Source organism: Nocardia sp. NPDC004654 (genome assembly GCF_040609595.1).
Lineage (GTDB): Bacteria > Actinomycetota > Actinomycetes > Mycobacteriales > Mycobacteriaceae > Nocardia.
The window spans coordinates 359,216-474,558 of record NZ_JBEXKI010000003.1 but is presented as its reverse complement, the minus strand read 5'-3'; the positions used below and the strand labels follow the sequence as shown (position 1 = coordinate 474,558).

Here is a 115,343-nt window from a genome sequence, read left to right as displayed (position 1 = left end):
TGGGAGCGCCGGGTGCAGCAGGCGACCATCGAGTTCGTCGACGGCATCCAGGTGGTGCGGGCATTCGGTCAGGCGGGCAAGGCGCACCGCGAGTTCCAGGACGCGGTGGACGGCCAAGCCGACAGTTTCGGCCGCTGGAAGACACCGATGATCCGGCTCCAGGCGGTCGCCGACATCGTGATCTCGCCGGTCTGCGTCATGCTGGTGATCGTGGCCGCCGGTTTGGCCGGCGTCGGCTGGGGCTGGCTGGCTCCGCTCGACATGCTGCCCTTCCTGCTGGTCGGCCTCGGTCTGGGCAGCGCGCTGATGGGTCTGGGCTACGGGGGACAGGCCCTGCGCGCGGCAGGAGCGGCTGCCGAGCGCTTGTACGAGTTGCAGCAGAGCCCCGAACTCGCGTCCGGCGCACCGGAACCCGGCGAGCCGAGTGCGGGTGCCGAACCGGGTCTGGTCCGCTTCGAGTCCGTCGGGTTCGGCTACCGCGAGGGCCACGACGTGCTGCGCGACATCGACCTGGAGCTGCGGCCCGGCACCATCACGGCGCTGGTCGGACCGAGCGGCTCGGGCAAGTCGACGCTGGCCAAGCTGCTGCCACGCTTCTACGACGTCGGCTCGGGTCGAATCACCATCGGTGGCCGTGATATTCGCGACTACCCGAGCGACGAGCTCTACCGCACCGTCGGTTTCGTCTTCCAGGACGTCCGGCTGATCCGCGGCAGCATCCGCGAGAATCTGCGGCTGGCCGCCCCGGACGCGGACGACGCCGCGCTGGAGCGGGCCGCCCGCGCCGCGCAGATCCACGACCGCATTCTCACGCTGCCGCGCGGCTACGACTCCGAGATCGGCGTCGACGCGACACTGTCCGGTGGTGAGGCGCAACGCCTTTCGGTGGCGCGTGCGTTGCTCGCCGACACACCTGTTCTGGTGCTCGACGAGGCGACGGCCTTCGCCGACCCGGAGTCCGAGGCGGCGGTGCAGGACGCCCTGGCCGCGCTGGTGGCCGGACGCACCGTGCTGGTCATCGCGCACCGGTTGCACACCATCACCGGCGTGGACCGGATTCTGGTGCTGGAGAACGGAACCCTGGTCGAGCAGGGCGACCACCGCAGCCTGCACACGGCGGGCGGCACCTACCAGCGACTCTGGGAGATCAACGAGGCGGCCCTCGGCGCGGTCTCGCTCGTGGAAAGTGAGGCGGCCCGATGATTCGCAAACTGCTGGGCTTGGTGCCCACCGAATTCGCCCCGCTGACACCGCGGTTGCTCGCCGCCATCCTCGGCCAGGCGATCAGCCAGGCGGTCGCTTATCTGCTGTTGGTTCCGGTGCTCGAGGCGCTGTTCGACGACGACCTCGGACGAGCCTGGTTCTGGGCGCTGCTGATGCTCGTGGCCGTCGGTGGTGTCGCGGTGTTCGGTTACCTCCAGGTCGCGCTCGGGCTGCGTATCGCGATCGGCATGCAGCGCGGTCTGCAAACCCGGCTCGGCGACCATCTGAACGCGTTGCCGCTGGGCTGGTTCGAAACCCGGAGCGCCGGGCCGCTCTCGCGGATCACGGTGGAGAACGTGCGCGAGATCCAGGGCGCCGTCGCCTATCTGGTCGCCAAGGTGGTCACCGGCATCGTGGTCCCGCTCGGTGTGGCGGTCGGCATGCTGTTCATCGACTGGCGGATCGCGCTGGCCATGCTGCTCGCGGCTCCGGTGCTCTTCCTCGTCAACGGTCTGGCCCACCGCGCGTACCAGCGGGCCGACCATGGCCTGCACGCCGCCGCGGCCGAAGCCGATTCGCGCGTGGTGGAATTCGCGCAGGCGCAGCCGGTGCTGCGCGCGTTCGGCGCCGTCGGCGCGGGCAACAAGGCGCTGGACGGCGCCCTGCGGCAGCAGCGTTCGGCGAACACCAGGATGGTCTTCACGTCGGTGCCGAGCCTGATCGTCTTCGCGCTGTTCGTGCAGGCGGTGTTCCTGGTCCTGGTCTACGTGGTGATCGCGAGGGTGACCGACGGCGCCGTCTCGACGGCCGTCGCGATCGCGCTGATCGCCGTGAGCTCGCGGTTCATCGAGCCGCTGAACCAGGCCGCGCAACTGGGCAACGGTCTGCGTTCGGCGGCCGCCGCCGTCGACCGCGTCACGGGTCTGCTCGCGGAAAAGTCACTGCCCGAGGCCGATTCGCCGGTGACGCCGGGTGTGCCGACCGTGGTCTTCGACAACGTGAGCTTCGGCTACCGGCCCGGCGAGCCGGTGCTCTCCGACATCACCTTCAGCGTCCCGGCCGGGACGACCACCGCGATCGTCGGACCGAGCGGCGCGGGCAAGACGACGCTGCTGCGATTGGCCGCGCGGTTCTACGACGTGGACGCCGGGCGGGTGGCCGTCGGCGAACACGATGTGCGGGAACAGCCGTCGGAAACGCTGCTGAACCAGCTGTCGCTGGTCTTCCAGAACGTCTACCTGTTCGACCGGTCGGTGTCGGACAACATCCGGATCGGCCGCCTCGACGCCACCGACGCCGAGGTGCTGCGCGCCGCCGAGGCCGCGCGGGTGGACGAGATCGCCCAGCGCCTGCCCGACGGTTACGACACCGCGGTCGGCGAGGGCGGCGCCGCGCTGTCCGGCGGTGAGCGGCAACGGGTCTCGATCGCCCGCGCCCTGCTCAAAGACGCGCCGATCGTGCTGCTCGACGAGGCGACGAGCGCGCTCGACCCGCACAGCGAGGCCGTGGTGGTGCGCGGCGTGCACGAGCTCACCAGGGGCAAGACGGTGATCGTGGTGGCGCACCGCCTGGCCACCATCGCCCACGCGGACCAGATCCTGTTCGTCGACGGCGGTCGCATCGTCGAACGCGGCACGCACGCCGAGCTGCTCGCGCGGGGCGGTCGCTACGCCGACTTCTGGAACGAGCGCAGTCGCGCGTCGGGATGGCGGTTGGAACCGGCCGCCGTCTGATCCGGCGACAACGAGAACGGGCCGCCGCGGAGGATGTTCCGCGGCGGCCCGTTCGGATACGCCTTACTTCCAGTAGGCCTGGTACTTCAGCTGGGTTTTCGGCAGGTTGTGGGTCTGCTTGAGGGTTTTGACGATCGATCGGGTGGTGTGGCCGTCGCAGGCGACCCAGGCGAAAGCGTCTGCCGCGCAGGAGATTTCCTGTGACTGTTCGCGCAGCAGGCGGCCGTCGTCCACACGCTGCAACCAGGTGACCTGGTGGTGTGGCTTGTTGCGCACGGGCAGGGTCTGGTCGGATTCGTATTGCCATTCCAGCCAGACGCGGGCGGGTGCGTCGCCGATCGCGTCGAGCAGGGAGTTGATGGCGGGCAGCGAGGCGGTGTCGCCGAAGAGGAGGTATTCGCTCGGCGCCGTCTGCGGCAGCTCGAACTTCGACCCGAGCACCGACGCCTCGATCTCGTCGCCCACCTTCGCCCGCTGCGCCCACGCACTGGCCGGGCCGCTGTGCACGGCGAACTCGATGTAGAAGTGGTCGCCCTCGGGATCCTGGTCGACGATCGTGTAGCCGCGGTGGTGCAGCTTGTCGGTCTCCGCGTCCGGGATCCACAGCCGGATGAACTGCGTCGGGTGCACCGGGTGGTCGGCGAGCAACCCGCCCGCGGTGAATCCGATCCGCTGGTATTTGTCGGTGATCGCCTCGGTCGACGTCACGCGCAGTCGGTAGTCATCGGCACGCCACACCTTCAGGATGACGCCGTTCGCCCCTCTTCCCATGAGATATGAGGTTAGCCTAACGAAACTCGGTTGTCGCCCGCTGGGTGCCGAATGGGCGCATCCCGGCCGAACTCCCGCTCAGCGCCCGACAGGCCCGCCGCGAACATCGCGGTGTTTCCCGGCCGCCGCCACGACGTCCGCGTCTGATCCACCGAGCGGCCCGCTCAGAAACGCGACCAAGATGTCCACGGTCACCCGCTGTGTCGCCACGGGGCCGCGCGATCCGCCGATCATCTGCGCCAGCGCGAACCGCCCAGGTGCGGCGAGGAACAGCGGAACATCCGTGAAGCTGTAGTGATTGGCGTCGCCGATTTCGAAACGGAAGCCGCCCGAACGCAGCCCGCCGAGCAGCGCGGCATTGCGATCGAAGAACTGCGGGGAGTGTCCCGTCTCGGCGTACTCGCTCTGCACCAGCAGGAACGGTTGGCGCAGTGGGCGTCCGGGCAGGTCGCCGTACAGGGTGCCGTCGATGTTCGCGGCGGCGCGGACGCGCTCGTCGTCGGCGGCCGCGGCGGCAGCGGCGGCGCCACCGAACGAATGCCCGATGGCCGCGAGGTGTTCGGTGTCGAGACGACCGGAGAGCCGTGGGCCGAGCGCGCCGGGCCGGTCGAGTTGGTCGATGACGAACCGCAGGTCGGCCGCCCGCACCGCCTGCTGCTCGATCATGTACCGCTCACCCTCGGCCTCGTCGGCCGGAAAGTCCTGTACCGGCGTCGCGATCCGTCCGTCGGCGAGCTCGGTCACGTCCGCCTCGTAGGGATGATCGACAGCGAGCACCACGAACCCGCGGCTGGCCAGGTCGGTGACCAGTCCGGTGTAGAACGCCCGCGGCGCACCGTAGCCCGGCGAGAACAGCACCACCGGCCAGCGTTCGCGGTCCCGCCCGAGCGACGCGCGGTGATCGCCGTGCGTGTCGATGCGGTCGTAGCCGCGCATGAGGAAGCTGGGAATTTGGGCGACTCGACTCGGCAGCCTGCCGTGCCCGTCGAGATAACGCGAGCCGTTCCCGGTCGGCTCGGCCGCCGGATACCAGGCCTGCGCGATGACGTTGCGGCGATCGGCCGGGTCGTCCGTCGCGGTTTCCTGCCGGTCCGGATCGATCCAGCGAAACGTCTCGGTGCCAACGGGATACGGCCCGCTCGGCGCGGGCAGCGTCGGTACCGGCACCGGAACCCACGCGAATGCCGCCGCGGCGACGAGCAAACCGATCCCAGTGCGCGCCGCGATCCGGCCGACCCGCCCGCTCGGCCGCGCCGCCACGAAGTACGCGGTCGCGCCCACCAGCAGGTAGGTCGGAACGAACTGCCAGTAGAACCCTTCGAGCAGCAACTGAATCGCCGCCCCGAGCGCAAGCGCGCCCAGCACGGCGAACGCGGGCGCGCGCCCGATCCGGCCGGTGCACAGTACGAGCACCGCGCACCCGATCGTGGCCATCGGGATCAACGCGTCGATGAGCGACATACCTGCCTCGCTTCCGCTCGGACAACGGATTCGAGGTCGAGCCTGACGCGTGATCGAGTCATCGCGCGTCGGCAGCAGGTCGCGACGTGATCATCCGAACGAATGACCGCGAGTACGCAATCTCACGCGCCGGGCGGAGTCGCGCATGGCAGGAGCGGAGGCGGAGGCGGAGGTACGCCCTTACTTCCAGTAGGCCTGGTACTTCAGCTGGGTTTTCGGCAGGTTGTGGGTCTGCTCGAGGGTTTTGACGATCGAGCGGGTGGTGTGGCCGTCGCAGGCGACCCAGGCGAAAGCGTCTGCCGCGCAGGAGATTTCCTGTGACTGTTCGCGCAGTAGGCGGCCGTCGTCGATGCGCTGGAGCCAGGTGACCTGGTGGTGTGGCTTGTTGCGCACGGGCAGGGTCTGGTCGGATTCGTATTGCCATTCCAGCCAGACGCGGGCGGGTGCGTCGCCGATCGCGTCGAGCAGGGAGTTGATGGCGGGCAGCGAGGCGGTGTCACCGAACATCAGGTATTCGCTCGGCGCGGTTTCGGGGAGTTCGAAACTGGACCCGAGCACCGTCGCGTCCAGTACATCGCCGACCGTCGCGTCGACGGCCCACCGCGCGGCGGGGCCGTCGTGTACGGCGAACTCGATGGCGAACTTGTCACCCTCGGGGTCGGGGTCCACCAGCGTGTAGCCACGGTGGTGCAGCTTCTCGGTCTCGAGGTCGGGAATCCAGAGGCGGATCCACTGGGTGGGGTGCACCGGATGGTCGGCGAGCAGCCCGCCCGCGTCGAAGCCGAGCCGAATGTATTTGTCGGTGACGTATTCGGTCGCGGTGACGGTGAGCCGGTAGTCCTGACCGCCCCACGCCTTGACGATGACGCCGTTGAAACCTCTGCCCATAAAAGTGAGGTTAGCCTAAGCTGAGTCGAATGTCACGACCGCGGCGAAACGACAGCGGCCCCCGCCGAAGCGGGGGCCGAATCGCGCGGGACCGCTCAGCAGCCCTGGCCGACGAAGTTGCCGATGGTGCAGACGGATTCGCGGCTCAGCTTCCAGGTGCCGTCGATCTGCTTCCAGGTCAGGTCGAAGGTCCACGGCTCGTAACCGTCGGTGGCGGTGTACAGCACGGCCGAAAGGGTGTCGCCGTTGACGGTCACCGGGCCGGTGACGTCCCAGCGCCAGCTCGGCGGGGCGATGGCGATCAGCGTGGCCGCGGTGTCGAAGACGCCGAGGCCCGCCGCGCCGGTCTCCAGCTCGGCGGCGCGCGCGGTGCGCGGTGCGCCCGCGTTGAACAGCAGCGCCATCTTGGCACGCAGCTCACCGGTGCTCGGCGCGTTGGCGCGCAGCGGGGCGGTGATCGGCGCGGCCTCGGCGATCGCGGCGGTGGTGACGGTGCCGAACGCGCCGACCAGGGTGGCGGCGGCAAAGGCGACCGCGCCCAGCTTCTTTCGGGTGCTGATCATGAAAGTACTTCCCATCGTTCTCGTGCCGGAGTGCTTCCCCGCTGTGGGGATCGACACTGCGGTTCACTGTAAGGTAAGCCTATGCAAACATGAAGGCGGGGGCTCGTCGATGTGGGCGCGAACACGGATACGCGCGATGTGAGAGTGGGAGAACCGGTGGAAACACTTGTGGTGATCGGCGCGGGTCCGAAGGCGATGGCCGTCGCCGCCAAGGCGCACGTACTGCGCGAACTGGGGCTGCCCGCGCCGCGGGTCGTCGTGGTGGAAGCGCAGACGGTGGGCGGCAATTGGCTGCCCAGCGGCGGCTGGACCGACGGCCAGCACCGGCTCGGCACCAGCCCGGAGAAGGACGTGGGCTTCCCGTACCACTCCACCTGGGCGCGTGGCCACAACCGCGCGATCAACGAGGCCATGACGGCGTTCAGCTGGACCTCCTTCCTGGTGGACCAGGGCACCTACGCCGAGTGGATCGACCGTGGGCGTCCGAGTCCGCAGCATCACGTCTGGGCCAAGTACCTCCAGTGGGTCGCCGCGCGAACCGATTTCGAGCTCGTCCTCGGCACCGTGCGCACCATCGCCGCAGCGGCCGACGGCTGGCTGATCACCGCGGTCGACGCCGACGGCATTCCGACCGAAATCGACGCCGACGCACTGATGATCACCGGTCCCGGCCGCAGCGAGAAGGCGCTCGCCAAGCACCCCAAGGTGCTCAGCGTCGCGGAATTCTGGGACCTCGCGGGCAAGCGCAAGCTGCCCGTCTCCTCGCGCGCTGCCGTCATCGGCGGCGGCGAGACGGCCGGTTCGGCGCTGGACGAACTGGTCCGCCACGGCATGCTGTCCATCTCGGTGATCTCCCCGATGGCCACCATCTACACCCGCGGCGAAAGCTATTTCGAGAACTCGCTGTTCAGCGATCCGATCAAGTGGGGATCGCTGAGCACCGACGAGCGCAGGGACGTCATCAGGCGCACCGACCGCGGTGTGTTCTCGGTGCGCGTGCAGGAGAGCCTGCTCGCCGACAACCGGGTGCACCACATGCAGGGCCGGGTCGTGCGGGTCGCCGACCTCGGCGACGGCGTCGCGCTGACGCTGCGCAACGAGATGCGCCCCGATCAGATTCACAACTTCGACCTGGTGATCGACGCGACCGGCGGACAGCCGCTGTGGTTCCTGGAGATGTTCGACGCCAACGCCGCCGATCTGCTGGAACTAGCGGTCGGGGGACAGCTGACCCAAGCCAGGATCGAGGCGTCGATCGGCTACGACCTCGCGGTCTCGGGCTTGGACGCGAAGCTGTACCTGCCGAACCTGGCCGCGCTGGCGCAGGGACCGGGTTTCCCGAATCTCAGCTGCCTCGGCGAACTCTCGGACCGCGTGCTGCGCACCGAATCGGCGAAGGCCCGGTCCGCGGCGACGAGAAACCGGGACCGGGCCTTCGGCTGAGATTCAGAGCCGGATCGCGGGCATGTCCGCCGCCGTGCGCGGCAGGATGTGCAGCGCGATCCGGCGGTCCGGCCGCACGTCGAACTCGCCGAGTTCGACCCAGCCGTTCTTCGACAGCGCCTTGCGCATCGGGGCGTTGCGGTAGTCGGGATCGCAGATCAAGCGCCTGCACTCCGGCTCGGCGGCGAACAGCGCGGCGGCCAGCTGGTCCATCCAGCCCGACATGATGCCGCGTCCGATCAGATTCAGATCCGCGGTGGCGACGTGGAATCCCATGTCCAGCGGGTCCGCGTCGTACAGGCGGCCGTTCTCGTCCTTGGCCGCGCGGTAGATCTCCACGTACGCGATGTCACGACGGCCGAGGTCGGGGCGATCGATCGCGGCGAAGTCGTAGCTGAGAATGCAGGGCCGCGAATAGGTTCCGGCCAGTTGGGCGAGGAAGTCGAGCTTGCGGCGGCCCGCGGGCCAGTCCTGTTCCCAGGTCTCCAGCAGGTGCGGCAGCGCCATCCACTCGGCGAGCATCTGCGGATCGTCGCCCTCGGGATCGGCGAGCCGTAGCTCGAAGGGCTCGTCGAAGCCGGGAACAACCGGGGCCGGTGCGCTGCGGACCTCCTCTGCGACATCGGTCAATTCGCGCTTGAGGACGTACGGCGTCCCGGTCTGGTTCATCGTGCTAGGGCTCCCGTTCGCTCGGCTTTTCGGCTCAGTGCGTCGTAAGGTTACCCTAGGCTTACATCGGTAAGGTTACCCTATGCTAACGTCGCTGGGTTAGCGTAGCCCGGCCCGTCGCCAGTTGGCGGACGGAGTCGAGCGGCTAGCGCAGCGATACCGTGATGCAGGAGCCGTAATGCCGAAAACCCTTGGTTGGATTCGCAAATTCCACAAGCCGAGCTCGGACTCGAGCCCGACGTTGCTGATGTTCCCGCACGCGGGCAGCGGCGCCTCCGCCTACCGCACCTTTTCCAAGGCGCTCAGCGAGAGTTTCGACGTCATCGTCTTCCAGTACCCGGGCCGTCAGGACCGGGCCGCCGAGCCGATGCCGACGACCCTGCCCGAGGTGGCGGCGGGCGCGCTGAGCGCGTTCCTGGAGTCGGAATACCACCGCGGCGAACCGGTCACGGTCTTCGGACACAGCATGGGCTCGATGGTCGGTTTCGAATTCGTCCGCCAGGCCGAGGCCGCGGGTGTCGAGGTGAACCTGTTCGGCGCATCGGGCGCGGTCGCGCCGTACCGCGTCGTCGACATGCCGCAGCATCCCACCGAGGACGAGGCGCTGCTCGATCATCTCGCCGGGCTCAACGGCACCGGCGCGGACGTGCTCGGCAGCCGCGAGATCATGCGCATGACGCTGCCCGCCCTCAAGGCCGACTATGCCGCGTTCGACCGCTACGTGTGCGGGCCCGAGGTCAAGTTGCGCGCCAGGCTGCACGTCATGGGCGGCTCCGACGACGAGCACGTCACCGCGCGCCACCTGCAGGAGTGGGCAACGCACAGCGAGCAGGACATCACCGTCACCCTTTTCGACGGCGGACATTTCTACCTGAACGACCACGTGGACGGCATCGCTGAATTGCTGACGTCCGAAGTTCTTTCCGCGAGATAGTTCGCGAATTCGCACGTTAGGTTTGGCATGGCACGCGCTGTTTCGGGGGAAGAAGATCACATTGTCATCGCCGGTATGGCGGTGGAGGCGCCGGGGGGCGTCGACAATCTGGACGATTTCTGGTCGGCACTCGCCGAATCGCGAGAATTGATCGGTCCTTTTCCCCGTGACCGGGAATGGCCGCTGCGGGAAGTCTTCTCCCTGCACCGCGACGAAGGGTGGGGTTCGGTGCCCGACGCCGGTGGATTCCTCACCGGGGCAACGGAATTCGATCCGCAATTCTTCGGGATCACGCCGCGCGAGGCGGTCGCCATGGATCCGCAGCAGCGGGTCGCGCTGCGGGTGGCCTGGCGCGCGCTCGAGCACGCGGGGATCAACCCCGGCGCACTCGCCGGTGACGAGGTGGGCTGTTTCATGGGCGCCTCGTTCATCGAATACGGCCCGCGCGCCGGCGAAGTCAACGAGTACAACGGCTATCGCGCCGTCGGCACCGCGCTGGGCGCGGTGGCCGGGCGCATCTCGCACGGTCTCGGTCTGGTCGGTCCGTCGATCACCGTGGACACCGCGTGCGCGTCGTCGCTGACCGCTGTGCACCAGGCCGCCGCCGCGATCCGCAACGGCGAGTGCGACTGGGCGCTCGCGGGCGGCGTGAGCGTGATGGGTTCGCCCGCCGCGTTCTACGAGTTCGCCAAGAACAACGCGCTGGCCGTGGACGGTCACCTGCGCGCCTACTCCGCGAGCGCGACCGGAACCCTGTGGGGCGAGGGCGCGGGAGTCGTCGTGCTGGAACGCGAGTCGCGGGCCCGCGAACTCGGCCACCGCGTGTACGCAAGGGTTCTGGCCACCAGGGTCAACCACAACGGCAAGGGCGCGCCGATCGCGGTGCCCAGCGCGCAGGCGCAGGAAGCGCTGGTGCGCAAGACGATCGACGCGGCGGGCATCGACCCGAGCCTGGTCGGCCTGGTCGAGGGGCACGGCACCGGAACTCCGGTGGGCGACCCGCTGGAGCTCACCGCGCTGTGCAAGACCTACGGCGCCGACCCGGAGCGCGGTCCCCGGCTGGGCTCGGTGAAGACCAATGTCGGCCACGCGCAGGCCGCCGCGGGCATGCTCGGGCTGATCAAGGTGCTGCTGTGCGGCGCCAACGGCCACATCGCGCCGACACTGCACGCGGACGACCCCGCCGCCGCGGTGGACTGGAACGCGACCGGGCTGCGTCTGGCCACGGAGTTCGAGCCGTGGGAAGCGCACGAGGGTGTCCGCTACGCCGCGGTCTCGTCGTTCGGCGTCGCGGGCACGAACGCGCACGCCATCCTGGCCATGCCGGTTCTGGAGGATATCGATGCCTGATTACCGTCTCCCGGACGGCGCCGTTCCGGTGCTGCTGTCCTCCGACACCGCCGACGGGCTGCGCGCCGAAGCCGCCGCCGTGCTCTCCTACCTGGAGCGCCACGAGCGCGTGACGCCGGATGCCGTGGCGGACATGCTCTTCCGCACCAGGATCGCGCGCCGCCGCCGCGCGCTCGCGATGGCGCGCACCCGCGACGACCTGCTCGACGCGCTGCGTGCCGTCGTCGCGGACGCCCCGCACCCCGCGGTGGTGAGCAGCGTCGGACTCGCTTCGCCGCGCCGCGTCGGCTTCGTCTTCCCCGGTCAGGGCAGTCAGCGGCCGGGCATGGGCCGCTCCTACTACGAGAACTCACCGGAGTACCGCGCCGAGGTCGACGCCTGCGTCGAGATCCACGAGCAGCGCTACGGCCACATCGCGCCGTTCCACTACTTGCTCGGTAACGAGGGCGAATACCAGGACACCGTCTGGGAAGTGCAGCCCGCCTTGATGTTCCACATGTCCGGCTTGGCCGCCATGTGGCAGGCGTACGGGGTGCGCCCGGTCGCGACCGTCGGTCACAGCCAGGGCGAACTGGCCGCGGGCTGGGTGTCGGGCGTCATGACCCGGCGCGACGCGGTGCTGGCCGTGACCCACCGTGCGCGGTTCGTGGACGAGATCGTCTACCCCGAGCAGTACTCGATGGCCGTGCTCGGCATGGACCGTGAGGCGTGCGAGGCGATGCTGGCCAGGCATTCCGGCTGGGCCGAGCTCGCCGTCGTGAACGCGCCGCACATTCTCGCGATCTCCGGCGACCAGGACACCGTCGCCGACATGGTGGCGATGGCCAACGCCGAGGGGAAGTTCGCCAAGGAGATCAAGGTCGCCTACCCGGCGCACACCACGTTCCTGATCAAAATCCGCAAGGAGATGGAGGGGGTGCTCGGCGACGAGATGAGCGCGCCGACCTTCTCGCCCACCGAGATCACCTGCTACGGCGGCACTCTCGGCGGGCCGATCACACCGGACATCACGCACCGGCAGTACTGGTACTGGAACCTGCGCAACCGGGTCCGCTTCGACCGCGCCGTCGTGGCCGCCACCGCCGAGGTCGACACCTTCATCGAGGTGGCCGAACACCCCACGCTGCAACTGGCGCTACAGGAGAACCTGGCCACCGTGCCGGACGACCCGGCAACCGGACCGCGCGACTTCCAGGTGCTCGGCACCTCGCGGCGCACCGCGGTGGGGCTGGAGGATTTCACGCGCAACCTCGCGACCCTCGCCGTGCACGACCTGAACTACGACTGGCAGAGCCTGCGCGTGGCGGGCTCCGCCGTCCGGCTCCCGCTGTCGAACTTCCCGCACACCCAGATGTCGCCGAAGCGGCTGTGGGCGCCGTACCGGTCCGTTGAGACGACGGGTCCGGCCGAGGTCGCGCCGGTTCGCTTGGTGGAGAACTGGACTCGGCTCTCCCGGCGCACGCTGACGCCGCCGCGCACAGTCGCCCTCGTCGACCGCGACGGTCGCTGCGCCGAGCTGGCCGCCGCGCTGCGCGAGCGCGCCGAACGGCACGGTGCGACGGTGACGATGTTCGACGGTTCGCCCGTCGAGCAGGCCGACACGGTCGTAGTGCTGCTGCCCCCGAGCAGCGCGCAGGACGAGGCGGCCGCGGTCGCCGAGTTCGCCGACTTCGCCACCGATCAGGGCTGGCTCGCGGCGCTCGGCCCGCGCGTCACCGAGTGCTGGCTGGTGACGGCGGGCGCGGAAGCGGTGGGCGAGAACGAGATTCCCGCGCTCGCCGCCGCGGCGGCCGGTGCGGCCTTCCGCTGCGTCGCGCTGGAGCGAATCGGCGTCACCTTCCGCCGTATCGACCTGCCCGCGGACTACCCGGCGCTGGAGCAGAAGCTGCCCGCCGACAAGATTCTGGAAGCCGTGCAACTGGCGGGTGAGCCCGACCTCGCGATGCGCGACGGCAAGCTGCACGCCAAGCGACTCGCCGTGGCCGAGCAGGCTACGGCCGCCGCACCCGACTTGAACGAGGTGCTGATCCTCGGCGGCACCGGGCACGTCGGCTTGGAGTTCTGCGCGCAGTTCGTCCGCGACGGCGCGCGCCGGATCACCCTGGTGAACCGCGGCGGCGAGACGGCCGCGCTGACCGAACGGCTGCGCCCCGTCCGCGCGCTGGCCGACACCGAGATCGACGTGTTCGCTTGCGATATCAGCGATCCCGCGGCGGTCGTCGAGCTGGCCGCCCGGTACGCGGACCGCCCGGTGAGCCTGCTGGCGCACGCGGTCGTGGACTACGTGTACTCCGCCGCGTCCGACGCCGACGCCGCGGCCGTCGCCCAGGCGGGCGCGGCCAAGGTGGTCGGCTTCGGCGAGGTGCTGCGCACCCTGCCGACGACGCCCACGGCCACCGTGCTGCTGTGCTCGTCCTTCGCCGCCACCCTCGGCGGCTGGGGCCAGGCGCTCTACGCGGGCAGCAACCGCATGCTCGACGCCATGGCCTGGCGGCTGCGCGCCGAAGGCCGCGCGTGCACGTCGGTGCAGTGGGGGCTGTGGGTGCTGCCCGCCGAGGCCGACGCGGCGGTCGAGGCCAGGATCGAGGGCTCGGGTCTGCTGCCGATGGCGGCGGCCGACGCGGTCGCGGCCGGGCTGGCCGACACCTCCGCCAACAGCCTGGTCCTCGCGGCGGACTGGTCGAAGCTGCGCGGCGTCACCGAAACCGTCGGGCTCGAACCGGTTTTCGCACCCGCGCTCGACGCGCTCGCGAAACTGGCTCCGGCTCCCGAGCCGACGACCGCACCGGCCGCCGAGCCGATGCGCGCCGAGACGGTATCGGCCCCAGTGATTTCCGCGCCGTCTGTTCCGGAAGCGGGTTTCGCCGAACGCATCCGCAAGGAGCTGGACCGCGTCATGCTCTCCGACGGCGGCGAGGCCATCGACGGCTCGGTCCCGCTCGTCTCGCTGGGCATGGACTCGTTGCAGGCGCTCGATCTGCGCAAACGGCTCAAGGCCGAACTGAACCGCGACCTTCCGGTCGCCGCCATTCTCGGCGGCGCGTCCCTGGATGACGTCGTGTCGCTGATGTCCGAGAACAAAGGCTGAGGAGTCCGCTGGAATGTCGGAGACCACGCAGGCGACCGAGCGCAAGGCGGCGCCGCCGCAGATCGAGGACGTGCTCGCCCTCAGCCCGTTGCAGGAGGGCCTGTTCTCGCTCGCCAAGCTGGCCGGTGACGACGACCTGTACAACATGCAGTTCGTGATCGAGGTCGCGGGCCCGGTCGACGTGGCGCTGCTGCGCCGCAGCGTCGAGGCGATCCTGCGCAGGCACGCCAACCTGCGCGCCGCGTTCTGGGACCGCGACGTGCCCAAGCCGGTGCAGATCGTGCCCACCTCGGTCGAGCTGCCGTGGTTCGAAAGGACCGCCGACGAACGCGAACTCGAAGCGATCGTGGCCTCCGAGGCGCGTCACGGCTTCGACCTGTCCCGCGGTCCGGCGCTGCGCGTCGCGATCGTCGCCCTGCCCGACGGGTCGCACCGAATGATCGTGACCGCCCACCACATCCTGATGGACGGCTGGTCGCTCGGTGTGTTCTTCCGCGAACTCTTCGCGGTCTACGAGGCGGGCGGCTCGGCGGCCGCACTGCCCGCGCCGCGCCCCTACCGCGATTACATCGGCTGGCTGGGCGCCCGCGACAGCGAGGCCACCCTGCGCGGCTGGGCCGACTACCTGGCCGAGGTGGACCCGCTGATTCTCGCCGACCGCGCCGACGCGGCGGTGAACACGATCGTGCCGACCATCCACAAGGTGGTCCTCGACGGCGCCGACACCGACCGGGTGCAGCGCTGGGCCCGCGCGAACGGGCTGACCATGAACACGGTCGTCCAGTTCGCGTGGGCGATCGTGCTCGGCAGGCTGACCGACCGCACCGACGTCGTCTTCGGCACCACCGTCTCCGGCAGGCCGGACGAGCTGGCCGGTGTCGAGACCATGATCGGCCTGTTCATCAACACCATTCCGGTGCGCATCCGGCTCGACGAACTGGAAGCGGCGGGCGGGGTGGCGCAAGGCTGCGCCCAGTTGCAGCGCGCGTCGGCGACCATGCGCGACAACGGATATCTGAGCCTGTCCGCCATTCAGCGGGCCACCGGGCGCGGCGCCCTGTTCGACACGCTCTTCGTCTATGAGAACGCGCCGGTCGCCGACGTGCTCCAGGCGATCACCACCGCGGACGGCACCACCTTCCGGCCGACCGCGTCGGAGAGCCTGACCCACTACCCGCTCGCGGTCGTCTCCTACCTGCTCAACGGCGAGCTGGCCGTGGTGGTGGAGGCCGTCGAGGCGGTGCTCGGCGAGATCTCGCCCGCCGACCTGGGCGCTCGCCTGGTGGAGGTACTGCGCCAGCTGCCCGATATCGGTGACGCGGGCCAGGATTCGCTCGACGTGCTGCTGCCGGGAGAGCGGCCGCGACCGCCCGTGTCGCCCGCCGCCGACGTCCTGGGCGTGACGGTGCCGGAGCTGTTCGCCCGCCAGGTGGCCGCGACGCCGGACGCCTTGGCGCTGAGCACCGAAGACGAGCGCTACACCTATCGGGAGCTCTCCGAAGCCGCACTGCGCCTGGCCGGTGGTCTGGCCGCGCGCGGCATCGGCTCGGAAGACGTTGTCGCCCTGGTCATGCCGCGTTCGACCGAATCCATCGTGGCCATCCTCGGTGTGCTCGCCGCTGGCGCGGCCTACGTGCCGGTCGACATCACGCTGCCCGCCGCGCGGATCGAATCGATAGTGCGTCAGTCGAACCCACGACTGATCGTGGTGGACGGCGCGGGTGTGCCCGCGCTCGACGAGATCGAGTCACTGCCGCCCGTCGAGTCGTTCGGCGCGGTCGTGACCGACTCCGCGGCGCTCACGGCCCCGGTGTCCGGGCACCCGGAACAGTGCGCGTATCTCATCTTCACCTCCGGCTCGACCGGAGAACCCAAGGGCGTCATGGGCACCCACGCCGCGTTGGCCTCCTACTTCGCCGACCACCGCGACCGGGTGTACCGGCCCGCGACGGCTCGGCTCGGCAGGCCGCTGCGGATCGCGCACGCCTGGTCGCTGAGCTTCGACGCGTCCTGGCAGCCGATGATCGGCTTGCTGGACGGTCAGTCGATCCACCTGTTCGACGCGGAGGAGATGCGCGACGCGCAGCGCCTGGTGGACGGTATCGGCAGGCACGGCATCGACATGATCGACACCACGCCGTCGATGTTCGCCCAGCTGGCCGCCGCGGGCCTGGTGCACGACGGCGGCTCCGACCTCGCGGTGCTCGCCCTCGGCGGCGAGGCCATCGGCGTGCCGCTGTGGAAACAGCTGTGCGCCTTGCCGAACACCGCCGTGCACAACTGCTACGGCCCCACCGAGACCACGGTCGAAGCGGTGGTCGCCTCCGTCGCCGACCCGAAGGCGACGCCGACCATCGGCTCGCCCACCACCGGAATGACGGGCTACGTCTTCGATTCGCGGTTGCGTCCGACGCCGCACGGGGTCATCGGCGAGCTCTACCTCTCCGGCGCGCAGCTGGCGCGCGGCTACGCGGGCAAGCCGGCCATCACTGCCGAGCGTTTCGTCGCGGACCCGTTCCGGCCGGGCCAGCGCATGTACCGCACCGGAGACCTGGTGCGCCGCTTGCCCTCCGGCGATTTCGCCTACCTCGGCCGCGCCGACGACCAGGTGAAGATCCGCGGCTACCGCATCGAGATCGGCGACATCGAGGCCGCGCTGCACGCGTTGCCCGGCGTCCGTGAGGCCGCGGTACTGGTGCTGCGCCGCCCGAGCGGGCCGGTGCTCGTCGGCTTCGCGGTGGGCACGGAACTCGAATCCGCCCGGCTGCGCGCCGAACTCGCCGAACGGCTGCCCGGCTACATGGTTCCGCACCGCATCCTCGCGGTCGGCGGACTGCCGGTCACCGGCAACGGCAAGCTCGACGCGCGGCAGCTCGAGGCGCTGGCGACCACGGCGCTGGACAGCGCGGCGGCGAGCACCGCGCCGACCTCCGACACCGAACGCACGCTGTGCGCGACCGTCGCCGAACTCACCGGCGGCGCCGAACCCGGTATCGACGAGCACCTGGTCGAATTGGGACTGGACAGCATCGTCGCCATCTCGCTGGTGAACGCCTTGCGCCGCAAGGGAATCGCGACGAGCCCCCGCGCGGTGCTGACCGCGGGGTCGATCCGGGAACTCGCGGCGGCCATCGACGCGGGCGCGGGTACCGAAAAGAGCGGCGCCGTCGCCGAATACGGCGCGGTCGGCCAGGTGCCGATCCTGTCCTGGATGCACGAGCACGGCAACTACCGCAGGCTCGCGCTGAACACTCTGCTGGAACTGCCCGCCGAGGTGGACGGCCCGCGCCTGGAAGCGGTGCTGCAAGCTCTGCTCGACGGTCACGACATGCTGCGCGCCCGTTTCGTCGAGACGGCGGCCGGATACGACGTCGTCACCCGCGAGCCGGGTGTGGTGCGCGCCGCGGACATCCTGACCAGAATCGAAGCGGGACCGAACTTCCCGACGGAACTCGGTGCGCACGCGCTGGCCGTGGCCGACGAGATCGACCCGCTCACCGGCGATCTGGTGCGCGCGGTCTGGTTCACCCGCGCCGACGGCCCCGGCCTGCTGCTGCTCAACATCCACCACCTCGCGGTGGACCCGGTCTCCTGGCACATCATCTGCGCGGACCTGGCCGCGGCGTGGGAGGAGCTGTCGGCGGGTGCGTCGGAACTCGCTCCGCCGGTCGAGTACACGTCCTACCGCACCTGGGCCGAGCTGACTCGTGCCCGCGCGGGCAGCGCGGAGGTCGCCGCGCAGCGCGACTACTGGATCGCGCAGACGACCGCGCCGGACCCGGTGCTGGCCGCCCGGCGGCCGGATCCGAGCACCGACACCTGGTCCTCCTACCGGGTGCAGCCGCTGTTCACCGCGCCGGAGACGACCGCGGCGGTGCTCGACGGACTCACCGGCGAGCTCGGCGCGCGCGAGTTCCTGCTCGCCGCGCTGACCGCGACGCTGGCCACCTGGCGCCGGGAACGCGGCCAGGACGCCAGCGGCGGAGCGTATCTCGCGATGGAGGGCCATGGTCGCGAGGATCAGGTGCTCGGGGCCGACGTCGACATCGCCCAGACGGTCGGCTGGTTCACCAGTGTCTTCCCCGCGCGCTTCGGCGCGGGCGCGGACGCGGTGGATGTGGCCGCCGCGGAACAGGACCCGGCCGCGGCGCGGGCACTGCTCGCCTCGGTCGCCGCGTCGCTGGCCGCGGTGCCGAACAACGGCGTCGACTACGGCGTGCTGCGCTATCTCCAGGCCGACGCCGAACTCGCCGCGGCTCCCGAGCCGCAGGTGCTGTTCGACTACCTGGGCCGGATGGACCTGGCCGTCACCCGTAAGCCATGGTCGCCGGTCCACGAGGTCGAGCTGTTCACCCAGTTGCCGACCGCGCCCGAACCCGATTTCCCCCTCCGGTACGCCATGGACGTCATCGCGGGCGTGCAGCCCACCGACGCCGGACCGCAGCTGGTCACCCTCCTGCGGTGGAGCGACGTCCTGTTCACCGCCGCCGAAGTGGCGCGGCTCGCCGAGATCTGGCACGCCGCCATCGCGGCGCTGGCGCGCGCGATCGCGCCCGTCGCCGTCGGTGGACCGCCCGCGACGCCCGCGTGAACCCGGAACCCCAAGACCGTCAGCCGAATCGAAGGACCACCATGTCAGAGGACATTCTCGAGCGTCGTAAGCAGTTGCTGCAGCGCCGATTGCGCGAAAACGCCGTCAAGGCCGACGCGCCCGCCCCGGTGCGTACCCGCGTCAGCGGCGAGCCGAGTCCGCTGTCGGACGCCCAGCGCCGCATGTGGTTCGTGCAGCGCCTCGAACCGGCCGACACCACGCTGAACGTCTGCGTCGCCTACCGGCTGACCGGAGCGCTGGACGCCGAGCGGTTGCGCGCGGCCTGCGCCACCGTCCTGGCCCGCCACGAGGTGCTGCGCACCACCTACGGCGTCGACGCGGACGGTGAGCCGTTCCAGGTGTCCCGCGATGACGTCGAATTGCCCTGGCAGGAACACGATCTGAGCGCGCTGCCGGAGGCGAGCCGGAACCTGCGGGTCGAGGTGCTGGCGCGCCGCGAGTTCGCGCGCCCCTTCGACCTGACCACCGACCTGCCGCTGCGCGCGACCCTGGCGCGCACCGCGGCCGACGAGCACGTGCTGATCCTCGTCGTGCACCACGTCGGCTGGGACGACGACTCGTGGCCGGTGTTCTTCGCCGAGGTCAACGCCGCCTACCGCGGCGCGGACCTGCCCGAACCGCGCGCCCAGTACATCGATGTCGAGGTCGGCGCGGACGGTGGCTCGGATGCCGATCTGGCCTGGTGGCGCGAGACGTTGACGCCGTTGCCCGAGCGCCTCGAACTGCCGAGCAAAGCGGCGGTGGCCACCCCGTCCAAGAACGCCGACAAGCGCACGAGGCCCCTCGCGCCGGAACTGATGGCGCGAGTCGTCGAGCTCGCGCGCGAGCACTCGGCCACGCCGTTCACGGTGCTGCTCGCCGCGTTCGAGGCGCTGGTCAACCGGTACACCGCCGCGACCGATTTCCTCGTCTCGGTGCCCGTCGTCAACCGGCGCGCGGGCGCGGAAAGCCTCATCGGCTACTTCGGCAACGCCGTGCTGGTCCGCGCGGACCTGGACAGCTCCGCCGATTTCGCCACGCTGCTGGAGCAGACCCGCGCCGCGTGCGTCGGCGCGTTCGGCCACCAGGGCGTGGGCATCGACCGCGTGGTCCGCGAGGTCGGCCCGGAGCGCGTCGCGGGTCGCGACGCCATGGCGCAGCTGGTGCAGCTCAGCTTCAGCGTGCGCGGCGAGGCCAACGGCTTCGACCTGGCTGGTGTCGAATCCGCCGAACTGCCGCTGGGCAGCGGGGTGGCCCAGGAGGAACTGGGCCTGATGGTGGTGCTCGACAGCGCGGGCGCGCGGGTCGAGGCGACCTATCTGGTCGACGTGCTGGACGAGCACCTGGTCGCCCAATTCCTCGACCACTACGTGCAATTGCTCGACAGCGCGCTGCGGGATCCCCGGCTTCGCCTGCGCGACATCGACATTCTCGGCGACGCCGACCGCGCCGAGCTGCTGGCCGCCTCGCACGGCCCGCTCGTCGAGACGCCCGTGACCACCCTGGTCGCCGTGCTCGAAGAGCGCGTCGCCGCGGCGCCACACCATGTCGCGGTGGTCTCCGACGACGTCGAGCTGACCTTCGACGCGCTGAACCGGCGCGCGAACCGGTTGGCGCACTGGATGATCGGCTTCGGTGTCGGCGCGGAGGACATCGTCGCGCTGCGCATGGCGACCTCCGTCGAGTTCATCGTCGCGTCCATCGCGGTGCTCAAGGCGGGTGCGGCCTACCTGCCGATCGACCCTGCCTACCCGGCCGACCGCATCGAGTACCTGCTCTCGGACGCCGAGCCCGAGCTCGTGCTCGACGCCGACGCACTCGCCGACGCCGAAGGCAAGGCCGCCGACCGTTCCGAGGCCGACCCGTCCGACAGCGATCGCCGATCGCCGCTGCGCCCGTCGAACACCGCCTACGTCATCTACACCTCGGGCTCCACCGGCAAGCCCAAGGGCGTTCCGGTGCCGCACGACGCCATCGCCGAGCACCTGGCCTGCTTCAACGCCGAATGGGACCTGACGCCGCAGGACCGGGTGTTGCAGTCCACCTCGGTGAGCTTCGACGCCTCGCTGATGGACATCTTCGTCACGCTCGCGGCGGGCGCGCGGGTCGTGGTGCCCAAGCCGAACGCCTACCGCGACATTCCGTACGTCGCGGATCTGGTTACCCGCCATGGCATCTCGGTGCTGCACATGGTGCCCTCGATGCTGGCCACCTTCCTGGTGCTGCCGGAGGTCAACGACTGGCGCACGCTGCGCCACGTGCCCGTCGGCGGCGAGGCGCTGCCGGGCGAGGTCGCCGACCGGTTCGCCACCCAGTTCGACGCGGAACTGCGCAACCACTACGGCCCCACCGAGGCCGTGGTCTGCTCGACCCACATGCCGGTCGACGGACCGCAGGGCACCGGCATCGTGCCGATCGGCGTACCGAACCAGAACGTCTACCTCTACCTGCTGGACGAGGCGCTGCAACTGGTGCCCGACGGCGTCGTCGGCGAGATCTACCTCGGCGGCCGCCAGCTGGCCCGCGGCTACCTGCATCGGCCCGGCCTGAGCGCCGAGCGTTTCGTCGCCGACCCGTTCCTGCCCGGCGAAAGGCTCTACCGCACCGGTGATCTCGCGCGACGCAACGCGCACGGCGAGATCGAGTTCGTCGGCCGCGCGGACGAGCAGGTCAAGGTGCGCGGGCATCGCATCGAGCTCGGCGAGGTCGAAGCCACCGTCACCGATCACCCCGGTGTCGCGCACTGCGTCGTGATCGTCACCGAGCACGAGTCGCTCGGCCCGATCCTGGCCGGATACGTGGTGCCCCAGCCGGGCGTCGAACTCGACCTGGACGTCGTGCGGGCGTTCGTCGGCGCGCGCCTGCCGGAGTACATGGTGCCCGCGGCGCTCACCGTCATCGACGAGGTGCCGCTGACCGCGCACGGCAAGCTGGACAAGCGCGCCCTGCCGACCCCCGAGCTCGCGGGGGCGCGTAGCTACCGGGAACCGAAGACGCCCACCGAGATTCGCGTCGCCGCGTTGTACGCCACCCTGTTCGACCAGGACCGCATCGGCGCCGACGACTCGTTCTTCGAACTCGGCGGCCATTCGCTGCTGGCCGCCCGCCTGATCACCATGATCCGCGCCGAGTTCGGCATCGAGATCGACATGCGCGTGCCGTTCGACAAGCCGACCGTCGCGGGGCTCGCGGCTCACCTGGTCGCCTCGTTCCTCGACGAATTCGGTATCGACCTGGACGAACTCGGCGAGACCGAGGCATCGGACGCCGATCAGGCCGTCGCCGAGGCGCGCGGTTCGCGGCCCGAACTGGTGCGCAGGGAGCGGCCCGAGCACATCCCGCTGTCGTACTCGCAGCGCGCGTACTGGTTGCAGCGGCGCATGGAGGGCTCGATCGACGGCGAGAACGTCACCTACCCGATTCGGTTCGACGGACCGATCGATCGCGCCGCGCTGTTCGCCGCGATCGATGACGTGGTGGCCAGGCACGAATCGCTGCGCACCACGTTCCCCGAGCACGAGGGCACGCCGTACCAGCTCGTGCATCCCATCGCGCACGTCGAGGTCCCGGTCCTCGACCTGAACGGTGACGAGGCGAAGCTCGACGAGGAACTCACGACCGACGCCGATTACGTGTTCGACCTGCAGGCCGAGCCGCTGCTGCGCCTGCGGCTGCTCGTGCTGGACGAGCGGACCACCGTGCTGTCGATCCTGATGCACCACATCATCGCCGACCGCAGGTCCTGCCAGATCTTCGTCGACGATCTCACCGCCGCCTACCGGGCTCGCGTGCGCGGAGCCGCCCCTGAGTGGTCCGAATTGCCCATCCAGTTCGCCGATTTCGCCATGTGGCAGCGCGAGATGTTCGATCGCGGTGCGGATCGCGAGGTCAGCGCCGCGGGTCAGGCACAGCTGGACTACTGGCGCGAGGCGTTGGCCGGGCTGCCGGACGAGATCGCCGTCGGACACGACCGCCCGCGTCCGCAAGTGCTGGGCCGCAATGGCATCGGCACCGCGCGCACGGTGCCCGCCGCGATCTGGGAGAAGGCCAGGGCCAGGGCCGAGGAGGCCGGGGCCACCGAGTTCATGCTGTGCCAGGCCGTCAGCGCGGTGGTGTTGAACGCGCTCGGCGCGGGCGACGATCTGGCCATCGGCGCCGCGGTCGCCAACCGCATCGGCGAGGCGACCGACGACCTGATCGGCCTGTTCGCCAATGTCGTCGTGCTGCGCAACGACGTCTCGGGCGATCCGACCCCGCGGGTCGTGCTGGACCGGGTACGCGATTCGGCGCTGGACGCGATCAGCAAGCAGGGTGTGCCCTTCGAGCGGCTGGTGGAGACCATCAACCCGGCGCGCTCGCTGGCCCGCAACCCGCTGTTCCAGGTGATGATGCACTTCCGGCACCGGCAGGCGCCCGTCGCGTTCAGCGAGGACGGGGCGACGACGCTGAAGGGCATCGCCAAGTTCTACGACGTGTCGTTCATGGACTTCCATTTCGACTACACCGTGGACATCACCGGCGACCTGATCGCGCGCGTCGTGGTCAACCCCGACCTGTACGAGGCCGCGACCGGCGAGGTCTTCGCCGACGTGCTTGCCAAGGTGTTCGAGGCCTTCGCCGAGCAGCCGGACCGGGCGCTCACCGAACTGGACGTGCTGCCCGCCGAATGGGACACGGCCCGTTCGGTGGTGCACATGACGCCCGCGTCCGCGCGGTCCACCGGCGGCGAAAGCGAAGCGCCGCAGACCGATACCGAGCGCACCCTGATCGCCATCCTGGAGGAACTGCTGGAGATCACCGACGTCGGACGCGACGACGGCTTCTTCGGGCTCGGTGGTGACAGCGTCATCGCCATCCAGTGGGCGGCCCGGGCGGGCGAGGCGGGTCTGCCGCTGACTCCGCAGCTGGTGTTCGAGTACTTCACCATCGCCGAACTGGCCGCCGCCGTGGACGAGGCCGCCGCCAACCCGCCCGCCGAGAGCGAGGACGAGCACCGGCACGAGGCGATGTCGGTGTCGGGCCTCGATCAGAACGCCCTCGCGGCGCTCCAGAGCTCCTGGGCGGCGCAGAACTGACGCGCACCGGTCGGCCGGTCTCCGATCGGCCGACCGGATGCCCGCTGTGGCCGGTTGGCGCGCCTCCGACCAGGCGGTACGGTCGGTGGCGATGACCTCGACCTCCACCTCGATCCTCGTTCCGATTCTCGTGGTCACGACCGCGATCATCGGCGCACGGTGGATTCTGCTCCGCGACAACATGATCGACCGGTTGCTCAACCGTGCGCTGGCCTGGAGCGTCAGCGGGGTGTTCGCGTACGGCGGTGCGGTATGGCTGGGATTCGCCGAACTCGCGCCACTGGCGTTCATCACCAGCGGATTGCTCGCCATGGCCAACGTCTACGCGCTGGCTCGGCTGCTCGACAGCGGCGACACCGAGAACGCACCGCGCAGACTGCGGACCTACCATGCGGTCGCCGTAGCGGCATCGGGCGTCGCGATCGTCGCGGAGTCGCCGATCGGCAGCGCGCTCTCCATCGATCGGATAGTCGATTGGTCCGCGGTGCTCTGGGTGGGCTCCGACGTCATGATCGCGGTGTCGGTGGTGTTGATCGCCAGGGCGTGTGTGCGCGAGCTGCGGGGCTTCGTCGGCACCGTGCGGGAAAGACTGACCTACACAAGTCTGCTGCTGCTCGCTTGCACCTCCGGGGTGCTGACCGTCGTCGCGGTGGTCGACATCGTGGCGGGCAGACCGCCCGCCGAACCGCGCGCGGCGGGTGGCGTCGCCGCGTTCGTCAGTCTGCTGCTCTATGCCGTGCTCCTGGCCGTCCCGCTGGTCAACGTGGTCCTCGAGCGACTGGGATTGGACAGGGCCGGTCGCGACTGCCGTCGGTTGCGTCCGATGTGGCTCGACGTCACGACCGCGGTACCGGGAGTGGTTCTGGATCAGGCACTGCCGCAGGCGGACTCGCTCGCGCGGCGTTACCGCATGATGGTCGAGATCTCGGACGCGCTGCTGCACCTCAGAAAACTGGATACGGAATCGTCCCGCGTCCTGGACGGGGCGCTCGCCCGAAACACGCCCGCGATGGCGCGGACAACCTTGCCCGACATCGGCGACGGACCCGGCGAAGGGCAGCGTGCCGTGGAACTCCAGATGCTGCTCGAGCTGGCCTGCGAATGGCCCGCCCTTCGCGCGGACGTCGTCCGGCCGTCAGCGTGATGAGCGGGCATCGGATCGACAGAGGCGCGTTCACGGTGCCGGGTAGGTGTTCGGCGTGAGCGGCGCGGCGCCGATGTGGTTGATGGTGCCGGTGTTCCTGATGCAGGCATCCGTCACCCTCGGCCGCTGGCTGCTGGTGAATGACACGCGCGCCGACCGGCTCATCAACCGGGCGTTGACTTTCAGCGCGGTGTGCGTGCTCTCGGCGCTCGTGGACACCGATCTCGGTGCCGACGGTTGGTCGAGCAAGGTCTTCCTCGTCTGCGGTGCGCTGGCGTTGGCCAGCGTGTACGGGCTGGCCGAGCTGTTCGACGGCGCCGACCCGGCGCTGGTCCGTCGCAGGCAGTGGGCCTACGACGTGCTCGCGGTGAGCGGTGCGGTGTCGCTGCTGCTCGGTGACGGTCTGGCCGCGCCGGCGACGTGGTGGCGCACCGCCCTTTGGGTCGCGATCTTCCAACTGCCGATGGCCGCGGCCGGGGTGCGCACCGTGCGGGCGTGTCTGCGCGAAATGCCGCGCACCCGTTCGCGGCTGGAGCGGATCGCGTACTCGGCGCTGCTGGCTACCGCCGCCTATTGGTGCGCCGCAGCGCTTTTCGCCTCCGCGACGTCGGTACTCGACGGCGTCGCCTATCCGACGCAGTGGACCGTGGCCTCGTGCCTGGTCTACCTATTCGTCGCCATCCTCTCGGCCATTCCGCTGGCCCGAGCATTCGGTGCGCGCAGCGGACTCGATCGCACCGGGCGGGAGCTACGCACCTTGCAGCCGCTCTGGCGGGATCTCACGGCCGCTGTTCCGGAAGTCGTGCTGCGTCCCGCGGCGGGACGGATTACCGAACCGGACTCGCGGCTCTACCGCATGGTGGTCGAGACCAGGGATGCGCTACAGCACCTGCGGATGTACATGCCGCGGGACGGCTCTGGTGAGCCTGGTATCGCGGCCTACGCGCGCCGGATCTCGCAAGCCGTCGACGCCAAGGCGGCCGGAGCCGCGCCGTCCGTGGAAGGGGCGGCGCGGGAGATTCCTTACGCGGGACAGGATTTGGACGCCGAACTCGGCTACCTGCTCGAGCTGGCCAGGGCCTGGCCGGGCGTGCTCAGCGAGCCTTCGCGGGCGAACCGACGATGACGCTGCCGACGTTGCACTCCTCCAGCTCGTTCACGCCCGCGGCGGAGACGAACGCGGCCGTGTCGCTGAAGCCCTGCGCGCACGCGCCGAGACCCATCGCGGTGGCCGCGAGGTACACCGTCTGCATGAGCACGCCGACGTGCTTGAGGATGCTCGCGTAGGCGACCTGCTCGTAGGTCCACATGACCCGCCCGGAGCGCGCGGCCATCGCCAGCACCAGCTGCGGTTCGCCGCCGTCGACCAGGGTGGCCGAGGTGGAGCGGATCAGCTTCTGCACGGCGGGCGAGTCGACGGGAGCGACGGGACGCAGCACGTGGTCGAACGAATCGTAGTGGTACATCCCGGGTTCCAGGCCCGCGACGTTGCGCACGATCGGGTACAGCTCCAGCTCGTAGACACTGCCGCCCGACGGATACGGGCGCGAGGTGAGCTCCTCGCCCTCGGCGACCTGCCGGACCGAACGGGTGCGCGCGGTGCGGTAGAGCAGCTCGGCGAGCTGGTCGATCGTCATCGGCGCGGCGTCGTCGAAATCGCGGCAGGAGACCCGGTCTTCGAGCACGTCGGTGAGACTGGGGTCGGCGATGCGCAGCTTGTCCAGGTCCGGCTTCGCCAGCGGGACCGGGGTGCCCGGGTAGTTCGGCTTGCGCGCGGGCGGCTGCGGGAAGGACGGCTTGCCCCACTTGGTCGGGCCGAAGTGCTCCCAGGTGATGGTGCGCGGGCCGAGCGTGCTGCGGCGGTGGAACCACAGGTCCGGCGCGCTCCAGCTGCGGGTGGTGAACTCGCGCTCCTCGGCCGCCGGATCGGCCACCAGGAAACCGCACCAGTGCAGGTCGTCGGCGAGCTGAGACTTGATCGCGATGGGCAGCGTGGAATCGGCCGCGCCGGGCCCGTCCAGCAGGGCGAGCAGGCGCGGGTCGTGGATGCGCAGATCACACCAGGCCAGCGGATGCTCCAGCACGAAGCCCTGCGAGTCGCGGTGCAGCACAGCGAATTTCGACAGCGTCGCCGACCAGGGCAGCGCCGCCTTCGGCCGAGCGGGCGGGTTGGCGAACGGCCGGATCGTGTAGAGATCCCGGCCGCCGTCGCGCACGGTGACCGACAGCCAGCCGCCGTCGGTCAGCCGCTCGACAAGCTCGCCGACGTCGGCCCCGCCGCCGGTGCCCGCCATCTCACCGAGTGTCGACGGGCCCTGGTTCAGCGTCTTCAGTGCCTGCACCTGGGCCGCGCCGAGGTTGGTGAGCTTCTGGTTGTTGGGCGGGTTCAGCAGCACCGCACCCGTCGGCACGGTCACGCAGGTGACGCCGTCGCGCAGGGCGAACCGGGTCTGGTCGGGATAGATGACGGCGGACACCGGAAAACTCCTCTTACTTCTCGCGTTTTCGCTTACTTCGCGGCGTTGGCCAGCGCGGGCGACAGCTTGTCCAGGATGAACGGGATGGACAGCACGGTCGGTTGGTTCACCGCGGTGATCTCCTGCGTGGTGAGGAAGACGACGGAGTCCTTCTTCACCGCGGGCAGCTCCGCGTAACCGGGCAGCTGGCGCCACTTCTCGTCCATACCGGCCGAGTAGCCCGCGAGCAGCAGGTCGGCGGTGAGCTCGTTGATGCGCTCCGGAGACAGCGCGACGCGGCCCTGGTTGGCGGGCAGGTCGGCGAGGTTCTTCGGGACGCCGAGGCCGAGCTGGGCGAACACCTTGGCCGAACCGTCGTTCGGGTCGTTGAGCACCATCAGCTGGGTCATGCTGGCCAGCCAGGTGCTCGCGAAGGTCTTGCCCTTCAGGCCCGGGTTGGCGGTGGTGATGCCCGCGATCTTGTCGTCGACGCCCGCGATGAGCTTGGTGGCTTCGTCCTGCTTGTGCAGCACCTTGCCGAGCGTGGTCACCAGATCCTGCCAGGGCGTGATGATTTCCTTGCTCAGGCCGGGCAGGGTCGGGGCGACCTTGGAGAACTCGTCGTAGTTCTTCTGATCGGCGATGAAGGAGTCGGCCAGGATCAGGTCCGGTTCCAGCGCGGCGACCTGTTCGGCCAGGTTGCCGGTGGTGCTCAGCGGCTTCGCGGACTCGCCCATCTTCGGCTGCCACGGCGGCGCGCCCTTGCCGAGCACGGCGACGTTGTCGATGTAGGCGGCGGGCGTCACGCCGAGCGCGATACTGGTGTCGAGCCACTGGTTGCCGAGCACGACGATCTTCTCCGGAACCCCGGTGATGGTGGTCTCGCCCCTGACGTGGCTGACGGTGATCGACTCGCCGTCACCACCCGCCGCGTCGCCCGACGATCCACACGCGGTGACGCCGAGGGCCATGGCGCCGGCCAACACGGCCACCGCCGCCCGCGCCCACCCACGGGACGCCCGAACAGACCTCATCGTTGAACCCTCCTTCACCGAGGAACTCCTCGACCGGCCCTCCCGAGCCACCAGAACAAGTCAGCCAAGCCTAACCTATCCATATCTCGCCTACGCCCCAGGTTGGATAGCGATATGCCGACGCTTCGGCTCAGTACGCTGCTGCCATGACCATGGAGCCGCCGGAGCGGCTGCCACACGAGATGACCGAAGAGCAGTACCGTCGGCTGCCGGAGAACATCGCCCGCGCTGGATCTGGTGGTTTCACTCGACACCAAGTACGAGATCGAAGAGGTACGCGAATTCCGTCTCGACGCGCACGCCGGGGAGTACCGGTTGCACCGGCTGCACCGGGAAGGATTCCTCGAGCTGGAGCACGTCGTCGTCGGTGAAATCGGCTTCGCCGACCTGGTTCGCTAGGAGACAGACCGGCCGGGTCGCTCCATGCTGCTGGCGGCGTAGGGTGCTGGCGTGAGTACTGTGCCGCTCGCGGTCGTGGTGGCGGTGTCCGTGTTCCTCGCCGCGATCGTCGGGGGGCGTTGGTTCCTGGTGAACGAGTTGCTGATCGATCGGCTGATCAACGCGACGTTGAGCTGGGATCTGGCGGCGATCGTGCTGTACGAGATCGCGAGCGTGCTCGGCATGCGCGATCTGGGGGAGCGGTTGTTCCTCGGAATCGGCGCCATGACGCTGGCCTACGCGTACGGGTTCGCCAGGCTGCTCGACGGTATGGACTCCGCGACGCTGCGATACCGGCAGCGGCAGTACAACAGGGTCGGTGTCTCGACGGGAGCGGTCATCCTGTTGGGTCCGGCACTGGTCGATCTGCTCGGCTGGCCGCTGGGCAGCCCTGCCGCCCAGAACCGGGTGATCTGGACGGCGGGCAGTTTCGTCGCCATCAGTTGCGGAGCGCTGATCGCCAGGGCGTGCGTACGGGAACTGCGCACACCCGATCCGACCGCGCGGGAGCGTTGGGCGTACTTCGCTCTGCTCGCCTTCGGGCTGTACTGCTGCTTCGCCTCGGGCGTCGGGGCGCTCCGCATCATCGCGGGCATGCGGACCATCGAACCCGGCTTGCCGTGGGCGGTAGCAACTTTCGTGATGCTTGCGGTGGTGACGGCGTTGATCGCGATCCCACTGCTCAGCGCCGTGCTGGTGCGCAGCGGGCTCGATCGCGACGGCCGCGCGTGCAGGCGGTTGCGTCCGCTGTGGTGCGATCTCACCGCGGCCGTCCCGGAAATCGTGTTGCTGCCGGACGATTCGCATCGCGGCGAGCCGATGTCGCGGCTGTATCGGATGACGGTCGAGATCCAGGACGCGCTGATGCACCTGCGCCCGTACGAGCCCGCGCCGTCGGACGAGCCGGGCACGGACGCCTACGCCAGGCGAATCGCGCACGCCGTTCGGGCGAGGACTTCCGGCGTGCCGCCGCGCGCACGCGACGGCACGCACACCGGCACCGCCCAAGCACTCGGGACCGACTACCGCGCAACGGGCCTGCCCGAACTGCTCCGGCTCGCGAAGGCGTGGCCGAAAGAGGGAGTTCGGGTCACGGGGTGACCTGTTCCTGGCGAGTTTCGGCGCGCAGGCCGATGGACACGATGTCCGACGGTTGGTCGAGTTCGATGCGGTGCCAACGGTTTCGCGGAACGACGAAGGCGGTGCCCGCGGAGAGCGGGATCATGGTTTCGGGATCGCCAGGCCGCTCGGGGCGCAGGTAGAGGCGGAATCCGCCGGAGAGGCAGCAGACGGCCTCCGCGCTGGACGGGTGGATTTCCCAGTGGTCGGCGTGGACGTCGGCGTCGGTCTCCACGTGGAAGGCCGCCAGCTGCCAGCCGCCGGAGTCGTCGGCCATGCGGCGAGGGCCCGTGCCGACGCTGCCATCGGGGCGGAATTGGAGGGCGCGGGTGAACAGGTCGATCGTTGTCACAGAGATTCCTTTCATCGGTTCACCTCGGAAAGCTCTTCCGAGAGTGCGGTTTCCAGTGGATTCGCAGATCGGTGGGCCGCGGGTAGCGCAAAGGCCGCGACGACCGCCGCCGCGACGAAGAGCAGGGCGGCCACGGCCAGCCCGAGCGCGTACCCGTCGTTGAGGCCGACCGGGTCCATCCGTTCGCCGGTCCGGGTGGCGGCGAGGGTGGCCAGCGCGGCGACACCGATGCTGCCGCCGAGCTGCCGCGCGCTGTTGAACACGCCGGACGCCATCCCCGCCTCGGCCCGCGCGACGCCCATCGTCGCGGCCGCGGCCACTGGCGCCAGGCACAACCCGAGCCCGAACCCGCCGATCAGCGACGGACCGAGCACATCGGCGAGGAAGCCGCCGTCCGGACTGATCAGCGCGAACCACCCGATGCCGACCGCCGCGATCGCGCCGCCCGCGATCAGCGCGCCGCGCGGCGACCGACGCGCACCGAGCTTGGTGGCCACCACGGTGCCCGCGACGACCGCGAGCGAGAACGGCACGAATGCCGCGCCCGCCGCACCCGCGCTCATCCCGAGCACCTGCTGGAGATACAGCGACGTGAGGTAGAAGGCCGCGAATTGCCCTGCGCTGGCCAGGAATACGAACAGATTGGCACCGCTGACCCAGCGGTTGGCGAACAACCCGATGCGCAGCAGCGGGTCCGCCGCTCGCGTTTCCCGGCCGACGAACGCGGCTAGCGCCACCGCCGCGGCCGCCAGTGTCACGCCGGTGGTCGCCGAGAGCCAGCCGTGGCGTTCGGTACCGATCACGCCGAGCACCAGCAGACCGACACCGCCGGTGGCCAGCACCGCACCGACCATGTCCAGCCGCTTCGCCGCACCGCTGGCCGCGTCGGCCGCGACGCCCGCCAGCACCGCGCCCACGGCGATGACCACGATCGGCACGTTGATCAACATCACCCAGCGCCAGCTCAGGTATTCGGTGAGCAGCCCGCCGACCAGCACGCCCATCGCGCCGCCCGCCGCGTTCACCGCGCCCCACACGCCGAGCGCCCGAACCCTGGCGGGCCCTTCGGCGAAGGTGGTGGTGAGAGTCGCGAGTGCGGCGGGTGCGACGGCGGCGGCCGCGACGCCCTGAATCGCGCGGGCCGCGACCAATTCCCACGGAGCCTGCGCGAAACCACCTGCCAGCGAGGCGATCCCGAAGACGACGAGCCCGCCGAGAAAGAGCCTGCGCCGCCCGAACACATCGGCGGCCTTGCCGCCCAGTAGCAGGAAACCGCCGAAGGTCAGCGCGTAGACGTGCACCACCCACGCCAGATCGAGCGGCGCGAACCCGAGATCGGCCCGGATCGCGGGCAGCGCCACATTCACCACCGCCATGTCCAACGCGACCATGAACTGCGCGACGGCGACCGCCGTCAACGCCACGTTCGGTCGCTGATTCGAGTTTTTATACACGTATAAAAACTAACCGCGCAGCGCATCGCTGTCCATACCTTCGTCACGTCCTGAGCGAACGGCGCACCGCGCCGACGCCTTCGGCGCACGGCTTATCCCGGGCCCGCGTTCTGCCGCCGTGGGCGAAGATGGACGCATGCCCCCTTCGTCTTCGCAGCGCGAACCGTCCGGAGCGCGCGCCGCAGCACGACGCGAGCCGTCCGGTGCGCGTGCGCAGGCGGCCGGAGTCGAGCGGTTGGGCGAACCTGCCCAGGCGGCCGCCATCGAGCCCTCCGGTGAGCGCGCGCAGGCGACCGGCGGCGAGCAGTCGGGCAAGCGGGTGGAAGCAACCGCCATCGAGCCGTCGGGTGAGCGTGCGCAGACGGCCGCCGCCGAGGACTTGGGTGAGCGTGCGCGGTCGACCGGCAACGAGCGGTCGGGCACGCGGACGCGGTCTGGTGAGCGGACATCCTCGGATCGCCGCACCGGCCGACCCGCGCGCATCTCCCGCGCGGAGATCGTCGCCGCCGCGCACAAGGTGCTCGACGCGGAGGGCGTCGAGAAGCTGACGATGCGCAGGCTCGCCACCGAACTCGGCTGCACGCCGATGGCGCTCTACCACCACGTGCGCGACAAGGACGACCTGCTGCGCATGCTGCTGAACGACTACGCCGACCAGGTCACCTGGCCGGACCTCCCCGACGATCCGAAACAGCGAATCCTGCTCGCCGCCACCGCGATGCACGACGTGCTCGCCGCGCGGCCGTGGATCGTCGAGGTGCTCACCGGCGGCGATCTGTTCGGTCTGTCGGCGCTGTGGGTCAGCGAGAACATCATCGACGCCGCCGTCGACGCGGGCCTGTCCCTCGACCGCGCGGCGCACGCCTACCGCGCCATCTGGCACTACACCGCGGGCGAAATCCTCATCCGTGGCAACGCCGTTCGGCGCGCGGCCGACGAGCGGCCCACCTTCCGCGACCAGGTCTTCGCCGACCTCGACCCCGAAACACTGCCGCGCTTGGCCGAACTCGGCCCACGGTGGGCCGCCCTCAGCGCCACCGACACCTACGCCGACGGCCTGCGCGCCCTCGTCGACGGCTTACTCGCGCCACGATCGGACCCGCGCTGAAGCCGTCGACGGCAAACCTCCGGCCGAATGCCGTTGCGTCCTAGAGGCTGACCCGCTGGTCCGGCGGCAGGAACAGCTCGTCGCCTTCCTTCACCTCGAAGGTGGTGTAGAACTCCGCGATGTTGCGCACCACCTGGTTGCAGCGGAATTCGTTGGGGGCGTGCGTGTCCTGAAGACGGGAGATGGCGGCCTCCTCGGTCTGCTTCTCCCGCCAGGTGCGCGCGTGCGAGAAGAACATCTCGCGGTAGTCGGGCGCGACGCCCTCACGTTCCGCGGCGATCCGGTAGGCGGCCAGTGCGATCTGCAGGCCGCGCAGGTCGGCCAGGTTCTCGCCGACCGTCAGCTTGCCGTCCACCTTGTATTTGGGGTCCATACCCTCGGGCACCAGACCGTCGTACTGCGCGATGGCCTGATCGGTCTTGGTCTTGAACGCGGCCAGATCCTCCGGGGTCCACCAGTCGCGGCGGTTGCCGTCGCCGTCGTACTTGGCGCCCTGATCGTCGAAGCCGTGCCCGATCTCGTGGCCGATGGTGGCGCCGACCGCGCCGTAGTTCACCGCGGTGGTCGCATCCTTGTCGAAGTTCGGCGGCTGCAAATACGCGGCGGGAAAGGCGATCTCGTTGTTGGTGGGGGAGTAGTAGGCGTTCACCGTCTGCGGCGACATCGCCCACTCGGCCTTGTCGACCGGGGTGCCGAGGCGCTCGAAGGCACGCTTCGACTCGAAGACGTTGACCGCGCGCAGCGATTCGATCAGCTTGCCCCTGGTGATCTTCAGCTCCGAATAGTCGACCCACTTGTCCGGATAGCCGATCTTGACCGTGATCTTGGCGAGCTTGGCCAGCGCGGCCTCCCGGGTGGGCTGCGACATCCAGGCCGAATTGGTGAAGTCGTTCCGGTAGGCGGCCATCAGGTCGTCGACCATCTCCTGCGCGCGCCGCTTCGCCTCCGGCGGGAAGTGCTCGTCCACGTACAGCTTGCCGAGCTGCTCGCCGAGATAGTCGTCGACCACGCCCACCGCCGACTTCCACAACTCCGGCCGCTCCTCCAGCCCGCCGAGCACCTTCCCGACGAAGTCGAACCGCGCGTCGGCGATGGCCTTGGGCAGGAAGCGCGCGTAGGCGTGGGTGACGTGCACGCGCAGGTACTCCCGCCACTGCGCGATATCCACCTCGGCCCACAGCTGCCCGGCCGCGGTGACGAACGACGGCTGGCCGACAACGATCTTCTCGAACAGCGATCGAGGCCGGTCGGTGTTGCCCGTCATCCACTGGTCCCAGTCGAATTGCGGTGCTAGAGCGGTCATTTCGTTCCAGCTCAGCAGGTTGTAGGTGGCGTCGGTGTCGCGCGCGCGCACGCGGTCCCAGTGGGCCGCCGCGATCCTGGTCTCCAGGTCGAGCATTCGCTGGGCCAGCCCCGCCGGATCAGGGAACCCAGCGCCCTCGGCCATCTTCTCCAGGTAGAGCTTGTAGCCCGCGATCCTGGCGGCGAACTCGGGCTTGCGGTATTCCTGTTCGCCGAGCGTCAGGCCGGACTGCCATATGGTGGCGATGTAGGCGTTGGAATTCTTGCGATCGGTGCCGATGTTGATACCGATCAGGCCGCCGATCGGCAGCTCGGCCATCACCTTGGCCAGCTCGGACTTGGTCGCCGCGCCGTCGATCTTCGCGAAGAGGTCCGCCAGCGGGCTCATGCCGAGCCGCTCGATCTGCTCCAGGTCGAGCCGGGCGTCGTACAGATCCCGGATCTGCTGCGCCTCGGAACCGGGCTCCGGGTTCTCGATGCGCTCGATGATGGCGCGCAGCTGTTCGGTGGTGCGGTCGACCGCCTCGCTGATCGCACCGACCTCGGACTTGTCCGGCGGTAGCTGGTAGTCGCGCAGCCACGCGCCGTTGACGTGCCGGTACAGGTCGTCCTGCGGCCGGATCAGCGGGTCGGCGCCGCCCATATCGACACCGGTCAGCTGTACGGTGTTCGCGTTGCCGTCGTTCGAACAGGACGCCAGCAGCGCCGCGGCGGGAGCGGCGACGCCGAGCGCGACCAGGAAGGCGCGACGGTCCAGCTGGACCCGACGACCGGTTGATGTCACGTGAATCCTCTCCCCGATGCGGTCCACGCCCGCACGTTGTGATCGATGGCGACGTTCGTTCGGCCGAGGCTACCGGCGCGGCGGGTCGCGGGCACGGATTCCTCGCCGAGCGGCCCCGATTTGGGAACGACCTGGGGATTCCCCTACACTAGACCGGTTGCCTGCGGGAGCTGTGCCCGCATCCTGGCCGCGAACCCCCAGTGGTCGGCTCTCGAGTTCTTGCTCGGACCGTACGAATCCGCTGGTAGGCGCGCGTTCGGGTGGTGACACGACCATGCCCGTCGGGTCGGCAATCCGGCGTGCGTATACGTCCAGGTCAAGGAGGCTGAAGTGATTCAGCAGGAGTCGCGACTGCGCGTCGCCGACAACACGGGTGCGAAGGAAATCCTCTGCATCCGCGTTCTCGGTGGTTCGTCGCGTCGCTATGCCGGTATCGGCGACATCATCGTCGCCACCGTGAAGGACGCCATCCCCGGCGGCAACGTCAAGCGTGGTGACGTGGTGAAGGCCGTCGTCGTGCGCACCGTCAAGGAGCGTCGTCGTCCGGACGGTTCCTACATCAAGTTCGACGAGAACGCCGCCGTGCTCATCAAGGCGGACAACGATCCGCGCGGCACCCGCATCTTCGGCCCGGTCGGCCGCGAGCTGCGCGACAAGAAGTTCATGAAGATCGTCTCGCTGGCTCCGGAGGTGCTCTGACATGAAGGTGCACAAGGGCGACACCGTGCTCGTCGTCTCGGGTAAGGACAAGGGCGCCAAGGGCAAGGTCATCCAGGCCTACCCGGCGACCAACAAGGTCCTCGTCGAGGGCGTGAACCGGATCAAGAAGCACGTCGCGAACTCCGCCACCCAGCGCGGCGCCTCCTCGGGCGGCATCGTGACCCAGGAAGCTCCCATCCACGTGTCGAACGTGATGGTCGTCGACTCCGACGGCAAGCCGACCCGCATCGGCTACCGGACCGACGAGAACGGCAAGCGGGTCCGGATCTCCCGTAAGAACGGGAAGGACATCTGACATGACCACCTCTGAGAAGACCCAGCCGCGCCTGAAGCAGCGCTACCGCGCCGAGATCAAGGACGCGCTGAACAGCGAGTTCAACTACGCCAACGTGATGCAGATCCCGGGCGTGGTCAAGGTCGTCGTGAACATGGGCGTCGGCGACGCCGCCCGCGACGCCAAGCTGATCAACGGCGCCGTCGAGGACCTGGCCCTGATCACCGGTCAGAAGCCGCAGATCCGCAAGGCGACCAAGTCCATCGCGCAGTTCAAGCTGCGTGAGGGCATGCCGATCGGCGCGAAGGTCACCCTGCGCGGCGACCGCATGTGGGAGTTCCTGGACCGCCTGGTCTCCATCGCGCTGCCCCGTATCCGCGACTTCCGCGGCCTGTCGCCGAAGCAGTTCGACGGCAACGGCAACTACACGTTCGGTCTGAGCGAGCAGTCGATGTTCCACGAGATCGACGTGGACAAGATCGACCGCCCGCGCGGTATGGACATCACCGTGGTCACCACGGCGACCAACAACGAAGAAGGCCGTGCCCTGCTGAAGCACCTCGGCTTCCCGTTCAAGGAGAACTGAGCCATGGCTAAGAAAGCACTGGTCAACAAGGCCAACGCCAAGCCGAAGTTCGCGGTGCGCGCCTACACCCGCTGCCAGCGTTGCGGCCGCCCGCACGCCGTCTACCGCAAGTTCGGCCTGTGCCGCGTGTGCCTGCGCGAAATGGCGCACCGCGGCGAGCTGCCGGGCGTGCACAAGAGCTCCTGGTGAGCCCGCGCTCCTCGTGAGCGCGCACGCATAACGCAACAAGGGCACGGACTCCCAGCGAGTCCGTGCCCTTGTGCGTTCGGAGACGCGGCGAAGCGATAGCTACCGCGCTCCTTACTGATGCCGTCGGTCGCCGCCTCCTGGTAGTGAGCTCGCGGTCTGGGGCTTCGTTACCCGGGCAGTGCGTTCGTGGCGATCCTGGGCGCGGGTGCCGCGCCCGCGATGGCGGCCCCGGCTCCGGTGGCGCCGCAGGCCGCACCCGTCGCCGATTCCGGTTCCTCGGGCACCGGCTCCGCGGCCCTCGACCTTCCGCTGGGTCTGCTCGAGCTGTTGATGTGTGGTCCGTGGGGCAGTACGCAGCAGCACCCGAACCCGGCTTGCCGCTGAGCGTCGGCCACGTGAGGCGAAAGCGCCAGCCGGACAACGGCACGCGAACCTCGGATTTCAGCCGCCCGATGCCCCGCCGCCCGACTCGCTAGGAGGCGGTCGCTGCGGCGAGCCCGGGGGACGGACTCTGAACTTTCGCCCACGGCGAGGGCGCGGGCTTGGAGGCTTTGAGCTGGCGCGAGGCGATAGGCGCAGCTTGAAGCGGGCTCTGATGCTGAAACTCGGTCTGCTCTAGCGGTAGCCGCAGGTGATCGCGAGCGGGGCGGTCCGATTGCGCCCTGGCCGGTGCTGTGACGGGTCTCCGACCCCGATTTTGTCCTGGTCAGCCCATTGCCTACACTAGAGCGGTTGCCTGGGCACCCCCATGTCCGCATGTGTACCGATCCGGGCGATACGTACCCCGCCGGTCGGCAGTTGCCGACCGGACCAGCCGAATTGTTGTAGGCCCACCATCGGCGCGCTCTCGAGTGCGCGGGTGCTGTATGGGAACCGCAGCGAGAAAGGTGTCGAGGTCGAACTATGACCATGACTGATCCGATCGCAGACTTCCTGACCCGTCTGCGCAACGCCAACTCGGCGTACCACGATCAGGTGAAGGCTCCGCACTCGAAGCTCAAGGCGAACATCGCCGAGATCCTCAAGCGCGAGGGTTACATCGCCGACTACCGGACCGAGGACGCGCAGGTGGGCAAGACGCTCATCGTCGTGCTCAAGTACGGCCCGAGCCGTGAGCGCAGCCTCGCCGGCGTGCGCCGCGTCTCCAAGCCCGGTCTGCGTGTGTACGCGAAATCCACCAACCTGCCCAAGGTCCTGGGCGGCCTCGGCGTGGCGATCATCTCCACGTCGCAGGGTCTGCTGACCGACAAGCAGGCGGCACAGAGCGGCGTGGGCGGCGAAGTCCTCGCTTACGTCTGGTAAGGGAGGTCAGGACAATGTCGCGCATTGGTAAGAAGCCCATCGCAATCCCGTCCGGTGTCGAGGTGAACATCGACGGCCAGAACGTGTCGGTGAAGGGTCCCAAGGGCACCCTGTCGCACGTGGTCGCCGAGCCGATCACCGTCGCCCGCGGCGAAGACGGCCAGCTCGAGGTCGTCCGCCCGAACGACGAGCGCCGCAACCGCTCGCTGCACGGCCTGACCCGTACGCTGATCTCGAACATGATCGAGGGCGTGACCAAGGGCTACGAGAAGAAGATGGAAATCTTCGGCGTCGGTTACCGCGTGCAGGCCAAGGGCTCGAACCTCGAGTTCGCGCTCGGCTACAGCCACCCGGTGCCCGTCGAGGCTCCCGAGGGCATCACCTTCGCGGTGGAATCGCCCACCAAGTTCTCCGTGTCCGGAATCGACAAGCAGAAGGTCGGCCAGATTTCGGCGGTCATCCACGGCCTGCGCAAGCCCGACCCGTACAAGGGCAAGGGCATCCGCTACGCAGGCGAGGTCGTTCGCCGCAAGGTCGGAAAGACGGGTAAGTGATCATGGCGCAAACCGAAAACCAGAAGGCCAAGCGCATCCCGCTGGGCAAGGACTCCTCGACCCAGCGTCGTCTGTCGAAGACGCGTCGTCACTTCCGCCTGCGCAAGAAGGTCGCCGGTACCACCGAGCGTCCGCGCCTGGTGGTCAACCGCTCCTCGCGCCACCTGCACGCGCAGCTCATCGACGACTCGCTCGGCAAGACCATCGCCGCCGCGTCCTCGATCGAGGCCGACGTACGCGCGGTGGAGGGCGACAAGACCGCCAAGGGCAAGAAGGTCGGCGAGCTGATCGCCGCCCGTGCCAAGGCTGCCGGTGTCGAGGCCGTCGTGTTCGACCGTGGCGGCCACGACTACCACGGCCGCATCGCCGCTCTGGCCGATGCCGCTCGCGAAGGCGGGTTGAAGTTCTGATGATGAAGATTGCGAACGGAAGGAACGTCTGATGCCGGGACGTCAGCGGCGTGACGGCGGAAACGGACCCGCCGGACAGAATGGCAGCAACCCCGAGGGCGGCCGCGGCGATCGTCGCGGTGGCGATCGTCGCGGTGGCGGCGACCGTCGGGACAACGCGGCCGAGAAGAACCAGCTCGAGCGCGTCGTCGCGATCAACCGCGTCTCCAAGGTCGTGAAGGGTGGTCGTCGCTTCAGCTTCACCGCCCTCGTGATCGTCGGTGACGGCAACGGTCTGGTCGGCGTCGGCTACGGCAAGGCCAAGGAAGTTCCCGCGGCCATCCAGAAGGGTGTCGAGGAGGCTCGCAAGGGCTTCTTCCGCGTCCCGATGATCGGCTCGACCATCACCCACCCGGTTCAGGGTGAGGCGGCGGCCGGCGTGGTCATGCTGCGCCCGGCTTCCCCCGGTACCGGTGTGATCGCCGGCGGCGCGGCTCGTGCCGTGCTGGAATGCGCTGGCATTCACGACATTCTGGCCAAGTCGCTCGGTAGCGACAACGCGATCAACGTCGTGCACGCGACGGTTGCCGCGCTCAAGCAGCTGCAGCGTCCGGAAGAGGTCGCGGCCCGTCGTGGCCTGCCCCTCGAGGACGTCGCTCCGGCGGGCATGCTGCGTGCGCGTGCGGGACAGGGAGCCTGACAATGGCAGATCTCAAGGTGACCCAGATCAAGAGTTCGATCGGCGCCAAGCAGAATCAGCGCGACAGCCTGCGGACCCTCGGTCTGCGTGGCATTCGCAAGTCCGTCGTGCGTGAGGACAACGCCCAGAACCGCGGGCTGATCAACGTCGTGCGCCACCTCGTGACAGTTGAGGAGGTCTGACATGACCATCAAGTTGCACCACCTGCGTCCGGCTCCCGGCGCCAAGACCGAGAAGACCCGTGTGGGTCGCGGTGAGGGCTCCAAGGGCAAGACCGCGGGCCGTGGTACCAAGGGCACCAAGGCTCGCAAGAACGTCCCCGCCGCCTTCGAGGGTGGGCAGATGCCGCTGCACATGCGGCTGCCCAAGCTCAAGGGCTTCACGAACCGGTTCCGTACCGAGTACCAGGTCGTGAACGTCGGCAAGATCGCCGAGCTGTTCCCGCAGGGCGGGGAGATCGGCAAGGCCGAGCTGGTCGCCGCGGGCGCTGTCCGCAAGAACCAGCTGGTCAAGGTTCTCGGCGATGGCGAGATCGGCGTCGCGGTCCAGGTGACCGTCGACAAGGTGACCGGCGCCGCCAAGGAGAAGATCACCGCCGCCGGTGGCACTGTCACCGAGCTGGGCTGACGGTACTCTGACAAGCAGTGGCACCGGACGAGTGACGAGCTCGTCCGGTGCCACTGTTAGAGTTCAATTGTTGTCTGCCAAGCCACGTCATGGTTTTCGGCGTCCCCCTGTCCGCCAGGGAATCGGGCAAAGCTGAAACAGCCATGTCATGACCATGTCGTTCGCGCCAGGAGGATCTGTGCTTTCCGCCTTCGTATCGGCCTTCCGGACTCCGGACTTACGGCGGAAGATTCTCTTCACGCTGGGGTTGGTCGCGCTGTACCGTGCCGGTGCCGCGTTGCCGTCGCCCGGCGTGGACTACAAGGCCGTCCAGGAATGTGTCGACCTGGTCTCCGGCGGTGAGAACGCAGGCATCTACCAGCTCATCAATCTCTTCTCCGGTGGTGCGCTGCTGCAGTTGTCGGTCTTCGCGATCGGCATCATGCCGTACATCACCGCCAGCATCATCATCCAGCTGCTCACCGTCGTCATCCCGCGGTTCGAAGAACTGCGCAAGGAAGGCCAAGCCGGCCAGACGAAGATGACGCAGTACACGCGGTACCTGTCGATCGCGTTGGCCATCCTGCAGGCGACCGGTCTGGTCGCGCTCGCGGCGCGTGGTCAGCTGCTCCAGGGCTGCCAGCAGGACATCCTCGCCGACACCAGCATCTTCGGCATGATCATCATCGTGCTCGTGATGACCGCCGGTGCGGCGCTCGTCATGTGGTTCGGTGAGCAGATCACCGAGCGCGGCGTCGGCAACGGTATGTCCCTGCTGATCTTCGCGGGCATCGCCGCGCGCATCCCCACCGAGGGCAAGGCCATCCTGGACAGCCGTGGCGGTCTGGTCTTCGGCCTGGTGTGCGCCGCCGCCTTCGCCATCATCGTCGCGGTGATCTTCGTCGAGCAGGGCCAGCGCCGCATTCCGGTGCAGTACGCCAAGCGCGTGGTCGGCCGCAAGATGTACGGCGGCTCCTCGACCTACCTGCCGCTGAAGGTCAACCAGGCCGGTGTCATCCCGGTGATCTTCGCGTCGTCGCTGCTGTATCTGCCCAACCTGATCGCGCAGCTGACCTCGTCGCAGAACAACCCTGACCCCAGTTGGTGGCAGGAGATCATTCAGAAGTACCTGGTGAACCCGAGCAATCCGGTGTACATCGCCATCTACTTCGGCCTGATCGTGTTCTTCACCTACTTCTATGTCGCGATCACCTTCAACCCGGAGGAACGCGCCGACGAGATGAAGAAGTTCGGTGGCTTCATCCCGGGGTATCGTCCCGGTAAGCCGACGGCCGACTATCTGAACTTCGTCCTGAGCCGCATCACCCTGCCCGGCTCCATCTACCTCGGTCTGGTGGCAGTCCTGCCGAACCTCTTCCTCGATATCGGCAACACCGGTGGCGTCCAGAACCTCCCGTTCGGCGGTACCGCGGTGCTGATCATGGTGAGCGTCGGCCTGGACACCGTGAAGCAGATCGAAAGCCAGCTGATGAATCGAAATTACGAAGGGTTCCTCAAGTGAGAGTTGTACTGCTCGGTCCGCCGGGTGCCGGCAAAGGCACTCAGGCCGTCCTGCTGTCGGAGAAGCTGGGCGTCCCGCACATCTCCACCGGGGATCTCTTCCGCGCGAACATCGGCCAGCAGACCCCGCTGGGTCGCGAGGCACAGAAGTACATGGACGCGGGCGATCTGGTGCCCAGCGACGTGACCAACCGCATGGTCGAGCAGCGGGTCAACGAACCCGACGCCGCGAACGGCTTCGTGCTCGACGGCTACCCGCGGACCATCGATCAGGCCGAGGCCTTGGAGAAGATCCTCGGCGACATGGACAAGAAGCTGGACGCCGTCCTGTGCTTCGTCGTGGCCGAGGACACCGTGGTCGAGCGGATGCTCGCGCGTGGTCGTGCCGACGACAACGAGGACGTGATCCGCAACCGGCTCCGGGTGTACCGCGAGGAGACCGAGCCGCTGCTGCAGCACTACGACGGTCTGGTCGTCACGGTCGACGGCGTCGGCGAGGTGGACGAGGTCAACGCCCGCGCGCTGCGCGCACTGGGACACTGATGTCCCTGTCTCGGGAGCGCTGAGCCGTCATGGTCTTCGGCCGCAAGAAGAGCAAGAAGGTGGTGCCGTTCCGCACCGCCGGTGAGCTGGACGCCATGGCGGCGGCGGGCGCGGTGGTCGGCCGCACCCTCGTCGCCGTGCGTGCGGCCGCCAAGCCCGGGGTCTCCACCCTGGAACTGGACGAGGTCGCCGAGCAGACCATCCGCGACGCGGGCGCCGTGCCGTCCTTCAAGGGCTACCACGGCTTTCCCGCCTCGATCTGCGCGTCGGTGAACGATCGCGTGGTGCACGGGATTCCCACCGCGGAGGAGATCCTGGTCGAGGGCGATCTGATCTCGATCGACTGCGGCGCCATCCTGGACGGCTGGCACGGCGACTCCGCGTGGACCTTCGGCGTCGGCGAGATCATCGAGGCCGACCGACTGTTGAGCGAGGCGACCCGCCTGTCCATGGAGGCTGGCATCGCGGCCATGGTGCCGGACAACCGGCTGACCGACGTGTCGCACGCCATCGAGATGGGTACCCGCGCCGTCGAGGAACTGCACGGCCGCGCCTACGGCATCGTCGACGGTTACGGCGGACACGCGATCGGCCGCGAGATGCACATGGACCCGTTCCTCGCCAACGAGGGCGCGCCGGGCAAGGGCCCGAAACTCGTGGTCGGCTCGGTACTGGCCATCGAACCCATGCTCACCCTCGGCACCACCCAGACCAAGGTGCTCGACGACGACTGGACGGTGGTCACCCTCGACGGCAGTCGCGCCGCCCACTGGGAACACACCGTCGCGGTCACCGAGGACGGACCGCGCATCCTCACCCTGCGCCCGGAGTAGCGGCGGCCACCGTCGACGCCGGACGTTCCCGGCGGACATCACCCGCATGGCACAACTGGTCGGAACATGTACCGACACTCCAGGTTCGGCCGTACGCTCGCGCGGCGAGGACTCGATTCGCACCGACGCCGCGGGCCGGGCCCGTCTCGGTCGATCTCGCCGTGGTGACCGGCTTCGACACATTCGTGTACCGGCCTTGGTCGCCCGACGGTACCCAGCTCGCCGCTGGATCGGTGACGTCGTTCCTTGCACCCGCGCCCTGCGCGCCTGACCGAAACCTTCGGCGGTGCTGTGGGTTCGGTGGTTCTGCGTTTCGCACCTCCCTCTCTGACGATGCAGTCAGATTAGGTTCCGTGCGGGGGTCGGCTCCCGAGTAGCGAACTACTCGAATCTCGCTGAAGCGGACCGCAGTTGGTGTCCGCGGCACGCGCGAGGTGCCGCAGGCTACCCGGGATGGGCTGCCGCCGAGGGTGTTTCAGTTCTGGCCGGTTTTGCGGAAGAACAGCACGTGATCATGGTCGATCAGCGTCATCGACTTGCGCAGCTGCCGCAGACCCGCGCCGGGCAGGTAGGTCAGGTTCGCGAAGGATTGTGTGTTGCCGAACGCCGACCGCAGTTTGTTCTCGGTGGCGTGGCTGGCGCCGTAGGCGGCGAGCACGCCGAAGTCCAAAGGCGCGAGCGGCTCGTCGAGCGTGGCGGGTCCGGCCGGGCGGCCGAGCGCCGCGTACTGGGTCGCCTTGCCGTGCTCGTAGCGGCACAGCTCGTAGGACGTGTTCGCGGTGGCTGTCACGCTGACCACCGGCCAGCGCTGGGAAAGCCGCAGGGCCAGCGGGTGTTTGCCGACGGGAGCCAGCTCCCAGTTCAGGCTCATCACGGTCACCCAGCCGCCGTAGGACATCTCGATCAACACCACGTCGTCGCCGAGCGTGCTAGCCGTGTTGAGCTCGGCCTCGCCGATCACCCAGTCCTCGTCGTCGGAACTGTGATAGGTGGCGCTGTCGACGGGCTGGATGTCGTCCTGGGCGTAGGCCTCGATGATGGCGGCGCGCAGTTGCGTCATGGCGTCGCGATCCGGACAGCGCACGCCGAGTGCGCCGAAGGTCGGGCCGATCTCGACCGGCGTCGACGGCGGCTCCGGATCCTCGCCCGGCGCGAGCGGCCGCAGCCCGACCAGCGCCAGTCGCCAGTTGATCTCCTCCACCGTGGATAGGTCACCGGAGGACTTGCGCACGATCTGCTGCTGGGTCAGCCGCCCGGCTTGCTCCAGGGTGCGGCACTCCAGTTCGACGAGCGCGTTGTAGGACTTCGGCGTGAGATCCAGATCGCGAATCCCGCACGCGCGCAGCCGGATCGACATGGTGGTCGAAGTGAAGGCGGCGTACCGTTCGCGGTACATCGCCAGTGCCTGCTTGCGCGAGCGGCCGACCATGAGGGTGCGCAGCAGCGTGCTCAGGCTGGCCAGGTACTTGCCCGCCAGGTCGGGATTGGCGGCGGCCAGCTCGGCGCGGATGCGGGCGGCGTCCTCGACGGCGGCGACGGCCGCGTCCTGGTCCAGCCTGCCGAGCCACACGCCGCATTTGCCGAGCCCGTCGGCGCACATACCCGCCACGTGCGGGTGGGTCTGCGCCACTTGGCGATACGCCGCGCAGGCGCCGCGGATGGTCGTCGTGGCGAGGTCGCGACGTCCGGCCGCCCTGGTTACCTGTTCGAAGACCCGTAGCGACTCTTGCAATTCACCGGCGAACCGCGCCTCGACCATTCCCGCGGCCAGCCACCGCAGCCGGATGTCGACCGCTTCCTGCGCAGGGGCGGGCGCCTCCAGGGTTCGGTCTCGGCGCGCGGCGGGATCGTTCTTCGTGGCGACCAGCGCCTTGGCCAGTTCGACGAGCGAAGTGGCCAGGCGGAGTTCGGAATCGACCGTTCGGTCTCGGGCCGCACTGCGATCTACCGCAACCTGTCGTTCGACAGCACTCAGATCCATCGCGAACCCAACTCCCGCATCACCTTCCACAGACGGTCGTTCCTTCGGCCGCATCTGTTCTCGCGGAAAGTCTGCCACAAATCGGGTGCCGTCGCCCGGGAACGATCGGGCTCGCTGCTAGCTGTCAGCTAACTCGGCGCGAACCGCGTGCTCAGGCCTCCAGTAGGAGCGTGACGGGGCCGTCGTTGGTGAGATCGATGTGCATGTGCGCGCCGAAACGGCCCGTCGCGACGGTCGCGCCGAGCGTGCGCAGCGCCTCGGCGAAGGTGTCGACGAGCGGTTCGGCGACCGGGCCCGGCGCGGCCGCCGACCAGGAGGGGCGGCGGCCCTTCGCAGTGTCGGCGTAGAGAGTGAACTGGCTGACGACGAGCACGGGCGCGTTCAGATCCGCGGCCGAACGTTCACCATCCAGGATGCGTAGCCGCCACAGCTTGTCCGCCAGAGCTTTCGCGGTCGCCTCGGTGTCGTCGTGGGTGACGCCGACCAGCGCGACCAAGCCCTGCGGGTCGGGATCGATCCGCCCGACGAGTTCGCCGTCGACGGTCACCTGCGCCGCGGTCACTCGTTGCACAAGAACTCGCATGCGGTGATCATCGCACCCGTTGTCCCCCGGACGGACAAGCACATCGTGGGGTGTCCGACCGCTATGTCAATGCCACTGTGCGGCAGGTCATCAGGAGTGGACCGGGCTATCGGACGATGGCGTGCCGACACATCTGCGCGTAACTCTCAGGGTGTCTTAGGTTCACGTTAAGGCTACTGGCGAGTCGCTCGGGGATGTCATGGTCGGGACGCAGGTCCGAGGTGAAGGGGCGCGGTGGTCCGCGGGTGCACGAGGAGCGATGGCGATGACGAATGTCGAGAACGATCCCGACATGCTGCGCAAGGCCGCGCAGGTGGAGACCGGTCAGGTGCGCGACGCCATCGAATCCGTGCTGACGAATCTGGACTCCGCGTTGGCGGCGCGTGGAACACCCTGGGGCAACGACAAGTTCGGCAGCCGCTTCCATGACGGCGCGGACGGCTACGCCGTGTCGAAGTCGAACGCGCGGACGAATCTGTCCAACGCGTCGCAGAGCTACGACAACTTCGTGACCGGTCAGGTCAGAACCGCCGACACGATGAAGAAGCAGGACATCCAGAACCGCGACGACCTGAGCTGAGCCGGTACGAGGCCATGACAAACGAATACGCCAAGGCCGAATTGGCCAACGTGCTGGAGGAGGTCCAGCAGCAGTTCCGGTCCATCGCCGCGATCCAGCAGGCGCGGGCCGAGCTGACCGCCAGCGCCACCGTGCGCAAGCGGGTGACCGTCACGGTGAACGCCGACGGCACGATCATCGATACCAAATTTCATTCCGGCATTGAGGAATTGACCTACGGGGACATCGCCAAGGCGGTGACGGCCGCCGCCCAGCAGGCCGCGCAGGAGGTCGGCCGCAAGGCTCAGGAGTTGATGGCTCCGGTGCTGGAGCGGCAGGCACGACTGCCCAAGCTGACCGACATGATCGAAGGACTCGCGGATCTGAATGCCGCGAAGCCGGTCGCGCCGCCCGCGACGATGGTGGTCCCCGACACCGGACACGACGCCGACGGTTCCGTACAGGTCTTCCACGACGTGGAGGCGTACACGCCGAACCGCGATCGCGGAGTCACCGACACCAGCTGGTGAGCTGGGGTAATTCTCGATGGTCGATGTTCCTGGCGCCCTGATGTGGCTGCTCGAAGCCGTGGCAGGCTCCGAGTATCCCGAGGGCGACGAGGACGGGATGTGGGGCCTCGCCGACGACTGGCGCACGGCCGCCGCGGATCTGCGCAAGGTTCTCGCCGACATCGATGACGCCATCGCGGCCACCCGCGCCGCGTACCCGCAGGGCGAAGCGCTCGAGAACATGATCAAGGATCTCGAGACCTATCGCAGCGGCGATCAGTCGCTGGAGTTGCTGGCCAAGGATTTGGAGGCCATCGCGGAGAGCGCCGACAGTGTCGGCACCGAGCTCGAATACGCGAAGCTGATGGTGATTTCGTCGCTGGCGCTGCTGGCCGCCGAGATCGCGATCTTCTGGCTGTTCCCGCCGACCGCGCCCGCGGAGACGGCGATCGCCATGGGATTCACCAGGGTCGGGATCCGGATGCTCGCGCAGCGTCTGATGAACAAGATCGTCGAGATTGTCGGCAAGGTCATCACGAAGAAGCTCGCCAACTTCCTGATCCGCCACGTAGCCATCGACACGGTCATCGGCACCGGCCAGGACCTGGGCATCCAGGCGTACCAGGTGGACGCGGGCCACCGGAAGGCGATCGACTGGAACCAGGTCCGAATGACCGCCGTCAGCTCGGCCGCGGGTGCCGCGGTAGCGAGCCCGGTCGGCGACATGCTCGGGCGCAGGTTGAACCGGCCGGGACCGGACGGCACGCCGCGGCTCAGCCCCGCGGTGAGCGGTGCGATCACCGGCACCGTCGCGGGTACCGTCGGCGCGGTCGCGGGTTTCGGCGGCAGCCTCGGGTATCAGCTGGTCACCGCCGCGCACCAGGACGACGGGTCGTGGAACTGGGGCAAGGCGTGGGAGGAAACCAAGAAGAACGCCAAGGACCAGTTCGATTGGCGGATGCTCACGGCCGGCGCCAGCAACGGCGCGATGTCCGGTGCGAGCCGGGCGCGGGCGGACCAGATGTGGCACAGCCGGCATCCCGAGTGGTACGCGGATCCCGCGAGGACTTCGGAGCCCGCCGCACCGCGGATCGGCTATCGGCCCGATGGAGCGGCGGATAGCGGCGCACCGTCGAATACGACTGGCACGCAGGATCCTTCGACTTCGAACGGCGCGAACGGACGCGGTGAGGGTTCGGGTATCAGGCCGCCCGCCGGGCACTCGGACGGTTCGGCGCCCGGGGGTTCGCGTGCCGGTGTGCCCGGTGCGACTCCGCCGACTTCGGAAGGCACGACACCGCAGCAGGATTCGGGCACATCGCCGGATCCGGTGAACACGGGTGAGCCGACCGGAGACCGGGGGGCGGGGGCAGCGCCGGTCGACCCGGCCGGGACGGTTCCGCAGGGGCCGGAGGCGGGCGTTCACACCGATACCGCGCCGGAGGCGGTCAACGACACGCGGCCCGCCACGGGTGACGACCAGATGGTCACCACACCGCCGGTGGCGGAACAGACCGCGCCGCAGATCGATTCGAACGCCGAGCGACCGGAGACCGTGAGCGATGGCCCCGCCGCGGCTCCGGTGGCCGACACGGGCGGCGCTCCGAATCCGGCGGGCGATGCCGCCGGACCTGCCGCGGATTCTCCGGCAATGCATCCGGCGGCCGACGCCTCCGAACGCGCGGAGGCCGTCCAGCCTGCGGCGGAAACACCGCGTGCGCCAGAACAGGCGGCGCCACAGTCCGATTCGACGCAGCAGGCGCAACCTCCGGGTGATCGCGCAGGTCGGGAAGAGGCGGACGGCGCGACGCCGTCGAAGACGGAAACGTCGGTGTCGCAGTCGGATTCGCAGCCGGTGCAACGCGGCGAGCACAGCACTCGGGAGATGTCGCACGAGGCTGGCTCGCCGACGAGCGAAGCGGTGGCTCGTCCCGGTGCGAAGCTCGAAGGCCTCGCCGGGGACGCGCAGACGCCACACCGAGCCGACGAGATCCGCGCGACGGACCACACGCCTGCCGCGACGCCCCCGCTCGCCCAGCCCGGACCAGCGCATTCGGCGGCGGATGCGCGCGCGGGCGGCGAGACCCGGCCCGGCGAGACCCGGCCCGGCGAGACCCGGCCCGGCGCGACACCGCCGCGCGCCACGTTCTCGTCGCTCGCGGACGCGCCGCGCGCCGACGCCCGCCCGCTCGTCGGTGGCGAATCTCGCGCTGACGGTCGCCCGCTCATCGGCGGCGAATCTCGCGCTGACGGTCGCCCGCTCACCGGTGGCGAATCTCGCGCCGACGGCCGCCCGCTCACCGGCGGCGACACCCGCGCCATCGATCCGCGCACAGGGATCAACGATCACCGCACGGCGCCGACCGACGGGCGGGTACAGGGCGTACGGGACGGCCGGACCGACACGGCATCGGTCGAGGACGGGAGCAGGCCACACAGCCGCGCGGGTGCGGCCGATCCCAGCCGCCACGCCGCCGGGCAAGGCCCGCAGGCGCGGATCGCCGCGGAGGAAGCCGCCCCGCGTACGAAACTCGCTGGCATTACGGCGGATTCGGCTCCGCGCGCAAACGAGGACCCGCTCGCTCCCGACGCCGCGGACCTGGCGCCGGTAGCGCTGCCGCCCGTCGTCGGCGCACCGGACGCGACACCCGTGCGCCCCGCCGACCGCACCACCTCGACCGACCGACCGAACACCGGCCGGGACGCGTCGAGGCCAACGGCCGAACGCTCGGACGCCGCGCGTACTCCCGCGGAACGACCGGATACCCGGGCCACCTCGCGCACCTCCGGTGAAACGCCACCCGCGACCACGGACGCCGCGCCGCGCACCTCGGGCCGCAACCGCGGTCGCTGCGCCGAGTTGTCGCTGCGCCTGATCAAGGCCATGACCGGAAGCACGACCATCCGGCCGCCGGCGGGCGCGGTCGGCTTGGACGGCATGTCGGCGGCCGAGGTGCAGACGGCGGCGGGCGGGCAGCTGCGCGCGGTCGCCGATCACGACGCGATCGCCCGACAGTTGCTGGCCATGCCGGAGGGCTCGTCGGCGCTGGTGGTCGACACCTACTCCCGTCCGGTGGACGACCACGGCGTCGGCGCCCACGCCTACGTGCTCGTCCACGAGAACGGCGGCATCGTGGTGCGCGATCCCGGCGGGAACGAGGTGCGGGGCTTCCCGCCGCGACTGCCTTCGGATGTGCGGGCCACGCACGCGATCCTGTTCGATCACCGCGGCAACGCGGTGCATCCGGCCGACGCCGACACTCCCGTGCGCTTCGGCGACGTGCAGATCGGCCGGTCGCTCGGCGAGCTGCCGGACCAGGTCAAGGCACTGCTCGAGCAGACCGTGGTGGGCAGGGAGATCCTCGCCGTGCTGGAGCGCGGTGAGGTGGACGCCAACTTCCTCGCCGAGATCGCCTCCGGGATGGAGGGCCAGTTCCGGCATTCCGACCTGGTGGCCGACGTCCGCACGGGTTCGCGCGATCACCTGGCGCAGGCGCTGACGCTCGCCCACGAAGGCGTGCACGCCGAGTGGGCGCTCTCCGGAGAGACCGCCAACACTGGGCACGGCATCCGCACCATGGACCGCGACGACTACATCCACGCGATGGTGCGCGAGGAGGCATCGGCGTTCGGACGCGAGTTCGAGCTCGCCAGGCAACTTCAGGATCTCGGCTATCCCGTTCCCGACACCGACGCGTTGCGCGGCCCGTATCTCGCCGCCTTCGACGCCGCGATGGACGCGACGCTTCGGTCGAGCCCAGATCTCGACGAGGCGCAGGTCCGCGCGAGGGCGCGGGAGGCGGGCATCGACGCGATCCAGGACGTGCTCGCCGCCCGGCCGTGGAGCGACGGCAGCAGCTACCTCGAGTTCTACGGCGCGGGTTGGGATGCCGCGCACGGCCGGTCGGCCGAGTATCACCGCTGGGTGACGCCCGAAGCGGAATCCGACGTGCGCGAACAGGCGCGGCAGCGCGTGGTGGCGCAGCGGCGCCGCTTCGATCTGTCGGTGCGGCTGTTCGAGATGGTCGACGAGGTGGGCGCCAACATCATCGACGTGGTCGACCCGGACCTGCGCGGACCGGTGTTGCGGACCATGCTCGACGCGAACGATCGGGCGCTGGCCGACCTCGCCCGCGAACTGGGGATAGATCCCGCCGATGTCACTCGCGATGTGCTGCCCGCGCCCGAGGAGCAGCGCAGGGCCGAACTCTTGCACCGCGAATTGCGGATCCGGCTGCTCGCGGACCTCGGCGACCACTACCACCTCCAGGGTGAGCTGGCCGCCCGCGCCGACTCGGCCGCGAACGCGGCGGCGGCGCGCGACGTCCTCGCGGGCGAGCTCGCCGGGGTGGACGGGGTGGAGTCGATCACGCCGCACGTCGCGCTGATCGCGGGCGATCCGCCGCGGCTGGTGGTCGCCGCTCCGGAGCGCGAGCACGCGGACGCACTCGGCGAAGCCCGTGCTCGCGACCCGAGAATCGAAGCGGCGCTGCGTCATCCGGATCTGGACCTGCGGTTGATCGAGGTCGGCGTCCCGGAGACGGACGCTGCCGTCACCGTGAAACCGATCGCGCGCGACGAGCGCGGCGTCGATGTCGTCGACGAGGCGTTGCAGGCGGAGCCCGACGAGGCAACGCCGCCCGCGCGGGTCCCGGGCGAGTCGGCGCCGCTGGCGTCGGCGCGGCGGCTCGAGCAGGTGCGCGAGTTGCTCGACCAGACCGACATCGGCGTGTGGGCCGACGAAGTGTTGCGCGACAACGATGTTCGGGTGGTGCACGAGCCGGGTGCCGAGCCGCGCTACCACCCGGAGCGCCGCACGTTGGTGCTCGATTACGGCGTGTCGGATGTGCAGCAGGCCATCGCGATAGTGCATACCGCGGCGCACCTGCGTGACGCGGGCGCCGGTCTCTCGCCGCATCCGCTGCGCAGCACGCAGGCCGAGTACGTCGACGCGATGGTCCGGCAGGAGAGCAGGGCGCACGCGGCCGAGACGGATTTCGTCAAGCAACTGCGCTCTCGGGGCCACGACATTCCGGTGACCGAGCTCGAGCGCGCCGGCGACCGTGGGCGGGCCGCCGCCCAGGAGCGGCCCGGTGCGCGCGGGCTCGTCGATCCCATGGCGGACAGCGCGATCGATGCGGGTGCGGACGGAATTCGCGCGCACCTGGATTCGCCGCGCGGCAAGAACTCGCTGGGCGATTACGCCGACTTCTACGGCAGGGCTTGGGATCACGCGAACGGCAGGCCGGTCGACGATGCCGCGCAGCCGGGTGAGCCCGGGCCGGTGCCGGTGTACCAAGACGCCGACACCGCCGGATTCGTGGAACTGGGCGAGGTGCCGCCGCACACCGACGATAAGAACCGCGGGCGGTGTGCCGAGCTGGCGCTGCGGCTCATCAAGAGCCTCACCGGTAGTTCGGTGATCCGGCCGCCCGCCGATCCGGTCGGGCTCGACGGTATGTCGCGCACCGAGGTGCAGGAGGCGGCGGGTGGTCAGCTGCGCGGCTACGCCGATCACGAGGCGATCGCGCGGCAGCTGCTGACCATGCCCGAGGGTTCGTCGGCACTGGTCGTCGACGAGTACACGGGGCCGGCCGACGAGTACAACGTCGGCGCGCACGCGTACGTGCTGGTGCACGAGAACGGCGGGATCGTGGTTCGCGATCCAGGCACCGGCGAAGAGAAGGGCTTCCCCCCGAACCTGTCGCGGGACGTGCGGAGCACGCACGCGATCCTGTTCGACGCGGCGGGCGACCCCATCCACTCGCTCCGCGGCGATTCCGGGTTGCAGCCGATCGCCGACTCCGACGTGCGCATCGGCCGGTCGCTGGACGCGCACCCGGATCAGGTACGGGAACTGTTGCGGCAGACCGAGACCGGCCGCCGCATCCTGGCGGGATTCGACAGCGGACCGGTGCGCGAACGCTACGAAACCGCGGCGGACGACGGTCGCTCGGGTCAGTTCGCCAGCGAGGACCTCACCGCGACCGTCTACACCGAGGGCTCCGACCAGGTCCGGCAGGCGTTGACCCTCGCCCACGAGTCGGTGCACGCCGAGCGGTTCGCCGACGGCCGCTCCGGCCAATTGGGCATGGCGCGCGACGAGTTCGTCCGAACCATGGTCCGCGAGGAAGCCGACGCCATGGCTCGGCGGATCGAATTGGCCCGCGAACTCAGGGAACTCGGGTACGACGTCCCGGCGCATCCGTTGGACGACACCTACACCGCCGCCTACGACCGCGCCATGGCCGACCTGTCGAACGGCGACGCGGCGGCGGCACGCGATCGGGCGGCGGAGGCGCTGCGGCACGAGGTCGCCACCAGGGTCTGGGCCAACGGCAAGAACTACGCCGACCACTACGGCGCGGTCTGGGATCGCGGCCGCCCCCGCCTGGACGCTTTCCTCGCCGACGCGGAGACGCCTGCGCCGCGCACGCCCCGGGTGGCGGAGGCATTGCGCACCGGCGCGCTCGACCGCACCGCCGCGGCTGTCCGGCTGCGCGACATCTCCACCGAAGTAAGCAGGCGCGCAAGAGAACTCGGGATCGATCCGACCGCGGATCTGCCCGCGTTGGACGCCGAGGCCGGACGCAGGCTCGACCGGATCGCGGCGGAGCTGGCCGACCCGTCGACCGGGTCAGAGCGGCAGGCCGATCTGCGTCGCGTCCAGCACGATCTGCGTGTCCTGGTGGATCTGGCGGAGCTGCGCCAGGACACCCAGGCGGCGTTCGACGGCCGCGCCGACGCGCTGGCGGCCGAGGCCGCGCGCGAGGTGCTGGCCGGGCGGGCGCCGGACGCGCGGGTCCTCGGCGATCACTACGTCCACATCGCCGGGACGCCCGACCGGATCGTCATGGGTCCGTCGGCCGTGGTGCGCGTGCCCGGCACCCCGGATCGGATCGTCGTCGCGGCGGAATCCGGACAGTTGCGCCGGATCGCTGACGCGGCACAGGCGGATCCACGCGTGCGCGAACTCCGGGAACGCGGCCGCGTCGAATTCGAGCACCTCGCCATCGATGTCGACGAGCACGGCAACGTGGAGGTGCGGCCGGCCGAGACGCTTCCCGCCCGCGGCGCGGAGCCCACCGACCACGTCGCCCCGCAGGACCGGGCCGATGCCGCGACACTGGAGCGTTTGACCCGGATCAGGGAGCAGCTTTCGCGGACGCCCGTCGGTCGCTGGGCGGTCGACGTGCTCGAGCGCCGCCAGGTCACGATCCAGCACGAGTCCGGGGTCGCGGATCAGTACTACCCCGCTCGCAACACGCTGGTCCTCGACGTGGGCGCCTCCGACACCGCGCACATGCTCGCGCTGGTGCACGGCGCAATGCACGCCGAGTTCGCCGACGGGCGTGGCGGCGCGGAACAGGCGCGGCTGCGGATGCAGTCCGATCGGCAGGACTACGTCGACCGGATGCTGGACGAGGAGACCCGGGCGCATGCCTGGGAGATCATCGCGGCGATCCAGCTGCGCGAGGCGGGATTCGACGTGCCGGTCACACCGCTGGAACGGACCTATGTCGACGCCTTCCGCGAGGCCCGCGAGCGCGCCGCGCAGGAGCTCGGCGGACCGCGCCAGGAGCTGGATCGGATCGCGAACGACGCCGGTCTCGCCGCCCTGCGCCCCGAGGTCGCGGCGCACCGGCCCGCGGGATCCGATCGCACGAATGCCGAGTTCTACCGCGACGCCTGGGACGCCGCGCGCGGAAACCGTTCCGAGGAAACGGCTTCGGCCCAAGAGCCCGCGCAGGTCACCGACAACGGCAGGCCCGAGCTGCGCTCCGCCGACAGCGCTGACGAGCCTCCCGCGCTCACCGACCGGCATCTGTGGGTGACCCGCGTCCCGGACCAGCACGCGGCCGAGGTCGGGCAGGTGCTCGAGCTCAGCGACGTCGGCCGCGCGGCGGCGCGAGTGCTGAGCGATGCGGGCGTCACGGTCCGGTTCGATACCGACCGGCCGCAGACCGCGGACGCCTTCGACGTCCGGACCATGGACCTCACCATCGGTGCGCAGGACCGCAGTCAGTCCGCGCAGGCGGCGGCGTTGGTGCGGGCGGGGACCCTGGCCGAAGCCGTGCTGGGCGGCGAGCTCGAGGTCACGCCATCCCGGATTCGCGCGCAGGCCCGCGCCGACTACGTCGCGGCGCGGCTGCGTGCGGAGGCGGCGGCGTTGGGCAGACAAGCCGAGTTCTATCGCGAACTCGGCCCGGTCGGCGACGATTCCGTGTCGCGTCCGCTGGACGACCCGGTGGAGGTGGCCTATCGCCGGGCCCTGCACACGACCTACCTCGACGCCCACGATGCGGCGATAGCGCGGGCGCGGCAACGAGATTCGAGCCTCGACGACGGACAACTGCGCGCGATCGGCCGCGCGGCGGGTATCGAGGCGCTGCTGACGGGCGATATGTTCGACTCGCCGGGCTTCCCGCACGTGGGCAGCAGCCATCGCGATGTCGCGGGTGCGGAGTGGCAGTCCCATCAGCGCGTCGTGCCCCCGGACGGCATGGCCGAATACCGGCCGACGACGCCCGAGGCGGCGCGCCGGGTGGAAGGTCTGGTGCGTCGACTGTCGGCGACCCAACGCGAACTGACGCGGCTGGCGGAGGACGCGGATCGGACACTGCGCCGGACTCAGAGCGGCTGGCGTATCCCCGACAGCGAACTCGGCGCAGACCTGCAATCCGCTCTCGATGCCGTGCGCAACCGTGGCATCGTAGCCACCGACGTCGACCTACAAGCCGAGCTGACCGATCGGTACCACCGGTTGACGGCCGAGCATCGCGCGCTCACCGACGCGCTCACCGACGCCGTGCGTGCCGACCTGGACGCGGCATCCGGTAAGGACGAACGCGAGGTGGCGCCGAGGGCGGGTGTGCACGTCGACGCGGACGGCGTCGTGTTCGTGCGACCCGATGGCGCCGAAGCCGCCGCGCCCGCGCCTCGCCCGGAATCGCCCGCGGCCGATGGCCAGCGGGAGACCCCCTCTCCGCGTGCGGATCTCGTCGACCGCGCCGAACTGCTCTTCGAGCGCGCACGCACGATCCTCACCGACGAGTCCAGCGACATCGGGCGCTGGGCGCTCGACACGCTGAATCGACATGGTGTGCGGATCCGATACACCGCCGAGTCCTCACCGTCGGTGCACCGCGACGGCTATTACGACTCGGTAGAAAGGAGTCCGCTGCTCGGCTACGACCCGACGACGAACTCGGTCGTGCTCCACAACTTCGACTATGCGCGGTACCAGGCGCTGGAGCTGGTGCGGGCCGCGGTACTGGCCGACATCCGTGCGGCCGCCCAGGGCGAACCGCCGTCGCGGCTGGCGCTCTCGCGTACCGAATTCGTCGACCTGATGCTGAATCACGAGGCCGAGGCGGTCGCGCTGGCCTTCGCCCTCAACACCAGGACGCGGGCGACGGACTCCATGATCGGGTCCATGTCGAGCCCGTTGGCCCGTGCCTACTCCGAGGCGTTCCATCAGGCCAGGAACGTCGTGGAGCGGGCTTACGGCAAGAACGACGAGGTGAGTCGCGCGATGCGCGAGGCGGCGGCGTACCGCGCCGCGGTCCGCGCCGTGCGCGACCGGCTCGACGCTCTCGGCCCCCTCGTCGACGGACAGAGCCCGGCGCAGCGCCTCGGCGCGCAGTGGGACCGCGCGCACGGCATCCGGCCCGGCGACAGTGCCGACGCGGCGCCCACGGCGCGGGAAGAGACACCGGCACTGCGGGATCAGCGCAGCCGCGACTACGCCAGGGAGATCGAGGCCTTCCGCGAATTGCGCGCCGCGGGCCGCTACCTCCCGCAGGGTCCCGCCGAACGCGCGTACACCCAGGCCTACGACAAGGCGCACGAACGGGCGACCCGAGCGCAGGCTCGTAAGCCGGACGCACCCGATCCGCGTCAGGTCGCCGAGCAGGCAGGCCGTGATGCCATTCGCCGCTACCTGGACAAGGTCGGACTGGACGAGGCCGAGATCGTCTTCGACGCCGTGCGCGCCGCCGACGTCGACGAGGTCGGCGGGACCAGGTGGGGATACCCCCGCCCGGGCAATCCGTCCGAAATGGTCGAGTCCGGGCCGGTATCGGAGGGCGACGGGACCCCGCCGCGCTCGCCGGATGCCGATGCCGCCGATCTTCTCCAGCGCGCGATCGACGCGGAACTACGCGGTCGGCCGGACGGTGAGCAGCTGAGCCCGCACGTGCTGCGCTTCAAGCCCGAATCCAGCAGACCGGAGTTGCTCGTGCTCGCTCCCGAGGGCGAACACATGGATGCGCTCCAGGCACTGGCCGCCGATCGGCCGGAGCTCGGCAACGTGCTGTGGGACAGCAGCCACAACCTCCGCTACCTGCGTGTATCGCGAGGACCCGATGGCGAGCCGGTGACGCGCTTCGAGAACTGGGACGTCGCCGAGGGGCCCTACCGTCGGCCTACCTTCACCAGCGCGCTCGGGACGATGCTCTCGGAATATCTGCGCTACCGCGCCGCGAACGAGACGAAGCAAGGGTTCGACGCATGGCTGTTGGGCCTCGGTACCGACGCGTTCCTCACCAGGGCGGAGCCGCGACTCGCGCTGCGCAGGGCGAACCAGATCGTCGAGGTTCCCTATCGGGTCGCCGACCAGTTCGTCGCCGCGGGATTCCGTGTCGCACAGCAGAATCCGGGCGTCCGGCCGCCGCACGCCGCAGAGGTCGCCCACCGGCTGCACACCAGGCGGATTCCACAGCCACCGCAGTCCGAACCGCAGGCGCCGCTGCCCAGCCCGCAATTCCGGTGGGAGTCGCTCGAAGTCGGCCCCGCCGAGCTGGCCGTGGTCCTGGAACGCGACGGCGCGGGCGGTTGGCGGGTGCCCCCGCCGACCCAGCGCGGCGGCACCTCGGACGTCCTCGCCAGGCAGTTCCACGGCATGTCGGACACGGACCCGCAGCGCCTGCTCGACCGGATGCGCGCGATCCTGTCCGACGGCTCCGCCGACCTCCGCGATCACAGCGCGCCGCGCGGGCTACTCGACCGCATCAAGGCCAAGCTGCCGTTCGCCCGGACTTCGGAAGGCCCCGTCGACTCGGCGATCCAGCGGGCGGAGGGCGATCGGGGTATCGAGGGCGGGTCCCGGCCCGGGAGGTTCGAGGCTCCCGAGTTCCCCGCCGCGGACCCGAATGCCGGTGGCGGGGCGCAGAAGCCGCCGTCCGAACCGCCGACGCCCACGCCGTCGCCCGACGAATCCGGGGACGGTTCGCGTCCCGGCGAATCCGCGAACAGGCGTGCGACGCCGCCCGAGGGCGAGACTCGCGACCATGTCGTCGAGGTGGACGGCGAGGAGCTGCCGCTGCGTCTGGTGGCCGACGGGGAGGATCGTTGGCTTCCGGTTCCACGCGCGGAGAACGAGCTCGCGCCGAACGAACCGGACTCGGACGAGTCGTCGAACTCGCCCGCGGTCGCCGACCGGAGGCGGCTGCGCGAACTCGGTGACGCGCTGCGCGCCGGGTACCAGGGGCACAACCCGAAGTACCCGTCCGGGTCGAGTCAAGACGGGGCGGGCCAATCGGTGCTGGGCAACGAGGCCGGTCTCCCGCTGACCAAAGACAGCGGTCAGGGGGAAGTGCTCCAGATCAAGTTCAACCCCGCTCGCATCCTCAAAGAGGGCGCGACGATGTGGAAGAGCCGCGAACTCGTTCCCATCCTGAACCGCCTGACCAGCCGGATCCCGGACCAGTCCGGCGATTACCCGCCGGTCGTTCGGCGCGACGGCGAGGAGTACCGCTACTGGCTCGACGAGGCGGACCCGGAGCTGGTGCGCCGGGAACTCGGGGTGGAACTCGACGACCTGCGCAGGCAAGCCGACGAGGAGCAGCAGCGCAACGCGAAACCGGACGAGTCGGCGGAAGCCGAGCAGCCCCCGGTGGTCGGGGCGCCGCAGGGTGAGCCGCGTCCGCGGAGCACAGGCGTTTTCGCCGAACTGTTCGGCGATTTGGCCGATTCCGCGAGCCGCCGCGCGGAGCTCGGCGACGCGCTGATCGCCACCGCCCGCGACCTCGGCGTCGATCCGCGCCGGCTCGGACTCCGGCCGGGCGAGCCGGTCACGGCGGATACCGTTCGCCGAGCGCTCGAGATCCTGCAATACCAGCAGGCCCGCCGTATCGGCGCGCTCGCCGGTCTGGCCGAGGCCGCCGTGCGCTACGACGCCGAGAACCGGCGCATCCCCTACAGCGATCAGGTCAGCTTCTTCGACTCCGACCCGATGACCCGGTTCCTGCGGGAAGTGTTGCGCGCCAACGGTCGTCGCACCACCATGCTCGACTGGGAAGGCGTCAACAACGGCGGCGAACCCGGCCGCGACTGGGGCGATCTCAACTACACCGACCAGCCGGGTCTGGACGAGGGCAACCCGACCTACTTCGAGAATGCCCTGCGTCGTGACCAGATCAAGGACGAGCGCGCGGTCTGGGCGCAGCTGCTCGGCGTCGACCTGGCCGAACTCAGCGCGCATCCGCGCGGCGCGCTCGCCGCCGTCGTCGACCACATCCACACGCGCGCGGCCGATCTCGCGGACTTCGCCCAGCGGACCCGGGAATTCCTGCGGATCGATGGCCAGGTGGACGAGCTCACCGGAATCCTGGCCGATCTCGCGCTGCGCGCCTCGATCGTGTCCGACGGCGGATTCCTGCTTCCCGAAGTGGACGGGCTCGGAATCCTGCCAGGCGAGGCGGGCAAGCCGCCGCGGTTGCTGGTGGTCGACGGTCACCTGGATCACGAGGCGGTGCTGGCGAAGGCGCTGCGCGAACACCCCGATCTCGGCGAGGCGGTGAACGCGAGGCTGGTCGAGGTGGTCTTCCGGATCGCCGACGTCGACCCGGACGGGACCATCCGACTGATGGACAGCGAGCCTGTGCGGGTGCGCCACGTCCGTCAGGAGGTCGAGGGGCGCGTGCTGGATGTGACGCTGATGCGCGACGGTGAGCAGCCGTGGCGTCCCGTCACCGATGCGCCCCCGGCGGGCGACGAGGTCGCGCCGCGCAGGTCGAGCACGCCGGAACGCTTGTCCCGCAGCGAGGTCGAGGCCGCGCGACAGGAGCTGGCGCATCGCTTGGGCATTCCCGAGTCCGATCTCGGCGAGCCCGAGCGCATGGCGGAACGGCTCGAGCAGCTGCGCGCAGAGAACCGGATCCGGGCGGGCCAGATCGAGGCCATCATCGACTACGCCCGAACCGCGTGGGACATCGACGATTTCCACTCGATCGAGGACGCGCGCGGACAGCTGGCGCACCGGCTCGGGCTGGATCCGGCGCAGCTGACTCCCGAGGCGGTCGCGCGGGCGCTGGTGGAGGGCGATCTCGGCAAGGCTCGCCGTCACCAGGCGGTCGAAGACCTGGTCGACTACGCGAAGCTGATGCGCGCCATCGACTCCGGCGTCGTCGACGGCGCGCGGGATCGGCTGGCGGAGCGGCTCGGTGTAGGCCGCAGGAGACGGTTCCCCAAGGATCTGTATCCGCGCAACTACAAGAACGACGAGATGAAGTACCGACCGGACACGTCCGGCACGGATCCGAAGCGGTTGCACAAGGCGATCTCCAAGCTGGCCCGCGAGCCGAGCGAGCGGGAGAACCTGATCGATGCGCTGGCCGAGTACTACCGGACGATCAACGGCCTCGATCAGTTCGATCGGGTGCGGTTGGGCGATCAGGCCGCCGATCCGCGGGTCGCGGACGTCGAATTCCCGGTGCACGACAAGGCGATCGAGCATCTGCTGGACGTCGTCGGCGATCTCGACGCGCTGACCGAGGCCCTCGACGGCGCCCGCATCCTCGACGGCTTCGGCATGCTCGGCGCGAACAACTCGCGACCGGACCCGGATCCGGTGGCCGGGCCGGACTTCACCAGGACCGTCGGTGTCGAGCTGCCCGCGCCCGTCCGTCCCACCGACACCGACGCGGAGAAGGCCGCGAAGGCCAAGAGGTGGGCGAAGGTCTACGAGGTCTACCGCGACGGCAAGATCGACCAGAAGGAACGGCTCAAACCGCAGCAGCTGGCCCAGGTACAGGCCGAACTGCGCCAGGAAGTCCGCGACCGCGCCGCCGACATCGACGAGATGGTCGAGCTCAACCGGCGAGCCGCGGAACTGGACCGCGCGGCGCAGCGGCCCGCGGAGATCGCCCGGCTGCTCGCCGAACGGGATGCCGTGGTGCGGGAGCTGGATGCGGCGCGGGCCGAGCTGGATGCCGCGACCGCACGGTACCGGGATGCCGAATCGCGCGCTCGCGCTGATGAATTGGACGATCTGGCCGCCGCGGCTCGCCGGAACCGCGATGCCGAGATCGAGTTGGCGCGGTTGGATGCCGAGTTGGCGGCGACCCGGCCCGAGAACCCGCCTGACACACCGCCGTTGGGTGCTGTCCGGGCCGGACCCGACGAGCCGAGCTCCGGCGGAAAGGGGAGGCCCGAGCCTGTCGCGGATGGTGGTGGCGGTGGGAAGAAGCCGCCGCAGAATCCGCCTCCGGCGCCCGCGCCGGATCCGGGTGAGCCCACGCCCAAACCTGAAGCGGGCGAGCCGACGCCCGGGTCTGAAGCGGGCGAGCCGACGCCCAGACCGGGTGAGACGACAGGGGCTCGCCCCGGTGAGCGGACGCTTGCACCCGAATCGGGTGAACAGGCGACCGCGCCTCCGGCGGGCGAGCCGAGGCTTGGGCCTGAGGGAGGCGAGTCGACGCCGAGGCATGAAGCGGGCGAGCTTGCACCCGCGCCCGAACTCGGCGAGTCGACGACCGGGCACCGGTCGGGGGAGCGGACGCCTGCCTCCGAGCCAGGTGAGCGGACGACCGGGCCCGCCGTGGACGAGCAGACGTCCGCGCCCGACTCGGCCGAGCCCACGCCGGGACCTGTCGCGGATGGGAAGAGGCTTGCGCCCGAATCGCATGCGCCCAGGTCCGTTGCCGAACAGGCGACGTCGCGGCCCGAGGTGGCGTCGGCGCGGCGGGTGACGGAGATACTCGCCTCGGAGAACGTGGCGGCGGTACGGGCATTGGACGCGGCTCGCACGGCGCGGGCGGCGGCGATGGAGGGACTGCCGGTCCGGGAGGCCGAGCTCACCGAGGACGCGCTGCCCGGCACCATTCGGCGGCTGACCGCAGAGCTGCCCGGCCAGACGGCGCGCGTCGAAGCGCTGCGCGACGCAGCCGTTCGCTTCAACAAGGCCGAGGACGAACTCGCGGTGCTCGATGAGGCCGTGGCTCGGGCGATGCAGCGCGAGGCGCTGGCCGAGGAGGGTGCGGGTCGCGTCGACGACAGCGTCGGCGTCGTCCCCGGCGACCCGCCGCGCCTCGTCGTGATCGGCTGGAACTCGCCCGGAGACGTCCGCGCCGAACTCGCCGCCGACCACCCGTTCCTTCGCCCACTGCTCGATCGCTCCGACGTGGTGGTCCGCCACATCGAGATCGCCTACACGGACTACGGTCGAATCACGCACCGGCGCACAGACTTCGGCCCGGACGGGCCGCTACACGGTGCGCAACCGCCGTCGATGCCGCCCGGCTCGGACTCGGGTGCGCAGCGGCTCGGCGAGGGGGAGCACTCGGAACCCGCCGACCGGCCCGAAGCTGCGCAGTCGGAAGCAGAGGGGCAGCGAGCCGGTGCCGCGTCTCGCCCAGTCTCCGCTGACGCGCGGATCGATGCCGGTGCTCGACCCGAAGTTCCTGACTCGCAGCCGGAATCGGACGGGCAGCGAGCCGGTGCGGAGTCTCGCCCGGAGTCCGCCGATCCGCGGAACGAAGCGGAATTCGAGGCGATGCGCCAGCGGACCGAACAGCGCTATCAGGACGCGATGCGCGAGATTCGGCGGCAGGTCGACGAGGCGCGCCGAGCGCTCGACGAGCTGGCATCCCAGGGCAGGCCGAAAGATCCGGACGGCTTCGACGAGCGCCTGCGGCAATTCGACGACGCGCTCGCGGAACACGAGCGCCGCGCCGAGGACGCACAGCATCCACCGACCCGGCCCGAAGCGGAGTTCGACGCCATGCGGCGACGAACCGAGGAGCGCTACCAGGAGGCCCTGCGCGAGGTTCGACGACAGGCCGACGAGGCGCTGCAAGCGCTCGACGAACTGCAAGCCCAGGCCAGACCCGAGCATGCGAGCGACCTCGACGGTCGGTTCCAGCGGTTCGACGAGTCGATGGCCGAGCACGAGCGCCGGACAGCTGAGCTGGATCGGTCCCTCGGCGAGGCGGAAACTCCTCCGCGACAGACGGACTCGGGTGACGACGGCGCCGCGCAACGGCCGCACGGTGGTGAGGAAGGCGACGTTCGCGCCTGGCCGCCGGAGCCTTCTTCGCCGGAGTACGTCGACGCGGTCGCGCGGCGGGATGCGTTGGCGGGCCGAATCCGGGAGCTGGCCGACGGGCTGCGGCTGCGGGTGGATCCCGAGCGGCTGAGCCCGGGCCGGATCGTCGACACGATCCGCGAGCTGGGCGGAATGGCGATGCTCGCCGACGACGTCACCCGCTTCGCCGAACTCGGCGGCCTCGTTCCGGACTTCCTGCGTGCCGATGCCGAGGTGCGGCTGCTAAAAGCGCGGGCGGAGCGTCCCGGACCCGCGGAGTCCGCGCAGCCGCGCTCCGCGGATTGGCCGCGGACCGGAATCCCGCGGGTGCACGACCCCGCGACAGCGGAGTTCCGCGCGCAGCTACCGCGCTTGGCCGAACGGATCAGGGTGACCGCGGCGGCGCGCCGAGAACTCGAAGCGCGCATCGCCGATCTGGCCCGCGGGCTCGGCATCGACCCGGAGGGACGGACACCGCGGGAAATCGCCAACGCAGTCGAGGGATTGGTCCGTGCCGCCGAAACTCCCCTCGAAGACGCATTGCGCCGCCCCGACGATCCCGCCCAGATGTTGCGGCAGCTGGACGAGCTCACCGACGCCGCTCGGAACGCGGCCGAAACGCACTCCGCCACGCGCGAAATCAGGTCCGCGCTGAACCAACTGGACGCCGTGAGCGCGGGGGAGCGCGCCGCTCGTCAGCGTGCGGGCGCGTACGCCGCCCGCGACGTGCTCGCCGCCGCCGACGCGATGATCCCCGCCGAAGGCGTTGGCGTGCTGCCCGGCAGGCACGTGCTCGTCGCATCGCCGCTCGCCGCCCCCGACCACGCGCTGCCGCCCGATATGCGACGCCAGCTGGCCGACGCGGGCGTGCGTGTCGACTACGTCCTCGTCGCGGTCGACGAATCCGGCACGGTGACCACTACCCCCCTCCGCCCGCCGGACGACGGCGGCGCCGCCGCGAGCCCGTCGCGACCCGACCAGCCGGGATCCGGCCTCGCCGGTGCCGCGAACCGCCCTCTGCCTTCGGAACGCTCGACAAGGGCAGACCCACTCGGTGCAGGCGCTCCGCCGCGCGAAGGCGGAGAACTCGGCGCCGAGTCGGAACGTGATGCGCCACAGAGCGCTTCGCGACAGCCCGGCGGCAGCGCGGTTCGCCCGGACGCGGACCCAGCAACGCGCGGCGACTCGGGACGCTCGACGCACCAGGACTCGTCGCCGCTCGAACCGCGCCTCGACGCCTCGACGCCAGAGTCCCACCCAGACTCCTTGGCGCCCGAAGCGGACTCCGACCCGTCGTCGCCCGAGGCAGGCCCAGATCCCGCCTCACCCGAGTCCCGCACGGACGCCCTCACTCCGGAAGCACGCGCGGAACTGTCCCGACTCCGGGCCGAACGCGCCGAGGCCATCGCCACCCGTGCGGAATGGCGCGACATTCGCCGCATGCGCGCCGAAGCGCTCCCCGAGGACCTGGACGCCGACGGCCGCGCCGCCGTGGACGCCCTGGCGCGGGCCGCCGAACGCTTCGACGCCGCGGAGCAGGAGGTCGCGCGACTCGACGCGGAGATCGCCGAGCTGGAGCTCGCGGGCACCCCGGAGGGCGTCTACCGGGCACTGATCCGGGATCGCGCCCCGCTCGCGGCCGAGCGAGAGTTCTGGCGCGCCAAGCGGGACGACCGATTCTCCCGCTTCAGCGACATCCCGCTGCCGTTCCGCGATGCGAACGAGGCGCTGAACCAAGCCAATCTGGCGACCACGCTGGAACACCTCGAGACCGGCATCGTCGCGACCAGAGACATCGCGGGTACCGGAGACGAACCCGCCTCGAGCACAGCGGAACTCGTAGGTCCCGCCGAGATCGCGCGCCGCAGGGAACAGATATTCAACCTGCAAGACGCGGCGCAACGGTTCAACAGGGCGGATTCGGCGCTCGCCGACGTGGATCGGCGGATCGCCGCGCTAGGGCGCGTCGGAGTCGGTGAGCCCCAACCGCTTTCGGACCAGGTGCGCGCCGAACTCGACCAGCTCGCGCGCGACCGTGCCCGCGAGGTGCTGGAGACCAAACCGTGGCGGCGGATGCGCGAAGACCTCGCCCGCCGCCTCCGCGTGAACGAGGACGAACTCGGCCCCGCCGACCTGGACCGCACCATGGAGGAGGTCGGGAACCGAACGATCCGGGCCGACCACGCCGAAGAGCACGCCAGGAACATGGCGCTGCTGCGCGAGGCCGCGGACCGGGTGAACCAGGCGGAACACCGTATCGCCCGTATCCAGGGGCAGATGGCGGAGCTGGCGGGCGCGGGGCGCGACATTCTCGCCGCCGAGGGCGCGCGGCAGGTCACTCCGCGGGTCGGTCTCGTCACCGGCGAGCATCCGCGGATCGTCGTTGTCGCACCGCGCGGCACGCTCGAGCATCCGCGAGCGGGTCATGACGAGGCACTGGCGGAGGCGATCCGTACCGACGCGGGCGTCGCCCACGCCATGACACGGCCGGAGACGACGATCGAATACCGCGAGATCGTCGCCGACCGCGAGGCGCCCGTGCGGACCGAGCGAATGGCTCCGCCGCGGCGCGAATACACGACGGCGAATTTCGGCGAGGGTCGCGGTGGCCTGCATCTGGTCCGCTGGCAGGACGGTGCGGGCGACTGGCACGACGTCGACCCGAACCGGCCGAACTGGACGACCAACCGCAGCGGCGCCACGGTGCCGAAGAAGTTCGAGCCGCGCGATCTACCAGAAGGCATCAGCGGATGGGGCATGAATCCGATCCAGGCAGCGGTCGTCGATCCGTTCGTCGACAACGGCCCCGGCATCAACGTGGACTTCCTGCCGACGATTCCGGGTGGCGCACCGGTCTATCCGGGTACGACCTACGAGTTGCCGTTCGCCGACGCGCTGTACCACGCGTTCCGGCTGACGCTGGAGCCCGCGAAGCTGTTCGGGTTCACCTGGTTCAACGACAAGGACCATCCCGGCCGCGTCTCGCCCGGCTTCAAGGGACACCCGTGGTTCCGCAAGAAGGGTCCCGACGTGCAGCCGATGGCGCGCGAACCCGGAGTGCCGGAGCGGGCGCCGGATCGCGGCGAGCTGACCGAAGCCTTCAAGCAGCGTCAGCGGGACGAACAGGCCGCGTGGGCGCGGGTGCAGGAGTGGGCCGACGCCGAGTACGAGCGATTCCGCAACGACGACAGCGACATCGACAGAATCACGAACGATCTCGCCACGCGTCCCGAGGCCGAGGGCGCGGCGCGGGCGGTGCGGGCCGCCGAGCTCGTCGACCGCATCGCGGGCCTCCTGGACGATCACTTCGCCGGTCTGTCCGAGGTGACGACGCGTCGACCGGACGATCCCGAGCCCGATCTCACCGCCGTCGTGGACTCGGTGGCGGGAACGCTGCGCAACGAAAGGACCGGTGACGCGGCACGATTGGTCGACGACGTCCGCGAGGCGCTGACCGGTTTGCGCCCCGATCGGGAGGCGATCGCCCGCGACGTCGCCGAACGGCTGGACAACTCCGCACACGCGTTCACCCGCGAGGAGATCGCGCAGATCAAGGACCACCTGATGCGCGAGTCCTATCTGCGGGCGAGTCTGCGTGACGGTGCGCCGGTACGCATGCCGCTGGACGCGGTCGCCGACGTCGCCGAGGCGTGGAACCGCCTCATCGCGGGCGAACCGCTGCCCGCGGACATCCTGATGTTGCAGGACGCCCTCGCCGAGTCGAACTTCCTGCGCGCCAACGGATACGCGGCCTGGCGCGACGCGAACCAGTACGCGATCCGGATCGGCTTCGACTGGAACGCGGCCCGCCCACCCTTGACCGACTGGCGCGCGGGCATCAAGTACGCGCCCGCCCCGGTGCCGAGGGACAACCCGCTGCCGCCCCGCTCGGACGACCCCGAGGCGCTGCCGCCCGGACCCGACTCGGGCCCGCCGCCCCCGCAGCTGCCGCCCGCTCCTGGACCCGCGAACCGGACACCCGAATCGTCGTCGCCGGACGACGTCGTCACCCAGCCGATTCCACGTCCCGACGCCTCGGATGACGACCCGACCGTGGAACTACATCGGCCGACTCCGCAAGGCGAAGACCCGCGAACTCACCCTGTCGACCCCCGGACGCTGCATTGGCCTGGTGGTCCTGAAACCGAGGGCACACAGCCAGTTCCACGCAGCGAAGGTGAGCAGACCGACACGTCGAGCGCCGAATCCCCGGAGGATGTTGGTACGGCGCTGATTCCGCGTACCACCAACGCGGACGACCCGACGCTCGACCTGTCGAGCGCCGAATCACCGGATGGTGCTGGCACCTCGCCGCCTTCGCGGACGACCGACGCCGACGACCCGACGCTCGATCTGCGCGTGCCGCCTGCGGGGGTTGAGCCGCAAACGCGCCCGGTAGACCCCCGAACGCTGCATTGGCCGGGTAGTCCTGAAACCGGTGTTACGCGGCCGGATCCTCGTGGCGACCAAGGCGAGCAGACCGAGCTGTCGGGAGCCGAATCGCCGGACGGTGTTGGTACGCCGATTCCGCGTACCACCGATGTCGACGACCCGACGCTCGACCTGTCGGCTGTCGAATCGCCGGATGGCACTGGCACAGTGCCCATTCCGCGAACTGCCGACGCCGACGACCCGACGCTCGATCTGCGCGTGCCGCCTGCGGAGGGCGCGCCGCGAACTCGCCCTGTCGACCCCCGGACACAGCACTGGCCGGGTGGTCCCGAAACCCGCCGGGACGAGGGCGGCGAGGACGATGGTGAAGCCGGGGCCGTTCCCCGCCCGGAGCCGAGCAAGCCGGACTCCGACTCCGGAGCGGCCCGCCCGGAGCAGACGGGATCGGAAGAACCTGTCCAGCAACCCGATTCCGGCCAGCGGCAAGACGACGGACACCCGGACGACGGCGAGCGGAGCGCTCAGCGTCCCGACGCCGAACCCGCCTCGGACGCGGATGCCCTCATCAGGCAGCGGGCCGAACTGGCGGCCGAGCGCGAGTTCTGGCGGGCCAAGCGCGACGACCGCTTCTCCCGGTTCTCCGATATCCCGATGCCGTTCGGCAGCGCGGACGAGGCCATGAACCCGGCCAACATGGCGACCACCCTCGATCATCTCCGCGGCAGGCTCGCGGGCGACCGGCATATCGCGCCCGTCGGCGACGAACTGTCGTCGAGTTCGCGCGAACTGGTCGGTGAGGCCGAACTCGCACGCCGCGAAGAGCAGGTGTTCAAGTTGCAGCGCGCCGCCGAGCGCTTCAACGAGGCCGAAGCCAGGTTGGCCGAAGTGGACCGCAGGCTCGGCGAGCTGGGACGGGCGGCCACCGACGCGTCCCGACCGCTGCCACCCGAGACGCGTCGCGAGATCGACACCCTCGCTCGGCAGCGGGCGCGCGAGGTGCTCGGGGTCCAACCGTGGCGCGGGATGCGCGCGGATCTCGCGCGCCGACTGCGGGTGAACGAGGACGCGCTCGACCCCGCCCAGCTCGAGGAGACGCTGGCCGAGGCGGCCAACCGCACCGTGCGCGTCGACGACTTCCGCGAGCACCTGCGGAACTTGGCGTTGCTGCGAGAGGCCGCGGAGAACGTCCATCGCGCGGAGGACGTCATCGATCGGCTCCAGGCGCGCATCGCGGAGTTGGCGGGCGCGGGTCGCGACGTTCTCGCCGCCGAAGGCGCGCGGCAGGTGATGCCCCGGGTCGGTCACCTGCACGGCGACGAGCCGAGGATCATCGTCGTCGCGCCGCGCGGTGCGCCGGACGCGCCCCGCGCGAATCACGACGCCGCGCTGGCTCGTGCCATCCGCGAGGATTCCGGTGTCGCGCAGGCGATGATGCGTCGCGAGACGCGGATCGAGTTCCGCGAGATCGTGGCCGACCGTGGCGCGCCGGTGCGGACCAAGCCGATGGCCCCGCCGCGGCGTGAATACACGACCGTGGGCTGGGGCGACGGCAACGGCGGCCTGCACATGGTCCGGTGGCGCGATGGCGCTGGTGACTGGCACGAGGTGAATCCGACGCGACCGGATTGGACCACCAACCGCGGCGGCCCCACCGTTCCGAAGGAGTTCGAGCCGCGTGACCTGCCCGAAGGCGTCAGCGGTTGGGGTGTGAATCCGCTCCAGGCGGCGGTCGTCGATCCGTTCGTCGGCAACGATCCTGGCGTCAACATCGACTTCCTGCCCACGATCCCCGGCGGCGAACCGGTCCCGACGGGGCCGACCTACGAGCTGCCGTTCGCGGACGTGCTCTACCACACGATGCGTCTGACGCTGGAGCCCGCGAAGTTGTTCGGGTTCACCTGGTTCAGCGACAAAGAGCATCCCGGCCGGGTGTCACCCGGTTTCAAGGGCCACCCGTGGTTCCGGAAGAAGGCGCCCGACGTGCAGCCGATGGCGCGCGAATGGGACGTCCGCAACCGCGTGCCGGACCGTGGCGAACGCGGCGAGCTGTTCGAGGCGCGCCAGCGTGCGGACCAGCGGGAGTGGGCCCGCGTCCAGCGGTGGGCGAACGCCGAGTACGAGCGCTTCCGCGGCGACGACAGCGATATCGACCGCATCGCCGATCAGCTCGCGAGGAACCCGGCGGCGGAAGGCGCCGGGCGCAAGGTGCGCGCCGCCGAACTGGTCGATCTGGTCGACGGTCTGCTCGAGGACCATGTAGCGGGGCTGGTCGATGTCAGTACGCGCCGCCCGGACGATCCCGGCGCCGACCTCAGCTCCGCCGTGGACGTCGCTCGTGGTCATCTGCGTGACGAAAAGCCGGGCGATGCAGAGCAATTGGTGGAAGACATCCGCGAGGCGCTCGAGCGGCTCGACGGCAAGCGTGCCGATATCGTCGCCGAAGTCGCTGGCAGATTGAATAATTCGGTCCACGCGTTCACCCGCGCGGAGATCGCGCAGATCAAGAACCACCTGATGCGCGAGGCGTACCTGCGGACCGATTGGCGCACCGGTGCGCCGATGCGGATGCGACTCGACGCGGTCGCCGACGTCGCCGAGGCGTGGAACCGCCTGATCGCCGGAAAACCGCTGGATGCCGACATCCTCATGCTGCAGGACGCGCTCGCCGAATCGAACTTCCTGCGCGACAACCCCGCCATGTCGTGGGCCTACGCCAACGACCGCGCCATCCGGCTCGGGTTCGACTGGAACGCCAAGCGGCCGCCGTTGACGGGCTGGCGCAAGGGGATTCGTTACGCGCCCGAACCGCTCGTGCCCGAGAACCCGTTGCCGCCGCGGCCCGACGACGACGATGACGATGGGCCGGACGCCCTGCCGCCCGCTCCTGGATCCGACGCCGGGCCTCCGAACCGTCCGTCGTCTCCCGCGCAGTTGCCGCCCGGTGCCGAGTCGGTGGTGGAGTCGCCCGGCGACATCGACACGGTTCCGCTCACGCGTCCCGAAGGCTCCGACGATCCGACGGTCGAATTGCGACCGCGTACGCCTGACGCGGAAACATCGGAGTCGCAGCATGTTCGGCCAGGCGATTCGCCAGCGCAAGAGGCGGGCGGTGCGCGGCGCGGCTCCGCTGATCAGCGACGGGAACCTCGACACGCTGATTCGGAAGCTGAGCGTCGTCCGGATGGCCGGGGCGGTTCCGAGGGCGAGCATCGTCCGGAGGAGCGGGTCGGTTCGGAAGGCGAGCGCCGTGGGGAAGACCAGCGCGGTTCGGAAGGCCAGCGCGGTTCGGAAGGCGCAGCGCCGCAGCAGGTTCGAGCCAGGACCTACGAGGAAGGTGGCGTCTTCGCGGAACGGCTGCGGTACGGGTACGAGATCTGGGACGAGGTCGCCGCTGCGTTGAGCGCCGGGGAGCGCGCGGTGCTCGGTCGTTTCGCGTCGCTTGATCCAACGGATCTCGCGTTCGTCGCGGCTTTGGAGGCGGCGCTGCGCGGGGACGCCGAGCTCACTCCCGAGTTGGCCAGGGCGGCCGACGTGATCGATGCGGTGTTGGCGCGTCGTCCGCTGCCGGACGAGGTGGTCGTCACCTATGGGCACACCGAGAATCCGCTGGATATGTCCGGCGACCTCACCGGCACCGTACATCCGATTCCGGAGTTCCCGCGGACCGTCATGGGCGAGACGCCCGCGATGGTCGGCATCCGTTTCCACCTCGAACTGTCCGTTCCCGCGGGCACACCCGCGCTGTTCTTGAACAGTGTGTCGCCGAGGCCGTCGATCGTGCCCGGCCTGCTGCTCGCGCGGGGTCTGAGCTTCCGCATCGACAGTGTCGAGGACCGAGGCAACCACGGGCACTGGATGATTCGCGCGACAATCGTCCCCGGTGCCGACCCGCCGCTGAGCGCCGAACCGGGCCGGAATGCTCCCTCCACGCCTGAGACCGGACGGCCCGACCTCAGGGCTACCGCAGCCATACGCCCTGAAGGCGCAGCGCCGCACGAGGATGCCGGACAACCCGAAGGCGAGGCACGGCCCGAAGACGGCGTCGAGCCATCTGCCGCACAGCCGGTGGATGAGCCGCTGCCAGCGGGTGGTGTGCCGGTGAGGGTCGGCCTTCGACCCGAGGGCGAGCAGCAGCCAGAAGGTGGCGTGCCGCTGGAGGTCGGCCCTCGATCCGAGGGCGAGACACCGTCGGAAGATGTCGTGTCGCAGGAGACGGGTGTTCGGCCCGAAAACGCGACCGGTCCCGAACGCATGCGGCCTGACAGCGAGGCGGATTCCGAGGAAGCGAAGCAGCCCGCAGGCCTGGAGCCGAAGGACAGTGCTGTGCGGCCAGAAAGGAAGCAGCAACCGGTCGGTGAGGATGGCGACGCGGATTCGGGAGCGGCGCGTTCGACTGCGGATGGACGGCAGGCACAGCGCAAGGAAGCCGGGGAGCCGGAAAGCGAAGCGCCGCACGAGGAAGCCAGGCGGCCTGAAGGTGAAGCTGGTTCCGAGAAAGCGAAGCAACCTGCAAACCAGGCGCCGAGCGAAAGTGCGGTTCCGCCTGAGGGCCGAACTCGTCCGAACGGTGAAGGGAGCGACGAGGATTCGGGTGCCGCGCTTTTGGCACCGGACGGGCAGCGGGCGCAGCCCGAGGGTGGCAGTCGTGCGGGCGGTAGCGAAGGTGGGCGGCCGCCGCGGTCTTGGCTGAACTCGGCGGGCGATGATGCGTACCCGCGTCTGCCGGGTTCGGTTCTTCGTTCGCGAATTCCGCATCCGCCCAAGGATTACGACGTCGACTTCCCGGTCATCGACATCCTTCCGCCGCTGCTCCCGACCCCCAACCCACAACCACCGGTTCCCCCACGGCCACCGGTTCCCCCGCGGCCACCCGTACCGCCGCAACCCCCGGTCCCGCCGCGACCACCGCAGCCACCGACCCCGCCGCACCTGCCAGTTCCGCCGCAGCCTCCGGTGCCTCCGTCGCCACCGGAGCCGCCGCAGCCACCCAAGCCGCCAGCTCCGCCGGAGCACCCTGAGCCACCAGCGCCGCCCAAGCCGCCGAAGCCTGAGCCGCCGGTTCCTCCTAGGCCGCCGAAGCCTGAGCCGCCCAAGCCGCCAGAGCCTGAGCCGCCGCAACCGCCGGAATGCCCAGTGCCGCCGGTCCCGCCGGAGCGGCCCAAGCCGGCGGTGCCTCCGTTGCCGCCGGAGTGGCCGATGCCGCCCAAGCCGGCGGTGCCTCCGTTGCCGCCGGAGTGGCCGCAGCCGCCCAAGCCGCCGGTGCCTCCGTTGCCACCGGGGTGGCCGATGCCGCCCAAGCCGCCGGTACCTCCGCAGCCCCCGAAATGGCCGCAGCCGCAGGTGCCCCCATCACCGCCGGGATGGCCGCAGCCTCCTGCGCTGCCGGGGCCGCCGCAATGGCCGACGCCTCCGCAACCGCCGGACTTCCCGATGTCTCCGCGCCCGCCAGAGTCGCCGGAGTTCCCGGTGCCGCCGCACGCGCCGGAGTTGCCGCAGGCACCGGAGCTTCCGGTGTCTCCGCACCTGCCGGTATCTCCGATCGCGCCGGAGTTGCCGCAGCCACACGTGCCGCCCCCGCCGCCGGAATGGCCGACGCCTCCGCAATCGCCGGATTCCCCGGTGCTTCCGCGCCCCCCAGTGTCTCCGGGCGCAGCGGAGATGCCCCAGGTTCCGGTGCCGCCGCACGCGCCGGAAGTGCCGCTTCGGCCGGAGTTGTCGGTGCCTTCGCGGCCGCCGGTGCCGCCGATCGCGCCGGAGTTGCCGCAGCCACACGTGCCGCCCCCGCCGCCGGAGTGGCCGACGCCTCCGCAATCGCCGGATTCCCCGGTGCCTCCGCGCCCCCCAGTGTCTCCGGGCACAGCGGAGATGCCCCAGCTTCCGGTGCCGCCGGAAGTGCCGCCTCGGCCGGAGTTGTCGGTGCCTTCGCGGCCGCCGGTGCCGCCGATCGCGCCGGAGTTGCCGCAACCACACATGCCGCCCCCGCCGCCGGAATGGCCGACGCCTCCGCAATCGCCGGATTCCCCGGTGCCTCCGGGCCCCCTAGTGCCTCCGGGCGCAGCGGAGATGCCCCAGGTTCCGGTGTCGCCGCACGCGCCGGAAGTGCCGCCTCGGCCGGAGTTGTCGGTGCCTTCGCGGTTGCCGGTGCCTCCGATCGCATCTGAGTGGCCGGAGCTTCCGGTGTCACCGCGGCAGCCGGGAGTTCCGCGCCCGACGGAAGCCCCGGTGCCGCCGCAAGCCCCGGCGCCCGATACGCCAGGAGTGCAGGATCTTCCGCAGTCGCCGGATGGTTCGGTACCGCCGCAGCCTCGGGCTTCCGGGTGGCCGATGCAGCCTGGCGCGCCTCAGCGGCCCGGTGATCCGCCGGTGCCGGGCATGCCGACGTTGCCTGATCCGCCGCCGGGCTGGGCGCCGCCGCCTGGTGGTCCCGGTGCGCCGGGCATGCCGACGTTGCCTGATCCGCCGCAGGGCTCGGCGTCACCAACTGGCGCTCCCGGTGCGCTGACGTTGCCCGACCCACCATCGGCCGGGGACCCGCCAGCGGGCGGGAATGGTCTGTCGGGTGGGACGAACGGGTATTCGCCGCCGCCGATGCCGCCTCCGGCCCCGCCTGTATCGGCGGGCCAGTCGCGATCCTCGCGTGCGTTCCCGCGAGCGGGGTTCGGCAACGGTCCGGGCCTTGCCGAGAGTGGCCAGCGTGCGGCGACTGGTCTCGTGGTGCGCTCGCATGCGGGTGTCGGTGAGTTCGCCTACTTCGATCCGGGGACCGGCGCGCTGCGCGGTGGGACGTCGGGAGCCGGTTCGGTGTCTGGCCTGTACGGCACTGTCGGTGACCTGTCGGTGGTCTTCTACCGGGATGCCGGTCGGCTACTGCTGCGGGCTGGTGGCCGCGTGATCGATCTGGACGCCCAGCCGATCGGCGTCTACTGGCAGCGCGTCGACGACCAGACGAACCGCTTCGTGCTCGTCGCCTCCGGTGCTGTCGCCTGCGACGTGCACTACCAAGCGGTCCTTCCGGACCTCGACTTCGGGCTGCTGATCCGGGATGTCCTGAGCGATCCCGACCGGCGAACCCGGATCTTCGCCGCCTGACCAGCACGCTGTGCCGAGAGCGGAAAGCGGTCCCCCTACGCCTGTTCCAGACAGTGGATCGCGGTAGTGGTCAGAGGCCCGGGGGGCCCGTTTCCCAGCGGTACCCGTAGCCGCGGATGGTGGTGATGAGGTTGGGGCGCCCAAGTTTGGCGCGCAGCGCGGCCATGTGGACATCGAGGGCGCGGGAGATGGCGGCGAAGGCGTCGCCCCAGATGCGGTCCATGAGTTGCTGGCGGCTGACGGCGGCGCCCGGGCGTTCCACGAGGACGCGCACCAATTCGAATTCCTTCTGGGTGAGCGTGATCGGGGCGCCCGCGACCTCGACGGTGCGCGCTTGCAGGTCGACGCGAACATCGCCGGTCACCACCACCTGAGCGGGGGCGGTGGGGGTACCGGCGCGGCGGGTGACGGTTTCCAGGCGCGCCACCAGTTCGCCGACGCGCGGCGGCTTCGTCAGGTAGTCGTCGGCTCCGGCGCGCAGCCCGCGGATGACGGCGCGTTCACCGCTGCGCGCGGTGAGGATCAGCACCGGCACCGAGCTGACTTCGCGGAGTTTGCGCAAGACGTCCAGGCCGTCCATATCGGGCAGGCCCAGGTCCAGGATGACGGCGTCGTAGCGGTCGTGGGTGAGCAGCAGGTCGGAGCCGCGCCGAAGATGGTCGGCTTGATAGTCCTTGGCGCGCAGCGCCGCGACCAGGGCGTCGCCGACTCCGGGGTCATCTTCGACTATCGCAAGTCTCACGCACAGATCCTCGCAAATCGCAGGTTCCGCCCGCAGGGATATCGGGTGGCGGGGGACTGGCATGCTCGAGACCTTGACACGTTCTTAGGGAAGTCGTCGCTCATGAGCGAGACGAAAACTCAGGGGGTGCGCCAGAATTCCTTCCCAGCTGCTTCCTTCGGGTCGCTTTTCGACGGCCTGTGCCAGGATGAAGGACAGCAAGTCGGCTCTAGCCTGTAACCGGACGCCCCTCGGGATTCCGGTTACCGGTGCGTGAACGAGGAGATAGCTGCACCGTGACCAGCCCACAAGGCCCGAACGACGAGGCCCGCGACGACCAGGTCCCCGGCGATCAGCAGCCGAATCTCACACCCGAGCAGCGCGCCGACGAAGAGTTCCGCCAGGAGTTCCAGCAGGCGTTCGAAGAGAGCAGCGACGAACCCGATGTGGAGTTCTCGCTGGGTGATTCCGACCCGGAGCCCGAGCCCGAAACCGTGGACCCGGCCGAGCAGGCCCGCGAGATCGGCCACAATCTGGCCCGCGAACTGGCCACCGGCGGCCCGCAGGGCTGGTCCAAGCTGGACGCGGTGTTCGCTTTCACCGCGGTCGCCGAGGTCGCGCAGATCGTGTTCAGCGACGATCAGGAGCGTTCGGTCCGCGTCCAGCCGTCGGAGGCGGTGCTGGAGCTGGTGCGCAGGCACCGCGAGGTATCCGCCGCCATGGGCGACGGCCCGTGGTGGCGGCTGCTGTTGCAGCTGACTCCGGCCGGTCGGCTGGATATCGACTACGACTACGGTGACGAGCCGTTCCCGGACGATCACCTGTTCCCGGCCGAGGTGTACCGGGCCGACCTGGAAGCCAATCCGCGGGATCGGCTGCCGGTGTGGCTGGCCGCGTACGTGAATCACGGCAACCGCCAGTCCCGCACCCCGGCCGAGGCCGCCGTCTTGGCGCGCGCGGATCGGGAAGCCGGTGTGCGCGGGACGATCTCGGAGCGCGATTTCCCGGCGCTGCCCACGCTGTGGGCCCGCTGGTCGCTGCTGGCGGCCGCGTTCGTCGCCGTCGGTTCCGAGTGGGGGCCGCGTATTCTGCCTGCGCTCGGCTGGTTCGAAGGCGCCAAGCGGGGCGGCTCGACGCTGTACATGCTGCCCGGTGGCCGGGCCGTGCTCTCCGGTGGTGTCTGGAACGCGCCCGCCTTGGACGCGGCATACAACCAGGGCGCGCAGCTGCCCGCGTACTACGCCGGTGCTCCGGCATGGGTGGCGAACCCGGTGCTGAATCCGCGGGCCGCCAGCGGTTTGCTGTCGTTCTGCTATTGGTGGGAGGGCGGTCGCTGGTACCGCGCCGACTCGCCGGCGGCCGATCAGCTCGCCGAGGCCGTGCCCGGTATCTGGACCGCGCAGACGGTGACCAACGTGATCGCCGGCCTGGTCGCCGCCGAGCCCACCGACGGCCAGGTCGCCGCCGTGGCCACGCTGGTCTCGGCCGCGGAAGCCGGTGTGGTGACCAGAGATACGCTGATCAGCGTCTTCGGTGACGAGGGAGGCTACGACATCGACAGCGCCTTCTACCAGCTCACCATGGCCGGCGTGGCCACCACGCTGCCGGATCCGATGCCCGAGGACGAGGCCATCGACCAGGTGCGCCGCTACATCCTCGACCGCGATCTCGACACCACCGGCTATCCGCTGGATCAGCTGCGCGCCGACCGCATCAGCTGCGGCTGGATGGTCTACGTGCCGACCGCGCCGGGCGAGATCGCCATCGGCCGTGCGCTGTTCTACATCGCCGATGACGGTGTGCTGGAACAATCCTCGTCCTCGATCGCACCCTCGCGCTACATCGCGGAGTTCGAGCAGCGCTTCCAGGAGCGCAACGGGATGGTCGACGCCTGACCTGATTGCCCGCCCATTGCGGGTTAACAACAGGGAACGGATCGATGGCGAATTCCTAACGGGTTCTTTAGCTTCTCCCGCCGGTGAATCGTCCCGCAGCGTCGGCCGAGGTGCCAGAATGGTCGGAAAGATCTGCGTATCAGCCGCTTTGTGGCTGGTACGGGCGTTGTGAGAAGAGAGGTGCCACGTGGACGTCGAGAGTTTTGTGGAAAAGCAGCGCATCGCGGGCACCGACACCGGCAAGGTCCGCGACCGCATGGACGGCCTCGCGGATCGAGTGCAGGCGCAGCTGGATTCGCTGATCTCGATCGTCAGTTCCGACCCGGTCTTCGGCAAGAAGTTCATGGATGATCCGAAGGGTCTGAAATACCAGCTCGAGGGCGCTGTCGAGGGCACACGGACCATGGCGAAGTCCTGGGGCAAGCTGTCCGACGGCCAGTTCCAGAACGCGACGAACGCCGAACGCGAGGAGCAGAAGCGTCGAGAGCAGTTCGAGAACATCTGATCCGGACCGGTTGCTGGTAGTTGGCGGGCGGTCCACTCGGACCGCCATGAGAGTTTGTGGAGTGGGTGAGAACTAGATGGCCAGACGCGATGCCGAGATCGCCGATGTGATGGACGAATTCCGCAGCCGCATCCGCGAGATCGCCGAGATGCAGCAGCAGCGCGTCAAGCTCACCGCCACGGCGAGCACCAGGGACCGGCAGATCTCGGTGACGGTGAACGCGAACGGGGTGGTCATCCAAACCAAATTCGGCAGCGGCATCGACGAATACAGCTACGAGGACATCGCCAAAGCCATCACTCGGCTGGCTCAGCAGGCCGCCCAGGATGTGTTCGATCAGAGCAAGCGAGTGATGGCCCCCTTGGCGGAGGAGCGAGCGCGGCTGCCCAAGCTCTCCGACGTGATCCCGGGGATGCCCGACTTCCAGAGCGAGATCCCCACGGAACCCCCGGTTTCCGTCGCGCCGCCAGGCGACGCCGAGCGCGAGGAAACGGAGATGGTCTTCACCGATGTGGAGACCATCGAGGACAAGCCCGAAACCGGAAAGGGCGTCACCGACTCGGTTTGGTGACGTGCGCGCGGTTTAGATGGGTTACTGGCATATTCCCGACGAGTTCGCCTGGGTCGGGTGGGTGGCGGGTGCGGAGATCACCCACATCGATCCCAATGATCTGGACGGGATCTCGGATGTGCTGCGTGAGGTCGGTCGGGAGATCCTCGAGCACGCCATCGCAGAAGCCGATACCGCCAGCCAATCGGTCCGCGTGTCCTACCCGCTGGGCAGCGGCGGCGAGAAGATCTTCGATTCGCTCCAGAGCGTAATCCACGGCCAAGACCCGAAGCATGGCTCCATCGAGCTGATGGGCAAGTCCTTCGACCAGCTGGCCACCGCGGTCGACGACTTCACCGGCGAGGTACACGCCAATCATTTGAGTGCGATCTTCGCGCTCGGCTGGCTGGTCATCGAGCTGACCTGGGCGGCGGCCGCGGGCCCGGCCGCGCCCGCCGTCCAGGCCGGTGCGATCGCTGCCACCCGCGCCGCTTTCCGGGTGATCGGCGGGATTCTGGAGAGCGCCATCGCTCGAATCATCGGTCAGCGCTTCCTGTCCGAGGCGGCGCGCACCGTCATCGCCAAGGTCGTCTACGAGATGATTCAGGAGGGTTTGGTCGAGGTCGTCCAAACCACCATCGAGGAAGCCGCTATCCACAACATCCTCAAGGCGGAGGGCCTGAAGTCGCAGCCCTTCGACTGGGGAGGCTACCTGAAGAACGTGGGTGTCTCGTTCGCGGCGGGTGCCGCGGGTGGTGGCGCCGGGTATGGCCTGGGACATATTCCGGCGCTCAACCGGATGATGTCGAGCGACAACCGGTGGACCCGCACCCTCGGTGGTGGGCTGGTCGGCATTGGTGCGGGCGCGGCCGGTGCGACGATGGCAGGCCTGCTGACCGGCCAGTGGACTCCGCATGCGTTCGTCGGTGGCAGCCTTTCCGGTGCGATCCCGTCCGCGGCGTCGAGTTTCCGTGGCAACCGTCAGTTCTTGGGTGGGCCCAACATCGGCGGCGGGAACTTCAACGTGAGCCCGCCGGACGGCACCGCGCCGCCAGGTCAGCCGACCAATGGGACCGATCCCGCCAATCCCACCGGGGACAACTCGGGCACCGGAAACCAGAACAGCACCGGAAACCAGAATGGCGTCGGCAATCAGAATGGCGCCGGCAATCAGAACGGCGCCGGAAATCAGAACGAGACCGGGGACAACAGCCCGGGCACGAACACTGCCAATGCCGGCAACACGTCCGCACCGCCAGCCGGGCAGGATACGAACGCGCCGCAGGCCGGTGCCGCCGACTCGGGCGCCGGAAATCAGAACGGGGCCGGGGACAACAGCCCGGGCACGAACACCGCCAGTGCCGGCAACACGTCCGCACCGCCAGCCGGGCAGGATACGAACGCGCCGCAGGCCGGTGCCGCCGACTCGGGCGCGGGAAACCAGCAGCAGGCCGGCGCCGGTCCGCAGGCGGGTCCGCAGTCGAGTCAGCAGAGCTCGGAAGCCGGTGCGAGTGACAGTAATTCGTCGAATTCTGGTGGAAACCAGAGCAATTCGGCTCCCCAGGCGGGTGATTCGAGTTCGGCAGCCGACAATCCCAGCTTGCGTGCGTCGGATCCTGTTGCTGGAGAGGGTGTTACGGATCCAGGAGCGGGGGCGGCGCGGGTCAGCCCGGTCACCGATCCGGGCGCGGTCGACAACCTAGCCGGTACACCGCTGGGCGGCTCCCAAATCGGTTCTGGCGCAGGCATTTCGGTCGACCCCCACTCGAACCTGAACATCGGCTCGAACACCGCGTTCAACGGAGCCGGAATGGCGGCGCCGGGGTCGACTGCGCCCGGTGTGAGCACGTCGGCGCCGGGCGCGTCCACGAGCACGGGTGCGTCCAGTGTCGCGCCGGGCAGCTCGTCGTCCGCGCCGGGGGCCACCTCCGCGTCTCCGACAACTGGCCAGTCGAGCTCCGCCACCGGCCAGCCGGGCGCGGGGCGGCCTTCGACGCCCAATATGCCCGGTGTGTCCCGCGCCGGGGACACCTCCGTTGCCGGTTTCAACGACGGCACGGCCAACGTCACTCCGAGCACCGACGCCGCGTCGACATCCGCGTCGCGCGCGGGCTCCTCCGTTCAGGCCGCAACCCCCGGCGCGGCCCCGGTCGGTCAGGTGCAGGCCCAGTTCTCGGATACTGAAGCGCCGCAACGCGATACCACGGTCGACTCGGAGAGCGACGCCGACGGCCAGGTGCAGGTCACACCGGAAAGCGACCCACAGGTCGCCCAGGCGCGGACCGATAGCACCCTGGATCCGGCGACACAGAACGACACCGACGACGATGCGCTCGCGCGGCCACGCAGCGACCGGGACCCGGCAGTGCGGCCCGACAGCGACGAGGATGCCCCGGCACGACCCGACAGTGACGAGGATGCGCCCGCGCGTCCGGACAGCGACGAGGACCCGGCGGCGCGTCCGGATGTCGGCGAGGATTCCGCGCTGTTCCTGCCGCCTCCGCCACCGACCCCTGCGGCCCCGGCTCCGGCACGCCCCAGCGCCGATCCGGACACCAGCACGGATCCCGATACCGATCCGGAAACCCGGAACCAGCCGGACGATTCGGCAGGCCAGAATCCCGACACCGACGAGAACGCTCGCCCGCGCCGGGCGCCTGACACCAGTCCAGCGACCGACGCGGAAAAGCAGCAGGCCGCCGATATCCTCGACAGCATGGCGGGCAAGCCGAAGCCCGCCGATTTCCAACTCGGCCCCAACGCCACTCAGGCCGAGGCGGATGCCTTGGCGCGCAAGAACTCCGAGCGGTGGAACTCGATCGCGCCGGAGCAGCGGCTGGTCCTGCTCCGGGTGCATCCGGCCAGCTTCGGCAACAATGCGCCGGGCATCCCCGCGCCGGATGTCCACACCGCCAACTGGATACGGATCGACCGAGAGTCGCGGGATCTGATCGCCCGCAGCGGGTTGACCGTAGCCCAACAGGCGCGGTTGGCAAGTCTGCTTGCCGAGCAACAGCGGGCCGCGGCCGCCTTGGCGCAGGCGAAAGCCGAGCAGCCGCGGGCACGGACCCAAGTGGATCCGGACAGCAGCCGGGCGGAGAAGGCGGCGGCACGCCGTCAGGCCGCCCAGGAACGAGCCGAAGCCAAACAGCGGATCAACGAGGCTCGCGCCGAGGCCGCGAAGACGGTCGAGCGCGTCGCGAACGAGCTGGAGAGTCTGGTCAGGCAGAGCAAGCTGGACTCCATCTCGCACAAGCAGCTGGTGAACCTGCTGCGTACCCGACAGGCGATCGCCACAGCGCAGGGGGTGGCCCGAGCCGTCGCGCCGAACACGCCGGTGTACGTCCTGGCCTTCGACTCCACCGCGTTCAACGGCAGCGGCCGTGCGGCCATCGCCATGGGCGACGTCGACACCGCGACCCAGTTGTCCTGGCACGTCCCGGGCCGGGACGCGTCGCTGGCCACTATCGGCAGCACCGTGAGCCAGATGGCCGGCCAGTACCAGGCGACCGCCGGACGACTACGCGTGGACGAATCGGCGGCGTCGATCGCATGGGTCGGTTACGGCACGCCGAACAAGGCCCAGGCCATGACCACCTGGCATGCCCGTCGAGGTGGCAAGCTGCTCGCCCGGGATCTGGCCGCCTTCAGCGCGACTCGAACAGCGCTCAACGAGGGTCGGTTGGCGCAGGGGCAACCGGAGATCGCGGTTTCGAACAAGATCATCGCGCGCGGCTACGGCGTCGACGTCGTCGAATCGTCCGGCCGCAAGGGTCGTTTGGAGCGTTTGGTCGACGACGTCGTGCTGGTCGGCTTCTCCGGCCAAGAAGACGCTCCGATGATCCGGAAGAAGCACTTCGGCGACGACGTCCGTGTGCACGTCCAGGATCGCGCCAACGGTCTGTTCCGCCAGTTCAACGCCCCGAATACCACCGGCGCGAAGCCGCCGAAGAACGGCGTGCCGGTCGACCGCATGTACCGGCTGGAGAACATCGCCGCAGGCACAACCGAGTTCCAAGCGCCCGACAACGAGTCGTACCTGGACACCGATCGGCCCCCATTGCGGGAGAACGGGTGTTCCGAGCAGGCGCTGTACCGGGCGCGCCAGCGTACCGGTAACCCGGACATCACCGTACCGACCGAAGTGGGCCTGGACGGCGTGTCCATGCGTCGGCTCGAAGCGCACGCCGATTCCCAGGCGACCGAGGTCAAGGTCGGCAAGCGCAAGTCGCCGCACAAGGCGATCGCCGAGGCGCTGAAGTTCATGAAGGGTAAGGCGACGGTCATCGTCGTCGACCAGAATCGAACGGTCGATGAGCACGGTGTCGGTGCGCACGCGTACGTCATGTACTACGACGAGGCGACCGGCAAGATCATGCTCGACGACCCGTACAAGCATCCGGACGGCCCGGTCGAGTTCGACCCGAGCAATCTGCCGGACGCGAAGAAGACCTGGGTCATGGTCTACGACGCGAACGGCAACTCCGTGCGCCCGCTGGCGGTGCGCCCGCTCGCGACAGGTGCCGCCACCCAGGGCCACGACGACGATGACAACCGGCCGCGGGTCGGCGACGATCAGGGCCGCCGCGATCCGATGCGCGACCTCCGGCGCTTCTTGGACGAACAGCGTCAGCAGGAGGAGCAGCGCAGGCGCGACGAAGAGCGCGGCGCCAACCAGCCCGCGCCGGACCCGGATTCGCAGCAGAACCTGGACCCGGGTGCGCAGCCCGATCCGGAGGCTCAGCGGACTCCCGATCCTGGTGCGCAGCCTGATCCGGGAGCACAGCAGACTCCCGATCCGGGAGCGCAGCCCGATCCCGAGGCACAGCAGACTCCGGACCCCGAAGCCGAATCGGCGTCCGGTCCGCAGCCGATCCCGGCTCGCCAGACGACGCCGACGGGCGACCTGTCCCCGCTGACCGACGCCGACCGCGACCGCCTGACCCGCCTTTCGCAGGCACTCGGCCTCGGCGACTCGCTGTCGAGCTTCACGGACTCGCGCCGGATCCTCGCGGATCTGGCCCAAATGGCTTGGGCGCGCGGATTCCTCGACCCGACCCCGGTCACCGGGCACATGAACGAGCACATGGGCCCGGCCGCTTTCGCTCCATTGAGCATCGACGAGCAGCATCTGGGCGAGCGGTACTGGAATTACTCGCCGGATCCGAGCGACCCGAATTTCGCCCGGCAGCGCGACGAAGCCCACGCCCTGCCGGTTGTCGATCCCGACACCCCGGCGCCCGCCATGCCGATCGCCGTGCCGGACGCGATCGCACCCGCGCTGGGACCGGCGCCGGCCCGGCCCGATTCCCGGGCCCCGCATACGCTCGCGCCGGAGTCGGAGCAGGCGCAGCTGCTGCGACAGCTGCGCCTGAACGCCGACCAGGTGACCAAGGCGAAGCTCGCGGAAACCATCGCGGAGCAGCGGTATCGGACCATGCTGCGGGCGGGGGCGGTCGAGTCGCTCGCGGCCGCCATGGCCCGGCTGGCTGCCGCCGTCGACCCCAATCAGCGGGCGGATCTCACCAAGATCGTCAACCAATGGGCGGATCTGCTCCAGCTCTCGGAAAGCGACCTGGCTGAGGGGCAGGTCGACACGACACTGGAGCGGCTGCGCGACAACGTGCTTGCCCGCGCCGTGGCCCTGAACAATCTGGCCGATGTCGCCCAAGCGGTGCACGAGGCCGAGGGCCGGGCCGACCGAGTGGCCGAGGGCGAGACCCGCCGGTACACGGTGGTGGTGGACGGTCAGCGGGTGCCGGTGCTGCTGACCGCCGACGGTTCCGGAGGATGGCGGGTGCGGCCCGCCGAGCCGCTGGCGCCGCCGCCGGTGCCGGAGCCGTCGAGCGACCCCGACGCGCAACCGCAGAGCCGGTGGAAGCGGGCGTTGCAGTTCCTGCGCACCCACCTCGGCAGCCACGGCACCGGTCGGCCGATCCAGTACGCGCTCGGTTCGGAGAACAACAGCGATCTCTACAACGCGTTCGGCGCGGAGATCGAGTTGCTGTCCGGTGACGCGGCGGCCGATGTCAGTGGGTTCAACTGGGATCCGGCGTTCTTCGCGTTGCAGGCGTCGAAGCTGTGGAAGGGCCGCGAGGCGTTCTGGACCCTGGTCACCGGCAACTACTCGGCCAGTCCCCAGATCGGTCAACCGCTGGCGCCGGATCCGATCGCGCCCGACGAGCGCGCCGGCATCGACGAGGACGTGGTGGCGCCGGTTCCGGACGCCGAACCGCAAGGCCCCGATCCGGATCTGGCCCGCCGCGGCACGGAACTCGGCAATGCCATCGCCGACCGCAATGCCGCCCGAATCGCGCTCTACCGGGGCGCGGCCGCGCTGTCGCTATCGCTGGACGACCTCAGCCCCGACGCGGTACGGACCGCGGTCGGTGAGGCGAACTACCGGGCGATGCGGCAGGCCGCGGCGGCCGCGGCGTACGCGCAGGCGGCCACGCGGTTCCACAACGAGAACGAGCGCCTGCGCTATCTGCCGACCAACGACGCGCGGCCGGATCCGCTCGAGCGCTATATGCGCGAGCAGGCCATCAAGGCTGGTCTGCCCGGTGCGGACTCCGAAGCCAATGGCGTCAACAACAATCCGACGCGGCTGAAGCTCTGGTGGGATCCGGAGGGCAACCCGAGCCCGGAGGCCCGCCAGGCGTTCCTGGAGGCGGTGCAGCGCGAACAGGTACGCGCCGAACTGGGCACCTGGGCCAACCTGCTCGATGTCGATCCGGCCGCGCACAGCCCGGCCGATGTCGCCCGCGCGCTGACCGCCCTGCACGACCGCGCTGCTGAATTGGCGCGAGAGGCAGCCGTATTCGAGCGACTGGCGGCCGCCTACACCGACGCCGACACCGCATTCGCCAGAATCGCCGAGGAGATGGCGGCCACGGCGGGGCACCGGTGGTTGCTCGACCAGGGCGGCGACCTGCTGGATCCGGACAATGCGCCGGGTATCGGCCTGCTGGACGGCGATCCGCAGCGCCTGGTGGTGATCAACGACGGCGGCGATCACGACCAGCAGCTGGCCAACGCGCTCGCCGACCCGCGTAATACCGATATCGCGCAAATGCTGACCCAGGGCGAGCTGGAGCTGGAGTACCGGGTCGCCTGGGCCGACCGCTCCGGCGTCATCCATGTGGCCGAGGTGGACGCGCCGCAGGTCCGGCATTTCTCCGGCGCCGTGGATGGTCGCGGGCTCGAGTTCACCATGGTCCGCGACGACGACGACAGCCCCTGGCGAGTCATCCCCAGCGAAAGCGCGGTCACGCCGCCGGACAACCGGATTCCGGTGCCCGACCCCACCGCGCTGTCGACCGCGGAGCTGGTAGCCCGCGTCGAGGACGCGGCGGCTCGGCAGGGTGTCCAGCTGGCCGATCTGGCCCCGGACCGTGTCGAGGACACCCTCGACACGGCACGGGCCGCGAACCGGTTGCGCGCGGTGCGGATCGAGGCCATGGCCGATCTGGCCCGCCTGCACGCGAATGTGGCCCGCTTCAACGCCTTCGAACGGGCGCTGCACGAGGCCGAGGTGAACCGGTCCGAGCTGCGCGGGCGCCCGCTCGACGCGATCGAGGAGCTGAAGCAGCGGCATCCCGAACGGGCCAAGAAGCTGGACGCCCTGGCGAAGCTGCTGAACCGGGACCCCGATCTGGTCGATTTCGATCCGAATCTCTACGACGCGCAGGATCGGCTGCGGCCGGGTGGGCTGCCGATGCATCACAGCGACACCCACGACCAGGTGGGGTTGCTCGTCGACGATATGGCGGACTTCCTGGCGCTCGCCCGGCACGGCCAGACGCTGCCCGGCAAGGTCCCCGGCATCCCGGATCCGGACGCCGACTGGCTGCACCTGCTTGGCGTCGACATGGACACCGCCACCCCGGCCGAGCTGGAGTCGATCTACAAGAATTTCCGGGCGGGCCGGCTCGACGCGGCCGCGCTGCGCACGCCGGAGCAGATCGCCGAGGCGCTGGCGGAACTGCGGGCCGATGTCCGCGCGGATGCCGCCGATCTGGCCGCTCTGGCGGCGTTGTCGGAGACCTACTACCGCGTGCCGACCGGCGGCACGCCCATCAATCACTGTGTGCCAAGGGCTTTCGACCAGCTGGCAGTGCGGCACCCGAACGTGCTCGGCGAGTTCGCCGTCGATCCCGACCGGATCGGCGGTGTGCCGTGGGCCGATCTGTCGGACCGCTTGGGGACCGCGCAGCCCGAGCCGTTCCTGCCGGGGGAGGAGGGCAGCGCACATGCCCGCCTGCTGACCACCTTGCGTGCGCAGGGCCCGGGCGCCTCGGCCCTGGTGATCGACCAGCGGACCACTGTCGACGACTACGGTGTCGGCGGCCACATCTACACCGTGACCTACCTGGGCCAGGATGTCTTCGATGTGGACGGCCAGCGGGTTCTGCTCACCGATATCGATGACAACGGCCAAGAGCAGTTGTTCGACCTCGGCCCCAGTGGCGGCACCGATCCGCTGTCGCTGGCCGAATTGACCGGTGGCACACCGGCGGAGACCGCGGCCACCTGGGCGAGCATCTTCCAGAACGACGCTCATGTCCCGGGTCTCGGCGACGAGGGGCCGATGCCGGACGCCGGTGTGCGTTTCGGCCAGGATCTGCCCACTCCGCGTAGGCCCGAGGACCCGGTGCATCAGGCGGCGCGGTTCTTCGGCGAAACACCGAGTCTGCGTACGGAACCGGAATCCGGGGCCGAGCCTTCCGCCGCGCACCTGGCCTACGCGCAGACCCTGGCCGAGCGCCTCGGTCTCGCGGAAACCCTCGGGGCACTGCCGGATCCGCAGTCCGCACTCCAGGACATGTCGCAGATGGCATTGACCCGGCACTTCCTGGATGCCTCGCCGGACGGCCTGGCGAACCAGCACATGCTGTTCCCGGCGAACTTCGACACGCTCACAGCGGACGAGCAGTTCCCCGGGGAGCACTACTGGCGCTACCCGTCGGATCCGTCCGACGCCGATTTCCTAGCCCAGCGCGACGCGGCCGAGGAGTTCCAGCGGTCGATCGGCAACCCGCCGGAAACCCAACCGGCGCCGCCGATTCCGCTCGCACACCCGGCTGCCGTCGCGGGGCCGTTGGTGTCGCCGCCGGACCCGGCCGACCCGCCGCGCCCGCTCACCATGGCGCAGGCGCAGCAGTCGCTCGCCGACCAGCTCGAGCTCACGACCGAGCAGCGCGAACCGGCGAATCTCGCGACCACCGTCGCGCAGCAGCGTTATCGAATCCTGTTGCGCGCTGGCGCGATCGAAGCGCTGGCCACCGCCATGGGGCGCCGTGACCTCGCGCTGGACCCCCAGCAGCGGACCGAGATCGACAAGATCATCGAAGTGTGGGCGAAGCTGCTCCAGATCCCGGCCGACGGCCTGGCGTCGGCGAACCTGACCGACACCCTGGAGCGGCTGCGGGCGGAGACACTGGCCCGCGCCCAGGCGGTCGCGGATCTGGCGGATGTCACCCAGGTGCTGCAAGCGGGCCCGACACCGGGTGGCCCCGTGCGAATCGACCTGGAGGTCGGCGGCGAACGTATCCCGGTCCAGCTGACGCCGGACGGTTCCGGCGGTTGGCGCGTGGAACCGGCCACCCGCCTGCCCGCGCCGGAGGTGCCCACCGCCGCGATCGCCAAGGCGCCGGAAGCGGACCCGGGCGTCATCCGGACCCTGCGAGACCGGCAGGGCGTGGTGAACCCGCAGCACCCGCCGTCGGAGATGGTGCCGCTGGGCCAGTCGTTCACGGTGCAGAATTTCGGTCAGCTGGCCGACAGCGACTTCTGGGGCAACTTCGAGGCCAACCCCGCGTTCACCGTGCGCGAGGTGGTCAACCTCAAGCGCAACTGGCCGAAGATCAAGGCCTTCCTGCTCGGCCAGGTCACGTCGGCGGAGTCGCACGGACCCGTCACGCGCACCGGCGATGTCTACGACTACGCCCGCGAAGACGCCGACCCGCAGAAGATCAGCGAGAACGAGGCCGAACTCCGCCGCCTCGGGCTGGCCGACCGCTTCCTCGCGGGACCGCCCGCGCCACCGGCACTTCCGCCCGCGCAGCCCACGCCTGGAATCGACGCCTCGCTGGAACCGCCGGTCCCCGCCGACGCCGAACACGATCCGTCGGCGTTGGCGCACGACGAGCTCGCCGAATGGGGTCAGGAGGTCCGGCAGGCCGCGCAGGAGCTGGATGCGCGGGCGCGGGCGCTGCTGGCGCTGGCGGGCCCGCTCGGCATCGAACTGCCGGACCTGAGCCCGGAGTCGGTGCGCGCCGCCATCGATCAGGCGCGGTATCTGCTGACCCGCGAAGCCGTTACGGCCGAGGCGTTCAAAGCGGCGCTGGCCCGGTACGACGCGGAGAACGCGGACATTCCCTTCCTGCCCGATATCGACCTGTCGCATCTGCTACCGGCAGCGGTCATCAACCGGCCGAGCCCGCTGGAGCGGTACGCGCGCGAAGTCGAGGCGGCCCGGAACGGTCGCGCGACCCTCATGGGCTGGACCGGCGTCAACAACAACATGCAGGGCGGCCGCATGTGGTGGGACCTGTCGCACCGCGACACACCCGCGGGCCGCAGATTCTTCGAGGAGGCCCTGCGCCGCCACCACATCCGCACCGAGCTGGACCACCGCGCGCACATTCTCGGCATCGATCCCGAGAGCCCGAATGTGCTGACGGAGTTGCAGACTCGGCTCACCGACCTCCAGGATGCGGTCACCGCCTTCCAGCGGCAGGCGCAGCAGGTCCTCGACGCCGACGACAATTTCGGTCAGCACGCCGAGGTGATGGCGAATATCGCGGGCAGCGAATGGATTCGGGTCAGCGGCGGGTTCCTGATCGATCCGGCCAACCATCCGGGCGTCGGGCTGGTCGGTTCGCCGATGAAGTTGGTCGTCATCGACAACGCCATGAATCACGATGCGGCGCTGGCGAAGGCACTAGCCGACCCGGCGAATTCCGAACTGGTGGAGCTGATCGACAACGGCAGTCTCGAGGTCGAGTACCGCGTGGCCTGGCCGCGTGAGGTCGGCGGCACCTGGCGGGTGGCCACGGCGGCGGTGGATTCGCCTGCGGTACGCCATATCTCGGAAGAGTTCGACGGCCGGAACCTGACCGTCACCATGGTGCGCTACGAGGGCGGCCCCTGGCAGACGGTCACCGATCCGGCGCAGGCGGAACCGAGCGGCCCGGCGCTGGACCTGTCCCGGATGTCGCGCGGCGAAATCGAAGCAGCCATCACCGAATTGGTGGGCCGCCTGCCGATCGGTCGCGTCGATCTGACCCCGGGCCAGATCGACGCCACCCTGGAGCGGCTGCGTTTCGACAACGAGGTACGCGCCGCTCAGATCGAGGCGCTGGTCGAGTACGCGCGCAACCTGCACGCCCTGGACGCCTACCACAAGCTCGACACCGCACTGAACAAGCTGGAGCTGTCCCGGGCCGAGCTGGCTACCGATCCCAAGGCCACGCTAGAGGCGCTGAAGACAGCGAAACCGAAGCTGACCAAGGAGATCGACGCGCTGCTGAAGCAGCTGGAGGCCGATCCGGAGCTGTTCACCCGGGATCCGCGGATCGCCGACGACATCGCCCCGATCAACCTCGCCGACGCGCCCGCGCACCTGGCGGAGCTGATCGCCGACGTCGATCTGCTGCTCGCGCGACTGCAACTAGCCGGTCCTGGCACCGTGCCGGGAGTGCCGGTACCAGAGCAGGATTGGGTGCGCCTGCACGGCGCCGACATCTACAACACCACCGACGCGCAGTACAAGGCGGCCTTCGGAAAGTTCAAGACCGAGAAGTTCGCGGACCTGTTCGTCCGCGACCCCGACACCCTGACCGCGCTGCACCAGCAGTTGCGTGCCGAGGTCCGCCAGACCGCCGCCGAGATCGAGGCCCTGACGGCACTGGTGACCTACTACAGCAGCGAGATCGATCCCGCCGGTCCCGCCGCGATCAACACCTGTGTCTCCGATTCGCTCAGTCGTGTCCTGGCCGACCAGGGCAACATCGTCGATGTCCCGATCCCTCTGCCGAACAACCTGTCCGGCCGCGACTGGCAGGACGTGCGGCCGATGCTGCGCGGCGCCCAGCCGGGCGGCTTCGACAACAGCGACGCCCGCGGCCACGTCGAACTGATCCAGGCGCTGCGCGAGCAGGGCGGCCCCGGCGCCATCGCCTGGGTGCTGGACGAGCGATGGACCCCCGACGCGCACGGTGTCGGCGCGCACTCCTACACCGTGAAGTATCTGGGCGGCAATCAGTTCGAGATCGACGGCCGCCGCGTCACCTACGACGAGGTCGGCTCCAAGCGCAGCAACCTGGAATGGTTCGTCGCCCCGGACGGCACCCGGGTCTCGCTGGCCGATCTCACCGGCGGTAGCCGCTACGAAACCAAAGCCACCTGGGCCGTGGCCTGGAAGGCCGGTCAGCAGGTGGCGAACTTCGGCGACCTCGCCGCCGCACTGCCCGCCGCCGATCTCGCCATCGGCCAGACACCGGACCCGAACGCCCCGGTGCCCGCGCATCGGCAGCCACCGGCCAACGCGCCGCCCAGCCCGGCGGCCGAGGTGGCGCGGTTGCGCGCCGAGATGGCCGCCGCGGTGGCGAGGGAAGCCGACCTGCGCGCCGAGATCGCGGATCTGCGGCAGCAAGCCATGGCCGCGCAGAACGCCGGGGATCGCGAGCTGGCCCGTAGCTTGGCGGCCGACATCGAGCAGCGCGTCGCGGAAACCGGTGCGGCGGAGTCCGCGCGCGCCGCGGCGGTCGAGGTGTGGCAGACCTCGATCACGCAGCAGGGCAGCGACCTGCAAGCCCGCATCGACGCGCTGGAGGCGCAGCTGGCCACCCACCTGGGCGGCGACACCGAGATCGCGCGGTTCCGCTCCGATATCGACCTCGTGGACAACCTCGAGGCCGCGTTCCAGCTGCGGGACCGCATCGAGACCGCCGAGCGCGTCCAGCAGACACTGGAACAGCAGATCGACCGCGGTAGAGCGTTGCGGGACAAGCTGCGTGCGGGCATCGCGCTGCTCGAGGCCGACACGGTCGATACTCCGGAAGCGGAGCAGGCCCGGAACCAGGATCTGGCCGCTGCCCGCGCCGAACTGCGGCAGGCCACGCATGCTCTCAGCGAGGTGGAGAACTCGCTGGAACTGCTGCGGAGGAAGCTGCCGCCGGGTGATCTGACCCTGATGAAGTCCGCGCTGACGACGGAGATCATCTCCGCGACGAATGCGCGGGCCGCGCTCGCCCAGGTCTTCCAGATCAGCGATACCGATCACCTCAACCCCCGCTACCCCGGACCGCGGGAACCTGGCGCCGAGCTGGTGCAGCAGCTACGCGAGGCCGCCAAGCAGCTGAAAGACGCGGAATCGCAACGGGGCGAGCTGGCCGAGCGGCAGGCCGCGCTGGACGCGATGAACGCCCTCGGCCTGCTGCCGATCTCGGAGCGGGTCGGCGTGCGGCCCGCCGCGCAGCCCACCGGGCTGTTCGGGGACAGCGAGATCGTGGTCGTCGGCACCGACACGGACGTCAACGGCTACCGGCAGGCGCTGCAAGCGACGCTGTCGGCGCGGACCGACCTGAATCTGCTGCTCGGCATGGCGAAGTCGGACACCACGCCGCTGACCGTGCGGTTCACTCGGGTACAGCTCGACGCGCGGGGCCACTACGAGAGCACCGTCGATCTGCCGTCCACCGATGCCGAACTGACCCAGCGCGCAGGCGCCTGGGAGCCGGGGAAGCATCCGCGCAAGTGGGAGAAGGAGAAGTGGACCGATCCGCAGCCGCCGTTCCTGTTCAAGGTCTCTATGGTCCCGACCTTCGACAAGATCATGGCCGGGCTGCACGAATTCGAGGCCGGTGAGGTTCCAGGGTTCCTGTTCCCGCAGAATCCGCCGTTCTCGCCGACGATCTACAACGTCCCCGAGGGTGTGAACGCGTGGAGCTCCGATGTCGGGCTCAACCTGTTCCACCTGCGTATTTTCGCGCTGGGCATCCTGGACCGGATTCCGGGCCATCCGTGGACGAAGAACCTGATCCAGAACCGTCCGTGGATCGGCAAGTTCGTCCTCTCGGCCACCCGGTGGCTGCCCGCGAACACCGCGCACGGGAAGTCGATCGAGCTGCCGCTCTCGGCCGACTTCGCCAAACGACATCCGGCGTTGGCCTGGGCAATGGCCGATGTCGCGCAATGGATTCCGGCGGTGCGCGACGGCCGCTGGATCCAGCTGATTCCGATGGTGCGCGGCACCCGCACCTACGGCTGGCTCGACACCAGCCAGCCCGATCCGCAGACGCTGCACAACCCGGAACTGGCCAAACCGCAACTGAATTCGGAGCAGGCGCGCCTGGACGGCTCCTACGCGCTGCCCTACACCGGCGAGAGCGTCGAGATTCCAGAGGCGCTGCGGCAGCGCTGGGCCGACAACGAAGCCGAACGGGCCGAGCTGCGGGAGCGGACCGAGGCCGCCTACGAGGGCTTCGAGCGCAACCGGGTCTTCGAGGCCGACAGCAACTTGGCACAGATCGCCGACCATGCCCTCGCCGATCCGGATCGTTACTCCGGCGGCGATCCGAAGCGCTGGGTGCGCGGCAAGGGCAATGCCTGGGTGCGCGACCCCGACGGTTCGACCATGGCCAAGCACGGCGACGGCTCGACCTGGCTCAAAGACCACGCGGGCAACCTGCGCTCCCGCGACGAGATCATCGAGACACTGCGCCAGGTGCGCGAGTACCTGCTGCGCAACACAGAGATCCCGCAGAACACCGACATCGCCGCCATGTGGCAGCGGCTGCTGTCCAACCAGGCGGTGCGCGAGGACATCGTCGGGATCGAGGCCGCACTCGCCTCGATCGAGTTCCTCGCGCAGAACCCCGGCGCCACCGTGCAACAGGCGACCGCGGCGGCGAAAGCCGCGGGCTACGACTGGGATCAGCGCCCGCGCCATCCGCGCGCGCGCACCCTCTGGCAGCGCCTGACCGGTGCGCGCCCGACACCGCTCGGGTTCACCTCCGAGATCGACCCGATAGCCAACGATCCGGCGCGCACCCGCCGGTTCGGCAGCACGCTGTACTACGGCGTGCAGGGGCTCGGCCATATCCGAGATCAGTTGTCCGCCATCATGTCCGGCTGGCCCCAGGCGAAGGTCGAGACGGCACTGGACGAGGTGACCGATCTCGTCGCCTTGGCGACCCAGTCCCACCACGGTGATCACGGCATCGCCCGCGGCGGCGTGCATGTCTCGGCGCGGGTGACCGGCGAACCCGGCCTGGGTGTGCTCGAGGTGAAGATCGTCTCCGACGGCGACGGCACCCTCGGCCCGCAGCGCTACCTGCTCGACGAGCACGACAACAACTGCGTGCGACTGGCGGGCGAGCACGTCAACGCCGCACAGGGCGGAGTCGTCACCGACGCGGATCTGCTGGCTCCGTCGACGCTGGCCGGTGTGCGGTTCGGCGATCTGGTGCCCGCGCTCAACGGCGCACCGCTGCAAGGCTTCGCCACCGACGACCAGGCCAGCGGCCATGCCCGCTTGGTCCAAGGTCTGATCAACGCGGGTCCCGGCACCACCGCCTACGTCATCGAACAGCGCGGCAACCCGGACCGGCACGGCGCCATCGGCCACGCCATGTCGCTGCACTATGTCGGCGAGGTCGACGGCCGCCACGTCTTCGAACTCAACGGCGAGCGGGTCACGCTGAACCGTGTCGAGAACGGCCGCGAATACTTCGACGCCCCGGTCGCGGCCCTGCCCAGCGGCCGGTCCCAGCAGGTCTCCCTGGCCGATCTCGCGGGCGGCACCCGCGAGGGCACGGTCGCCCTGTGGGCCACCGCCTACCAGAACCAACAGGCGATCGTCCTGGACACCGGCGATGTGAACGCCCCCCGCCCCGGCGACAACGCCTACATCGGCTCGAATCCGGCCGACCGATCCGGTGATTCGCGGGACGCGGAGCAGTCCGGCGCCGAGCAGGACAGCGACGAGGCCACGGCTGAATCCGAGCAGCAGGCGCCACCGGAGGGGTGGCTTCTGTCCTCGGAGATGCCGCGTACCGCGGTGTCGGTGATCCGTGAGCTGATGGTCGAGGGACAGTCGGCGGTGCTGGCGGATCCGAGCCGGGCGCGGGAGATCATCGCCGAGATCGGCGAGCGGTTCCTGGTGTCGAACGCTCCGGAGAAGGTGAACGGGCCGCAGCGACTCATCCAGGACATCTTCCCACCGCAAGAGCTTGCGTACCTGCGGTATTCGCTGGAGCGGTCGATCGCCTCCGGGGTGCTGCAATACAAGCTGACCCAGACCGCGTTGCAGCAGATGATGGCGCATCCGGAGCGAATCGCCATCGCGGTGCGTGGCGACTACACGACCACCGAGCCGGACTACTACGCCTCCACCCTGCGCGAGGACTACGTGATGGTCGGCCAGGACGGCTATCCGCGCGGTTCCGGAATGCACGCGTTCATGCAGGCCGCGGTCGAGCATCTGACCGCGACCTGGCCGCTGATGTCCGACCCGGTGTGGGCAGAGCTCGCCGCGATCAAGGAAGAACGGTCCGCCGACCGCAAACCGCTGCTGGAGGCGATCCCGGCGAATCGGCGCGAAGAGCTGGATCTGCCCGCGCATTCGATCGGTGTGTACAACGCGCAGGGCGACAAGACGGTGCTCAGCGCGGCGACCAATATGGAGAGCATCGCGCTGGTGCTGCGCGGCTTCCTGACAAGTCTTTCCGAGCACGCGGATGTGATCGCGGGTTGGTCTTGGGCGAGCATTCAGCACGCCTTGTTCCAGTTCACCAGCCAGTTCAGCGTGATGGCCGGTGTCACCTTCAGCACTCTGGGCAAGTTCACCGCGCCGCGGAACCCACCGCAGTTCGCCATCGAGTTCGATATCCCGAACCAGAAGATCACCAAGGTGCGAATCACCGGCGAAACCATGGAGATTCGCCGCGACACCCGCAACGGCGTGTGCCCGGGCTTCGTCGGAATCAAGCCGGACGGCCAAGCCGTCGAACCGATCGACCAGCTCCAGCAGTCCTTCGACGAGCGCGAGATTCCGACGAAGGGCCACAGCTCGGGCTCCAATATCGCCATGCGCCTCGGCGGTTTCCTGCTGCCGCTGCTCGGCCGGGACTACCCCGCGCTGCGGGTGCTCACCAACCCGGCGCTCAGCGAGTACAACACCGGCATCAACACCTGCTTCGTGGATTCGATGACGCGGGTGGCCGACGACCAGAACACCCCGGAGCGGCCGAACGTCGTCACCGTGCCCCCGCTGGATCCCCGCAATCTGTCGGGTATCTCGTGGTCCGGTGCTCAGCCGAGCTTGCGCGGCGCCGTGGCCGAGGGCTTCGATCACCCTGGCATGTCGGCGCATGCCAACCTGATCGACGGTCTGATGCATCGCGCCGGGCCCGGGTCGATCGCCTGGGTGCTCGATCAGCGCACGACCGAGGACCGCTACGGCGTGGGCGCGCACTCCTACACGGTGAAGTACCTGGGCGAGAACAACTTCGAGGTCGACGGCGCTCCGGTCACCTACCAGCACACCGACGATCACGGCGTGGCCTGGTTCACCACTCCGGCCGGTGACAGCGTCACGCTGCTGGATCTGACCCATGCGACCCCCGAGGAAACCGGGAGGACCTGGGCGGTGGTCTGGCGCGACGGCGAAGTCGTCGAGAACGTGGGCGATCGCGCGGCCGCGCAGCCCGACGCCGATCTGCGGATCGGTCAGACGCCGGACCAGAACTCGCCGGTCCCCGCGCACCGTCAGCCGCCCGCGCACGCGCCGCCTCCCACCCAGATCGCCGCGGTGCGCGCCGAGATGTCCGACGCGCTGGCCCGCGAGACCGCTGCCCGAGCCGAATCGATGCGGGTGGCGGCCCGAGCGCTGGAGGCACTAGAGGACGGTCGCAGCGGGGACGCGCAGGTCCTGTCCACCCGGGCCGAACAGCTCACCGAGACAGCGGAACTCGCCAAGGCCGAGGCCGAAGCGGCGCGCGCCGCCGCCGTGCGGGCGCACCGAGAGGCGCTGTCCCGGTCCGAGCAGGAGACGCGGGCGCGCCAGGCGGAGTTGGCGGCCGAGGTCGCCGACCTGCAACAGCAGCTGACCGATGCGATCGGTGACGACACCCAGACGGCACAGTTCCGCACGGATCTGGAGCTGGTCGACAACCTGAGCGCGGCGTTCGCGCTGCGCGATCGGGTGGACATGGCCCAGCAGGCGCAGCGCACCCTCGAGGAGCAGATCACCCGTGGTGAGAACGCGGTGGCGACGCTGCGCCGGGCGATTCTCGATCTCGAAGCGGAGGGTGTCGACACGCGTGCCGCCTCGCGGGCCAAGCAGGCGGATCTGAAGGCGCTGCGCCTGAAACTGCGCGACGCCCGGCACGCGCTGGCGCAGCTCGAGTCCGCGCACGCGGTACTGCTGGAAAAGACCCCGCCCGGCCCGCTGATCGAGCTGCGCGCCGCACTGACCCAGGAGATCCTGGCGGGCACCCGGTCGCGCAACGCGCTGGCCGACGTCTTCCAGATCGACGACGACAACCAGCTGGACCCGGAATACCAGGGACAGCTGGAGCCGGGCGCCCAGCGGATCCAGCAGCTGCGCGCGCTGATCAACCGGATCAAGGAGGCGGAAGCCGAACAGGTCCGGCTCACCGAGCATCTCGACGGGCAGCTCGCCGAGCGGCGGGCCGCGCTCGACGCGCTGGACGATCTCGGGCTCCTGCCGGTCTCCGAGCGGGTGGGTGTCCGGCCGTCCCTGCGTCCCACGGCCGTCGACACCGAGACGGTGGTCGTCGGCACCGACACCGACGTCAATAGCTACCGCCAAGCCCTGCACGCGGCGCTTCCGCCGATGACCGACCTGAATCTGATCCTCGGCATGGCGAATTCGGCGGATATCCCGGTGAGCGTGCAGTTCCGTCGGGTCGAGGTCGACGCCGACGGCGCCTACCAGCAGTCGGTGGCGTTGGCGTCCACCGACGCCGAACTCACCGCGCGGGCCGGTTCCTGGGATCCGGCCAAGCACCCGCGCAAGTGGGAGAAGGAGAAGTGGACCGACCCGCAGCCGCCGTTCCTGTTCAAGGTCTCTATGGTCCCGACCTTCGACAAGATCATGGCCGGGCTGCACGAGTTCGAGCCGGGTGAGGTTCCAGGGTTCCTGTTCCCGCAGAATCCGCCGTTCTCGCCGACGATCTACAACGTTCCCGAGGGCGTGAACGCGTGGAGCTCGGATGTCGGCCTCAACATGTTCCACGCCCGCATCCTGGTCATCGGTATCCTCCAGCGGATTCCGACGCATCCGTGGACGCGGAACCTGATCCAGAACCGTCCGTGGATCGGTAGAACCGTCCTGCGCGCCACGCAATGGCTGCCCGCCAACACGGCGCACGGACAGTCGGTGCAGCTGCCGCTGTCGGTGGACTTCGTGAACCGGCATCGGCACGTCGCTCAGGCGATGGCCGATGTGACGCAATGGATTCCGGCTGTGCGCGACGGCAAGTGGATCCATCTGATCCCGGTGGTGCGCGGCACCCGCACCTACGCCTGGTTCAACGACGGCCAGCCAGACCCGCAGTCGCTGCACCGCGACGAGCTGGCGCCGGTCGCGCTGAACTCCGAGCAGCGGCGGCTGGACGGCACGGTGGTCTATCCGTTCACCGGCGAGAGCGTCGACATCCCGGAGTCGCTCGCCGACGAGTGGCGCGCCAATGACGCTGAGCGCCAGCGGATTCAGCAGGAGACCGACGCCGCCTACGCGGACTTCGAACACAACCGCGTGCACGAGCACGACAGCCTGCTCGCGCAGATCGCCAACAACGCGCTCTCGAACCCCGACACCTACTCCGGCGGCGACCCCAAGCGCTGGGTGCGCGGTCCGGGCAAGGCGTGGGTGCGCGACCCCAAGGGCACGCACATGCCCAAGCGGTCCGACGGCTCGACCTGGCTGCGTGATCACGCGGGCAACACCCGCACCCCCGACGAGGTGGTGCGGAACCTGAACCGGGCGCGCGACTACCTGTTGCGCAATTCCGAGGTCAACCGAATCGCCGACGTCGTCCGTATGTGGAACCGGTTGATCGCCGGACACCCGGTACGCGAGGACATCATCGCCCTCGAGGGCGCGCTGTTCGAAGCGGAGTTCCTGGCGCGCAATCCGAAGGCGACCGGGCATCAGGCGCACGCGGCCGCCAAGGCGGCGGGATACGACTGGGACGCAAACCGTCCGCATCTGCCCGGCAAGCGCACGCTGTGGCAGCGCCTCACCGGCCGCCGCGCGAACCCGCTCGACTTCACTCCCGGGGTGGACCCGAACGTCAACGATCCGGCGCGCACCCGCCAGTTCGCGCTCCCGCTGTACTACGGCGTGCAGGGCCTGGACGGGGTGGACAGCAGGCTGCGGGCCGTCATGGGCGGCTGGCCCGCGGCCAAGGTCGACCAGGCGCTCGCCGAGGTGAAGGACATCGTCCACCGCGCCACCCGGTCCTTCACGACCAACGACCACGATCTGGCACGCGGCGGCGTGCACGTCTCGGCGCGCGTCACCGGCAGGGCAGGCGAACAGGTGCTGTCGGTCACCGTCGAAGTCGACGGCGACGGCGCCTTCCCGCGTACCCGGTACTACCTCGACCAGCACGACAACGACTGCGTGCGGGTCGCCGCGCGGTTCGTCAACCAGGCGCAGGGCACCACCGTCACCGACGCCGATCTGCTCGAGCCGTCGCTGGCGGGTGTGCTGTGGAGCGATATCGTCCCCAAGCTCAACGGCGCACCGGTGCAGGGCTTCGTCGCCGACGCCGACTCCACCGCCCACGCCCGCCTCGTCCGCGGCCTGCTCGACTCCGGCCCCGGCACCACCGCCTACCTCTTCGAACAGCGCGCGACCGCCGACCGCCACGGCGCCATGGGCCATGCCGCCGCCCTCACCTACATCGGTGAAAACTCGGATGGCACCCACACTTTCGAACTCAACGGGCAAAAGATCATCCTGAACCGGGTCGATCCGAACGGCCGCGAATGGTTCCGAGCTCCCGCACCCACCGGCACCCGCCAACTCACCAGCGGCACCTCCACCGCCCCCACCGAGGTATCGCTGGCCCACCTCACCGGCGGCAGCACCGACCAAACCGTCGCCCTCTGGGCCACGGTGTACAAAGACGGCCAGGCAATCGAGCTGTCCCGGGAGTTCGCCGATCCGAACGCGGCACCGCCGGCCGACGACGTCTCCTTTGGCACGGACACGCCGAGTTCCTCCGAAGGCGATGCCGCGGCGGCCGGACGGACAGACGGGCAACTGCCGACGGCGCTGCGCAGTGTGCTGGCTCAGATAGATGCCGCCGCAACGGATCCCCGAGCTGCCGAACGAGCCAAGGACTTCGTGCGCCGCCAATACCACGTGCACCGCCAGCAAGTCGAAGAGGCCGCGCGGCAGGCCGGCGAGCCCGTAGCGGGCACGCGAGCGGAGCAGGGCATCAGTCGGCAAGCCGCGAACAACACTGCCCACTGGGTCGACCAGGTCCGAGCCGGCGCCCGACGAGCGGGCGGCGACTTCTGCGCTCGGCTCATCCGAATCGACCTAGCACTGCGAGGGATCGATTCCGATATCGATCCGGAGTTGCCCGCCGAGCAGCGCGTGTTCATCGACCGGATCGAAGCCCTGCTCGACCGCGTGGCCCAGGCGCAGCAAGCCCTCGATACGCTGCTGGCAGCCAAACCCGACCTGCGTGAAAACGGTGCCGGTCACTGGCAGGCGACCATCACGGGGATGCGCAACCAGCTGGCCGAGTGGGCAGGCCACTACTTCGAGGGCAAGACGCTGACCGGCGGACCGGTCACCCGTATGGACGACTCGTCGTTCCTGCACGGCTTCGATGTCAGCGTGCGCGGGCTCCTCGGTGAATTCACGGTGGCGTCGCGGCTGGACGGCGTGGTCCGCGTCGGAATGCTGATCGACGCGGACCTGCCGATCGGGGGTGCGATCGATGGCGAAGTCGATGTCGTCACCGACCGCGGCGCCACCTGGAACGAGGTGAAGACCCGGCAGCGAGCGGTCACCCAGGACCGGCAAATGAAGTCGGGAACCGAAGCGCAGGTGCGGCGACAGCTGCAAATCGCGTACCTGAATCGGGCCCTGTGGGTCGACGGGAAGCCGCCAAAGGTGGTGTGGCACTTCCTGGACGGCATCGCGCCGACGGAGAAGGCCGGAATCGAAGCCATTCGCATCGAGGACGAGAACGGCCACGTCCTCGAGGACCATCGCGTCGAGGTTGTCGATCACGCGAACACCCGGATCCGGTCGGATTCGAGCAGCCCCGAGCAGCCCTCGATTCCGCCGCTGCCGGATACCGAACTACCCGACCTGCTGTATACGATCCTGGACCGGATCGACGGCGCCGCCACCGACCCGGATTTCGCCGACAGTGTGAAAGACGCTGTGGTCGAGCGCTATCGGGAGTATCGACAGGAGCGGGCGGTACGCGCCCATCGAGAGTTCGTGAACAACAAGACGAACCAGCTCCAGGCGAAGAAGGCCGAGGCCGAGGCGGAGTCGGAGGCTCTGCGGTTCGCCGACGAGCACCTCGTCAGCGAGCGGTCGCTGGACCGCATCGGCCGGGACGCCGCGGACCGCACCAAGCAGTGGGTCGAGAAGGAACTCACCCAGTTCCTCGCCGACGCGCGGACGACCCCGCCCGAGCTCGAGCTGCCGAAGGCCCTGCGCAAACTGCTGGACGAAATCACCCAGCACGGCGATCCGGTGGTCGCGGAGCAAGCGAAAGCGCTTGTCCTGCGGAAATATCGCGAATATCAGGAAACGCCGTCGGCAAGTGTCCGGCGCGATGCCCTGGCAGCGAAGATCGAGGAATTCACCCGACTCGGCATGCCACGGGCCGACGCCGAGCGGCTGGCCGGTCCGGAAGTCGACGCCTTCCTGCAAACCAAGGCCGGGCGGAAAATGATCGACGGCCCCGCGGCCAACAATGCCGTGCAGTGGGTGGAGAAGACTCGCCGCGGCGCGGCCCGCGCGGGTGCGAATCTCGTCGAGCGACTCGCGGAGATCTTCCGGGACACCATCGGCGCCGAGACTCCTGCCACTGTCGAACCGCCCGAAACCGGCTTGCCTGATCCGGGCGACGAACCGGACTCGGCCGCTAGCGATCTGACGCCCGCACAGCGAGATCTGGCCGAAGCCCTGGGGGTCGACCCGGAACTGATGCAGCGGCCCGGGCTGCTGCGCCAAGCCCTCGATGTCGTCCAGGGACAGTTGCGCGCCCTGGACGCCGCGGCATGGCAGCGGGCGGTGGGCGCCGGTCGGTTGCCGGAGTTGCGGCGGTGGATCGGTCGGCGTATGACTTGGGACAACGCCACCCAGCTGCTTCAGGTCCAGGAACTTCAGACGGGGTCGGTCGACGCGGCTGCCGCGCAGCGTCTACGGGACACCAATGCCGCGTTGCAGCAGGAGCTGGCCGAGCTGCTCGCGCTGGACGAGCTGGGCGGCTACTCCGCGCACAGTGACATGGATCCGGTAGCCGAGCTGCGTCGTGTCGCGGCGGCGATCGGCTCACCCGAACTGGCCGCGTTCGTGGACCTGTGTGCCGAGATCCTGCCGCCGACTCCGCAGACCGAGCCGGACCCGGACACCACGCTGGCGGCGGCGCGCGAGAATCTGGCCGAGATGGCCGGTCTGCTCTCCCTCGATCCGGCCGTGCTGACCGCGGGCGCTCCACGACTGGCCGAGCTGCGCGCCGAATGCGCGCGCCTCGCCGAGGCGCTGGCGCAGGCGCTGGACACCTCGGTCGCCGAGCTGGAAACCGTACTGGAGCAGCGGGACCTGTCCGGCGACCCGGACACCACCCCGGAGACGCTCGAGCTGTATACCGACTGGCTGAACCACGCCGGGGTTCTGGAGGCCGCCGAGCACTACAACAGCCTGCTCGGGAACGCTGAGACCACGATCCCAGCACAGGCGGACGCCGCCAACGAGACCTTGCCGAACCAAGCTCCAAAAGTGCCTGCACCGCAGCAACAATCGGCGACGCCGATTACCGGCGCCGATGTAACGGACAGTCCGGCTCGGAAGCCGCGGACCCGCCGCGACCCTGGCACGTTCTTCGCCTTCGACCCGGAAGGCCCGCACGAAGTGCAAGCGCACCGGGCTCCAGGCCGTGCGGCGACGCCATCGAACGACACCGTCGGCGCTGTGCTCGCGGCGGACGAGATCCCGGCTCCGCTGACCGGTGACAACCTGCCCACCGTTGAGTTGAAGCGTGGTTATGTGGGCGAGGAGCTGCGCCGCAACGACTGGGGTGATCCGGTCGTGCACTACCTGTCCGAGGCGGAGTTGGCGACGCAGCGCATCGTCATCGGACCGGATGGCAGGCTCTACCGCGCCCACGACGGTCAGCTTTTCGACACCGGCGGCCGCTCGGTGATGTTCGCTCTCGACCCTGCTGGCAATCTCTACGCCGAGACCGGGCTGATCGACAAGCCGATGCGCCACTCGTCGTTCCTGTCCGGGCGCCCGGTCGCCGGTGTCGGCGGGATCCGGGTCGACGCGGGCCGCCTGACCGCCATGACCGACAGCAGCGGGCACTACCAACCCGCGGCGGCGGTCAACGACGACGCGCTGCGCGTCCTCGCCGACCAAGGCATGCGGGTCGCCGAGGATTTCGCGCAGTACGACCCACTGGACCGGCGCCGTCCCGGCCCGCTGGATCAGCAGGGGGACAGCACCGCGCCGACCGGCGGGAAGCTCAGGGGCGCGGGCAATGTCGCGCGCGACGTGCTGCGCGCGTTCTTCCCGGACTTCTGGTTCGATGGCTTCCGGCAGCGGCTGCGCGACCAATTGCACGCGGTCGCGCCGCACCTGTCGGAGAACGGTCCGGAGAGTCAGGCGTTGGCTACGGCGAGCCGTTCCGACGTACAGGCAGGGCTGGAGGGGCTGCGCCGGGACCAGCGCCGGTGGTTGATGCTGCGAGTACGCGACGCGATGTCCTTCGAAGACGCATGCGCCGCCATGAACCTGAACTCCGAGCGGGCAAGGGCGGACGCCCGCGTTACGGAGAAGCGGGCGATCCGGGATCTTGCCCAGTCCATCGCCGCCGCGCTCGAGGAGCGGAACAATCCGGAATCGCGCTTGCTGCGCGCCGCGCAGGAGCCGAGGAATCGGCGGACGTTGGAGCGAGCGATCGCGAAACTGTCCCCGGCGCAACGCCAGTTCGCCGAGCTGCGGGTCCTGCAATCGCGCGAGTGGCCCGCGGTTGCAGCCGAGATGGGCCGGGAACCGGCAGAGCTCTCGCGTATCAGAAAGCGGGCCGTGGAGCGGTTGTCGGATGCGCTCACCGGCGTCCCGCGTCCGGACGCCGACCCGAACTGGGACGCTGTCGAGGACGCGTACCACGAGCGCAACGACGAGTTCGCTCGGCACCTGGCCAGAATTCCGGTCGCTCGCCGTGCGGTGATCGAATTGGCTCTGCGGGGCAAAACGACGGAACAGATCGCCGCCGAACTGCATCGCAGCGAGAACGCGGTGCGCAAAGCACGCAAACGAGCTGCCGACCAGCTGGCGAACCTACTGTCGGACAGCGCGGTACCGCTGACCGTGGACGAGGCTTTGGCGGCGGTGCTAGAGGCAGATCACGCCGCGCTGGAGCCGCTGCTCGGACATCTCACCGCGAATCGACGGCTTGTCATCGAGGGTGTGCTGCAAGGTGACACGCTCGCGGAGATCGCCGCTCGGATCGATAGCACTGAGAGCGGCGTACGCCAGCAGCGCAACCACGCCGCGCGGCAACTGGCGGACTGGCTCGTCAACGGCGCACCGGAAAGCGTCACCGCAGCCGATTCGACCGTCGACGTGGCGGAAGCCGATGAACGAGCCGAGACCACGACGACCGCGGAGCCGGGCTCCGTCGACAGCAGCCCCGCGATGCGGTTGGTCAGAGACCCGGCGAACCGAGATGCCGTGCTGGCAGCGGCGGCGAAGCTGTCGCCCGCGGCGAGGGAATTCGTCGAGCTGCGGTTCGGACAGGGCCTGAGCATCCCTGAGATCGCCGCGCTGACCGGGCGTAAACAGGCCGCGTTGTGGACTACGCAGTACCGGGCCGTTCCGAAGCTTGCCGACATGCTGTCCGGCGGCCCCGACCCGATACCGTCCGGAAAACCGGGCAACGCTTTGAAGCTGGTACAGGAGACCCAGCGGACTGACAAGAAAGCGCTGTCCCGGGCGATGCGGGTGCTCGATGCCAACGAAAAGCGCGTTGTGCGACTGCGGATAGTCCAGGGCATGACGCGTGCCGAAGCGGCTGAGGCGATGCACCCACTGACCGTGAAGTCCGTCGACAACATCTTCGGTGAAGCCGTGCGGAAATTGGCCGGCGAGTTGACCGGGCGCCCTGTTCCGACCGATCCGGAATGCGCCGCACTGGTTTCGGCCGCTCCGCGGGAAGCTCTGCGGCGCAACCTCTCCGGGCTCACCGAGCTCGAGCAGCGGTTCATCACACTGCGTCTCCTCGAGGGTCGCAAACACGTGGCCATCGGCGCTGCGCTCGGGAAGTCCACGTCCGCGATCCAGAATCTGCAACGTCGCGCCTACGCGCGAATGGCGACGCTGCTCATCGATGATCTCGGCACCGAATGGAGCAACTCCATCCGCGACGCCATCCGGCAGCCGAACGTCGAAGAGGACCAGTCCGCGGCATCGCGGCGGCAGCCCGCCTCGCAGGTGGCACCGGCTTCGGGATCCACAACCGCCGGGCCCGGCGACGGCACTGTCCCACCGATATTCGTCGCGGCGCAACGCAGCGGCACTCTGTCCGACGCGATGGCTCAGCTGGCCGAGGACCAAAGGCAGTGTCTGGACCTGCGTTTCGTCCAGGGCAAGTCGATCAAGGCGGTCGCGCAGCAGATGGGGCGCACCGAACGTGCCATCGCCAACCTGGAGCGCCGTGCTCTCGGTGCCCTCACACAGCACCTACCGCAGTATCTGCGCGACCTGCATCTTCCGACGACCACTGGCCGCCGGGCCACCCTGGGAGACGTCGCAGGTGCTACCGGGCTGAGTCTGAGCACGGTGAAGCGTGCGTTGGCGAATGATCCAGCGATACGTCCCGAAACGGCGCAACGCGTCATCGATGCCGCCGAGCGGCTCGGTATCCGGTCCGGGACGCAGCGGAACACCTTCGCCGACAACGCATCGGCGGGCGCACGCCCACCGGAGAACCGTTCGCTTCCGGATACGGCGTCGCGCGGGGTCGCCGAGCCCGGCGCGATCACCGGGACGACGGATTTCGTAGCGCAGGCCGCACCGCGGGAGGACAGTCGCCCGTCCGATACAGCCCCGAAGAACTGCGCCCCGGAAGCCCAGCGTTTCACCCGGCAGCTGACCGGCGACTCCACCATTCGCACCCTGCCGGACGACGCGGAAACCGCGCTCGCCGGCACGGATCCGGATGTCTTCGCCCAGCACATGGGCGGCGACTGGCACCGGGGCGGTTTCACCTCGCTGGACGAGGCCGCCGCGCTCGTGCGCGACACCGGCGCGGTGGTGAACGTGGTGGTCGAATACTCCAGCAGGCTCGCCGCCGGTGATCCGGTGGGCGCGCACGTGATGGTGCTGCACCGCGGGCCCTCCGGCGCGGTGATGGTGCACGAGAAGGTCGACGGCGTGGTCTCGGACTACGAATTCGAATTCGGCCAAGAGCACCCGGATGTCGCGGGTGTGTACGGAATCGTCAGGAACGACAACGGTTTCGAAACCCCACTCGAAGAAGGACAGCAGCCGTCGCCCCGTGCGGGCGTGGATCGTCCGCACACCAGAATCGGCGCGCGTGATTCCGGGCCGACGCCGCGGGCGGTGCTGGAGGAGGCGGGCGTCTCGGCGCTCACGGCCTTGCGTGCCGACAGAGCCGGCTTCGCCCTGCGACCCGCCGCGATCAGCATGACCGACGAGGGCCTGTCGATAACGCTGGCGCTCACCTCGGCGGATGGGCGGCCAGGCAGGGTGACGCTGCTGCTCGCGGTGGACGGCGACGCGGTCGTGGCACGGTATTCGGAGATAGATCTCGGCGACGGCGACTTGGATCCGAGCCCTGGTGCAGACCAGGCGCTGGTCGACGCGCACGAATCGGTGGTAGTGCCCTGGCTGGCGGCGCGGGGTGTCGACTTCGCAGGGAATCCCGGCGGCGGTGCGGAAACGACGGTCGGAGAGCAGTCGACGGAGGACGTGAGTTCCCCGGACTCGCGCGCCGACGACCGGCTGTCGGAACCGCCCGTTCGAGACTCCGATATCGTCGCGCCGAGCAAGCCCGAGTACGAGAAGGCGCTGCCGAGCGAGCACGACGCGATCGGCGATGCGACGGTCGTGAAGCTCGCCGTCGACTCCGACGGCCTGTTCCGTGACTCGGACGGTCGGCTGTACAACACGCGCAGTGAGGGCGGCGATCCGTTCGTCATCGGCACTGCCCCCGGTGACTTCCGCACTACGCCGGACGGTACGCACTCGGACGCGTACGACTCGTACGAGGATCCCGAGCAGGGCGCTGGCGCTTACGGTGTCGCGGAGATCGTCGAGGGACGGCTCGTCTCGATCGTGCCGTTCAGCTTGGTGTTCCACGAGTCGAACTACGACCCGAAATTCGTGGCGCAGCTTCGCTTCGAGCTGCACCGCATGGGTGTCGATCTGCGGACGGTGCCCTTCTGGAACTACCCGGGCGGCTCCACGGTGCTGGAGAACCAGGGTGTGGTCTGGGCGGACGGCGCCGCGATTCCATCCCTGGCCGACGTCACGTATCTGGTCCAGCACGAACCGAGTCGCCTGTTCGGCGGCTACGGCGACTTCTTCTGGGTGTCGGTGCATTCCACGTCACCGGTGCCCGGCGGGTTCGAAATGACCTTGGACCTGCACCCGGTCCGCGGCGAGCCGGGGCGGATCACGGTGACCGTCTCCTCGGACGGCGACACCATGACCGCGCGGTACACCGATGTCCAACTGGGTCGAGAGCCCGAGCGGACCGGCGCGGTCTTGGAGGCGTTCCACCAGCGATTCACCTCGTGGCTCGATCACTGGGGTGTGCCATGGGACGGTGGCGGCACGGAGTCCGATGGGCCGCGGCCGAGACCGGTTCCCGACGTCCCGCCGAATTCGCCTGCCGTGCCGATGCCGCCCACCGACAGCGACGAGCTCGACGAGAACTCCTCCGCTGCAGTGGATTCCGAGCCGGTGAGCGTGTGGCTCGACGGCGTCTCGACCATCTCGGTCGGCGAGCTCCTCGACGGCGGAGGCCGGCACGCGGCCCAGTTGGCGGGCGCCGGAACGCATTTCGCGACGCGCGTCGAGAGCGTGGACATGCGGCACGCCGCCACCGTGGACGGGCCGGTCGACACGCTGTCTGTGACGTTGGCGCTCGACCTCGCGCAGGGTGGCTCGGGCCGGGTCACGCTGGAATTCACCCGTGACGCGAACGGCGCCACGATGCGGTACCGGGATCTCGAGCTGGGTTACGCGGGCGTCGACACCAAGGACCCGGCTTTCCAGCCGGGTTCGGTTCCGATCCGGCTCGCCGACGCGTTCGTCGAAATGCACGAATCGGTGCTCCTGCCATGGCTCGCCCAGTCCGGTGCGGTGTTCGAGGGGCACCCCGGGCACTATGCGGAAACGACTGTGGGCGAGGAGGTTACGGATACCCAGCGCCCCGACGACCTCTACGAACACGACCACGCCAAGAGCGAGCGGGTCCGTCCTGCGGGAATCGCGAGGCGCTGGCTGCGGGATCAGCTAGCGGCAATCGGCTGGAGCGCCGACGCACCCGTGCACCTCCAAATGGTGTGGCTGGCGACCAGCGAGGCGGTCGCGAACTCCCTGGAGCACAGCACCGGTCCGGTGCGGGTCACGATGCGCGTACTGCCCGGTGCCGGGCAACTCGTAGTGCAAAGCATCGACAATGTCGCGAGCCACCCACCGAGTGGACCGATCCGCGAGAACGCCAACCTGATGGAGGGACGGGTGGCGGCGGCGGAGGAGCGCCGCCTGGCGGAGAAGGCGGCCGAGCCGGAGCTGTTGCAGGGTGACGATTTCGACGCGTTCTTGGATGGTGTCGACGAGAACGCCTTCGCGAATCTGGATCTGGACAAGCTGGCAGCCGCCGAAGCCGAGAAGCAGGACGCCGCGGCCTACGACGAACGCGGTCGCGGAATCCAGATCCTGCACACTCAAACCGACGCCTGGGACTACGCGCCGCTCGCGGACGGTCGCGGCAAGTCGATCTGGTTCATCCGCTCGATGGCCGACAGCGACCCGGATCCCGGCACCGACCCCGATCCTGGCACCGATCCGGCCGAGCCGACCGATCCGACTGCGCCGCAGGGTGATACGCCCGCAACCCCGGAAGCCGACACCGGCGACCAAGGCGTCGACCCCGCCCCGGACTACCCCTCCCCGGACGACGTGCACCGCGCCGAATTCGAGCAGAAGGTCCGCGAAACGGACCTCTCCTCCCCGGAGTCCGTGGCCGACGCGCTGTACGAGCGGGTCGGGCGGGACGCGGTCACCGAGTTCTACGACGCGCGGGTGTCCGGGCTGAAGACGGCGGAGGTGCTGCGGGCGCAGAACTTCGTCGCGTACACCGGCGCTTCCGCGTTCTTCGTCTCGGCGGACGTGGCCAACCTGAGCGGCCTCAACGCGTTCTGCAACAACCAGGCCGAGGTGGCGAACGCGCACTATCACGGCATCGCCACCGCGTTCCGTACCGCGCTGGAGGACTCCGGCGGCGTGGTGATCCCGATGCGCACCGGCGGCGACGAGGTCGGCGCGATCGTGCTCGGCATCGACGAGCGGACCCTGACCGAGATCGTCGCCGAGGTGAATCGACGCGTCACTGCCTATGCTCGGCAGGAGCGGCTCAGCGAGATCGAGCACCCGAAGCATCCGGGTGACCCGGCCTATCGCGGTGTCGGCCTGCACGTCGGGTTCACCGAGATCGTGCCCGGCTTGACCCCCAAGGACATCTTCGACGCCGCCGACCTCGGCGTCGACGACAGCAAGAACGGGAGGACCGATGTCGCAGGAGAGCCGCGACGAGCGACTGGGGCTGACCGGGCTGGATCCGGAACAGCGGGCGCGACGGATCCAGGAACTGGAACGCGAACTGGCGGAGAAGGTAGCGGCGGCCAAAGCGGCACTGCGAGCGGACCGGAAGCGGCGCCGCGAGGACTCGCCCTCGGCGGACTGAACCGCAACCTCGCCGCGCTCGCCGGATACCCGTCGCCGGACGAACTGCGCCGCTTCGCCTTCGCGGAGGGTTTGCACGCCCTGGGTGAGTTGACCCCCGAACTCGTGGCGGAGGCGATGTATCGCCCGGTCGCCCGGGACGAGGTCACCGACTTCTACGACGCCCGGCTCTCCGGCGTGAAGACCGCCGAGGTGGTGCGCGCGCAGCGGTTCGTCGCCGAAACCGGCGCGCCCGCGTTCTACCTGTCCGCCGATATCGCCAACCTCAGCGGCCTCAACGCGGCGATGAACAACCGGGCCGAGGCCGCCAACGTGCACTTCCGCGGCATCGCCGAGGCGTTCCGTTACGCCCTCGACGCGGCGGGCGGCGTCGTCGTGCCGATGCGCACCGGCGGTGACGAACTGTCCGCCGTCGTCATCGGCATCGATCAGGAAACACTGACCGGCATCCTCGCCGAAATCGACGCCCGGGTCGCCGCCTACACCGCCGAGCACGGCCTGGACGTGATCGAGCACCCGAAGCACCCGGGTGACGCGGCCTACCGCGGCATGGGCCTGCACGTCGGGGTCACCGAGATCCTGCCCGGCCTCACCCCGAAGGACATCTTCGACGCCGCCGACCTCGGTGTCGACGCCAGCAAGAACCGGGCCTACGAGTCGGCCGACGCCCAGGTCGATCAGGATGGGATCGTCGACGGACTCCGCAAGGCGCCGGGTTCGCTCATCGGTCAGCTGCTGCCCGAGCTGTCCACCTACGAGATCGTCGGCGACGATCCGACCGCGACCCTGCTGCCAGGGGAGGCCGCCGTCCTCCTGAAGGAGACGTCGCCGCCGTCCTGGGTGCAGGAAAAGGCGAACACGCGCACCGCCGCCCGGCGTGCGCTGGCGGAGCGCGGCCACGGGGAGGTCGAGATTCCGCGCGGCCCGCTCGGCGAACCGGTGTTCCCGGAGGGGCTGGTCGGCAGCCTCACCAACAAGATGATCGACCGGGCCACCCAGCTCAACTACTACGCCGCGGTGGTGGCCGACGCCGAGCAGTTCCGGGCAGTCGGCATCGACGCCGAAGACAACCGGTCCGTCCGGCAGATCATGTACAGCACGGGCCGGGTCGAGGAATTGCTCTGGGCGCAGGAGCAATTGGACTTTCTACCGGACAGCGGCGTGGCCTGGGACAAGGTGCTGTTCTCGATCAAGGAGAGCATCTTCAAGGCCTGGTACACCGCGACCGGTGACCGGAGTCTGCGCCTGAAACACGTCTTCCAGGGCTCGCTGGTCACTTTCGACATCGAGGCCGGTACGTTCCACGTGCAGCTGATGGTGGAGGCCACCGGTAGAGACGGCCTGCCGCTGACCGAGATGCACGGTCGATTCGTAGTGCGCGGCAACGCGATTCTCACCGCGGCCCTGGTGCCCAACACCGCCGAAGCCACCCTGGAATCCGCGACCGCCGAACCCGCGGCCGACCCGAGCGCCGCCCGCGCCGCCTACGCCGAGGCCGCCTACGCGCTGAAGTGGCTGCTCATGGCGCGCGGGTACAACGCGCACGGCATTGTCGAACTCGCGCCGCCGCTGGGCGCCAACCAGATCGTCGCCACGACGCTGACCGACTGGGGACAGACCCACCCGCAGGCCCTCGCTTCGGACGCCGAACTGCGCACCCTGTGGCAGGCCTTCCAGCTGATGTTGCCCCAGGGCGAGCACGCGCAGATCCTGATGCCCGTCCGGGTGCCCAACCAAGGCGACCACGCGGGTGTCCTGGAGCTGACTCTGCACGAACACCTGCTGTGGGAGGCGCACGGCACACCGTTCGACCAGGCGGCCGACGCCGACCGGCTCGCCGAAATCGTTGCCCCGCAACGCCTGCGAGCACTCGCCGCCCTGATGCCGAACCCCGAGTCGGCCCGCATCCTGCACGCCGTCGCCGAGGTGCTCGCCAACCACCCCGCCGCGGCCAACGCTCCCGCCACCCTCGCTCCGGTAGCCGACCACGCTGTCCACTACGACAAGAACCTCGCCACGGGCACCGCCGAGGTGGCTCCGATCAGCCTGGATCTGTCGCGCGCCAGGTCCGCACCGCAGCGCACGGGCGACAGCGCTCTGGATTGGAATGCCGCGCACGCGGCCGGGATCGGCGGTGCGATCGGCGCCACTGCCGCGGCGAATGGCACGGGTGCGGACATCGCACAGGCCGCCAAGGGGCTTCGCGGCTGGGACGGCGCAGCGCACGATCCGCGTCTGTCCGGACTGCCGGTCCGGAACCCGGCGCCCGCGGCCGTCGGGCAGATCGGCGACAGCGCGCACGGGTTCAGCGAGCCGGATGTCGTCGCGACGCAGCCGGTTCCCTCCGAAGCGGACACCGCGACGCTGCCGATCGCCGACTGCGTCGACCGGTCGCTGGGACGGGTGGTCGCGGATCAGGGCGATGTCGCGGGGCGGCCGGATCCGGAAACCCGGAGTCCGTTCGGGCGGCGGTGGCGGGACGTGCGGGCGCTGCTGCGTGGGGCGCGGCCGGAAGGGTTCGATACCGCCGGGCCGCACGAGGCGCACGCGAACCTCGTCGAAGGCCTGATCCACCAGGCGGGGCCGGGGGCGATGGCCTGGGTGCTCGACCAGCGCCACACCGCGGACCAGCAGACCGGAATCGGTGCGCACGCCTACACGGTGAAGTACCTGGGCGACAATGTTTTCGAGGTCGACGGACAGCGCGTCACCTACGAGGGCAAGCCGGACGGCGACGGACTGGCCTGGTTCCGGACCGCCGCGGGCGACCGGGTCTCGCTGGTCGAGCTGACCGGCGGCTCCCGCGCGGAGACCGCCGCCACCCGCGCGGTCGTCTGGCGCAACGGCCGAGTCGTCCAGAACGTCGGCGATCGCGCCGCCCCGCTGCCCGAGGACAACCTGCTGATCGGCGCGCCCGCGTCGGATCAGGCCGGCGCTCAACCGGACCCGGACGACCCTTTCGCCGACGAGCCGCGGACCCGGAGGATCGAGCTGGCCGCGCAGCCGCCCGACCCGCTGCTGGGTCCGACGGTCGTCGGCCTGCCCGGTGACGCCACCCACCCGGTGTGGGAACTGCTGTTCCGCACCGCCATCGGCCAGGAGGCCATGGCGATCCTGCACAACGCCGAAGCCAACGTCCAGTTCGGCGACCGTGATCACTTCCACGGCCGCATCCGCCAGATCACCATCGACACCACCGGCCGAGGCCTTATCGCAGTGGCGGAGCAGGTGATCGCGCACGCGGCCCGGATGCAGGCCGTCGCGGCCGACGCGGTGGAAACCGAACCCATGCTGATCCGCGATATGGACCGGGACGCCTTCGTGGAGCCGTGGCTGCGCGCGGAGGCCACCGCGATCGCCTGGCAGGCCGAGTTCGATCAACAGGTGCAGGACGCCGGTTTCGCGCGCACAGACCTGCTCGGCGTCGATCCAGCCGACCTGGCGTTCCAGCAGAACCTGTTCGCCCGCTACTTCGCCGCCTACGACAGCGCGCAGGTGGCGCCGGGCACCGATGACGCGCTGGCGAGCCGCGCCCGGCGGGTGGCCGGGGTCGAGGCGCTGCTGAAGAGCGCGGAGTTCAGCACCGCGACGGATCTGCGCGAAACCCTCGAGAGCCAATGGGAGAGCCGCCAGGACATGGGCCGCGGGCTCGAGCTGACGGAGCGGCAGGTGCGCGAGCGGCAGCGCCTGATGCGGATCACCGCGGCGCTGCAACGGGAGATCGACGCGCTCGAGACGGCTTGGGATCAGGTCCAAGACCAGGTGCACGCGATGACCGCGAGCAAGGTCGCCGCGATGCCCGACACCACGAATCGGGTGGCGCGACTGCACTACGTGCTCGACGTGATGTCCGATCACTTCCGGCGTTCCGAGGTCCGCATGTGGCCCACGCACAGCCGGGAGCAGATGGGCGCGCTGGTCGAGCTCACCGAACTGTGGCAGGCGGCGCACGCGCGCGCCGTGGCGGTGGGCCGCGCCATCGATGACATCAACGGGCGCCCACGCCGAGAGGCCGCGGTCGCGCCTGATCTGGAGATCGCCGACCGGGCCGTGCTGCCGTCGCTGGAGCGCACGGCGAACCGCGAAATGATCAGCGTCCGAGCCGAATTGCAGTCGACCGAGACCGGTCGCTGGGCAATGCGGACCCTGGAGCGCCTCGGCGTGCGGATCCGGTTCGGCTTCGACCAGATCGGAACGACCGACGTCGGTCGCGAGAACTTCACCCGCGAATCGGGCTACGACGCCGTCACCAACACTCTGGTGCTGCCCTTCGGCCGCGGCTCCATCTCCAACGCCGAGCAGTTGGTCGTCGCGGCGCACCTGGCGCAAGCGACGCGCGCGGGAAGCGACCCGCTGGTCCTGCTGACCGAAGGCCGCGCCGACTACGTCACGGCGATGCTTGACCTGCGCGCCGAGGCCCAGGCCCGCCGGTTCCACCACCGCCGCGAAATGCACGGGTACAACCGCTACACCGGCAGCCCGCTGGCGCAGGCCTACCACGCCGCCTACGACCGCGCCGAAAACCTGCTGCGCAACGTCTATTCGGTGGAGTCGAAGTACGACGGCCTCCGCAACGACAACCAGGTGCCGCTGGCGGCGATGCACGCGGTGGCTTACCGGTTCGCGGCCCGGACCGTTCGGGAGCAGCTGGCGACGCTCGGCCCGGTTGTCGACGGCGTCGACCTGGAAAACTTCTTCGGTTCGGAATGGGATCGCGCGCACGCCATTCCGCAGACGGCGGACACGCCCGCACCGGAAACCGCCACCCCCGCGGAGCACACGGACGCGCTGCTGGACCGGTACGCCGCCCGCTTCGTCGAGGCGATCCAGGAGCTGCGCGCCCAGCGCGCGCAGGGCGTGTTCGTACCGCTCGGCCCGGCCGAGCAGGCCTACCTGGCCGCCGAGGACAGCGCGGCGGATCGGCTCGCTGCGGTGCGCGCCTATCTGGCCGAGACCGGTCTGGCGGACGCCCAGATCGCCCTGGATCTCGCCCGTTTCGCCAGCGAGGACCTGAACCGGCGGCTGCCGTGGGACATCGAGGAGGACGCGGCCGCTCAACCCACGCTCGACGCCCTGGAGGCCGCGATCGAGGCGGCCACCGCCTCCGAGCTGGAGACAACCGGTCTCGACTCCGGTGTCTTCGGCCGGGAGCTGGATCGCGTGCTGGCCGAAAACCCGGGCGCGCAACGGGTTGTCGACGAGGGCCCGCTCGCGGATCGGCTCGCCCTGCTCCCGCCGCATCCGGGCAGCGACAAGCCACGATTGCTGGCGCTCGCCGAACCGGGCGAGCACGTCGGCTTGCTGCGTGATCTCGAGCTGGAGCAGCCCGATTTCGACGGCGTGCTGTGGCGGGGATCGCACGAACTCGAATACCTGTCGGTTACGAGGGGACCCGACGGCGAGGTCGTCGTCGCGGACATGCCGCAAGACGACGCCGAAGGCATGTTCCGCGCGCCGCGTTACGACGAGGTCGCGCCGATGCTGCTGGATCACTATCTGCGCTATCGGCTGCGCAGCGAAGTGGATCCGGACTTCACCTTCGATCTCGATATCCGGCAATGGCTCGAGCTGCTCGGGCCGGAGGCCTTCATCGCCGCGGGTACCGCCCATGCCCGGGTGACCCACGGGTTCGAGCACGTCGGCTTCCGGATGGTGCAAGCGGACCCGTCGATCACCGAGCCGCATCCGGCGGCGGTCGGCCACCGGCTGGTCACTCGCCAGATCCCGCTCCCGATCCGGGATTTCGGCGACCGGCCCGCAGGCAAGTTCGTCGACACGGACCTGCCCATCGGAGTGGCGTCCTTCACGCTGCGGTCGCACGCCGACGGCGCGGGCGCCTGGC

General features: G+C 69.7%; 47 protein-coding genes (2 of these 47 running past the window's edge). 34 read left to right on the top strand and 13 right to left on the bottom strand.

Annotation, left to right across the window (positions count from 1 at the left end; all coding sequences use genetic code 11):
• Both ABZV58_RS12100 and ABZV58_RS12095 read left to right on the top strand, forming a co-directional pair.
• A protein-coding gene (locus ABZV58_RS12100) for an ABC transporter ATP-binding protein (RefSeq protein WP_355000170.1) crosses the window boundary here: on the top strand, nucleotides 1–1,203 show its 3' portion. It extends 651 nt beyond the left edge of the window; 1,203 of the gene's 1,854 nt are visible here — the last part of the coding sequence; its start codon lies off the left edge, out of view; it ends in the stop codon at nucleotides 1,201–1,203.
• Nucleotides 1,200–2,936, top strand: coding sequence for an ABC transporter ATP-binding protein (locus ABZV58_RS12095; RefSeq protein WP_355000169.1), 1,737 nt, complete (start codon nucleotides 1,200–1,202; stop codon nucleotides 2,934–2,936). Before ABZV58_RS12100 ends, ABZV58_RS12095 begins: the two co-directional genes overlap by 4 nt.
• A gap of 63 nt (nucleotides 2,937–2,999) precedes the next feature.
• Here ABZV58_RS12095 and ABZV58_RS12090 read toward each other — a convergent pair whose 3' ends face one another.
• The 4 genes from ABZV58_RS12090 to ABZV58_RS12075 form a co-directional block, all read right to left on the bottom strand.
• Complete coding sequence (locus tag ABZV58_RS12090) at nucleotides 3,000–3,707, bottom strand: siderophore-interacting protein (protein ID WP_355000168.1); 708 nt, start codon at nucleotides 3,705–3,707, stop codon at nucleotides 3,000–3,002.
• Between the two features lie 78 nt (nucleotides 3,708–3,785).
• Nucleotides 3,786–5,168: a hypothetical protein gene (locus ABZV58_RS12085; protein WP_355000167.1), complete on the bottom strand. Its 1,383-nt coding sequence runs from the start codon at nucleotides 5,166–5,168 to the stop codon at nucleotides 3,786–3,788.
• A 180-nt stretch (nucleotides 5,169–5,348) separates the two neighbouring features.
• Nucleotides 5,349–6,056 (bottom strand): siderophore-interacting protein, encoded by a 708-nt coding sequence (locus ABZV58_RS12080; RefSeq protein ID WP_355000166.1) that lies wholly within the window; start codon nucleotides 6,054–6,056, stop codon nucleotides 5,349–5,351.
• A gap of 95 nt (nucleotides 6,057–6,151) precedes the next feature.
• Nucleotides 6,152–6,619, bottom strand: coding sequence for a hypothetical protein (locus tag ABZV58_RS12075; RefSeq protein WP_355000165.1), 468 nt, complete (start codon nucleotides 6,617–6,619; stop codon nucleotides 6,152–6,154).
• Nucleotides 6,620–6,775: 156 nt separating this feature from the next.
• Between ABZV58_RS12075 and ABZV58_RS12070 the strand changes: the two genes are divergently transcribed.
• Nucleotides 6,776–8,062, top strand: a complete 1,287-nt coding sequence (locus ABZV58_RS12070; RefSeq protein ID WP_355000164.1) for a SidA/IucD/PvdA family monooxygenase — start codon at nucleotides 6,776–6,778, stop codon at nucleotides 8,060–8,062.
• Nucleotides 8,063–8,065: 3 nt separating this feature from the next.
• On the opposite strand, the gene ABZV58_RS12065 is transcribed toward ABZV58_RS12070, so the two are convergent.
• Nucleotides 8,066–8,731: a GNAT family N-acetyltransferase gene (locus ABZV58_RS12065; protein ID WP_355000163.1), complete on the bottom strand. Its 666-nt coding sequence runs from the start codon at nucleotides 8,729–8,731 to the stop codon at nucleotides 8,066–8,068.
• Nucleotides 8,732–8,909: 178 nt separating this feature from the next.
• Between ABZV58_RS12065 and ABZV58_RS12060 the strand changes: the two genes are divergently transcribed.
• From ABZV58_RS12060 to ABZV58_RS12030, 7 genes are all read left to right on the top strand, one after another.
• Nucleotides 8,910–9,665 (top strand): alpha/beta fold hydrolase, encoded by a 756-nt coding sequence (locus ABZV58_RS12060; RefSeq protein ID WP_355000162.1) that lies wholly within the window; start codon nucleotides 8,910–8,912, stop codon nucleotides 9,663–9,665.
• 27 nt (nucleotides 9,666–9,692) lie between these two features.
• Entirely contained in the window at nucleotides 9,693–11,015 is a 1,323-nt protein-coding gene (locus ABZV58_RS12055; RefSeq protein WP_355000161.1) for a polyketide synthase, read from the top strand.
• Nucleotides 11,008–14,103, top strand: a complete 3,096-nt coding sequence (gene nbtC / locus ABZV58_RS12050; RefSeq protein WP_355000160.1) for a nocobactin polyketide synthase NbtC — start codon at nucleotides 11,008–11,010, stop codon at nucleotides 14,101–14,103. The genes ABZV58_RS12055 and nbtC overlap by 8 nt, the downstream gene beginning before the upstream one ends.
• A gap of 13 nt (nucleotides 14,104–14,116) precedes the next feature.
• On the top strand, nucleotides 14,117–18,694 hold the full coding sequence (locus ABZV58_RS12045; protein WP_355000159.1) for an amino acid adenylation domain-containing protein: 4,578 nt from the start codon (nucleotides 14,117–14,119) through the stop codon (nucleotides 18,692–18,694).
• Between the two features lie 41 nt (nucleotides 18,695–18,735).
• Nucleotides 18,736–23,769 carry an amino acid adenylation domain-containing protein gene (locus ABZV58_RS12040; RefSeq protein WP_355000158.1) on the top strand — a complete coding sequence of 1,678 codons (5,034 nt, stop codon included), beginning with the start codon at nucleotides 18,736–18,738 and terminating at the stop codon, nucleotides 23,767–23,769.
• A 91-nt stretch (nucleotides 23,770–23,860) separates the two neighbouring features.
• Nucleotides 23,861–24,913 carry a DUF6545 domain-containing protein gene (locus tag ABZV58_RS12035; protein ID WP_355000157.1) on the top strand — a complete coding sequence of 351 codons (1,053 nt, stop codon included), beginning with the start codon at nucleotides 23,861–23,863 and terminating at the stop codon, nucleotides 24,911–24,913.
• A 55-nt stretch (nucleotides 24,914–24,968) separates the two neighbouring features.
• A complete protein-coding gene (locus ABZV58_RS12030; protein ID WP_355000156.1) occupies nucleotides 24,969–26,039 on the top strand; it encodes an MAB_1171c family putative transporter in 1,071 nt (356 codons plus the stop codon).
• Here the strand turns inward: ABZV58_RS12030 and ABZV58_RS12025 are convergent.
• Nucleotides 26,008–27,390: a SagB family peptide dehydrogenase gene (locus ABZV58_RS12025; protein WP_355000155.1), complete on the bottom strand. Its 1,383-nt coding sequence runs from the start codon at nucleotides 27,388–27,390 to the stop codon at nucleotides 26,008–26,010. The genes ABZV58_RS12030 and ABZV58_RS12025 overlap by 32 nt on opposite strands.
• A 32-nt stretch (nucleotides 27,391–27,422) precedes the next feature.
• Entirely contained in the window at nucleotides 27,423–28,403 is a 981-nt protein-coding gene (locus ABZV58_RS12020; protein ID WP_355000154.1) for an ABC transporter substrate-binding protein, read from the bottom strand.
• A gap of 237 nt (nucleotides 28,404–28,640) precedes the next feature.
• Between ABZV58_RS12020 and ABZV58_RS12015 the strand changes: the two genes are divergently transcribed.
• Nucleotides 28,641–28,802, top strand: a complete 162-nt coding sequence (locus ABZV58_RS12015; RefSeq protein ID WP_355000153.1) for a hypothetical protein — start codon at nucleotides 28,641–28,643, stop codon at nucleotides 28,800–28,802.
• A 51-nt stretch (nucleotides 28,803–28,853) separates the two neighbouring features.
• Entirely contained in the window at nucleotides 28,854–29,942 is a 1,089-nt protein-coding gene (locus tag ABZV58_RS12010) for a DUF6545 domain-containing protein (protein ID WP_355000152.1), read from the top strand.
• On the opposite strand, the gene ABZV58_RS12005 is transcribed toward ABZV58_RS12010, so the two are convergent.
• Nucleotides 29,932–30,312, bottom strand: coding sequence for a cupin domain-containing protein (locus tag ABZV58_RS12005; protein ID WP_355000151.1), 381 nt, complete (start codon nucleotides 30,310–30,312; stop codon nucleotides 29,932–29,934). The genes ABZV58_RS12010 and ABZV58_RS12005 overlap by 11 nt on opposite strands.
• A gap of 11 nt (nucleotides 30,313–30,323) precedes the next feature.
• Complete coding sequence (locus ABZV58_RS12000) at nucleotides 30,324–31,766, bottom strand: MFS transporter (protein ID WP_355000150.1); 1,443 nt, start codon at nucleotides 31,764–31,766, stop codon at nucleotides 30,324–30,326.
• 136 nt (nucleotides 31,767–31,902) lie between these two features.
• Between ABZV58_RS12000 and ABZV58_RS11995 the strand changes: the two genes are divergently transcribed.
• On the top strand, nucleotides 31,903–32,874 hold the full coding sequence (locus ABZV58_RS11995; protein ID WP_355000149.1) for a TetR/AcrR family transcriptional regulator C-terminal domain-containing protein: 972 nt from the start codon (nucleotides 31,903–31,905) through the stop codon (nucleotides 32,872–32,874).
• Between the two features lie 40 nt (nucleotides 32,875–32,914).
• On the opposite strand, the gene ABZV58_RS11990 is transcribed toward ABZV58_RS11995, so the two are convergent.
• A complete protein-coding gene (locus ABZV58_RS11990) occupies nucleotides 32,915–34,960 on the bottom strand; it encodes a M13 family metallopeptidase (protein WP_355000148.1) in 2,046 nt (681 codons plus the stop codon).
• Between the two features lie 330 nt (nucleotides 34,961–35,290).
• On the opposite strand from ABZV58_RS11990, the gene rplN reads away from it, so the two are divergent.
• The 14 genes from rplN (at nucleotide 35,291) to map (ending at nucleotide 43,177) form a co-directional block, all read left to right on the top strand.
• Nucleotides 35,291–35,659, top strand: a complete 369-nt coding sequence (rplN, locus tag ABZV58_RS11985; protein ID WP_014981702.1) for a 50S ribosomal protein L14 — start codon at nucleotides 35,291–35,293, stop codon at nucleotides 35,657–35,659.
• 1 nt (nucleotide 35,660) lies between these two features.
• Entirely contained in the window at nucleotides 35,661–35,975 is a 315-nt protein-coding gene (gene rplX, locus ABZV58_RS11980) for a 50S ribosomal protein L24 (RefSeq protein WP_067785240.1), read from the top strand.
• A gap of 1 nt (nucleotide 35,976) precedes the next feature.
• Nucleotides 35,977–36,540, top strand: a complete 564-nt coding sequence (rplE, locus tag ABZV58_RS11975; protein ID WP_067785237.1) for a 50S ribosomal protein L5 — start codon at nucleotides 35,977–35,979, stop codon at nucleotides 36,538–36,540.
• Between the two features lie 3 nt (nucleotides 36,541–36,543).
• Nucleotides 36,544–36,729, top strand: a complete 186-nt coding sequence (locus ABZV58_RS11970) for a type Z 30S ribosomal protein S14 (protein ID WP_014981705.1) — start codon at nucleotides 36,544–36,546, stop codon at nucleotides 36,727–36,729.
• Between the two features lie 186 nt (nucleotides 36,730–36,915).
• Nucleotides 36,916–37,113 carry a hypothetical protein gene (locus tag ABZV58_RS11965; RefSeq protein ID WP_355000147.1) on the top strand — a complete coding sequence of 66 codons (198 nt, stop codon included), beginning with the start codon at nucleotides 36,916–36,918 and terminating at the stop codon, nucleotides 37,111–37,113.
• A gap of 519 nt (nucleotides 37,114–37,632) precedes the next feature.
• Nucleotides 37,633–38,031, top strand: coding sequence for a 30S ribosomal protein S8 (gene rpsH / locus ABZV58_RS11960; RefSeq protein ID WP_355000146.1), 399 nt, complete (start codon nucleotides 37,633–37,635; stop codon nucleotides 38,029–38,031).
• A 14-nt stretch (nucleotides 38,032–38,045) separates the two neighbouring features.
• Nucleotides 38,046–38,585, top strand: coding sequence for a 50S ribosomal protein L6 (gene rplF, locus ABZV58_RS11955; protein ID WP_141807368.1), 540 nt, complete (start codon nucleotides 38,046–38,048; stop codon nucleotides 38,583–38,585).
• A 2-nt stretch (nucleotides 38,586–38,587) separates the two neighbouring features.
• Complete coding sequence (rplR, locus tag ABZV58_RS11950) at nucleotides 38,588–38,995, top strand: 50S ribosomal protein L18 (protein ID WP_355000145.1); 408 nt, start codon at nucleotides 38,588–38,590, stop codon at nucleotides 38,993–38,995.
• 31 nt (nucleotides 38,996–39,026) lie between these two features.
• On the top strand, nucleotides 39,027–39,674 hold the full coding sequence (rpsE, locus tag ABZV58_RS11945; RefSeq protein WP_067785204.1) for a 30S ribosomal protein S5: 648 nt from the start codon (nucleotides 39,027–39,029) through the stop codon (nucleotides 39,672–39,674).
• Between the two features lie 2 nt (nucleotides 39,675–39,676).
• A complete protein-coding gene (gene rpmD / locus ABZV58_RS11940) occupies nucleotides 39,677–39,856 on the top strand; it encodes a 50S ribosomal protein L30 (RefSeq protein WP_014349110.1) in 180 nt (59 codons plus the stop codon).
• Nucleotide 39,857: 1 nt separating this feature from the next.
• Entirely contained in the window at nucleotides 39,858–40,301 is a 444-nt protein-coding gene (gene rplO, locus ABZV58_RS11935) for a 50S ribosomal protein L15 (protein ID WP_067833562.1), read from the top strand.
• Nucleotides 40,302–40,479: 178 nt separating this feature from the next.
• Entirely contained in the window at nucleotides 40,480–41,802 is a 1,323-nt protein-coding gene (secY, locus tag ABZV58_RS11930; RefSeq protein ID WP_355000144.1) for a preprotein translocase subunit SecY, read from the top strand.
• Entirely contained in the window at nucleotides 41,799–42,344 is a 546-nt protein-coding gene (locus ABZV58_RS11925; protein ID WP_097246897.1) for an adenylate kinase, read from the top strand. Before secY ends, ABZV58_RS11925 begins: the two co-directional genes overlap by 4 nt.
• Nucleotides 42,345–42,373: 29 nt before the next feature.
• Nucleotides 42,374–43,177 carry a type I methionyl aminopeptidase gene (gene map, locus ABZV58_RS11920; RefSeq protein WP_355000143.1) on the top strand — a complete coding sequence of 268 codons (804 nt, stop codon included), beginning with the start codon at nucleotides 42,374–42,376 and terminating at the stop codon, nucleotides 43,175–43,177.
• Nucleotides 43,178–43,652: 475 nt separating this feature from the next.
• Here map and ABZV58_RS11915 read toward each other — a convergent pair whose 3' ends face one another.
• Nucleotides 43,653–45,158 carry a hypothetical protein gene (locus ABZV58_RS11915; protein ID WP_355000142.1) on the bottom strand — a complete coding sequence of 502 codons (1,506 nt, stop codon included), beginning with the start codon at nucleotides 45,156–45,158 and terminating at the stop codon, nucleotides 43,653–43,655.
• 151 nt (nucleotides 45,159–45,309) lie between these two features.
• Complete coding sequence (gene dtd, locus ABZV58_RS11910; protein WP_355000141.1) at nucleotides 45,310–45,741, bottom strand: D-aminoacyl-tRNA deacylase; 432 nt, start codon at nucleotides 45,739–45,741, stop codon at nucleotides 45,310–45,312.
• A 265-nt stretch (nucleotides 45,742–46,006) separates the two neighbouring features.
• Between dtd and ABZV58_RS11905 the strand changes: the two genes are divergently transcribed.
• From ABZV58_RS11905 to ABZV58_RS11895, 3 genes are read left to right on the top strand one after another with little or no spacing between them, the layout of a single operon-like run.
• A complete protein-coding gene (locus ABZV58_RS11905) occupies nucleotides 46,007–46,321 on the top strand; it encodes a hypothetical protein (protein WP_355000140.1) in 315 nt (104 codons plus the stop codon).
• Between the two features lie 14 nt (nucleotides 46,322–46,335).
• Nucleotides 46,336–46,830 (top strand): YbaB/EbfC family nucleoid-associated protein, encoded by a 495-nt coding sequence (locus ABZV58_RS11900; protein WP_355000139.1) that lies wholly within the window; start codon nucleotides 46,336–46,338, stop codon nucleotides 46,828–46,830.
• Between the two features lie 16 nt (nucleotides 46,831–46,846).
• Nucleotides 46,847–74,596 carry a hypothetical protein gene (locus ABZV58_RS11895; protein WP_355000138.1) on the top strand — a complete coding sequence of 9,250 codons (27,750 nt, stop codon included), beginning with the start codon at nucleotides 46,847–46,849 and terminating at the stop codon, nucleotides 74,594–74,596.
• Nucleotides 74,597–74,666: 70 nt separating this feature from the next.
• On the opposite strand, the gene ABZV58_RS11890 is transcribed toward ABZV58_RS11895, so the two are convergent.
• On the bottom strand, nucleotides 74,667–75,338 hold the full coding sequence (locus ABZV58_RS11890) for a response regulator transcription factor (RefSeq protein WP_355000137.1): 672 nt from the start codon (nucleotides 75,336–75,338) through the stop codon (nucleotides 74,667–74,669).
• Nucleotides 75,339–75,613: 275 nt separating this feature from the next.
• Between ABZV58_RS11890 and ABZV58_RS11885 the strand changes: the two genes are divergently transcribed.
• The 4 genes from ABZV58_RS11885 to ABZV58_RS11870 form a co-directional block, all read left to right on the top strand.
• A complete protein-coding gene (locus ABZV58_RS11885) occupies nucleotides 75,614–77,212 on the top strand; it encodes a hypothetical protein (RefSeq protein WP_355000136.1) in 1,599 nt (532 codons plus the stop codon).
• A gap of 187 nt (nucleotides 77,213–77,399) precedes the next feature.
• Entirely contained in the window at nucleotides 77,400–77,717 is a 318-nt protein-coding gene (locus tag ABZV58_RS11880; protein WP_355000135.1) for a hypothetical protein, read from the top strand.
• A 76-nt stretch (nucleotides 77,718–77,793) separates the two neighbouring features.
• Complete coding sequence (locus tag ABZV58_RS11875; protein WP_355000134.1) at nucleotides 77,794–78,288, top strand: YbaB/EbfC family nucleoid-associated protein; 495 nt, start codon at nucleotides 77,794–77,796, stop codon at nucleotides 78,286–78,288.
• A gap of 16 nt (nucleotides 78,289–78,304) precedes the next feature.
• Nucleotides 78,305–115,343: the 5' portion of a sigma factor-like helix-turn-helix DNA-binding protein gene (locus ABZV58_RS11870; protein ID WP_355000133.1), read on the top strand. The gene runs 4,040 nt beyond the window's last position; 37,039 of the gene's 41,079 nt are visible here — the first part of the coding sequence; its start codon is at nucleotides 78,305–78,307; its stop codon lies off the right edge, out of view.

What these genes read in the sequence shown, in the direction of transcription:
- ABZV58_RS12095 (WP_355000169.1), top strand. Translation starts at nt 1,200, where the DNA reads ATGATTCGCAAACTGCTGGGCTTGGTGCCCACCGAATTCGCCCCGCTG.
- ABZV58_RS12090 (WP_355000168.1), bottom strand. Translation starts at nt 3,707, where the DNA reads ATGGGAAGAGGGGCGAACGGCGTCATCCTGAAGGTGTGGCGTGCCGAT.
- ABZV58_RS12085 (WP_355000167.1), bottom strand. Translation starts at nt 5,168, where the DNA reads ATGTCGCTCATCGACGCGTTGATCCCGATGGCCACGATCGGGTGCGCG.
- ABZV58_RS12080 (WP_355000166.1), bottom strand. Translation starts at nt 6,056, where the DNA reads ATGGGCAGAGGTTTCAACGGCGTCATCGTCAAGGCGTGGGGCGGTCAG.
- ABZV58_RS12075 (WP_355000165.1), bottom strand. Translation starts at nt 6,619, where the DNA reads ATGATCAGCACCCGAAAGAAGCTGGGCGCGGTCGCCTTTGCCGCCGCC.
- ABZV58_RS12065 (WP_355000163.1), bottom strand. Translation starts at nt 8,731, where the DNA reads ATGAACCAGACCGGGACGCCGTACGTCCTCAAGCGCGAATTGACCGAT.
- ABZV58_RS12060 (WP_355000162.1), top strand. Translation starts at nt 8,910, where the DNA reads ATGCCGAAAACCCTTGGTTGGATTCGCAAATTCCACAAGCCGAGCTCG.
- ABZV58_RS12055 (WP_355000161.1), top strand. Translation starts at nt 9,693, where the DNA reads ATGGCACGCGCTGTTTCGGGGGAAGAAGATCACATTGTCATCGCCGGT.
- nbtC (WP_355000160.1), top strand. Translation starts at nt 11,008, where the DNA reads ATGCCTGATTACCGTCTCCCGGACGGCGCCGTTCCGGTGCTGCTGTCC.
- ABZV58_RS12045 (WP_355000159.1), top strand. Translation starts at nt 14,117, where the DNA reads ATGTCGGAGACCACGCAGGCGACCGAGCGCAAGGCGGCGCCGCCGCAG.
- ABZV58_RS12040 (WP_355000158.1), top strand. Translation starts at nt 18,736, where the DNA reads ATGTCAGAGGACATTCTCGAGCGTCGTAAGCAGTTGCTGCAGCGCCGA.
- ABZV58_RS12035 (WP_355000157.1), top strand. Translation starts at nt 23,861, where the DNA reads ATGACCTCGACCTCCACCTCGATCCTCGTTCCGATTCTCGTGGTCACG.
- ABZV58_RS12020 (WP_355000154.1), bottom strand. Translation starts at nt 28,403, where the DNA reads ATGAGGTCTGTTCGGGCGTCCCGTGGGTGGGCGCGGGCGGCGGTGGCC.
- ABZV58_RS11995 (WP_355000149.1), top strand. Translation starts at nt 31,903, where the DNA reads ATGCCCCCTTCGTCTTCGCAGCGCGAACCGTCCGGAGCGCGCGCCGCA.
- rplX (WP_067785240.1), top strand. Translation starts at nt 35,661, where the DNA reads ATGAAGGTGCACAAGGGCGACACCGTGCTCGTCGTCTCGGGTAAGGAC.
- rplE (WP_067785237.1), top strand. Translation starts at nt 35,977, where the DNA reads ATGACCACCTCTGAGAAGACCCAGCCGCGCCTGAAGCAGCGCTACCGC.
- ABZV58_RS11970 (WP_014981705.1), top strand. Translation starts at nt 36,544, where the DNA reads ATGGCTAAGAAAGCACTGGTCAACAAGGCCAACGCCAAGCCGAAGTTC.
- rpsH (WP_355000146.1), top strand. Translation starts at nt 37,633, where the DNA reads ATGACCATGACTGATCCGATCGCAGACTTCCTGACCCGTCTGCGCAAC.
- rplF (WP_141807368.1), top strand. Translation starts at nt 38,046, where the DNA reads ATGTCGCGCATTGGTAAGAAGCCCATCGCAATCCCGTCCGGTGTCGAG.
- rplR (WP_355000145.1), top strand. Translation starts at nt 38,588, where the DNA reads ATGGCGCAAACCGAAAACCAGAAGGCCAAGCGCATCCCGCTGGGCAAG.
- rpsE (WP_067785204.1), top strand. Translation starts at nt 39,027, where the DNA reads ATGCCGGGACGTCAGCGGCGTGACGGCGGAAACGGACCCGCCGGACAG.
- rpmD (WP_014349110.1), top strand. Translation starts at nt 39,677, where the DNA reads ATGGCAGATCTCAAGGTGACCCAGATCAAGAGTTCGATCGGCGCCAAG.
- rplO (WP_067833562.1), top strand. Translation starts at nt 39,858, where the DNA reads ATGACCATCAAGTTGCACCACCTGCGTCCGGCTCCCGGCGCCAAGACC.
- map (WP_355000143.1), top strand. Translation starts at nt 42,374, where the DNA reads ATGGTCTTCGGCCGCAAGAAGAGCAAGAAGGTGGTGCCGTTCCGCACC.
- ABZV58_RS11915 (WP_355000142.1), bottom strand. Translation starts at nt 45,158, where the DNA reads ATGGATCTGAGTGCTGTCGAACGACAGGTTGCGGTAGATCGCAGTGCG.
- dtd (WP_355000141.1), bottom strand. Translation starts at nt 45,741, where the DNA reads ATGCGAGTTCTTGTGCAACGAGTGACCGCGGCGCAGGTGACCGTCGAC.
- ABZV58_RS11905 (WP_355000140.1), top strand. Translation starts at nt 46,007, where the DNA reads ATGACGAATGTCGAGAACGATCCCGACATGCTGCGCAAGGCCGCGCAG.
- ABZV58_RS11900 (WP_355000139.1), top strand. Translation starts at nt 46,336, where the DNA reads ATGACAAACGAATACGCCAAGGCCGAATTGGCCAACGTGCTGGAGGAG.
- ABZV58_RS11895 (WP_355000138.1), top strand. Translation starts at nt 46,847, where the DNA reads ATGGTCGATGTTCCTGGCGCCCTGATGTGGCTGCTCGAAGCCGTGGCA.
- ABZV58_RS11875 (WP_355000134.1), top strand. Translation starts at nt 77,794, where the DNA reads ATGGCCAGACGCGATGCCGAGATCGCCGATGTGATGGACGAATTCCGC.